This window comes from Streptomyces sp. CNZ301, assembly GCF_004217425.1.
Genome location: NZ_SHLG01000002.1, coordinates 859,244 through 974,586 on the forward strand (window position 1 = coordinate 859,244; position 115,343 = coordinate 974,586).

Consider the following 115,343-nt stretch of genomic DNA (forward strand, 5'->3'; position numbering starts at 1 on the left):
GCTCGAAGGGCGCGAGCCGCGTGACGTCCTTCCCGTCGAGTTCGATGGTTCCGCTCGTGGGCGTCTCGAAGCCCGCTATCAGGCGGAGCACGGTCGTCTTCCCCGAACCCGAGGGCCCGAGCATCGAGAAGAACTCACCGTCCGATATGGCCAGTTCGACGCCTGCGACGGCCTCGGTCCGGCCGAAGGCCTTGCGCAGGCTCCGCAGCCGGATGGCATTCCCCTCCATCAACGGGAACCTTTCTGGTGCTGTGGTCGTTGGCCGGTAAATATATGAAGTCATAGTTCAAGCTTCAAGACCACTCCGAGCCCTCTTCAGGTAAAACTTGAGCCAACTGACAAGGTGGTGGCCGTGAAGAGAGACCAGGACGGCGCCCGAAGAACGGTCTTCACGCCCATCGGGACACAAGCCCGCGTCGAGGCCGTCGTGCGGCGCCTCGGTGACGCGATTGAACTCGGCCTGCTCGCCGACGGCGAGCAGCTCCCCGGCGAGCAGGAACTCGCGGCGCAACTCGGCGTCTCGACGGTCACCTTGCGCGAAGCACTCATGGCGCTGCGCCAGCGCGGGCTGGTCACCACCCGCAGGGGACGCGGCGGCGGCAGCTTCGTCACCGTCCCCGAAGGGCCCGTCGGGGAACGGCTGCTGGCCCATCTGGGCAGCTGGAGCCTCGAGGAGCTGCGCGAACTCGGGGACTACTGGACGGCCGTCTCCGGTGCCGCCGCCCGCCTGGCCGCGCAGCGCACCGCCCCGGACGACCTGCATCAACTGCACCGTTCCGTGGAGGAGTTGGAGGCCGCCGCGGACGCGGCCGCGCGCAGCCGCCTCTACGGCCGCTTCCACGTCGAGCTGGCCGCCGCGGCGCAGTCGGCACGGCTGACGAGGGAACTGGTGGGCGTCCACTCCGAAGTGGGCGCACTGCTCTGCCTCGTCCTCGGCGAGGAAAGGCATCTGAAAGACGTCTGCGATCGTCATCGTGCCGTGATCTGTGCGGTGCAGGATGATGCGGCGGAGCAGGCGAGAGCCCTTGTCGAGGAGTGCGTTCAGGTCTCCATGGGGCGCCTGGTCGAACTCCGCCTCGGTACCCCCGGCCCGGCCGGCGGCCCGCAGACCAAGGAGGGCAACCGTGGGCAGCAGTCCTCGTCCAAGTCACCGATCCGGACCCGCGAAGGGCGGAACACACGTCGTTGACGACCCCGCGGCAGCCGCGGCGTCGGGCGTGCGTGACGCGCTGGAGTGCGTCTTCGACGCCGTGAGCGAGATCCGTACGGACACCCTGGCGCTCCTCGCCGACGCCGCCGCCGAGCACAGACGGCCCACGACCACCGACCTTGCCGGTCTCCGTCCCGGGCTGAAGAAGCGGCTCACCCGGCTCTCACTGGTCTCAGGCGCCGGCTTCGTGGCCGCACCGGGGCTGCTCGCCGACGCCGAGGCGTGGCTGGAGTGGTGGCAGACGGGACCGGGCGGCGACGTGCGTCCGCTGCTGCTGGACCTCGACCCGCGGCACTCGGCGTACTCGGACTACACACACTGGGAGTGGTACGCGCTCGCCCGTGACACCGGGCGGCGCGCGGTCGCCGGACCGTACGTGGACTACCTGTGCTCCGACGAGTACAGCCTGACCCTCTCGGTGCCGGTGACCCTCGACGGGCGCTTCAGCGGAGTGGCCGCGGCCGACGTCTACCTCCCGGACTTCGAGGCGGCCGTCATGCCCGTGCTCCAGCGGCTGCCGGGGCCCGCTTGCCTGGTCAACTCCCGTGGCCGCGTGGCGGTCTCGACGTACGCGCACCACCTGGCGGGGTCGCTGCTCAAGGGGCCGGACTTCGCCGCGGTGCCCGTGATGCCCCCGGACCCCGCGGACGGCGGTGCCCCGGCCGGGGAGAGCGGCGGACCCCGTCCCGGCGAGCCCGCCCCCCACGTCCAGCAGGGGCTGGCGCTGCGTGCCTGCGGCGACATCCCGCTCATACTGGTGACCGACGAGGAATGACGGGGCGGAGTGCGCGTGCCTCGGGCCCGGCCCGGGGCAGCGTGGCCGGCCGGGCGCGCGGACAGACCCGTTGACACTTCGGCGCCCGCCGAAGTGTCGCGGGAGCATCATGGCCGTATGGAACCGGACGCAGGACCCTCCCGACCCGATCGGAGCGGACAGCGGCTCGCCGAACTGGCCGGACTGCTCGCCGACCGCACACGTGCCTCCGTCTGCCTGGCGCTGCAGGACGGGCGTGCGTGGACCGCCGGCGAACTGGCGAGGGCCGCCGGTGTCACGGCTGCGACGGTCAGCGCGCACCTGGACAAGCTCGTCGCGGGCGGGCTGCTGGAGGAGGTGCGGCAGGGCCGGCACCGGTACGTGCGCATCGCCGGTCCGGGGATCTCGCAGCTCATCGAGGACCTGACAGCACACGCCGGGCCTCCCCCGCCCCGCGGGGACTGAGCGCCGCGTCGGCCGGTGCTGCGATGGCACGGGCGCGGACCTGTTACGACCACCTGGCGGGCGCTCTCGGCGTCGGTGTCACCGACGCGCTGCTGGCGCGGGGGCTGCTCCAGCAGTCGACGGGCTTCTCCGTGACGGACGAGGGGCTGGCGTGGTTCGGGAAGCTGGGCATCGACCTGGCCCCGCGCCGCGGCAGCCGTCGAGGGCCCCACCCGGCCGCCACGGCTCAGGGGGCGGCACGCTCCTGCCTCGACTGGACCGAACGCCGGGTGCACCTGGCGGGCCGTGCGGGCGCCGCTCTGTGCACCCACGCGCTGGAGGAGGGCTGGTGCGAACGCATCGGCAGCCGACGGGCGTTGAGGGTGACGCGCAAGGGCCAGGACGCGTTCGAGGACCTGCTCGGCCTGCGGGTGGACGAGATCGGCGTGCGGGTGGAGGCGGCCGCGTGAGCACGCACGAGAAGTACGGGACCTTCCGGAAACTGCACCACGGGGAGCGTCCTCTGCTGCTGCCCAACGCCTGGGACCACGCCTCGGCCGCCGCCCTGCACCGGTGCGGCTTCCCCGCCATCGGTACCACGAGCCTGGGCGTCGCGGCCGCCGCGGGACTCCCCGACGGGAGCGGCGCCGCACGCGAGCAGACGCTGGCGCTGGGCCGGGGGCTGGCACGTCTGCCGGTGCCGGTGAGCATCGACATCGAGGGCGGCTTCAGCGACGACCCGGCTCAAGTCGCGGCACTGGGAAAGCAGTTGGCGCAAGCGGGCGTGGCGGGGGTGAACGTCGAGGACGGCCTGCCCGACGGCACGCTCGCCGATCCGGCGCGTCACGCGGCGAAGGTGTCCGCGCTGAAGGAGGCCGCGCCGGGCCTCTTCGTCAACGCACGCACCGACACGCACTGGCTGGGGGGCGACGCCACGGTCGCCGGGGCGTCCCGCAGATGCGCCGCGTACGTCGAGGCGGGCGCCGACGGGGTGTTCGTGCCGGGGCTGGTGGAGCGCGATGACATCACCGCGCTGGCCGCGGAGTTGGGGACGACGCCGCTGAACGTCCTGTACTCCCCCGCCCACTTTTCGTACGACGAGCTCGCGCGGACCGGCGTCAGCCGCATCAGCCTGGGCTCGCTGCTCTTCCGTGCGGCGCTCCAGCGGGCCGCCGACCTGGCGCGCTCGGTCGCCGCCCCGGACGGAGGCCCCGAGGTCCCCTCCCCGGTGCCGGGTTACGGCGAAGTGCAGGGTCTGCACAACGACTTCGGGCAGCGGCCGTAGGAGCACGCCGACCGTGCCGGGCGCGCCCCGGCTGCGTCCCGAAGGGCCAGGTGCGGGGCCGTGGCCCTGGGGTCTATGTCTCCGCGCAGTCCCTTTCGTACGCCACGAGGGCAGCCTGACGGCACGCGAACAGAGAACGGAGCGCTTCCTGAGCTGCATCGGGGTCCAGCTCCCCCTGGTGCGATTGACGCGCCAGCACCATGCGCGCCTCCGATTCCATGGCCGCCCACGCGTGCCGCGCACGCCTGTTGGCCACCATCCGCGCATCGCTGCGCAGGAAACCCGCACCCGACGAGAAACCCGCCGCCACCAGCGCCAGCACCGCGGCGGGCACTCGCGCATCAGCCGTCGCCAGCCCGGCCGCTCCGGACACTCCTGCGAGGAGCGCGGCCGGGAAGCCCAGGGCGACATCGATGTAGGCCCAGAGCTGCACCCGGCGATGAGCGGTGCGCACCTGGGCGGCCGCTTCCCTGCGCAGAGCCTCGACTTCGGCGCGGAAGCCGGTCGGCGACGTCGGCGAGCGGTCGGCCTCGTCACCGCCGAGGCCATTGCCGTTCTGAGAAGCGACCACGCGAGAAGAGTCTCAGAACTGGGCCTTTTGCGCGGGGAGTTGACCGAATCACGGTCCTGCACACCTGGCTCGGTGGAGGAGACACGGACGAGTCGGGGCCCGGCGAGGCCCGGCGAGGTCCGGCGGTACGAGAGGCCTCCCCCGGGCACCCGCCGGGCGGTGCTCTCAGGTCAGTGCCGGGGCCAGAAGCCGGGCGGTCTTCGCGATCAGCGCCCGGTCCGGCTCGGCGTCGGCGGACTTCTTCGTGGTGAGGACGGCCAGGACGACCGGCTCCCGGCCGTGGGCGGTCCAGGCGACACCCACGTCGTTGTGCGTGCCGTACTCGCCCGCGCCGGTCTTCTCCCCCACGGTCCAGCCTTCGGGGAGCCCGGCGCGCAGGCTCTCGTCCCCCGTGGTGTTGCGCTTGAGCCAGTCCGTCAACTGGCGGCGCCCGGCCCGTCCGAGGACGTCGCCGAGAGTCAGGCGCATGTACGTCCGCCCGATGGCCCGCGGCGACGTCGTGTCCTTCACGTTCCCGGGCTCCGCGGAGTTCAGCTCCGTCTCCCAACGGTCGAGGCGCGTGACCTCGTCCCCGAGGGAGCGGCAGAAGCGGGTCACCGCGGTGGGGCCGCCGAGTTCGCGCAGGATGAGGTTGGCGGCCGTGTTGTCGCTGTGGCGGATGGCGGCGTCGCAGAGCTCCCGGAGGGTCATCCCTTCGGCGAGGTGGCGGGAGGTGCCGGTGACCGGGGAGTGGGCCTCCAGGTCGGAGCGGGAGTAGCGGATGCGCTCGTCGAGAGGACGGCCGCCGTCCCCGTCACGATCCTTCATGACTGCCGCCACCGCGAGGGGCTTGAACGTCGAGCACATGGGGAAACGCTCGTCGGCGCGGTGGATCACCGTCCTCCCGGTTCTGGTGTTGTGCGCGAACACCCCGAGGCGGGCGTCGTGTTCACGCTCCAGGTTCTTCAGCCGACGGGTCGTCGCGGCGTCCTGCGACCGGTGGCCAGAGGGCGACGGGGGCTTGTCACCGGCGGAGGAGGTGCATGCGGCCAGCACGCTCCCGGCGCCGGCGGCCAGCATCGTTCGGCGGGCCGGCCGGGACACGTCCGTGCTCAATTCGGCGCCTCTTTCGTGCTGTTCGGACCATCCCTGCTGTCCGGGACCGATGTCAGTGAAACAGGACATCTCCACGCACCGGCCGGTTCCGGCCACAACCGCAGGGAGCAAGCGTGTTCGGCCCAGGTCCTCCCCCGGCACCGGTCCCCGGCACCGTCACTCCGCCTTGCACGCGGACCGCTGCCGAATTCGTCGAGGAAGTCTCGCAGTGCGGTCGAGGGACCCCGCGGCCCGGTGGAAGGACGGGGAGCGCACCTGCCAAGGACAAGGACCACGTCGTTCGCGTCACCTGGTTCGGTGACCGACGCGGAGTCCGGCGCGAAGCCGCCGGGAGTGCCCCGCGGTGTACGTCACGGCAGGACCGCGATGCCGTCCAGCTCCACCAGCGCCTCCTCGTCCCACAGCCGGGAGACGCCGATGAGGGCCATCGCCGGATAGTCGCGGTGGGCATGGCGGCGCCAGACGGCGCCCAGGTCGCGGGCGGCGGACCGGTAGGCGGCGACGTCGGTCGTGTAGACGGTGACGCGGGCGAGGTCGGCGGGGCCGCCGCCGGAAGCGGCCAGCGCCGTCAGCAGGTTGGCCAGCGCCTGCTCGAACTGCTCGGTGAGCGTGCCGCCGACGACGGCCCCCTCGCCGTTGAGCGCAGTCTGCCCGGCCAGGAAGACGATCCGCGAGCCGGTCGCGGTCACGGCGTGCGAGAAGCCGGTGGGCGGGGAGAGTTGGGCGGGGTTGGTGCGCTGGAGGTGGGGGCGGGAGTCGGCGTCGGTCACCGGTAGAGCTCCTTCGCGATGATCGAGCGCTGCACTTCGCTGGCGCCCTCGTAGATGCGGGGTGCGCGGACCTCGCGGTAGAGGTGTTCGAGGAGGTGTCCGCGCTGGAGCGCGGCCGCGCCGTGGATCTGCACGGCGGTGTCCACGGCCTGCTGCGCGGTCTCCGTGGCCAGCAGCTTCGCCATGGCGGCGCGCCGCGCGATGTCCGGCTCGCCGCGGTCGTGGGCCGCGGCCGCCGCGTAGACCATCAGGCGGGCGGCCTCGATGCGGGTCGCGGTCTCGGCCAACTGGTGCGAGACGGCCTGCAGATCACTGAGCGTGCCGCCGAACGCGCGCCGCCTCCCGGCGTGTTCGACGGCGGCGTCGAGGGCCGCCTGTGCCATGCCCGTCGCGAACGCGCCGACGCTGGGCCGGAAGAGGTTCAGCGTGCGCATGGCCACGCCGAAGCCGCGGTCGGCCTCACCGAGGAGGTCGTCGCGGGAGACGGGGACACCGTCGAAGGTGAGGGTGCCGATCGGATGGGGCGAGAGCATCTCCACCGGTTCGCCGCCGAGCCCTGGCCGCCCGGCGGGTACGAGGAAGGCGCTCACGCCGCGGGAGCCGGCGCCCTGCGTCGTACGGGCGAAGACGGTGAAGACGTCGGCGTGCGGGGCGTTGGAGATCCAGGTCTTGGTTCCGGTCAGGCGCCATCCGTGCCCGGCCCCGGTGCCGTCCGGCTCGGCGTGGAGGGTGAGCGCCGCCGCGTCGCTGCCCGCTCCCGGCTCGCTCAGCGCGAAGGCCGCGACGGCACGTCCCGCGGTCACCTCGCCGAGCCAGCGCCCGCGTTGGGCGTCGGTGCCCGCGAGGGCGACCGGTCCGGCGCCGAGCCCCTGGAGGGCGAGCGCGGTCTCGGCCTCCGTGCAGGAGTAGGCGAGGGATTCGCGCAGCAGGCACAGATCGAGGGCGCTCGCGGGGCGCCCGTCCGGCGCGAACAGGCGGCCGAGCAGCCCGAGTTCACCGAGGGCGGCGACCAGCTCGCGGTTGATGCGGCCGTCCTCCCCGGCCTCGGCGAGCGGCCGGAGCTCGCGGGCGCCGAGCGTCCGCAGCTCCTCGCACCACTTGTGCTGCTCCGGTTCCAGTGCGAACGCGGGCATGCGGGCCTCCTCCTGGTGGCGGGCTGGTGCTCCCGGTCACTGATCCTCTATCGCGGACCGTTGACTGTCGTCACCAACACGTTACGCTCAACGGCACACCGGCGACACCGGCCACCGGCACACGGCACACCCCCGAGGGGGCTTGCGATGCATCTGAGCCCGTCCGCACACGTCGACACCTTCGCCCGGGAGCATCTGCCCCCGCCCGAGGACTGGCCGCGACTGGTCTTCGACCGGCCCGAACTGCACTACCCGGACCGCCTCAACTGCGGTGCCGAACTGGTCGACGGGTCCGCCGCGCGGTACGGCGCCGAGCGGCCCGCCTTCCGCGGTGACGACGGCGAGTGCTGGAGCTACGGCGAACTGCGCGCCCGCGTGGACCGCATCGCCCACGTCCTCACCGGCGTCCTGGGCGTCGTCCCCGGCAACCGGGTCCTGCTGCGCGGCCCCAACTCCCTTCACCTGGCGGCCTGCTGGCTCGCGGTGATGAAGGCCGGGGCCGTCGCGGTGACGGTGCTCGCCGCTCAGCGCGCGCACGAGCTGCGCACCGTGTGCGCCATGGGGCAGGTCAGCCATGCGCTGTGCGACGCGGGTTCCCTGGAGGAGCTGACGAAGGCGGACGTACCCGGGCTGCGGGTGACCGCCTTCGGCGGTGACGGAGGGGAGGACCTGCTGGCCCTGTGCGAGTCGCAGCCCGACCGCTACGAGGCCGTCGCCACCGCCGCGGACGACGTCGCCATGATCGCCTTCACCTCCGGCACCACCGGGAAACCCAAGGGGTGCGTCCACTTCCACCGCGACGTGCTCGCCGTCGCCGACACCTTCTCCGCGCACGTGCTGCGTCCGACGCCGGACGACCTCTTCGCGGGCAGCCCGCCGCTGGGGTTCACCTTCGGGCTGGGCGGCCTGGTGATCTTCCCGCTGCGGGCGGGCGCGTCGGCGCTGCTCGGCCAGTGGAGCGGCCCGCAGCAGATGCTCGCGGCGGTCGAACGCCACCGTGTCACCGTGCTGTTCACCGCCCCGACCGCCTACCGCGGGATGCTCGCCGAACTCGGCACCGCTTCCCCGCAGGCCCCGGCAGGCGGGCGCACGTACGACATCTCCTCGCTGCGCCGCTGCGTCTCCGCCGGCGAGAACCTGCCCGCCGCCACCCACGAGGCATGGCGTGAGAGGACCGGCCTGCGGATGATCAACGGCATAGGCGCGACGGAGATGCTGCACATCTTCGTCTCCGCCGCCGACGAGGCCGCCCGCCCCGGCGCCACAGGTGTCGCCGTGCCGGGCTTCGAGGCCCGCGTGGTGCGCAAGGACCAGGAGGGCCGCCTGACACAGGTGCCGGACGGCGAACCGGGACTGCTCGCCGTGCGCGGCCCCGTCGGCTGCCGCTATCTCTCCGACCCGCGGCAGCGCGAGTACGTGTGCGACGGCTGGAACCTCACCGGCGACACCTACGTACGCGGGACGGACGGCTACCTCCGCTACGTCGCACGCGCCGACGACATGATCGTCTCGGCCGGTTACAACATCTCGGGCCCGGAGGTCGAGGAGGCCCTGCTGCGCCATCCCTCCGTGGCCGAGGCCGCTGTCGTGGGACGCCCCGACGAGCGGCGCGGCCAGGTCGTCGTCGCGCACGTGGTACTGCGGGAGGGAACCGAGGGGGGAGCAGGAACGGCTGAGGCGCTGCGCGAGTTCACCACCGGAGAGCTCACCCCGTACAAGTGCCCCCGTGAATTCGTCTTCGCCACCTCGCTGCCGCGCACACCGACGGGGAAGCTCCAGCGGTACCTGCTGCGGGAGGCAGTCCCGGCACAGGCCGGGCCGGAGCCGACCACCGCGGATCGGACCGCGGGCGGGCTGCCCGCCTAGAGTTGCCGCGTGAATCAGCAGCAGCCCGCCGCCAGGCCGTCGCCGAGTTCGCTCATCCTCACCTTCTACGGGGCGTACGGACGTGCCTTCCCCGGCAGCACCGTGCCGGTCGCGGCGCTGATCCAGCTGCTCGGCGCGGTCGGTGTGGACGCGCCGTCGGTCCGTTCCGCCGTCTCGCGGCTGAAGCGGCGCGGGCTGCTCACCGCGGACCGGCCCGGCAGCAAGGCGGCGGGCTACGCTCCCTCGGACGCCGGGCGGCAGCTCCTCGACGACGGCGACCGCCGCGTCTACGCCCGCCCCGCGGCGGACGGCCGCTGGCTGCTGGCCGTCTTCTCCGTGCCGGAGAGCGAGCGGGGCCGCCGCCACATACTCCGCTCCCGTCTCGCACGGCTCGGCTTCGGCAACGCCGCACCCGGCATCTGGATCGCCCCCTCCCACCTGGAGGAGGAGACGCGTCACAGTCTGGGGCGGCTCGGTCTCACCCCGTACGTGGACCTGTTCACCGGCACGCACGTGGGCTTCGAGACGACCGCGGACGCGGTGGCGCGCTGGTGGGACCTCACGTCCCTGGCGGCTCTGCACCGCTCCTTCCTGGACGTGCACGAGCCGGTGCTGCGCTCCTGGGCGCGGCGGCGCCAGGCGCCCCCGGAGGAGGCGTACCGGGACTATCTCCCGGCGCTCGACGCATGGCGGCGTCTCCCCTACGCCGATCCGGGCCTGCCGGCGTCGCTGCTGCCGGCGGACTGGCCCGGCGAGCGTTCCGCGGAGGTCTTCTTCGCGCTGCACGAGAAGCTGCGGGAGCCGGGACGCGAGTACGCCGTGGGCTTCGCGCAGGGGTGACGGGCGGACGGTCGGCAGGTCTCTCCCCGGCCGCCGGGCACCGCCTCTCGTGGGCCATCGGGCACCGCCTCCCGTGGGCCGCCGTGCCGCAATACCCTGGAAATATGTACGCACGACGGCGCAGGCGTTACTTCGTGCTGATGGCCACGTGCCTGGTGCTCTTCGTCAGCGCATGGAGCTTCGTGCGTCTGATCTCGGTCCCCGCCGCGGTCGGGCTGTGCGTTGCGGCGCTGGTGATTCCGCCCATCGCGGCGATCGTCGGCAACCGGCGCGAGCCGGACGACCGCTGGTTCGACGAGGACCGCAACCCTGACCGGGACACCTATCGCAGATGACGCCGCGGAAGACGCCCCGCAGGCGCCGGACGAACACGGACGCCCGGCGGGCGGCCGCTACAGCGTGAGCCGCGGCTTGGGCGCGTCGGTACGGCCCGTCGGGGGTTTGCGGCTGCCCGCACGGTAGGGCGGCGGCCAGGGCGCGCCGGGGCCCTGGTATCCCTGGTCGGCCGCGGCGTGCAGCGTCCAGTGCGGGTCGTACAGGTGGGGGCGTCCCAGCGCGCACAGGTCGGCACGGCCGGCGAGCAGCAGCGAATTGACGTCGTCCCACGAGGAGATGGCGCCGACGGCGATCACGGGCACCCCGACGGAGTTGCGGATGCGGTCGGCGTACGGAGTCTGGTACGAGCGCCCGTAGTCGGGCCGCTCGTCCGCGACGACCTGTCCGGTGGAGACGTCGATGGCGTCGGCTCCGTGCTCGGCGAACGCGGCCGCCACGCGCAGCGCCTCCTCGGGTGTGATGCCTCCCTCGGCCCAGTCTGTGGCGGAGACGCGTACGGTCATCGGCCGCTCCCGCGGCCACAATTCGCGCACCGCGTCGAAGACCTCCAGCGGGAAGCGGAGGCGGGCGTCGATGCCGCCGCCGTAGGCGTCGGTGCGGCGGTTGGTGAGCGGCGAGAGGAAGCTGGAGAGCAAGTAGCCGTGTGCGCAGTGGAGTTCGAGCAGGTCGAAGCCGGCGCGGGCGGCACGCCGCGCCGCGTCGGTGAACTCCTCGCGGATCGCTGCCAGTTCGGCCACCGTGAGGGCCTGCGGCACCTGGTTGACGCCGCCGCGGTACGGCAGGGGTGAGGGGGCCACGAGCGGCCAGTTCCCCTCCGGCAGCGGTTCGTCGATTCCCTCCCACATCACCTTCGTCGAGCCCTTGCGGCCGGAGTGCCCGAGCTGCACGCCGATGGCGGTGCCGGGCGACTGCGCGTGCACGAAGCCGGTGACGCGGCGCCACGACGCCTCCTGCTCCTCCGTCCAAAGGCCCGTGCAGCGTGGCGTGATGCGGCCGTTGGGCGAGACGCACACCATCTCCGTCATCACCAGGCCCGCTCCGCCCAGCGCGCGGGCCCCCAGGTGCACGAGGTGGAAGTCGCCGGGGGTGCCCGCCTCGTCCTCGGACGAGTACATGTCCATGGCGGAGACCACGACCCGGTTGCGCAGGGTCAGTTCACGCAGCCGGAAGGGTGTGAACATCGGCGGAGTGCCCTCGGGGACGCCCGCCTCCGCCTCGACACCGGCGACGAACCCGGCGTCGCGCAGCCGCAGATTCTCGTGCGTGACGCGGCGGCTGCGGGTGAGCAGGTTGAAGGCGAACTGCCGTGGCGGCTGGCCCGTGTAGGTGGCCAGGTCCTCGAACCATTCGAGACTGCCGCGCGCCGCGCGCTGCGTGGAGAGGACGACGGGCCGGCGTTCCTCCTCGTACGCCGCCAGCGCCGCAGGCAGGTCGGGCTGCTCCTCGATGCAGGCGGCGAGCGCGAGCGCGTCCTCGACGGCGAGCTTGGTGCCGGAGCCGATGGAGAAGTGAGCGGTGTGCGCGGCGTCGCCGAGCAGCACCACGTTCCCGTGCGACCAGCGCTCGTTGAGAACCGTGCGGAAGGCGATCCACTGCGAGTTGTTGCCGCGCAGCGGGCTGCCGCCGAGGGTCTCGGGGAAGAGCTTCGCGCACTGCTCGGCCGAGGCCCGCTCGTCGAGCCGGTCCAGTCCGGCGGCCCGCCACACCTCTTCGCGAGCCTCGACGATGACGGTGGAGGCACCGGGGTTTGGCCCGTCCGCGCGCTCGTACGGGTAGGCGTGCAGCTGGAGCACGCCGTGCTCGGTCTCGGCGATCTCGAAGCGGAAGGCGTCGAGTGCGAAGTCGGCGGCGAGCCAGATGTAACGGCAGCGGTGCGTGGTCACCCGCGGCCGGAAGACGTCGGCGAAGGCGTCCCGGGTGGCGCTGTGCACCCCGTCGGCGGCGACCACCAGGTCGTGGGTGGCGGCCAGTTCGGCCGCCGGAGGCGCCTCGCTGCGGAACCGCAGCTCCACTCCCAGTTCGCGGCACCGCTCGTGCAGGACGGCCAGCAGCCGGCGGCGGCCGAGCGCCGCGAACCCGTGACCGCCGGAGGTGAGAGTGTGCCCTCGGTGCACGATGTCGATGTCGTCCCAGCGCACGAACTCCCGCTGGAGCGCGGCGTACACGGCCGGGTCGGCGTGCTCGATGCCGCCCAGCGTCTCGTCGGAGAGGACGACGCCGAAGCCGAACGTGTCGTCGGGGGCGTTGCGTTCGTGGACGGTGACGCTGCGGGAGGGGTCGAGGCGCTTGAGCAGCGCCGCCGCGTACAGCCCGCCCGGTCCGCCTCCGACGACGGCGACGCGCATCCCCGTGGTGCCGGCCGAGGGCCCCGGGCTCATCTCATCTCCCCTGCCACTTCGGCGGGCGCTTCTCGCTGAACGACGCGTGGAACTCCGCGTAGTCCTCGCTGTGCATCAGCAGCGCCTGTGTGGACGCGTCCATCTCGACGGCCGCCGAGAGCGGCAGGTCCAGCTCCGCGGTGAGCAGCGCCTTGGTCTGCGCGAGGGCCAGCGCCGGCCCGTCGGCGAGGGTGCGGGCCAGCTCGGCGGCGGCCGTGTGCGCCTCGCCCTCCCCGGTCAACCGGCTGATGAGGCCGATGCGTTCGGCCTCGTCGGCGCGTACGGGCTCACCGAGCATGAGGATGCGGGTGGCGTGTCCGAGGCCGACGACGCGGGGCAGCAGATAGGCCGCGCCCATGTCGCCGCCGGAGAGGCCGACCTTGGTGAAGAGGAACGAGAAGCGCGCCGTTGGGTCCGCGACGCGGAAGTCCGACGCCAGCGCCAGAACGGCACCGGCACCGGCGGCCACCCCGTGCACGGCCGCGACGACCGGGAACGGCGTCTCGCGAAGCGCCCGTACGACCTGGCCCGTCATGCGGTTGAAGTCGAGGAGTTCAGCGGTGCCGGCGTCCAGGGTGGCCCCGATGATCTCCTCGACGTCGCCGCCGGAGCAGAAGCCGCGGCCCTCGCCCGCGAGCACCAGCGCGCGGGCGCGGCGCTCCCGCGACAACTCGGCGAGAAGGTCGCGCAGATCGGCGTAGGCGCCGAAGGTGAGGGCGTTGAGCCGCTCCGGACGGGCCAGCGTGACCGTGACCACTCCGTCGTCCTCGGCCACGCGGATGTGCTGCCACTCGCCGGTCGCACGGGCCGAGCCCGTGTACGGGCTCACGCGGACGCTCCGGGGGCGCTGTGCTCTTTCGTGGGCTCGCTGGTTGGCTCGGTCATGGCTCAATGCCTCCTTCGAGACGCCGGCGACGGCACACGCTGAACGTATCACCGGTTCGTGACTGCCGTCACGGGTGCGCGATAGACGTCCGCTGTGGTGCGGGCCCGCGACCCGTTAGCGTGAGGGGCCGGTCGCGGGAGGGAAAGAGGCTGATGGAGCACGGTCCGCTGATACTCGCGCTGTTGGCGCTCTTCGGACTGGTGGGCGGCATCGGCATCACGGCGGTCGGTCCGGGCGGTGTGCTGCCCACCATCGGGATGTTCGTACTGACGGGCCTCTCCCCCTCCGGCGTCGCCGGCACGGCCATCGCCACGCACATCGCGACCGGAGCCCTCGGCACCGCCGCCTATACGCGCTCCGGGCAGCTGCGCGACGCACGCACGCGCCGCATCGCCGTCGTCCTCTCGGGCACCGCGCTCGTGGGCTCGCCGCTGGGCGTGCTCTTCAACACCCGTGTCGACGGGCGGGTGTTCGGGATTCTCCTCGCGGTCGCCGTCGCCACCACGGGCATCCTGGTGTGGGTGCGCGAGCGCCGCACCGCCGCACCCGGGGACGGCGCAGGAAGGAGCCTGTCACCTCTGGTCACAGGCGCCGTCGGGTTGCTGGTCGCCGTCGCAGCGGGCCTCTTCGGGCTCGGCGGCCCGATGCTGAGCGTGCCGCTGCTGGTGATCTGCGGCCTGCCGCTGCTGCCCGCCCTGGCCGCCGCCCAGGCGCAGTCCGTGGTCATCGCGGGCGTCGGTACGGTCGCCTACCTCGTGCACGGCTCGATCGACTGGGCGCTCGCCGCGATCGTCGGCATCCCGGAGCTGGCGGGCGTCATGATCGGCTGGAGGATCGCCCATGCGGTGCCGACGCGGAAGCTCAAGTTCGCCCTCGCGGGCACCCTCCTGGCCCTGGCGCCCTATCTGGCACTGCACGGTTAGGTTCCTGAGCCGGTGAGCCGTTCCGCGTACCGGCGGACCTGCGCCGCCGCCGGCGGCCACGTCTCCGTGCGGCATCGTGCGGCGCATGGGCAACCCCGAACACTCCGGCGGTGCCGGCAAGAGCCGGATGGCACACCGCCTGGTTCCGATGAGCGGACGTGACCCCGAGGAGATCGGACGGGGGCAACGCCCCCTGGAGCTGCTGATCACCCGTCACGCTCGCGGTGCTGGCCGTGTCCGTGGCACTGTCGACGGCCGGCGCCGGGATCGCGGTGTGCCTGCTCGTGGTGATGCCGGCCCCGTTCGTCACCGTGGTCGGCTACGGGACGATCGGCCACCGGCATCAGCTGCGGATGCTGGACGCCATCGCCGCGTGGGGGCGCTGACGGCCCGTAGGAACGTGGCCGGGCGGAGACCCGAACCTGCGGTCCCCGACGGTCACGAGATCCGGAACGCCCGCCGGTAGGCGCCCGGCGTCGTGCCCACCTGGGCACGGAATCGGCGGCGGAGGTTGACCGCGGAGGTGAGTCCGACGCGGGTGGCGATCGCCTCCACCGGCAGGTCCGTCTCCTCCAGCAGGGTGCGGGCCTCAGCGATCCGGCGGGACAGCAGCCACGCTCCCGGGCTCGTGTCGAGTTGATCGGCGAAGCGCCGTGCCAGCGTGCGGGGTGAGACGTTGAGGTGCGCGGCCAGGTCGCCCACCGACAGCGGTGTCCCAAGGCGTTCGCCGGCCCACTCCAGGAGACCGTCCAGCGCGTCCGCATGCGGTGGGGACGGCGCGTACTGTGCCTGGCCGCCGTCGCGTTGCGGCGGCATCACCATGTGGCGCGCCAGAAGGGCAGCGTGCCCGGGCCCGTGATCCTGCCGGACGAGGTGCAGGCACAGGTCGAGCCCCGCCCCCGCGCCGGCGCTCGTGGCGACGTCGCCGTGGTCCACGTAGAGCGCGTCGGGCTCCACGCGCACCTGGGGGAACTCCCGCCGCAGCTGGGCGGCGCGCGCCCAGTGCGTGGTGGCCGAGCGGCCGTCCAGCAGGCCCGTGCGGGCCAGCGCGAACACTCCGGAGCAGATCGTGACGAGCCGCGCCCCGCGGGAGTGTGCCCGCAGCAGCGCGCGGCGCACCTGGGGTGAGAGCGGCGCCTCCACGGGCTGCCAGCCGGGGATGAGCACGGTGTCCGCGGACTCCAGCGCCGAAAGGTCCCGCGCCACGGACATCGTGTACCCGGCGGATGTCGGCACAGGACCGGGCGTCTCCGTGCACACGTCGAACTCGTAGTGCTGTGGCACTCCGTCCCGCGCCGTGCCGAAGACCTCGGCGGCGCAGCCGAGTTCGAACGTCGACTGCACCGGTCGTACCAAAGCCAGCACCCGATGCATGGCAGGAAAGTACCCCGTGGTGTCTTCGCTGACACTGCCCGGCCGCAGCCCGCGCACGGCACGGTGGGAGACATGAACCCCGAGATCCTCGCCCAGGAGGGCTACACCTCCGTCTCGACCAAGGAATCCCCCGTCCGCGAGCTCTTCCCCGGGATCCGGCTGCGTCAGCTGTGGACGGGGCCGACCGGCGCGCACGCCCACGTGCTGGAGATGGACCCCGGCACATCGTGGCCGCGCCGCGACGTGCACGGGCCCGGACCCGAGGAGGTCTACGTCCTCGAAGGCACGTTCAACGACGGCGCGCGCGACTATCCGGCCGGGACGTTCCTGCATGCCCCCGCCGGGTCGTGGCACGTGCCCGCCTCCCCCACCGGCTGCACGCTGTTCGTCTTCTACCCGGAGGGTTAGCACCTCGCGGGCGTGGCCCGGCAGATGACCGGGCCGCGGACCCGGTGAGCGGGGCCGCGGCGGCCTCCGCCGGACAAGGCCCGCAGCGCGGCGCACGGCTAGGGCCTTTCCGAGACCCCGCCCGCGAGCGTCGCGACGAGCACCGCCTTGATGGTGTGCATCCGGTTCTCCGCCTCGTCGAACACGACGGAGTGCTCGGCCGATTCGAAGACTTCGTCCGTGACCTCCAGGAAGTCCAGGCCGTGCCGTGCGTGGATCTCCCGTCCCACCGCCGTGCCCAGGTCGTGGAAGGCGGGCAGGCAGTGCAGGAACTTCACGTCGGGATTCCCCGTGGCCCGCAGCACGTCCATCGTCACGGCGTACGGCCGGAGCAGCGCGATCCGCTCGTCCCACACCTCCTGGGGCTCGCCCATGGAGACCCAGACGTCCGTGGCGACGAAGTCGGCGGCGGCCACGCCCTCTTCGACGTCCTCGGTGAGGGATATGCGGGAGCCGGTACGGGCCGCGAGCTCGCGGGCCTGCGTGATGACGGGCTGCTCGGGCCACAGTGCGCGCGGGGCGACGATGCGCACGTCCATGCCGAGCAGGGCGCCGGTGACGAGGTAGGAGTTGCCCATGTTGTTGCGTGCGTCGCCGAGGTACGCGAACGCGGTCTCCGTGAGCGGCTTGGGGCAGTGCTCGGTCATCGTGAGCACGTCGGCGAGCATCTGCGTGGGGTGCCAGCTGTCGGTGAGCCCGTTGTAGACGGGGACGCCGGCGTAGGCGGCGAGCTCCTCGACGACGGCCTGGCCGCTGCCCCGGTACTCGATGCCGTCGTACATGCGGCCCAGCACACGGGCGGTGTCCCGCGCGGACTCCTTGTGTCCGAGCTGGGAGCCGCCGGGGTCGAGGTAGGTCGTGCCGGCGCCCTGGTCGGCGGCGGCGACCTCGAAGGCGCAGCGGGTACGCGTGGAGGTCTTCTCGAAGACCAGCGCGATGTTGCGGCCCCGCAGCCTCTGCTGCTCGGCGCCCGCCTTCTTGGCCACCTTCAGCTCGGCGCTCAGATCGATCAGGTGACGGAACTCCTCGGAAGAGAAGTCCAGTTCCTTGAGGAAGTGGCGGCCCGTGAGGTCTGTCGCCATGAGGGCTCCTAGGTCGCTGGCAGAGGCTGACTGATATCGACCTGGAATTCTATACCGTCGTTCGAATCTCTATACAGTGCCCTCGCTTCCTGCCGCCGCGGCCGCGTTCAGACCGGGTCCCTCTCCACCGGGCAGCTCATGCACCGCGGCCCGCCCCTCCCCCGGCCGAGTTCGCTGCCCGGGATCTCCAGCACCTCGATGCCCTGCTTGCGCAGGTGGGTGTTCGTGGTGACGTTGCGCTCGTAGGCGAGCACGACGCCCGGTTCGACGGCGAGCACGTTGCACCCGTCGTCCCACTGCTCGCGCTCCGCGGAATGCACGTCCTGCGTGGCCGTGAGCACGCGGACGTGGTCCAGGCCGAGCGCCGCCGCGATCGCCCTGTGCATGTGCTCCGGCGGGTGGTCCGTCACCTTCAGCTCGTTGGCGCTGCTGCCGGGCTCGATGGTGTACGAGCGGAGCATGCCCAGCCCCTCGTACTGGGTGAAGGTGTCGCCGTCGACCATCGTCATCACGGTGTCCAGGTGCATGAACGCACGGCGCTTGGGCATGTCGAGCGCGACGATCGTGCGGGCGGAGCCCGCCGCGAAGAGCCCCCGTGCCAGCATCTCGACGGCCTGCGGAGTGGTGCGCTCGCTCATGCCGATCAGCACGGCGCCCGAGCCGATGACCAGCACGTCCCCGCCCTCGATGGTGGACGGATACGCGCCCTGTCCCTCGGACCACACGTTGAAGGAGGGACTGCCGGGACCGGCGAAGAGCGGGTGGTGGAAATAGATCGCCTCGAAGTGCACCGTCTCGCGCTGACGAGCCGGCCAGCGCATCGCGTTGATGGAGACCCCGTCGTAGACCCAGGCGGAGGTGTCGCGCGTGAAGAGGTGGTTGGGGAGCGGGGCGAGCAGGAAGTCGTCCAGGTCCATGACGTGGAAGCGCACGGACGCCGGCTCCTCGTGCCCCTCCAGGAACTCGCGCTTGGTCATGCCGCCCACCAGCGCCTCGGTCAGCTCCCTCGTCGGCAACCGGTCGAAGGCGGCGCGCAGATGACCGGTGGCGAGCGGACCGTACTCCTTCTCGTGGAAGACGCGGTCCAGGACGAGGGTGCGGGCGTCGGGGATCTCCAGCGTCTCGGCCAGCAGATCACCGAAGAGGTGCACCGCGATGCCGCGGTCGCGCAGCGCGTCCGCGAGGGCGTCGTGCTCCTGGCGTGCACGGCGGACCCACAGCACGTCGTCGAAGAGGAGATCGTCCTTGTTCGTCGGCGTGAGGCGCTTCAGCTCCAGGTCCGGGCGGTGCAGGATGACGCGGCGCAGCCGTCCGGCCTCTGAATCGACATGGAAACCCATGTCTCCATCCTCGCCGAGGTCGACGTGACGCGCGTAGTGTTTGCGCAAAGGTCTCCACGCCGGAGGGGCAGAACAGCGGGCCGTACCCGAGAGGGTGCGGCCCGCTGCGCGGTCCGGCCGCACCCCGCGAGCGGGTGCCGGGCGGGCGGACGGGGCGGCGGATATGGCCTGCGGGACGGTTGCCCGGAACGCAGAGATGCCGAAGAGTTGCGGCCGGTAACATCCGCGGGCCGAGGGCGGGCCGGAGAAGAGGGCGGTTTCAGCGTGGTGGATTCGAGCGAGCAAACCGGCACGTCGGGCCCCTCCCGGCGGCTCGTGACGGCTGCCATGGCCTCCGGCCTGGTGGGCGCCGTCAGCGTGGCGGGGAGCCCCGCGGCGCAAGCCGCCGAACGCCCGTCCGCCGGCCGCCGCGACCCCGCCCACCACGACGTGCTGTTCGTGAGCGCACACCCGGACGACGAGGCCGGCAACCTGTCCACCTTCGGCCTGTGGCGGGAGCGGCTGGGCCTGCGCACGGGAGTCGTCACCATCACCCGCGGCGAGGGCGGCGGGAACGCCGTCGGCCCGGAGGAGGGCGCACCGCTGGGCATGCTGCGCGAGGACGAGGAGCGCTCCGCGACCGCGCTCGCGGGCATCGAGAACATCTTCTACCTCGACAAGCCCGACTTCTGGTACACGCTCTCCGCCCCGCTCACCGAGCGGATCTGGCACGAGCAGGACACCTTGGAGCGCATGGTCCGGCTGCTGCGCATGACCACGCCGCACACCGTCGTGACCATGGATCCGCGTCCGTTCAACCAGCACGGCGGGCACCAGATGTCGGCGCGGCTGGCGATCGAAGCGTTCTTCCTGGCCGGTGACGAGCGGGCGTTCCCGGACCAGTTGAGCTGCGAAGGGCTGAAGCCGTGGCGCTCCCGGCGCCTGCTGGCCCAGAACTACGGATTCTCGGACCTGCTCGGGCCGGACGCGCCCAGGGAACGCCGCAAGGACCCCGCCACGGGACTGCCCGTCGTCGGCGTCTGGTCGGGGCACCGCTCGCGCGAACACGGAAAGTCCTGGGCGCAGGTGGAGCGGGACGCGAGCCGCATGTACCGCACGCAGGGCTGGGCCGCGATGCCGCCCGAGGTTCCCACGGACCCCGCGAAGCTGGGGTCGGACTGGTTCAGCGTGCTGGCACAGGGGGGCCGGGCCGTGCGGGCGCCCGTGCGGGAGCAGGGCGAACTGCGGCCCGTGTACGCCGAGTTCCGCGAATGGACGCGGCGGGTGGGGCTGCCGTGGCTGGCCAACGACGCACAGCCCGACTATCCGGCCGCGCCGTCGACGACGGTTCCCGAGGTCGCGGTGGCTCCCGTGCTCAACGGCGTCGAGGGCGAAGGCGAGTACCCAGGGCCCGAGTTGACCCTTCGGCACTGGGAGGGCGAGGAGGTCCCGGACTCCGACTGCTCGGCGACGGCGAAGATGTCCCGGCACGGGGACGACCTCTACGTGCTCGTCACGGTGACGGACGACAAGGCAGGGACCGCCCTGGACCAGGACGACGCGAAGCGGCACTGGCGCACCGACGCCGTCGAGATCGCGCTCGACCCCCGCGGCGACGGCGACGACACCTCGGTGACGTTCAAGACCGGCATCTTCCCGTTCACGGCGGGAGACGCAGGCCCGGCCGCGGAGCGGGACGCCGACAACAGGCAGGGGCCCGCGGAGAAGACGGCGCCCGGCATGCGCGTCGCCGCGGCGGTCGCCGAGCCGTTCCGGGGCTACACGGTCGAAGCGAAGATCCCCCTCGGGGAGTTGCCGGCCGCGGCGGACCCCGAGCACTTCGCGGCGAACATCCTCGTGTACGACTCCGACACCCAGGACAAGACGGGCCAGACGCGGCTCGCCTGGTCGCCGTTCGGCAGCGCCCAGGCCGACCCGTACGTGTGGGGCACCGCCCGGCTCGAGGGGTACACACCTCCCTCGGACCGTCCGACGGTCCCGGCCGACCCCGAGATTCCCACGGAGGCGGCCCGCAGCGAGGACTCCCCCGCGTCCGTCGCCCAGGCCCGGCGCACCGGCGTCCCGCTCGCCGGAGGCCCGCGCCCCTGCGGATGACAGGACGGGCCGGGCCGGGATGGGACGGACGGGGCAGGGCGGGACGGGCAGAGCGGCGACCGGGCGTGGCGGTACGGTGCGCAGCGGGGCGGTGCTTTACGGGCGGCGTCCGCCAACTCGCCGCTGTCCAGGGCGGATCAGCCGTCCGCCGGAGAGGCCCGCCCGACGGCCCGCATGGCGGGTTCGCGGGCCAGTTCCGCGATGAGGCCGGGGCCCACGCGGCAGCAGCCGCCGATCAGGCGGGCGCCCTTCTCCACCCAGTCGGCGGCTCGGTCGGCGGACCAGGAGCGGGAGCCGTGCCATGCGCGGCCGTCGGCGGCCCACTGCTCGCCGCTGTTGGGGTAGACGATGACCGGCTTTCCCGTCACCGCCGCGGCAGCGACGGCCCGGTCCGCGTCGCCCGGAGCGCAGCAGTTGACGCCCACCGCGACCACCTGCCCCTGACCGGACGCCAACGCGAAAGCTTCCTCCAGGGGTTGACCCGCGCGGGTGCGGTCACCGGAGATCGTGAAGCTCAGCCACACCGCAATGCCGCAGCCTTCCGCCGCGCTCAGCAGCGCCTCCGCCTCCACCACGTCCGGGACGGTCTCCAGCGCCAGTACGTCGGGCTCCGCCTCGGCCACGGCCTCGATCCGGGGCCGGTGGAAGGCGGCGAGTTCGCGCACGCTCAGCCCGTACCGGCCCCGGTACTCGCCCCCGTCCGCGCGGACCGCGCCGTAGGGGCCGACCGAACCCGCGACCCACACCTGATCGCCCACGCCGCAGCGTTCGGCGGCCCGGCGGGCGAGCTCCACGCTGCGGCGGAAGAGTTCCCGCGCCTCCCGCTCCCCGGTGCCCGCCCGCGCGAAGCCTTCGAAGGAGGCCTGATAGCCGGCGGAGATGAGCACCCGCGCGCCCGCCCGCACATACGCCGCATGCGCTTCCTCGATCTGCCGCGGGTCGTCGCGCAGCAGTCGCGCCGTCCACAACTCGTCGTCCAGGTCGCACCCCTGGGCCTCGAGCTGGTTGGACAGCCCGCCGTCCAGGACGAGCGGGCCGCGGGCCAGGGCGGCGCTCAAAGCGGCGGCGGGCCGGGTCACGACAGCTGGGGGCGTACCTGCTCGGAGATCAGCTGAAGGTGATCCAGATCGTGCACGTCGAGGAACTGCAGGTAGATCCGGGAGGACCCGGCCTCCTGGTAGCGGCCGATCTTGTCGACGACCTCTGCCGGGGAACCGGCGAGCCCGTTCTCCTTCAGCTCGTCCACGTCGCGTCCGATGGCCGCGGCGCGGCGGGCGGTCTCGGCGTCGTCCTTGCCGACGCAGGCGACGAGCGCGTTGGAGAAGACGATCTCCCGCCCCGTCTTCTCCGCCGCCGCCCGTACCCGGGCGAACTGCCGCTCGCTGTCCTCGACGGAGGCGAAGGGGATGTTGAACTCGTCGGCGAAGCGCGCGGCGAGAGCGGGCGTGCGGACCTTGCCGTGGCCGCCGATGAGCACGGGCACCTTGGGCTGGGCCGGCTTGGGCAGCGCAGGGGAGTCCGTGAGCGTGTAGTACTTGCCGCGGTGGTCGAACTTCTCACCGGGCGGCGTGGACCACAGCCCGGTGATGATCTCCAGCTGCTCCTCCAGCCGCCCGAACTTCTCCCGTGGGAACGGGATGCCGTACGCGGTGTGCTCGTCCTCGAACCAGCCGGTGCCCAGCCCCAGTTCGACCCGGCCGCCCGACATCTCGTCGACCTGGGCGACCTGGATGGCGAGGGGACCGGGCAGCCGGAATGTCGCCGCGGTCATGAGGGTGCCCAGCCTGATGCGGCTGGTCTCACGGGCCATCCCGGCGAGGGTGGTCCAGGCGTCGGTCGGGCCGGGAAGGCCGTCGGAGTCGCCCATGGCCAGGTAGTGGTCGGACCGGAAGAACGCGTCGAAGTGCAGGTCCTCGGCAGCCTTCGCGACGCGCAGCAGCGTCTCGTAGCTTGCCCCTTGCTGGGGTTCGGTGAATACGCGAAGCCTCATGGCACCCATCCTGCCTCACCCGCCTCACCGGCCCCGCGCCTCCGCGTCAGGCCGCCGGGCCGTGTTCCTGTGCCTCCAGCCTCCGCATCATCCCCGTGACGCGGTCCCCGGACTCGTCGGCCGAGTCGATGGCCTCGATGCACTGCCAGTACAGCCCCTCCTCCCTCGCCGAGACGGCCACGAGCACGAGCGCCACGCCGACCTCGGCCAGCAGCAGACTCAGGTCGGACAGCGCGCACTTGGGGTCCTGGACCTGGGAGAGCCGGTCCGCGCGCGCCTCGCACCAGCGGCCTCCGCACGGCACGGGACCCGTCGACGAGAGACAGGCCCGCGTGCCCGCTTCACTCAGTCCGAGCGCCTCGGTCCGCACCGACTGCGGCCCGCTCACCGCGAGATGACGTCCGATCGCCCCGGCGAGGGCCTGCACCTGCCACGCTTCGGCGACAGTCTCTTCCACGGACTCGCACTCGGCGAGCGCGTGGCGGGTGGCCTTGATGAGATGCACGGCATCCAACTTCACCACCTCCCTCCACGCGTCACTACGGAGAGTGACGCACAATAGGCAAGCAAGCCTGGCTAATTGCAGCCAATCCGGGCATACCGCCTCTCGCGAATACCTCTGTCACTTCATAGAGTGACCGCTTCCGGTAGCCGGGAAACGCTTCTCGTTGCGCTCGATCTTCGCGGCAAGCGCTTTCAGCACGTCGACGCCCAACACCTCGCAGAACTGGAGCAGATACGCGAGCACGTCCGCGACCTCGTCCTCGACGCGGTGCGCGGTCTCGGGACGTTCCATCACGCGAGCCGACTCCTCGGGCGTCAGCCACTGGAAGATCTCCACGAGTTCACCGGCTTCGACGCTCAGCGCAGCGGCCAGATTCTTCGGGGTGTGGTACTGCTCCCAGTCGCGTGCCCTCGCGAACTCCGCAAGCCTGTACTGCAGTTGGGACAACGACAGGGACTCGTGCGGGCCGGGTTGCGGGGGCCCGCCGGATGGAGACGCGGAAGAAGAGGGGGATTCAGTCACCCCCAAGGTCTACCAGGGACACACCCGGGTGCCGCGCGGCCTCCTCCGCCGCCGTCCCCGCATCGCTCACCGCGGCCAGCAGCCTCACATGCCCCCGCTTGCCCATCCGCACCGCAAGCGCGATCAGTTCGGCCGTCTGCCGCGCGTCCAGGGTGCGGTCCAGCCCGTCGGCGAGCACCGTCATGGCCTGCCTGGCGGGAAGCACCTCCTGGGCGGGGTCCATCGACAGCACCCCGGGGCCCGTCAGCAGCACCAGAGCCAGCGCGGCGTAGCGCAACTCGCCGTCGCCCAGCCACTCCAGGGGTGTGCGGACGCGGGTGTGGCCGGCGCCGGGAGCACGGTCGGAGCCGGGGCCGGGGCCGACGATCAGCGCGCGGACGCGGCCCCTGTCCGAGCGTTCGCCCGGGATGTCGGCGACCACCTCCGCGACGGGACCCGCGAAGCCGGCGCTCAGGGCGTCGACAAGATGTCCGTACCGGATCGCGCACTCCGTGCGGGTCCGGCGCAGCACCGCCGCCAGGTTGTCGCAGCCGCCACGCAGCAGGGTGTCGCCGACGGGGACGGGATCGCGCATGGTCTCCGGACGCGGATCGCAGGCGAAGGCGGAGCGCAGCGCCACCACCACCTGCTCGGCTGCTTCCAGCACCCGGCGCTCCTCCTTGGTGCCGCCGGCGACGCGGAGGGGCAGCAGGGCCGTCGCAAGCCTGTCGGCGGGAAGCCGGGCCCGCGTGACCCGGCCGGTCCCGGCGCTGTGCCATTCGGCCTGCACGGCGGGGCGCGCGGGGTCGCGCAGCGCCGTGGCCAGCAGGGTGCGACCGCCGGGCACCGTCAACCGCTCGCCCACGATGCGCAGTTCGGGCTCGGCCTGCACCGCGAGATCGAACCGCACCGGCCCCGCCGGGCCGTCGACCGTGCAGCCGAGGCGGAAGCCGCGGCGCCCCTCGGCGTCGGGGCGGGAGCGGCGGGGCACGTACGCGCCCGGGCCTCCGGAGGCGCGCCCGAAGACCTCTCCCAGGGCCTCCCCGCCGCCGAGCCGGGCCAGGGCCTCGTGCGCCTCCAGGACCGCCGACTTGCCGCTGCCGCTCGGCCCGGTCAGCACGGTGACCGGGGCGAGGGGAACGGTGCGGTCGCGCAGCGTGCGGAACGAGGACAGGTGCAGACCGGTCACCGCCGCGGCTCTCGACGGGGCGGCCGCCTCGTCCGCACCCTCTCCCTCGTCCGGGCGCTTTCCCTCTTCGGGGCTCTCGGCAGCCGGAGCCGGAGCCGCGCAAGAGCCGTCCGCGGTGCGGTTCTTCGTGACGTGCATGCCCCGGACGGTAAGCAGCGCGGCGCCAGCCGAACCGTTCCGTCACCCCCGGTCTCCCCCTAACGAGCGACGCATGCGGTCACGGTGCCGTGCCACACGGAGCGCTCAAGTTGCGAACGCGAAGCGAAGAGGAGCCTGTTGACGGAGTGACGGGATGCGTCGGATCAAGTGACGACTCGGTGAAGGGGTTTCACAGCAGGCAGCGGGCCGGCCGGGTCACGCGGCGCGCACGCGGACCCCCGCACGGCCGCAGCGACCGCATTCCGGCGCCGGCAATCGCGTCCGCAATTTCCGCCCAGAAGCGCGAGGAATCACGAAAGAAAGTCGCCCGCATTTGCCGGTATTGCCACCCGGATTGGATCACCGGAACACCTTCGAACATCTTTGACTTTATCGAACCGTGATCGAAAAAATACGCGCCCGCACGTATCCGCGCGCGCGAGGCTGCTGCTATTTCTAGGATGTTCTGTTCTCATCCCCCACCTTCGGAGAAGACAACTTCATGCGCTCGTTGAAGCTGCTGTTCGCCGCATTGCTTGCGATGGTGGCCATCGCCTTCGTCGCTCCGGGATCACAGGCTGCCGCGGGCAAATACGTGGCCCTCGGTGATTCTTATACCGTCGCTGTAGGAACGAGGACCTACGACAACCCGGACGACCCCTGCCGCCGTGGTCCCACCTCCTACCCGAGGCTCTGGGCCGCCGCGCACCAGGACGTCGGATTCGTGGAAGCGGCGTGCTCGGGCGCCACGACGGCCGATGTCATCAATACGCAGGTCGGCCAGTTGACGCCGGACACGTCCCTGGTGACGCTGCAGATCGGCGGCAACGACGTCGGGTTCGTCGACGTGCTGAAGAACTGCATCCTCACCACGGACGACGCCGACTGCATAGCCGGCGTCGACGCTGCGAAGGCTGCCGCCAACAGCACGCTGTCCCCGGCGCTCGCCCAGACGTACTCGGCGGTGCGCGCCGCGGCGCCGTCGGCGAAAGTGATCGTCGTCGGCTATCCGCGGCTTTACACAATTGGAGGTGACTGCGGCATTCTCGGCCTCAGCGACAAGGAGCGGACGGCACTGAACTCCGCGGCCGACACACTCGCCGAGATCATGTCCGCGCGGTCGAATGAAGCCGGATTCACTTTCCTGGACGCGCGGCCGGTTTTCGACCCGCACACCATCTGCTCGAGCGGTGACGAGTGGGTCACGAGCCTGGAGTGGGACAAGCTCAACGAGTCCTACCACCCGAATACGAAAGGGCACCGGGACGGCTACCTCGCCGCCCTGAACCCCCTGATGGGCTGACCGGCCGGCACTTCCCCGGCATGGACGTGAAGGGGCGCCCGCCGTACACGGCGGGCGCCCCTTCACATCTCGAATCCAAGTCCGGGCACGGGTGCCACGTCCCGTGGACGTGCACGGTCACGCCGTAACTACGCCCGCGAGCTTCGGACTCGGCGAATCCCTGTCCGCATGCTGCTTGCTGCCGCGATCAGCGGCGCGGCGGTCCGCCGGGCGACGCCACGGGACGCTGCGGCAGAGGTCCCGCCGACGGCGCCGGCCCCGTTCCCTGCGGGGACCGCCGGCCGCCACCGTCTGGGGCACCTGCGGGGGCGCCGCCCTGGCCACCGGCAGGTTGCCCCGCACCGGGACCGGCCGGTACGCCGCCGCCTCCGGCGGCACCGCCCCGCCCCGCCCCCGCCGCCGCGCCGGCCGCGCCCTCCTCGCCCACGAGCATCTGGGAGGCGGCGAGTTCGCGGTAGAGCGGGTCGGCCTTGACCAGTTCCTCGTGGCTGCCGAACGCGCGGATCTCGCCGTGCTCCATCACCACGATCTGGTCGACGTGGGTCACGGTGGACAGCCGGTGCGCGATGAGGATGACGGTGCAGCGCCGGGCCGCCTGGTCCACCGCCTCGCGCAGCGCCTGCTCGTTGCGGGCGTCGAGCTGCGCCGTCGCCTCGTCCAGCAGCAGCACTTCCGGCTTGCGCAGCAACGCCCTTGCGATGGCGAGCCGTTGACGCTCACCGCCCGAGAGGGAGACGCCGCGGTTGCCCACCTCGGTACGCAGCCCGTCCGGCAGCCGGCTGATCAGCGTGTCGAGCCGTGTCACGCGCAGAGCCTCGGCGATGTCGGCCTGCGAGGCGTTCGTCGCCGAGTACGTGAGGTTGTCCTCCAGCGTGCCGGCCATCACCGGGGAGTCCTGCTCGACGTAGGCGATGCGGCGGCGCACCTCGGCACGCCGCATGCTCTCGATGTCGACGCCGTCGATGATGATCTGACCCGCCGTCGGGTCGTAGAAGCGCTGGAGCAGCGCGAACATGGTGGTCTTGCCGGCGCCCGAGAGACCGACGAGCGCGGTCTGCGTCCCGCCGGGGATGGTGCACGAGATGCCCTTCAGTGCCGTGCCGCGCCCGGGGTAGCCGAACCGCACGTCGCGGAACTCGATGGTCGGCGGCCTGCGCACACCGCCGGCCCGGGCTCCGATGACCTTCAGTTTCATCGTCGAGGAGGGGTTGCCCCGGATTCCGCCGTCCTCGTCGGCGCCACCGCCGGCGAAGCCGTTCACGTGGCCGTCGGGCTGTCCGTTGACCCTGCCGTTCGCGCCGGGGCTCGCCGGATGCCTGGGCATGTGGTCCTGCGGCAGCTCGTCGACGTCGGCCTCGACGGCCATCCGCTTGATCTGCTCGATGCGCCCCACCGCGCCCAGCCCCTGCTGGAGCATGCCCAGCCCCCCGACGAGGGAGCCGATCGGGCTCGCCAGGTAGAAGACGTAGAGCAGAAACGCGATCAGCTGGGGCGTCTTGAGGTCCCCCGAGGCGACCAGCGCACCGCCGACACCGAGCACGGCGAGGAAGGCCGCCTGGATGGAGACTCCGGAGAGGATCTTGACGAGGGCCACGTACTTGGCCCCGACCAGTCCCGCCCTGTAGGCGCCGTCGATGGCGTCGTCGGCGACCTCGGTCTCCCGGTCCTCCGCGCCGTTGGCCTTCACCGTGCGGGCCGCACCCAGCGTGCGGTCCAGCGCCGAGCCGACGGCGCCGATCGACTCCTGGGCGCGCGCGACCGCCTTGCGGATGCGCGGCAGGACGCCGCCCATCACCAGGCCGACCGCCACCAGCACGCCGACGGTCACGCCGAGCAGCGGAAGGTGCACGATCCCCATGAGGACACCGGCGCCCACGATGCTCAGCAGGCCGTTGGCGATCATCACCAGGCCCTCGGTGGCGGCGTTCTGCAGCAGCGTGCTGTCGGAGGTCACCCGCGCGATGAGATCGCCGGGAGGACGGCGGTCGAGTTCGGGTACGCGCAGCCTGATCAGCCGGAACACGAGTTCCTGCCGGACGCGGCGCACGACCCTCTCCGATGTGCGCTGCTGCCACCACGACTGAAGTCCGGTCAGCCCGGCGCCGGCCACGACGAGCGCGCCGAGCAGGATGACCGGCCCCTTCACATCGCCCCCGCCCGAGAGGGAGGTGAGGACCTGCTGCGCGACGAGCGGCTGCATCAGGCCGGCTCCGCTGGAGGCGAGCACGAGCAGCAGCGTCGCGAACAGGACGAGACGGTGGGGACGGGCGTACCCCATCAGCACGCGCAGCGGCGCGCGCTTGCGGTGGTCGATCCGCAGCACGCTCGCCCGCGGGTGCCCGGCCACCTCGGGCAGAGCCGGAGCCTGCGGTGGCGGAACCTGGGGCTGGGAGCCCTTGAAGAACCCGAAGGGCTCGGGGGGTCCGGGAGCCGTCGTCATGTGTGTCCTACAGGTCGCTGGTCGGGCGGGAGTCAGCCTGCTGCCTGGTAGTTCGCCGCCTGTGCGGCGATGCGGTCGAGGTGGTCCGCGGCGGCCCGCGCGCCGCCGGCCTCACGGAAGGACCGGCCGATCGCCTCGGCCGCCTCCCTGTGGCCCCCCGCCGGATCGAGCACGGACGTGACGGCCGCAGCCAGCCGTGGAGCGTCGACCCTGTTGAAGCGGACCCGCACTCCCGCGCCGGCGTCGACGACCTGTCCCGAGACGATCGGCTGGTCGTCGCGGATCGGTGCGAGGACGAGGGGAACGCCGTGCCAGAGCGATTCGCACACGGTGTTGTGGCCGCCGTGGCACACGACGGCGTCGAGGTGGGGAAGCAGATCGAGCTGCGGCACGTACTCGCGCACCAGAAGCCCCGATCCGGTCTGCTCCCTGGGTGCTTCGAGCAGACCGCCGGGGTCGACGACGATGCCCTGCACCGTCTCGCGCAGACTCTCCAGCGCGGCGACGGCCTCGCCGAGGAACCGCCCGCCGGCGTCGGCGTTGGCCGTGCCCAGGGTGACCAGCACCTTGCGCCGCCCGGGGTCCAACTTCCCGTAGGGGAAGTCGCATCGGGGTGCGCGCGGGGCGATGGCCGGGCCCACCATGTGCACGCCGTCCCAGGGCAGCGGGGCGTCGCCGAGCAGCGCGCGGCCGGTGAAGGCGACGATGCCGTGCGGGGAGAAACGGGGGTCGCCGCTGCATTGATCGTCGCCGAACTCGGCACGCAGCGAGGCGAAGATGCCCTTCAGCCACGCCTCCACCTTCGGCATCGAGGTGAGCGGGTCGGTGAGTTCGGCCGACGTGGTCACCGACGTCACGTACGGGATGCCGTGGCGTTCGGCGACCAGCGCCCCGGCAACGGCGTGCTGGTCCGCCACCACCAGGTCGGGGCGGAACTCGCGGATCGCGGAGTCGACGCCCGGCGCCATCAGTCCGGCCAGCGGCGCGAAGAAGTCCTCCCACAGGAAGCGGAAGGCCGCGGGCCCGGTCAGCCTCGGCGGCCGGCCGAGGTCGCTGTCCGGCATCCGCGTCTCGTGGACCTCTGCGTCCTCTCCCGCCAGGCGCCGGATCAGCTCGCCGTACCCGGCCCAGGCCACCCGGTGGCCCCTGCGGGCGAGTTCGGCGGCGACGCCCAGCAGCGGGTTGGTGTGCCCGACCAGCGGGGGGACGACGAAGAGGAGGCGAGTCACCGTGCGGCCTCCGCCAGTTCGTGCCCGGCCGCCCTCTTCTCGGCCTCGTCGTGCTCGCGCACCCAGTCCAGGAGCAGGTCCCGTGTCTCCTTGGTGCGCTCCACCAGGACGGAGTGGCCCTGGTCGGGCAGCACGACGGTGCGGCAGCGCTCCAGCACGCTCTCGAACAGCGGGACCTGGGCGACGAGCCCCGACTCCTCACCGAAGATCGCCAGCACGGGGCAGGTGATCGCCGACAGGTCGTCGTCTATGACACGTCCGCTCCACACCTCTGCGCCCAGCGTGGTGGAGTTGAGGATGCGGCCCGCGATGCGCGACAGACGCGCGGTCTGCGCACCGCGGTTCTCCTTGATCCAGTCGATGACCTCCTCGTGCACGAGCTGCTCCTTGGCGAGAGCGAGCCCCTCGGCCATGTGCCGTGTCCAGCGCTGGACCGGCGGCTCGGCCTCGATGAGGGTGAGGGTCGCGATCCGCTCCGGGTACCAGGCGGCTGCCCCGGCCGCGACCGTGCCGCCGAATGAGTTGCCCACGACGTGTACCCGCCGCCGCTCACCGAGCGCGTCGAGCAGCGCGACGAGGTCGTCGACGAAGGACTCGATCCGGTACCCGCTCTCCGGCCGCTCGCTGCGGCCGTGCCCGCGCAGGTCGTACATGATCACGTCGATGCCGGCCGCCGCGAACGCGGGCCCGAGCGTGAAGTAGTAGCTCGCGAGGCTGTCGGTCAGCAGCCCGTGCACGAACACCACGACAGGCGGCTCGCCCTGCTGCCCCTCGCGCACGGTGGCGGGGAGGCGCTGCACATGGGTGGTGATCTCTCCGGTACGGATCTTCATCCCGGATCAGCCCGCTTCCGTTGCGCGCAGCGACGCGACGACGAAGTCCACCAGCTGCCCGACGGTCAGCGCGATGATCTCGTCGAGTTCGAGATCGGCCACGAACTCGGCGAAGTTGATGCGGTCCCCGTAGTGTTCGCGCAGCGAACCCGAGAGCGTCACCAGGTCGATGCTCTCCAGCTCCAGGTCGTCGTGGAAGGTCGTCTCCCTTCCTATCTCGGCCTCGTCGAAGCCGTACTCCTCGAGCAGTTCGCGCAGCATTCCGGCGATGTCCGCCAGGACTTCCCCCGGATCGGTTCCGGCCTGCGCCTTCCCGTGCGCCTGCGCAGGCGCGAACCGGGTCGCGTCAGTGGTCATCTTGCACTCCTGATTCCTCGTAGGCGGCCGCCCAGGCGACCACATACCGCCGCTCGGGCAAGCCCGGCGGATTCGATGTTTCCCGCACCCGCACCTCGTACGAGTGGCCCCCGTGACGCACCCGGAGCCGGTCGGTGTCCGCCGAGACCACCTGGTAGTCGGACGGACGGCCCCGCAGTCCGGTGCCGCGCAGCTTCGCCACGGCTTCCTTCGCCGCCCACATGCGCGTGAACCAGACCTCTTCACTCCCGGAACTCTCCGTGCCGCGCTCCGGCCCGGCCTCCGACAGGCCGCGCAGCAGGGCGAGTTCCTCCGCTCCGCAGGCCGCCTCGACGGTGGCCCGGGGGCGTGCGGTGACCTCCTCGACGTCGATGCCGCACGGGCCGCGGCGTGCGATCGCGACACCGCACTCGCCGCGGTGCGCGATGGAGACCGTCAACTCCCCTACGGTGCGCCCGTGGACGCCGCGGACGAAGGGCCTGCCTTCGTCGTCGTTGTGCACGAAGACCTCCGCCGGGTAGATGTCGCCGGCGCCTTCCGTCCACAGCAGTCCGCGCACGGCGTCCTTGGCGGCGATCCTGCCGAGCAGGAACTGCCGTCTGCGGACGGGAGGAAGCGCGGCGTAGCCGGCGCGTTCCCCGCTGCCGAGCATGTTGCGCATCACCAGTTCGCGCGTCGCCAGGTCCGGCCAGCGCTCGTGCACCAGCGACCACCCCTCCGGCTGCTGCGTGGAGAGAGTGTTGCTGCCGGGGAAGCGGTCGACCGCGCGGATGCCGGGGTCGGTGTCGAAGCGGCGGTCCGTCCAGCCCGTCAACTCCGCCCACACACGGCCTTCGTGGAGCAGCTGCATGTCGGCGGTGAGCGTGCTGCGGGTGACGCCGGTGATGCGGACGGAGCAGGTCAGGCGCTCGCCGACGCCGGGCTCGGGGCCGTGGAAGCGTATGTGGTCCACGCTGACGGGGAAGACCGTCGTGCGCTCGGTGAGCGTCGCCATGATCCAGTAGCCCAGGAGCTGGCCGACGTTGTCCAGCAGCGAGCCCGGTGCCTCGGGCGCGGTGATGACGCCCCGTACGTGCCGGTCGCCGATGGCCGTCAGCTCGCTCACGCCCTGGAACTTCGGCCCGTGGAACATCCACCGCTCCGTGTAGAGCTGTTCGGCGCGCATGTCCGGTGCACGGTCCGAGGACGGGTCGACGGGCCACGGCGCCGGGGGGACCCCCCGGACTCCGTCCGGGGAAGGTTCGTGGCGGGGAGCGATTTCGACGACGGCGCGGGACGAGCCCGTCAGCTCCACCTCCACCTCGGTGGGCGCGGTGCGCCGGACGGCGACGGGAACGTCGTGGGCCGGGACGGCCTCGATCCACTTCAGCAGCCGCACGTCGCGAAGGCCGATCGCCCGCATGCCCGGCACGGCGCGTTCGGCGATCTCCATGATGTGCCTGATCACGGTGGTGGCGGGCACGATGGGCCAGCTGTCGGCCACGTCGGGCCAGCCGGGGCGCTGCCGGAAGAAGCAGTGGTCGACCAGGTACGGCATCTCGTCGAGCCCCACGCGGAGCACGGAGGGCACGGACGGCACCGGTTCCGGCACGGCAGGCGGCACTGCGGGCGCGGAGGGCGGTGCCGGCGGTGCGGTGCGCTCCCGGCCCGCCGGGCGCACGGACTGCGGGGCCGGTGCCGGGCCCGCCGGTGCCGGTCCGCGCCGCGCGGCCGGCCCGCCCGGATGACTCCGGTGCGCGGGCCGCGCGGCCGGCACGTGACGGCGGGCGCCGGCGCCGATCACGTCGGCGGCGGCGGAGGCCGTCTCCTGCAGGAGCGCGGAGAGTTCGGCGGCCAGCGGGTTCGCGGAGCCGGCCTTGTCCAGCCTCGCCATCGATGCGGAGGCAGCGGCGAGGGCCGGAGCCGCCGGACCCACCGTTCCGGAGAGACTTCCGTGCACCCGCTCGGGCAGTGACACCAGCGCCCCGTCGAGATCGAGCCGCACCCCGGGGCGTGCGGAGGACCCGGCCCCCGCCTTCGCCTCGGCGCGCCCGGTGTCCTCGGAGCCGAGCAGGGGCCGCACGTCCGGATCGGCGCCCTCCACCCACAGCGCGGTGACGACGCGGCGCAGCTGCGCAAGGCTGTCCCGCGTACCGGCGTGCGCGGAGACGACGAGGCGGTCGCATCCGGAGAGCGTGTCGTCGATGAGGGAGCCGAGCTGCCCGGCTCCGAGCTGGATGAACGCACGGTGTCCGGCGTCGTACATGGCCAGGATCATCTGCCGGAAGCGCACCGGCTCCAGCAGATGCCGTACGAACAACTCCCGTATCTCGTCGGGGTCTTCGGGATAGGGCGAGGCCGTGGTCGCCGACCACACGGGTGTCGTCTGCGGATGCAGGCGGTAGGCCTCCGCCGCGCCGCGGATCGGCCCGAGGTAAGGGGCGAGCATCGGCGTGTGGAATCCGGAGCGGAACGGCAGCACCTGGCTGATCACTCCGCGGGAGCGCATGCGCACCACGATGGCCTCGACGGCCTCTTCGGAGCCGCAGATCATCGACTGGTTCGGCGCATTGTCGTGGGAGAGCACGACATCCGTGCGTCCGTGCAACTCCGCGAGGACGTCCTCGGCGGGCATGCCGAGGACGCCGAAGACGGCTCCCGGCACGCGCAGCGCGTCCGGGTCGAACCCGGCGAGGAACGCGTCGACTTCGTCGGCGGCGTGGATGCCGCCGCACGCCATCGCCGTCCACTCACCCACGCTGTGCCCGGCGACGGCGTCCGGGACGACGGCGAGTCCGCGCAGCGCGGCGTCGAGAATCCTGCCGAGCTGGAAGACGGCGGCGCCGTGCCGTCCGACGTCGCCGACCTCCGCTTGACTGCCGAAGGAGAAGTCGAGGCCGAACCGCTTTGCCAGACCGTCCGCCCTGGGCTCGAACTCGGCCTCCAGTCCCGGGAAGACGAAGGCGGTGAGCCCTCCCGCGGGACCGAGTATCGGGCGGGGGCTGAACCACACGTCACTGCGTCCGGACCACGGCATGCCCTTGGCGACGGCCTTGCGTGCGAGCTTCAGTCGCCGCGCCGTCGGGTCGACGATGCCCAGCCGGCACCGCGCGGTGACGGGGGTGGTCTCGTCGAGGCTCTGCGCCAGCACCGCCGCGTCGTCGCACTCCAGCAGGTCCGCGAGTGCCTCCGGTCCGTCGGCGGCCAGCCGCAGCACCCGCTCGGGTTCGACGACGGCCGCGGTGGCGGAGGCACCCCCGCCGGCCGGGGCGTTCCGGTCCGCGGCACGCGTCGCGGGCTGCTCCAGTACGACGTGGGCGTTGATGCCGCCGAAGCCGAAGGCGTTGACGCCTGCCCGGCGCGGTGCGCCGCCTTCCGGTTCCTCCCAGGGGCGTGCCTCGGTGAGCGGTGCGAAGCGCGTGCGGGCGAGGGCCGGGTGCGGGTCGTCGCAGTGCAGCGTCGGCGGCAGCACGTTGTGGTGGACGGCGAGTGCTGCCTTGATGAGTCCGGCTATGCCCGCGGCGGGCATGGTGTGCCCGATCATCGACTTCACCGAGCCGATGACCGCGCGGGCGCCCTCCCCCGCGTCCGCGGCGGTCCCCGCGGGGCCGGGGCCGGGGCCGAACACCTCGGCGAGAGTGGTCAGTTCGGCCTCGTCGCCGGCGGGTGTCGCGGTGCCGTGAGCCTCCAGCAGCCCGATGGCGCCGGGAGCGAGCGGGTCGAGCCCTGCGGCGTCCCACGCCTGGCGCACGGCACGCACCTGTCCGCCGGGGTCGGGGTTGAACAGGCTGGAGGAACGGCCGTCGCTGGCCACGCCGGTGCCGCGCACGACGGCGTATATCCGGTCGCCGTCACGTTCGGCGTCCGCGAGCCGCTTGAGCACCACGACGCCCGTGCCCTCGCCGATGAGGACACCGTCCGCCCCGCGGTGCAGCGGCCGTATCCGCTGGCTGCGCGACAGCGCGCCGAGCTGGCTGAAGACGGACCACAGGGTGATGTCGTGGCAGTGGTGCACGCCGCCGGCGAGCATGATGTCGCAGCGTCCGGCGTCGAGTTCGCGGACCGCGTGGTCGACGGCCACGAGCGACGAGGCGCACGCCGCGTCCACGGTGTAGGCGGGGCCGCGCAGGTCGAGCCGGTTCGCGACACGTGAGGCCGCCAGGTTCGGCACCAGGCCGATGGCCGACTCCGGTGCCTCGGGGCCGAGTTGGCCGGCGAAGGCCGAGCGCACCTCTTCCAGCCGGTCCTCGCCCAGTTCGGGCACGAGTTCGCGGAGTGTGCGCACGACCTGGTTGCTGGTGCGTACGCGCTGGTCGAGCCGCACCAGGCCGGGCGTGAGGTACCCGCCGCGGCCCAGTACGACTCCTGCCCGCTGCCGGTCCTCCGGCAGCACCCCTTCCCCGCCGGCGTCCTCGATGGACCGGTGGGCCACATCGAGGGCGATGAGCTGGTCGGGCTCGGTCCCGGGCACCGAGTTGGGCATGATGCCGAACCGCGTCAGGTCGAACTCGGCGGTGTCGTCGATGAATCCGCCGCGCCGGCAGTAGACGCGGTCTGCGCGCCGTGGCCCTCCCCCGGACTCCGTCCGGGGGGACCCCCAGGCCGCGTAGAACTCCTCGTCCCAGCGGCCTTGGGGCACGTCGGTGATCGCGTCGACGCCGCCGACGATGTTCTGCCAGTAGCGGTCCAGATCGCCGGCGCCCGGGAAGAGAGCGGCCATGCCGACGATCGCGACGGGGGTGCGGGAGGGACCGAGCTCAGGGGCGGACACGGTTCACCAGCCGGACGCAGCGGCGACCACCGCGTGCACCGTGGGCGCGCCCCAGGCGAGTTCGCGCAGCAGACTCAGCGGCCCCTCCTCGGGGTCGAGGAGTTCGATGCCGCGAGCCGCGTAGGAGCGCATCAACTCCGGCGTCACCATGCCGCTGTTGGTCTCCGACGCGGCCCAGGGCCCCCAGTGCACGGTCAGACCGCGGCGGTCCTCCGTCGACCAGCGCCGGCCCAGCTCCTCCAGGGCGTCGTTGGCTGCCGCGTAGTCGGCCTGTCCGCGGTTGCCCAGTGCTCCGGCGATGCTGCCGAACAGCACGGCGAAGCGCGGGGATTCGGGCAGGGCGCCGAGGGCGTCGAGCAGCACGCGGGCACCGTCGGCCTTCGTGGAGAAGACACGGCGGAAAGATTCCGGCGACTTCTCCGCGATCAGCTTGTCCTCGATGACGCCTGCCGCGTAGACGACTCCGTCGAGCCTGCCGTGCTCCGCGTGTATCTCCTTCACCGCGGCGCGTACGGCTTCCTCGTCCAGCGCGTCGACGCAGCGGTAGCGGGCCTGGCTGCCCGACTCCCGCAGTGCGGCGAGGGTTTCGCGCACCTCGCGTTCGGCGAGGACGGCTGAGACGGCACGCTCGATCTCCGCCGGTGACGTCATCCCGGAGCCGATGAAGGCCGTGCGCAACTCGTCGCGTCCCGGAGCCGCGGCCGTGGCCGGGTCCTCGGACGGCGGTGGCACGGGAGTGCGGCCCAGCAGCTCGATCCGGCAGCGGCTCGCGGCGGCGACGGTGCGGGCGAAGCGCGCGGTGATGCCGCGGGCGCCGCCGACCAGGAGCAGGACGGAGTCGCGGTCGAGCCCGGCGGCCGCCGCCTCGGAGACGCCGTCACCGGCCGGGCCGGCGCCCGTCGCGGCGACGGCGCCCAGGTCCTTGGGTGCCAGCCTCAGCGCGCGCCTGCGTCCGCCCTCGGAGAGGACGACGGGTTCGCGCTCCGTGGCGCCGAGTTCGGCCACGAGGAGGCGGGCGACCGTCTCCGGGTCGTCGTCCGCGCCGACTTCGACCAGCGTCGCGGCGACGTCCTCGTACTCGCGGGCGACGCTGCGGAAGAAGCCCCGCAGACCGGAGGCGGCCCCCTCCGCGCGCCGGTCCGCCCCGATCAGCCGCGTGGGTCCGGAGGCCAGGATGCCCTGGAAGAGCGGGAAGGTCTCGGGGAGCGTGGTCTCCGGCGACTCCAGGAAGTGCAGGTGGAAGACGATCTCGCCGACCTGCTCCGGGAGCGGCTGGCCGTCGGGCACGGTGTGCGGCATGGCGCCCAGCTCCCGCAGGCGCTCCGCCACGAGGGTGCCCAGCGCGCCGCCGCCCAGGACGGTGACGGTGGCGCCCTCGGCGAGAGCGGGGGCGGGCGGTGCGGGCAGTTCGGTCTCGGTGAACTCCAGCCGCTGCGGCGCCACGACGACGGCGCCGCTCGCGGCGGGCTCCTCGGAGGGTGCGTTCTGCGCCGGTGCGGGCACGGCTGCGGGGGCCGCGGACCGCGCAGCCCCGGTCGCGGGTGCGGCGGCGCCGAGCCTGGCGACGAGAAGCTCGGAGATCGCGGCCGCCGTACGGGCCGCACTCAGCTCCTCCACATCGGCGTCCCGCCCCACAGGCAGACCCAACCGCACCGCCAACTCACCGGCTATCTCAGCCCTCTTGATCGAATCCACACTCAGATCCGCCTCCAGATCCAAGCCCGGCTCGATCATGTCCACCGGATAACCCGTACGCTCAGCCACCACCGACAACACCGACTCCAGCACCGCATCCGCCGACAACACAGCGGCACCGGCACCAGCAGCGGACGATGGCGCGACAGCGGCGGGCGACGGGGCGGACGCCGGCGCGGCGGCGCCGAGCCTGGCGACGAGAAGGTCGGAGATCGCGGCCGCCGTACGGGCCGCACTCAGCTCCTCCACATCGGCGTCCCGCCCCACAGGCAGACCCAACCGCACCGCCAACTCACCGGCTATCTCAGCCCTCTTGATCGAATCCACACTCAGATCCGCCTCCAGATCCAAGCCCGGCTCGATCATGTCCACCGGATAACCCGTACGCTCAGCCACCACCGACAACACCGACTCCAGCACCGCATCCGCCGACAACACAGCGGCACCGGCACCAGCAGCGGACGATGGCGCGACAGCGGCGGGCGACGGGGCGGACGCCGGCGCGGCGGGCGTGCTCGCGGCCGTCGCGGGGGAAGGCGCGGCGGGCACGGTGACGGCGGGTGCGGGCAGCGCCGGCGAACCGGCGGGGGCGGGGGGAAGTTCGGCGGCTCCCAGGTAGCGCAGCAGCACATCTCTCTGCGCGGTGACCATCTCCCTGCTGGAGCGCAGGAATTCGGCGATGAGAGCGTCCGGACCGGACAGCGTGGTGCCGTCCTGCGTGGGGGGTTCCGGCACGATCAGCTCCGTGACTGGGCGTGGGGGACGAAGGGCGTTGGGCGGGATGGTGCCGTCGGCGAGACGGACGAGCTGACCGTCCACGGTCCAGCCGGCGGGCTTGCCGGGGGTGGCGCTCTCCGGGTCGACGGCGTCCCGCCCCTGGTAGAGCATTCCGGTGCGCACGTCTGCGCCGGCGACGGCAAGTTGTGCGACACCGGCGAGAAAACCGTACAGTCCCCCGCGCCTGGCGTCCTCGAATGTGACCGTACTGTGTGGACGATCGCCGAGGATCGCCGATACGAGCCTGGTCAGGACCTTGCCCGGGCCGACCTCTGTGAAGACGCGTGCGCCCGCCGCGTACATCGACTCGATCTGCTCGGCGAACCGGACCGGCGACCCGATCTGTTCGGCGAGCCCTGCGCGCACCGCATGGGGGACGGCGTCGTAGGGCTCTGCCGTGCTGTTGGACCAGACGGGAAGTCCGGGCGCGTGTATGTACATCGACTGCAGCGTCCGCGCGAACGCTTCACCGGCGCCTGCCACGAGCGGGCTGTGGAAGGCGCACGCCACCTGGAGCGTCCTGGCGGACAGGCCGGCGTCCTTGAGGTGACCGACCGCCTTCGTGACGGCCTCCGTCGGGCCGGAGATCACGGTCTGCCTCGGCGAGTTCCGGTTGGCCGTGACGACCTCACCGTCGAGCCCCGCCAACGCCAGTACCTCGTCGACCTTTTCGGGGAGCGCGGTGACGGCGGCCATGGCGCCGGCGTCGCCCTTGTCCGGGATCTGATCGAGTATCGCCTCGGCGCGTGCGGCGCTGGCCGTGAGCACGTCCTGGGGAGACAGCGCCCCCGCGACGCCCAGCGCGACGAGTTCGCCGTAGCTGTGCCCCGCGGCCATGTCCGGGCGTATGCCGAGGGAGGCGAGCAGGTCGGCGGCGGCGAGTTCGACGATGCCCAGGGCCGGCTGGGCGACGGCGGTGTCGGTGATGCGGGCGAGCTGCGCGTCGGCGGTCGCCTTGTCGAAGGCCGTCGGCGGGTACAGCGCATCCGCCCAGCGCCTGCCCATGTGGAGGTAGCGCTGGAGTTCGGGGAAGGCCACGAAGAGGTCGGCGAGCATCCCGGGGCGCTGGCTGCCCTGGCCGGGGAAGAGGAAGGCGATGGCACCTCCCACGGATGCCTCGCCCGTGGCGCTGTCCGAGGCGGCGAAGATGCCCGCCGCCGGATCGTGCGCGCCCTCGGCCGCACGGTGCAGCAGCCCGCGCAGCTCTCCGACGCTCTGCGCGAGGAGAGCGATGCGCACCGGCTCGCCCCGCACGGCGGCCGAGTCGCTGACGCGGGCGGCACCGAGTGCATGGTCCCGCAGCCGCCACGCGCCGTCCCGTCCCGTCTGCCCAGCCTGCTCGACCTGCTCCAGGAGGCGGCGCACGGCGCGCTGCGCCGCGGCGTCGTCCTTGCCGCGGAAGGTGAACAGCTCGACCGGCCACTCGTCGCTGGAGTGCACGGAGGGCGCCTGGTCGTATGCGCGCAGCACGGCGTGGAAGTTCGTCCCGCCGAAGCCGAATGCGCTTACACCCGCGACACGTTCGGAGGCCTCGGCGGCCCACGGCCTTGCCGCCGAGTGGAAGAAGAACGGGCTGCTCTCCTGATTCCAGGCGGCGTTGGGCTCCTCGATGTGCAGCGTCGGCGGCTTCACCCCGTGGTACAGGGCCAGCGTCGTCTTGATCAGCCCCGCCAGGCCGGCGGCGCACTTGGTGTGCCCGATCTGCGACTTCACCGACCCGATGGCGCAACTGCCGGGCGGCGCGCCCGCCTCGGTGAACACCTGTGTGAGCGTGGTCAGTTCGGTGCGGTCGCCCACCACCGTGCCCGTTCCGTGCGCCTCGATCAGGCCGATCTGCGCGGGCGATACGCCCGCGTTGCGGTAGGCGCGGGTGAGCGCGGCACGCTGGCCCTCGGGGCGCGGCGCGGTCAGACCGAGCGCGCGGCCGTCGCTGGCGCTGCCGACGCCGTCGATCACCGCGTAGACGCGGTCGCCGTCGCGCTCGGCGTCCGCGAGGCGCTTGAGCACGACGCAGCCGACGCCCTCACCGAGCGCGATGCCGTCGGCGCCGTCGTCGAACGTGGACGAGCGCCCTGTCGGCGAGAGGGCGTGCACGGAGGAGAAGAGCAGGTAGTCGTTGATCCCGTTGTGCAGGTCGGCGCCGCCGCACAGCACCATGTCGCTGGTGCCGGTGACCAGTTCCTTGCAGGCCACGTCCACGGCGGTCAGCGACGAGGCGCACGCGGCGTCCACGGTGTAGTTGGCCCCGCCGAGGTTGAGCCGGTTGGCGATGCGGCCGGCGATGACGTTGGCGAGGACGCCGGGGAAGGAGTCCTCGGTCAGGTGCGGCAGCTGTTCGTCGAGAGCGGCGGGCAGGTCCCCGCCGAGGTATGCCGGGAGAACGGTGCGCAGGACGCTGGCGTTGGACAGGTCGCTGCCGGCCTCCGCCCCGAAGACGACGGACGTGCGGGAGTGGTCGACGGGCCGCCCTTCGCAGCCCGCGTCGGCCAGGGCCCGCCGCGCGGCCTCCAGCGCCAGCAGCTGCACGGGCTCGATGCTGGCGAGCGAGGCGGGCGGGATGCCGAAACTCAGCGGGTCGAAGGGGATTTCGGGCAGGAACCCTCCCCAGCGCGAGGGGGTGCGCTCCCCGTCGCCGTCCGGCGCGTAGTACAGCTCCGGATCCCAGCGCTCTTCCGGCACCTCGGTGACGCAGTCCTTGCCGGCCAGCACGTTCGCCCAGAAGGCGGAGAGATCCTCGGCGCCGGGGAACATGCCCGCCATGCCGACGACCGCGATGCGCAGCGGCTCGGCCCGGCTCTCCTCCTCCGGCCCGGATCCGTGCTCCGCGAGGCCGAGTTCGTCCCGCAGCCGCCGTGAGCGTTCGCGCAGCACCGAGGCGGCCCGCTCGCCGACGGACTCGTGGAGCGCGGCGACGGTCGTGACGGCAGTGCGCAGCACGCACACCTCACCGGCCATGAACATGCCCTCGTCGCCCTGGCGTTGCTCGTCCACGCCGCGCAGCTCGGGCCCGACGCGTTCGATGCCCTTGCTGGCGACGCGCAGCCGCCCGACGTTGAACTTCTCCAGCTGCTCCCAGATCTCCCGCTCGGGGACGCCGGCCTGGCGCAACTGCTGCTTGAGGGAGGCGAAGTGGGAGGTGAAGGCGCTGTGCGCGCACCGGGTGGCGTGTCCGGGTGCGGTCTCCAGCAGGTCGGTGCGCTCGGCGGAGACGACCTGCTGCTGGAAGCGCGGAAGGATGGCTCCCGCGTCGACGGCTTCCTGGGTGAACAGGTAGGCGGTGCCCATCAGTACGCCGGTGGCGACCCCGGCGCGTGTCAGCGGTGCGGCCAGGGCGGCGACCATCGATGCGGATCGTTCGTCGTGCACGCCGCCGGCGAAGAGGACGGTGATCTCACCGGCAGCGCCGGGTCTCTCCTTGGCCACGAACTCCAGCAGGACCTCGGCCTGTGCCTCCCACAGCGGGAAGCTGTTGCGCGGGCCGACGTGGCCTCCGCACTCGGCGCCCTCGAAGATGAACTTGCGGGCGCCGGCGGCGAGGAACTGCCGCAGCAGCCCCGGCGAGGGCACGTGCAGGAAGGTGGATATGCCCTCCGCCTCCAGCGCGGCCGCCTGTGCGGGGCGGCCGCCGGCGATGATCGCGTGCGTGGGCCGTACCTGGCGTACGGCCTCCAATTGGGCCGCCCTGATCTCCTCGTCGGCGAAACCGAGGATGCCCACGCCCCAAGGAGCCTCGCCCAGCGCGGACTTGGTGGCCTCGAGCATCGTCCTGGTCTGCTCCGCGCCGGCGAGCGCCAGCGCGAGGAAGGGCAGCGCACCGTCCGCGGCGACGGCGGCGGCGAACTCCGGCTGGTCGCTGACGCGGGTCATCGGCCCCTGCGCGACGGGCAGCCGGGTACCGAGGGCGGCGGCGCCGGGAGCGCCGGGGCCGAGTGCCCCGGCCGCCTCGTCGTCCTGAACGACGGCGGCGACGGCCTCGCGCATGCCCCGTACGACGTCGGTGACGGAGCTCCACCTGCGCGCGAAGGAGGCGGCGAGGAAGACGTCCTGGCCGGCGGGGAGGAACTGCGTGCGCAGGTCGTCGCCGCCTATTCGGGAGGCGAACTCATCGGCGTCCTGCGGCAGTTCGGGGGCTCCGGGGCCGCGTCGGCGCAGCACGCGCATGCCGTGGTGCAGGACCGTCTCGGAGCCGTCCAGCCCGGAGAGGGCCTCGGTGATCTCCAGCGGCAGCCCGGCCTCGTCCAGCAGTGCCAGCTGCGTGTCCAGTACGACACCGGCCGCGCCGCCCGCGACGGCGGCGGCAGCGGTGTGGGGCCCGATGCCGCCGCACGCCCACACGGGCATGCCGTCGGGCAGCCCGTCGCGTGCTCCGCCGAGGGCCGCGAGGACCTGCTGGAGCAGCACGAAGGTGCTCAACTCCCCAGCGCGGCCGCCGCTTTCGCTGCCGCGGACGATGAGGCCGTGGGCCCCGGCGGCCGCGGCGCGGCGTGCCTCGTCCAGCCCGGCGACCTCGACGAGGACGCGCCTGCCGCCGAACTCCCCCGGTGACCTGGCGGGATCGGCGAGCAGAACGGTCTCCACGGCTGCGGGGAGGTCGCCGTCCGTCACCGGGCAGCCGGGGCGGATGCGCACTCCGAAGGGGCGTGCCGCCCATCGGTCCGTGCGGTCGAGATGCTCGGCCGCCTCACGCAACGCGCCGTCACCGGCGGGCAGTTCGAGCACTCCGAGTGCACCTGCCGCGCAGGCGCCCGCGGTCAGCCGTGGTGACGGCCTGTGCAGGGGGTTGATCGCGATGACCGGGTTGGATCGCGAGGACACGTGGGACGCGTCCGTATCCAGCATCCTCATGGGCTCTCCCGACTGCACGATCGCTTCGGCCAGCTGACCATGCGTAGTAGACGGGACGGTTACTGTGCGGTCAACCGATGGTTTCCCGCGTGCTCGTCACTCTCCGTCAACTGCCGGAGAGGCGCCCAGTGCCGGGCATTTCGCCCTCCGAGGCACACCGAGCAGGGCCGTGACACGCACGTCATGAAGACGGAACGCAGCGGTCATTACGTTTGTCATGGCCATGTAACCGTCCGCTTACATGCCACACGGGCACTGTGTGGCAGATCACAGCATTGGAGCGGGATTTCCGGATCAGCCGGCGGCCGCGACGAGCCACCGCGACGGCAGGAGGTCGGCCTGCCGGTGGCCCGGGGCGGGTCACGCCGGGCGGATTCCGGTTGTCCGGCGATTGTGCCCCAGCTCCCCGCACCGGCGGCCACCATTGAGGAAACGCGCAAATACGCCGCCGGGAAGGCTTCGGGGCCGGACCCCTCACATCATCCGTCGAAGGGCACGGGGAGAGTGGGGGCGTGAGCAGCGGGCGGACGGGCGGGGGTCCGTGCTTCCGCTGCACCGGTGGCCTGCGGGGGCACGGCGGCCCGCCCCGGCATCGGCGTGCGTCTGCTCGATCTCACCCTTGGAGCAATGTGGTTGGGGGTCACGGCGGTCTCCTTGGCGACTGTCCCGGTGGGGTCGGAATGTCTACGCGCGGAGAACGTACGACGGCATACTCGTGAGTCACAAGAGACGGACCCACAATGGCAAGTACCTGCCACGAATTCACGTGTACGGGCACGCACACGGTGCGATTTCAGCTCCACACCGGGGCCTGATCGTGCGCTTTCGGCCGTCGTACCCCCGTTCGGCCACACCTGCTCGCCAACTCGGGGCTCAAGTACCCGCTGTTTTCCGCCTGTTCGTACGACGGACTCGACAGGAGGGCGATCCGGCGCTAAGAGCTTGTCTCATTTGGGGTAGCAGTCGGTAGCCTGCGGTCGTGGGGATCGTGGAGCGCTTGGTGCCGGATGAATTGTGGGAGCTGTTCCAGCGAGTGGTGCCCGAGGCACCTGCGCGACCGCAGGGCGGCGGCCGTCGCAGGTACGCGGACCGGGAGGTACTAGCGGCGATCATCTTCGTCGCCACGACGGGCTGCACCTGGCGGCAGCTTCCCCCTTCCTTCGGCCCCTCAGGACCAACGGCTCACCGCAGGTTCGCCGAATGGTCGAAGGCTCGGGTGTGGGCCAGGCTCCACCGCGTGGTCCTGGACGAGCTGGGCGGCCGCGGAGAGCTCGACTGGACGCGCTGCGCGATCGACTCGTGAACATGCGGGCCCTCAAAGGGGGGCGCTGACAGGTCCGAATCCTGTCGATCGGGGCAAGAAGGGGTCGAAGATCCATCTGATCACCGACCGCACCGGCTTGCCGCTATCCGTCGGCATCTCCGGTGCCAACACGCACGACAGCCAGGCACTGATACCCCTGGTCAAGAGCATCCCGCCGATCCGGTCGCGGCGCGGGCGGCGCCGGCGTCGGCCGGACAAGCTCCACGGCGACAAGGGCTACGACTACGACCACCTGCGGAGCTGGTTACGCGGACGCGGCATTACCCACCGCATCGCCCGCAAAGGCGTCGAGACCTCCCAACGGCTGGGCCGCCACCGCTGGACCATCGAACGCACCATGGCCTGGCTCGCCGGCTGCCGCCGTCTCCACCGCCGCTACGAACGCAAGGCAGACCACTTCCTCGCCTTCACCAGCATTGCCTGCACCCTCATCTGCTACCGCAGACTCAACAAATGAGACGAATTCTTAGGACCGGTGGCAGACAGCCTCTACGTTGTTGCCGTCGGGATCGCGGACGAAGGCTCCGTAGTACGACTCGTGGTACTCAGGCCACAGTCGAGGCGCGTGCAGGACCTCGGCACCCACCGCGACGGCCGCAGCATAGAAGGCGTCCACGGTGGCGCGGTCGGCCGCAGCGAAGGCGATGTGCAACTCGCGCGCGGGCGAAGGGTCGTTCGCGGGGACCAGCCACAGCGGGTGTCCGGTGATGCCGAAGCTGATGTTCTCGCCGAACTGCTTCTTGCGCTCGCCGCCGAGCGGGGCGAGTACGGCGTCGTAGAACGCGGCGCTGGCCGCGATGTCGCGCACCTGGATGGCAATGTGATCAAGCATGCTCACACCCTGCGTGCTTGGCGGCGCACTTGTCACGCGCTTTCCGCCCCAGTGCGCTGGGCCATGCCCATCCGCCACCACTACCTCACCAAATGAGACCAGTTCTAAGGCGTGAGTCAGAAGTCGTCGGCACTGGACGGCGACTCCGCCGGGACTCGCCGCTGGTCTTCGTCCGGACGGTCAAGGACGACTCGCCTCCGGCCGGCGACGAAGCTCACGCCTCCGCGCGTTGCCCGCGCCGACCGGACCCACGCACACACATGTCGCGCCGCCCGGCGGCGGCAGTGCGGCCGGCATGACTTGCGTGCCGGTGGCCCGGCTGCGTCCGTGATCCGGGTCGTCACCGTGCGCAGGCAAGATCAGCTCTCGCGCCGGACGCGCCCTCCGGTTCCGGGCGGAGCTCTCGCGGGAGCCGGACGTGGATGGTCTTGCCGGGCCCGGGGCCGAGCGTGATGGTCACGCGGCTGGTGACGCTGCGGATCATGTGCCAGCCGAAGCCGCCGCTGCCGCCGCTGCGGTCGGGCGTCCGCTCGCACGGGCGTGCCGGACTGGGGTCGGTGACCGCGGCGGCCAGCGCGTCCGGCCCGGCGGACAACTCGAGGGTGTACCGGCCGCCACCGTGACGCAGGGCGTTGGTGACGAGTTCGGAGACCACCAGGACCAAGGTGTCCGCCAGGGAGCCGTCCGGTGCCGGCGTGAGGCTGTCGGTGAAGGCACGGGCGGCGTCGCGGGCCTTGTGAACGTCGCATGAGCGCTCGCCCCGCACGACGGTCGCTTCGGGATTCGGCATGCTGGTGATCATCGTGCTGTTCATGCGCGTACACCCCACTTGGATCGTTGTGCCGCTCTTGCCGTGCCCAGGCGCATGCCCGCCCCGGCTGACCTTCATACTCCGCCGGCAGTGCTCTCCGGTGCAGCTTTTCGGGGGCAAGGGAGGACAGAAGCCGGCATTCCTTCTCACAGAAAATCTGTCATGGCGGGAGTAGACATGTGAGCCTCCCGGGGTTAGTGTCTTCCTCGTAGCCAAGAGATCGAGAAGGCGCGGCAGAGGACGAACTGCCGCGCATGCAGGACCAGCAGGTTGGGCACGGCAGTGGAGTGGCGGGGCCGGAAGGATTCGGGGTCCCCTCGCTGACTGCCGGGCCGGGTGGCTCACCAGGAGCCGCCGTAAGAACGCAGTACCCGTAGTGGCAAGCAGGTTGAACCGCAGGAAAGAGACAGAAGGAGGCAGACGCCATCCAGGATCGCCCGGGCGAGGACATCGACAGCCCGGGTACCGCAGGCCCCGGAATGGAAGGTGGTCCCACGGTCACGCATCCGCGATCCCCGCACGCGCTCCCCTCTTCCGGGGGTCGGTGCGGAACGAGAAGGCCGGCACTGCAGTAAGCCGGCAGATGGTGTTCAAATCCCTCGGGGCCCTGGTGCCGTTCGGCACCAGGGCCCCACGATGCGTTCCCCCAACAGAGGTGCAAATGACAGAGGACAACTCACTCGGTCGTCTCGACGACGACGACTACCCCGCTTTCACCATGGGCCGTGCCGCCGAAATACTCGGCACCACCCCCGCCTTCCTTCGCGCCGTCGGCGAGGCCCGCCTCATCAACCCCCTGCGCTCCGAAGGCGGCCACCGCCGCTACTCCCGCTACCAGCTGCGCATCGCCGCCCGAGCCCGCGAACTCGTCGACCAGGGCACTCCCATCGAGGCCGCCTGCCGCATCATCATCCTCGAAGACCAGCTCGAAGAAGCCCAGCGCATCAACGAGGAACTGAGCCGCGACACCAAGTCCCGCCACGGCGCCGAAGCCTGAGCCCTCCTGCCCGCGCACCCGCGACGGCCGGCCTCGGCCCGCCTCGGCCCGGCCGGCAGCCGGCCGGGCCGGTGCCCGCAGCCCGGCCGGCTCCCGACCCGTACCAACGGCGTGATGATGCCGGGTGAGACACCACCGCCACGCCTACGACCAGGGCGTTCCGCCGGGCCGGTCGGGTGTTGGCCGGGGTGTGCCGCCGACTGATGTGCAGCGGACGCGGATTGCGCCGTTGCTTCCTGGCCGAACGCCGCAGCGGGCATCCTCATGCGGTCATCCCCATGATCTGAACGAGACACCGCGGGCGGCGCGGGGCGCTCCAAGTCTGTCCGCGGGGTTGTCTAAACCGATTTAAACGGGCAGGGTGCGAGATCCTCCAGCCGGACGGCGAAGACCGGTGCGGTCGGGCACGGGCCAGGACGCGGCCGGAAACGCGCCGGAGAACAGGCCGGAACGCACGCCGGGACGCAGTCGAACGCCCGGAAGAAGAAGACAGGGAAGAGGAGCCGAGACCATGAGTGTGCCCCGCAGAAGACTCCTCGCCCTGGGCGCTGCCGTACCGGCCTCCTCACTGCTCGGGGCCCCACCGGCACGCGCAGCCTCCCCCGGCACCCGCGGTGGCACGGGCCGCCTGACCAACCTCGCCCACCTCCGCTTCCTCGGCGACACGGTCGAGCCGGCACCGCTCCCGGGGCACGACACCTACCGGCTGCGGGAGGAGCCCCGGCTCGGCACGCTGTGGACCTACGCGGAACGGCAGGACGACGGCTCGTACCGGCGCATCGGCGGCGGAAAGCTCGACCCCGGCACCGGCCACTACGAGCAAGGCGCCTTCAACGCCGACGACATGGCCCGCGCCGCCGTCGTGCATCTTCGGCACTGGGTGAGCACGGGCTCCGGCCGCAGCCGCGACTCGGCCCGACAACTGCTGCGCGGCATCTGCTACCTCCAGACGACCGACGGCCCCCACGCCGGCAACGTCGTCCTGTGGCAGCAGGCCGACGGCACCCTCACTCGCAGCGCCTACCCGCCCGAGAAGCCCGACCCCTCGGACTCGGGCCCGTCCTACTGGCTGGCACGGTTCGTCTGGGCGCTCGGAGAGGGCTTCGAAGCGTTCCGCCGTACCGACCCCGCCTTCGCCGCGTTCCTCCGCGACCGCCTCGAACTGGCCCTGACCGCCCTCGAACGCGATGTGCTGAGCCGGTACGGGACATGGGAGACCGCCGACGGCCGCCGTGTGCCCGCGTGGCTCATCACCCACGGCGCGGACGCCTCCTCGGAGGCGGTGCTCGGCCTCGCCGCCTACGTGCGGTCGGGCGGCGGCACCCGCGCCCGGACGGCCACGGCACAACTGGCCGAAGGCATCGCCGCGTTGGCCTCCGGCGGTCCGGGCCGTTGGCCGTACGGGGCGGTGCTGCCCAGCGCGGCGGCGGTCTCGCAGTGGCACGCCTGGGGCGCCCAGATGCCGACCGCGCTCGCGACCGCGGCGTCCGTGCTCTCACGCCCCGGCCTGCTCCGTACCGCGCTCGCCGACACGGCCGGTTTCACTCCCGAACTGCTGACGGCCGGAGGTTGCGACAACGGCTGGCTGCCCGCCCCCGTCGACCGCAACCAGATCGCGTACGGCGTCGACTCCCGCCTGCGCGCCCTGCTCACCGTCGCCGAGAACGGCGGCGCACCGGGCCTGTATCCGCTGGCGGCGCTCACCGCCGCCTGGTACTTCGGGGCGAACGCGGCAGGCGAAGCCGTCTACGACCCGGACACCGGCGTCACCTTCGACGGCGTCGCACCCGACGGCAAGATCAACCGCAACTCCGGGGCCGAATCCACCATTCACGGCCTGCTCTCGATGCTCGCCCTCGACTCGCTCAGCGACCGCGGCGGCGCGCGCTCCGCCGCTTCCCCGCTGGGCCTGGGCGGCACCGGCCAACGTGACGGACTGCGCGTGTTGGAGGCCGAGAAGGGCGAACTGACGGGAGCCGCCGAGTCCGTGAGCCCCGACTCGCCCTGGACCGGGGAGTCGCAGTACAGCGGCGGCGCCTACGCCGCCCTGCGCGAGGGCGGAGGCATCTCGTGGACGCTGCCCGACGACACGGAAGGGCCCCTGCTCGCCTCGCCGGTCGTCAACCTCGTCCCCGACACCGACGCCGGCGCGACGCGCTGGGGCGCCCGCGGCTCCGGCCCCCGGGCCACCCGCGTCGACCACGGCACTGCCGGAGACCAGGGCATCACCGCGGCGCCCGGTGCGCTCACGCCTGTTGCGCTGCCGGAGACGTTCGCACCGGGAGGACGGCTGCGGGCGCGCGCCGAAGCCGTCGGAGAGCATCCGCTGCGCGTCGACGCCGTGTTGGTGCGGCCCGTCGTGGCACGACGGGTGCTCCACGGGCCGGAGCGGAGCATCGCTCTCCTCCACAACGGCGACGGACGGGCGCACACGGCCGGGGTGACGCTGCCCGGTCAGGGACCTGTGACCGTCGAGCTGTACGACGTCCGGGCACGGCCGCGCGGCCTGCGTACCGTCCCCGGTCCGGACGCCCAGGTGACGCTGCCCGCACACGGATTCGCCGTCGTACGGCGGAAGGCCGCACGACGGACATGACGGGAAGGCGGGCGCTAGGGCGTTTCTTGCGGATCATCTGCTCGTTGATTGTGGTGTGCCGTTAACTAACGCGCAGTGGGCGCGGATTGAGCCGTTGCTGCCGGACCGGACACCCAAGCGGGGCGGCCGGTGGCGTGACCACCGGCAGGTGATCGACGCGATCGCCTACAAGTACCGGACCGGAACGCCGTGGATGGACCTGCCCGCCGAGTTCGGCTCGTGGAAGGGCGTGCACAACCGGCTGCGGACCTGGGCCGCCGATGGCACCTGGGAACGCGTGCTGACCGCCCTCCTGGCCCAGGCCGACGCCGAAGACGATCTCGAGTGGGCCGTCGCGGTCGACTCCACCATTGTCCGCGCTCACCAGCACGCGGCCGGGGCCCGTCAAAAGGGGCCCCGGCAGGCGAGCCACACGATCATGCCCTCGGACGCTCCCGCGGCGGACTGACCACCAAGATCCATCTGGCAGCCGACGGCCAATGCCGTCCACTGGCGTTCACTCTCACCCCGGGCCAGGCCGGTGACGCACCCGCCTTCCCGAAGGTCATGGCACACCTGCGCGTGCCCCGGCCACGAGGCGGCCGGCCACGCACCACACCCGATGTGCTCCTGGCGGACAAGGCCTACTCATCCCGCGCCATCCGCACAGAACTCCGCAGACGCGGGATCCGGGCGGTCATCCCCCAGCCCGCCGACCAAGCCGCCCACCGCAAACGACTCGGCCAACGCGGCGGCAGACCACCGGCCTTTGACCGCGAGGTCTACAAACACCGCAACACCGTCGAGCGCTGCATCAACAAGCTCAAGCAATGGCGCGGCCTGGCCACCCGCTACGACAAGACCGCCACCATCTACCTCGCCGCACTCCACATCGCCGCGATCCACATCTGGTCAGCCCGATGATCCAAAAGAAACGCCCTAGTGCTGTGGCCGGGAGAGTTTCCCGGGAAGCTCGCGGCGTCCGGTGCATGGGGTCTCCACCGCGAAAGCGAGGGGACACATCGCAAGGCGGAGGATCGTCCTCGTACTGGGGTTCCCCATGCCGAAGGGCTGGGTTCCCCATGCGAAGCCTTGGGGTTCCCCATCCGAAGCCAGGGGAGGGAGTACTCAGGCGACTCCGACAACGCTGGGGGCACTTCCCCTGGCTTCGCCGGGGAGACCCCACCCCGGCGAAGCCAGGGGAGAGGTGCGTGCCGGGCGTCGCGAGCCGGTGAGCCTTACCGGTCACAGCACTAGACCCCGTCCTCACGGTGCGCCCGCCGCCGTCCCCGCACTGCCCGCGCCAGCAGGCACACGGCCGAGACGGCGAAGAGTGCCGCGGTGACCAGCAGCCAGCGGCCCATGAATACGCCCGGTTCGAGACCGGTGTATGAGGCGTAGTGGCCGCCCCGGTCCAGGATGAGCGGAAACCAGACGAGAAGGAGCAGCAGCGAAATGACGGCGGGCACCCGCACATAGTTGACCTGCTCCGACTGGCCCGGCTGCTCCGGTGATGCCGCCGCCCCGCGCCCACGGCCCTTGCGGGGCCATGCTGTGACGGCACGCAGCGCACGGTCGGCGACCGAGTAGAGCGGAACCAGGACGAGGTCGTGCACGACCGCTGCGCCCACGAACCACAGGACGACGCCGAGCGTGTCCCCCTCCAGCAGCCGGACGCCGGCGTACCCGGCCAGCGCGAACGAGCAGAGCACCAGAAGCAGATGCAACGGCGATTCCCCGTACCGCGCGCGGAACGCAGCCAGGCCTTTGGCCCGCTCCGGGCTCCTCTCCTCCGGGCCTCCCTCCTCCGGGCCCCTCTCCTCCGGGCCCCTCTTTTCCGGGCTCCTCTCCTCCGGGCCCCTCTCCTCCGGGCCCCTCTTTTCCGGGCTCCTCTCCTCCGGGCCTCCCTCCTCCGGGCCCCTCTCCTCCGGGCTGTGGTCCCCCGAACTCCGGTCGCCCGTCGGGCTCTTGTCCCCAGGGCGCGCGTCCCTCGGGCCCTCGTCGCCCCTCGGGTCCTTGTCTCCCCTCGGGTCCTTGTCTCCCGAGCTCTCATCCGCCGGGCCGCCCGTCACGGCCGCGCTCCGAAGGTCAGGCGCGTGACCCACTTCGTGTTGTTCACACCGGGGTTGGCCGGAACGATGACGCGCGCGGGATAGCCGTGGTCCAGGGACAGGTCCGCTCCGTTGACGTGGAGGGCGAGCAGGGACCGCGGGTCGCGGACCTGGTTGTCGCGCAGGCCCGCCGAGCGGAACGAGCCGCTGCGCTGTGCCGATTCGACGAAGACGTCCGGAGGATCGTCGCGGAACCCGACCAGGGCCGCCAGCGTCGTCAGCCTGACGCCGCTCCACTCCTGGTCGTCGGTCGACCACCCCTCTACGCACGCGATGGGGAGGGCGGCGGCGTGCTGCGGCAGATCCAGCAGCTGCTGCCGGGAGAGGATCCTCTCCCGGTCGCCGGAGCGCACCGTCAGCCGCCAGTCCTCCCCGACGTCGGCGGCACGGATGCCCCGCGCATCTGCCGTCTTGTTGATCTGGAAACCGTTGGGTCCGGTGCCGGGGTCGGTGTGACGCGGCGCCAGTACGGCCGTCTCACGCAGCGATCCGCCGATGCTCTGGCCGGCCGTCACCACGAACAGCACGAGTGAGCCTGCGCCGACCATGCCCAGGGCGCCACGCCGGGACATCGTCGCCGGTGCCGGATCCGGGGTGACCAGGCCGGTTGCGTCGGGCGGTTCGGGCTCGGTGCGGCGGGTGGGGGTACGCAGCTCCCTGCGCAGATCGCGGCTGCGCAGGGCCCGCGCCATGACGGGGATGCGGAAGGCGATGTGCACGACGAAGGCGCCGATGAAGACCCAGGCTCCGTAGAAGTGGAGGGTGTAGAAGGAGCCGGGGAAGATGTAGTCCAGCTGCACGTTCAGCAGGCCGGTGGCGAACTCGAAGAGCGCCCCGCCGACGAGCAGCAGCAGCGAAAGCCGCTCCAGCCCATGGCTGAGGGAGCGCACCGGCGGCCAGGTGAACAGCTTCGGCACCACCGACCACAGCTTCGCCAGCAGGAACGGCACCAGGACGACCCCGAGCGTGACGTGCACACCCTGATTGAGGCGGTACAGCCACGGAGGGTCCGTCGGCCAGGGGAAGAGGTAGAAGCCCAGCCAGCCCTTGTCCGGCGTCTTGTCGTTGGGCGGCCCCAGGCCGGGGTTGTACGCGGCGTACGAGAGCAGGCCCGTCACGAAGAGCACGGTGATGCCGACGAGGAGGACCACCCCGAACATCGAGGTCAGCCACGGGCCGCGGAGGGGGCTGCGCCAGAAACCCGGCCGCGTCGGACCCGGGGGCGGGCCGAGGGGCGAGTTGCCCTTGCCGCCCCCGCGGGCGGCGTCGCGCAATCGGGTGAACCGCCCCTGTCCGTCCGGCTGTTGAGAGGCGCGGCGTGCGCCGTGCTCGCCGGGTCCGGGGGTGTGACCTTCCGGCGGACCGGTCTCCGCCGGGTGCTCCTTGGCCTGCATCTTCGTCCTCCGCGGTGCGACGACGGCCGGACGGCCCGTCACATCGACGGTATGCAGCGGGGCACGCCGGGCCATGGAGGTCGACTGCCACGTCACCGGACCGTTCAATCTTTCGCCCCGGCGCCACACTAAGGAAGCCCCGGGCAGGAAGCCGCAGCCGGGAAGCCACGCAGGACGCAAGACGAAACCGGCCTGCGCCCCTGAGGGGTGCGCAGGCCGGCGCTCACCGCGCGGCAGGGAGGGAGTCCATGCCGCGCGGTGAGGTGGTTCAGAAGACGCTCACGCCGTACGCGCTCAGCGCCTCGGTGACCGGCTGGAAGAAGGTCGTACCGCCGGAGGAGCAGTTGCCGCTGCCACCGGAGGTCAGGCCCAGGGCCGTGCTGCCGGCGAACAGCGCGCCGCCGCTGTCGCCGGGCTCGGCGCAGACGTTGGTCTGGATGAGCCCGTTGACGATGCCGTCGGCGCCGTAGTTCACGGACACGTTCAGGGCCTGGACGGTGCCGCCGTGCAGTCCGGTCGTGCTGCCGCTGCGCTGCACGGACTGGCCGACGGAGGGGTTCCCGGCGTTGGTGATGTCCTGGTAGCCGCCGTTGTAGAGGTAGACACGGCCGTCAGCCGCGTTCGGATCGGAGTGGCGGATGATGCCGTAGTCGTTGCCGGGGAAGCTGCTGCCGGCAGTCGTGCCGATCGACCAGGAGCTGCCGATGTTGGTGCAGTGACCGGCGGTCAGGGCGTACTTGGTGCCGCTGCTGTCCTGCACGTTGAAGCCGAGCGAGCAGCGGGCGCCGCCCGTGGTGATGGCTTCGCCGCCGGCTATGAACTTGGTGAACTTGCCCGGTGTCCGCTTGATCTCGTAGGCACCGGCGTTCACGCCGGCTTCCTTCTTGATCTTGGCCAGGTCGGCCTTGGAGACCGTGCGGTCGGCCGTCACGACGACCTTGTCGGTCTTCGAGTCGGTGTACCAGGCGACGCCGCCGACATCTGCTGTGCGCAGGGCCTGGCTCGCGTCGCTGAGCGCGGCGGCGCTGAACTTCGTGGGGGCGGGTTCGGCTGCTGAGGCGCCGCTCGCGGGGAGCGCAAGCGCGGCGGCGACCGCGAAGCCGGATGTCACTGCGATCAGCCGCGCGCGTCTCGCAAGGCGATGGGGGGTGGTGCGCGTGATCCTCACTGATTCCTCCAGTTGGAGAACGGGGGCCCTATGGGGTGGTGGGCCCGTTGAGCGCAGCCATGAGCGCACGACGGTGGGGCCGCCGTGTCCCTGACAAGCACTGGAGGGAATATTTGCTCCAGGCCCCCGGTCCATGCAAGACGCTGTTTCAAAGTTCAAAAAGTGAAAGATGCGAGGCGGGACGAAATGTCAGATTGATCCATCTGATAACCGTCGCAAGCGGACACACATCAAGTGAGCGTCTCTGCCCGGTTGTTCGCGGAAAGCCGCATCGTGGGTGGCTCCACCGAGTCGGCGCTCGCTCATGAGGCGCGCCGATCGCCGTCCGGCGGCGGCCAGTTGGGCGCGCGGCGGCCTCGGGAACGGGACTCCGGCGGCACCTGCCCGGGGGCACACCGGACACGCCACTCCCCCGGCACCGCCCGGACGCGGCTCACGCGGCAGCCCCGGAGGGCGGTGATCACTTCCTCCACCCGGACTTCAGAACCCGACGGAATGACGAAGGAGCCGGCAGTCAGCGCCTCTCGATGCGGGCCTGGTCCACGAGCTCGGAGTAGGCCTCGTCGTCATCGAGGTCCGACTCGTGCAGAAGGAGCGCCGACCACGGGACCGGGCACGGCGGAGCGTGATCCGGGTCCGGGCAGAGAAGCCTGGCAATGCGCTCCTTGATTTCCTCCGCCTGCTTCTCGGTCGCGTAGATCCCCAGCCGTACTTCCCACACACTCGGCTCGTCCGGCAAAACCCACCGACCTCCTCGGAGACAATTTCCTTCGGAATGAATCAGAAACGGGGTCCGAATTGAAAAGAAAAGGGAGGCGAGCTCTCACTCGCCTCCCTTTGCACGCTACCAGACGCGCTTTGCGTCGCAGTGGCGCTTGTAGTGGCCCTGAGGCACGGGGACGTTGGCCTTCGCGGCCTTGATCGCGTTCTCCTTGGAGTTGCCGGTGCCGTCGGCCCGGTCGTAGCCCACGACGTTGTTGTCAATGATGCGGACGATCTGGCACTGCACGGTGGCATGCCAGGTCCGCAGAATTCCGGCGCTGTGCGCGACGGCCTCGGGCGAACTGCCGGCGGCCGAGGCCGCAGGCGCCACGAATCCCCCCAGCGCGAGGGCCATTACTGCGGGAACGAGTACGCGGCGGAGCGTCTTCATGAATTTCCTCCCAGACGATGGTGGGGCCGGACCATGCCTGCCCGGCGACGCCAGATGACCTTCGCACCGGCTCACTCCGTGATGAGTCGTTTGTCAGGCAAGCGGCAGTCCCGCGTCAGGTTTCCGTCAGTCGGCTGCCGACTTGCGGAAACTGCCATGTCATGCCCTGCCGTGGGGGCGCGCGCCCCGGGCCCGTCCGGGTCGCCTCGGGGACGAGTCCGTGAACCGAAGCCCCCCGGCCCGCTACGTACAGGGAGCACAGACAAAGCGGCCCGCAGGAGATCACATGGCGCACGAAACGGCTGTCCCCCTCAGGGCGGGGCGGCGGGACAATCCTTCACTGGCGACGGTCACGGGCACCGAACTCGCCCGCAACAAGCGGGGGTTCATCTTCTGGTACCACCTGCTGGCCCCCGTCGTGATCACCGTTCCCCTCTTCATCGGCGCGCTCGGTTCCTCCGAGGCGAAGGCCGGCCAGACCTTCGAGGTGTTCCGCAACGTCACCCTCGAGTTCTGGGGCGTCCTGGTGCCCATGACGGCCGCGCTCGCCGCCGCGCTGACCGTCCGCGCGGACCAGGACCCTTGGCGGCTGCTCCTCTCGTACGGCGTGCCACGGGGGCGCTACTTCGTCGCCAAGGTCGCCGCGCTGGGCGTCCTGGGCTTCGTCTCCTCGACGGTGCTCCTCGCGATGCTCTCGCTCGGCTCGGTGATCAGCGGACGCTTCCCGGAAGGCATCGGAACGGTGGCCGCGGCGGTCTACCTGCCGTGGCTGGTCGGCCTCTCCATGACGGCGCTGGCGGTCCTCGTGGCCGTCATGTGGGGCATGGGGCCCAGCATCGGAGTCGGCGTCGCGGGCCTGCTGTGCGGGGCTCTGGTCTCGGACAAGGTGTTCTGGTTCGCCGTCCCGTTCGCCTGGCCGATGCGGGTGGTACTGCCGCTTGCCGGCATCGGGCCCAACGGGGTGCCACTGCCGGAGGACAGCCCCGTCACCGAGATGTCCGCGATCCCCCTTGCTCTGGGCCTCGCCACGGTGCTCACCGTGGTCCTGCTCTTCCTCGGCCGCCTGCACATGATCCGTAAGGAGATCTGACCATGTCCGTGGGAACACCCGGCACACAGACTGCGGACGCCCTGGTGATCCGTCAGCTGCACAAGCACTACGGCACGCACCGCGCGCTGGACGGTGTGGATCTCACCGTGAAGTCCGGCGAGGTCTACGGCCTGCTCGGGCCGAACGGCGCGGGAAAGACGACGCTGATGAAGGCGCTGCTCGGGCTGCAGCGGCCGACGTCCGGCAGCATCAAGATCTTCGGCAGGCCGGTCGGCCGGGAGACACTCGCCGAAGTCGGCGCGCTGATCGAAGTGCCCGGCCTGTGGCCGACGCTGACGGGCGACGAGACGCTGAAGGTGCACGCCAAGCTGCGCGGAGTGCCTGAGGAGCGGATCGAGGGGGCGCTGCGGCTGGTGAAAATGACCGATGCACGCGGTCGCCGGGTCGGGGCCTACTCGCTCGGTATGCGCTGGCGGCTGGGCATCTCCATCGCGCTGCTCGCTGCGTGGAACGGCTGAGACCGCAGGGCCGGATCCGAGCTCGCCGGGCCCGAAGGCCGGCGACGGCCGGGCCGGGCTGCCCTCAGCGGCAGCGCGACGCAGCACATCCGGAGACCCGGAGACCACGAGACCCCCGAGAGCCGGAGTCCCCCAACGGTTCAGCATCGTGAACGCTGCACGCTGCTGTATGTGTACGGAGTTGGGCGCCGACAACGGCAAGTCGGCAGGTTGCCCGTGCACTCACACGCGGGAGTGCCACTGCAACCGTCAACCTCGTGCCCGGACACGGCGCGACGGCCGACTCCAACCGGCTCCGCTCCGCGGACGAGGGCATCTGCACAGAAGAACTCTGTCCACGTACAGGAATGCCGATTATGGTTGTGGCCAGGCGGAGTTGACGGGTTGCCGGACGGGCCGGTTGCACGGGCCGGTTGCCGGACGGGCGTGCGGCCGCCTGTGCGCGACCGTGAAACCCCGACCCGCCCCGCCCCAGACGCGCCCCCGCCCCGTCGCACACCCGACACCAGGATTTCCCGACACCAGGACGCAGCTGTGAACACGACGCACAGCGGCCCGCAGGCCGCGCCCCGGGCGGACGAAGCGGCGCCCGACAGGATCCGCGGGATCAAGCTCTCCTCCGTCCGCCTTCCGCTCGCCACACCGGTCAGTGACGCGAAGGTACTCACCGGACGCCAGCGGCCGATGACCGAAGTGGCTCTCCTCTTCGCCGAGATCACGACGGAGAACGGTCACGAGGGCATCGGCTTCACCTACTCCAAGCGCGCGGGCGGCCCGGGGCAGTACGCCCATGCCCGCGAGGTGGCGCCCGAGCTGATCGGCGAGGACCCCAGCGACATCGGCCGGCTCTGGACGAAGCTCGTGTGGGCGGGTGCTTCCGTGGGACGAAGCGGCCTCGCCACGCAGGCCGTCGCCGCTTTCGACGTCGCCCTGTGGGACCTGAAGGCCAAACGTGCCGGTCTGCCGCTGGCCAAACTCCTCGGCGCCCACCGCGATTCCGTGCGCTGTTACAACACCTCGGGCGGGTTTCTGCACACCCCTGTCGAAGACCTCCTGAGCAACGCCTCCGCTTCCCTCGCCCGCGGGATGGGCGGAGTCAAGATCAAGGTGGGCCATCCCGACCACAAGGAGGACTTGCGGCGACTGACCGCCGCACGCGAGGAGTTGGGGGACGACGTACCACTCATGGCCGACGCCAACCAGCAGTGGGACCGGCCCACGGCCCGTCGCATGGGCCGTGCCCTTGAGGACTTCGGACTGGTCTGGCTCGAAGAGCCCCTCGACGCCTACGACTCCGAGGGTCACGCGGCCCTCGCGGCCGCCCTGGACACCCCGGTCGCCACCGGCGAAATGCTGGCGTCCGTCGCCGAGCACCGGGAGTTGATACGCGCCGGCGCGGCGGACGTGATCCAGCCGGACGCGCCGCGCATCGGCGGCATCACCCAGTTCCTCACGGTCGCCGCCCTCGCCGAGCACCGGCATCTCCAGCTCGCACCGCACTTCGCCATGGAGATCCACCTCCATCTCGCGGCTGCCTATCCGTACGAGCCATGGGTGGAGCACTTCGACTGGCTGGAACCGCTGTTCAACGAGCGACTGGAGATCGGCGACGGACGTATGCACGTGCCGTTCCGCCCCGGCCTCGGGATCACTCTCTCCGAGCGTGCCCGGGAGTGGACGCGGGAGGAGTGCCAGATCACCGGCCGTCCCTGACGGAGGGACGGCGCCGGTGCAGACTCACGGCCGGCCCGCCGGTGCCCGTACAACTGCCCTGCCGCAAGGAGCAGTTGCCCGGCACGACCCGACCTGCCGCACGGCTACGCCGTCCGCCCTCCCGGCCCGGAGCGGCCGCCCCCCGACCACCCGCACCGCCCTCTCCGGCGCTCAGCGCCCGCCGCGGAGCAGCGCCCCGGCGTCCGGGACCGAGGGGTCGAGCCCGAGTTCGCTCAGGATGCGGTACGCCGTGGCGGTCGCCGCCGTCAGCACCGGCAGGCCCGAGGCGTCCTCCACGTACTGCACGGACGGCAGCGACGGCATCTGCACGCACGCGGACAGCACGATCGCATCGGCCCGGGCGAGGTCGAGACGCCGCCAGTGCTCCCGCAGCGCCGACGGGTCGAGACGGGCGACGGCCAGGTTGTCCGGAACCTCCAGGCTCAGCGAGTCGACGACTTCGGTGCCGGCGTCCTCGATGTAGTTCACGACGGTCTCGGTGAGCGGCTTCATGTAGGGGGTGATGACGGCCACGCGCTTCGCGCCGAGCGCCTCGATCCCGCTCAGCAGCGCACCGGCGCTGGAGACGACCGGAACCTCCGCACCCTGCTCCTTGAGGACCGCGCTGATCTCGTCCTCGGCCGTGCAGTGATGGCCCGGCCCCTGAGCCATGATCGCCACCAGGCACGCGGTGGCGACGACGTCCGGCCGGGCGTCGGCGAGTTCGAGGGAGGCGCGCTCTGTCTGCGCGTTCATCTCCTTCAGTTGCTCGGGGGTCACCTTCTGCATCCGCATCCGGCTGCTGTGGAAGACGAACCGTTCCCCCGGCACCGCCTCCTCGCGGGCCCGCAGCATGCGGGGCAGTTCGGTCTCCATCGTCAGGTTGGAACTCGGAACGATCATGCCGATGTGGTGGTCCGCCATGGGAGGCTCCCGTCTTTCCGGCGGCGACCCGGAGGTGGCCGCGCACAGAATTAATCCGAACACGTACTATTTGTGCAGGCATCTCCCGCCGACAGCGGGGGATGCCACGCCCCGTACGGTTCACTTCCTGCCCGGGACGGCTCCCGGCCCCTGCCGACCGGGCCCGCCCGACCCGGCACGGACCGTTCGGACTCCCCGAGCCCGCTCAGGACTCCCCGGACAGCCCTTCCCAGTGGTCGGCGAGCTCCGTGAGCTCCCGCATCAACCGGCTGCGCTCCGCCCCGGATCCGTAGTTCTCCAGCAGGCGTTCGTCCAGGGCCCGCGCCCGGCCGTCGGCCTCCCGCAGCGCCCTCTCCCCGTCCTCGGTGAGAAAGAGAAGCTTGCGGCGTCCGTCGTCGGCTGCCGTACGGCGCACTATCAATCCGCGCTTCTCCAGGCGCCGGGCGACGTCCGCCATCGTCGAGGTGTCCAGCGCCACCGCCGACGCCATGGCGCTCTGGTCATGTCCGGGCGCGGCATCGACGGCGGTGAGTACGGCGAACTGCGGGCCTGTCAGGGTCGGATCGACGCTGCGCACCCATGCCGCGAGGTATGCCTGGTAGAGACGGCGCACCTGGTAACCGGGCGCGGCGAGCAACGCCGCGGGCGGGGCAGCCGTACCCGAGGCCGGTGAGGTCTTGTCAGCCATGGGCCCACTAAAGCACGGCGGCGTCATTGCGTGTTCCGCGCCTCCCGCGCCCCGTCTTCGCACCGTCCTGTTCACGCCAACATGGCGCGCAGCGCCTCACGCAGGGCCTCCAGGGCGGCGTCCGGTGCGTCCCAGAAGACCATGTGCCCGGCGCCGGGGATTCCGGCCAGGCGTGCCTGCGGATGCTTGAGGGTCGCCTCCTCCACGCCGGCCGGGGTGACGACCGGGCTGTCCTCTCCGTGGAGGAGCGCCGTGGGTGTGGGCACCGACGGCCACCAGTCGAAGAAGTCCTCGTTCTCGAAGCCGTGGTGCGTGGCGCGCAGCGCCTCCTCACCGCAGCTGGAGAGCCAACGGGCGCGCAGCTCCTGCTCGCGGCGTGGCCAGCGGGGCCATGCCCTGGCCACCTCGTCGGCGTCGGTGCCGCGCCGCGCCTGCTCCAGCTGACCGAGGAAGGCGGACAGCGTCGTCGGGTACGGCTCCCTTCCGGGGCCGCTCATCGGCGGGTCGACCAGGACGGTGCCGAGGAGCGGCACCTTCGCGTGCACAGCCGTGACCGCCGCGATGCGGGCACCCATGGAATGCCCGGCCACCACCGGGCGTTCGAGGCCGAGTCCGGTGATCCAGGCTTCGGTGTCCTCGGCGTAGGCCTTGAGCGAGTAGTCGTCCCCGTCGTCGGAGAGTCCCCTTCCGCGGATGTCGGGGACGATCGGGCGTACGAGGTCGGTCAGCCTGCGTGCGACGAAGTCCATCGTGACGGCGGGGCTGGTGATACCAGGCAGCAGCAGCATCGGCACACGTCCGCCCTCGAGGTCGTCGCCGTAGTCGAGGGCGTGCAGCCGCAGCGGACCGGAGCGCACCCAGCGGCTGCGGGCCGGCACGTCGGCGAGGTCGGCGAGGGCGGGCTGGGTGATGAACCGGTCAGGCATGGTGCTTCCTCGGTCGAGTGGTACTGGACGGGACGGGACTCGGGGCGCGGGAGGGGGCAGGGGGAATGCGGCGTTCTGCGGCTCTTCCACGGCGCTCGCCGCAGGTCAGCCTGCCAGCCTGTCAACCGGACGGGCGGCGGGAGACGGCAGGCCCGGGCAGCCTGCCGAGGTAGGCGAGGGCGTCTTCGAGCGGCACGACGTCGCCGTACTTGGCCTGGATGTCGAAGAGCGCTGCGTCGTGCGGTCCTTCGGCCCGGTCGCCCGCGCACTCCTGCGGCACCAGCACGGGAAACCCGGACTGCACGGCGTCCACCGCGGTGGCCCGTACGCATCCGCTGGTGGTGGCACCGCAGACCAGCACGGTGTCGCAGCCGAGGGCGACGAGCGTGGCGGCCAGCGAGGTGCCGAAGAACGCCGACGCGCCCTTCTTGACGACGAGTTGGTCCTCCGGCCGGCACGGCAGTCTCGGGTCGAGCGCGACGGCCCGGCTGCCTTCGGCGAGGGCCCGCATGCCGGGCGCCTTCTCCAGCCAGGTCACCGATCGGCCTTCCGCCTCGGCCCTGGTATAGGCGATCGCTGTCCAGATCACCGGGACGCCGGCGGCGCGCGCCGCGTCGACCAGCGTCGCGGTGGCCTCGACCACCTCGGTCAGGTCGGAACCGGAAGGGTAGGAGTCCTCGGTGAATCCGCAGGTGAGGTCGACGACGACGAGGGCGGGGCTGCTGCCGCGCCGCACCGGGGCGCCGAAGCCGGCCCGCTCGTACGTGCGGTCGGTCTCCTCGCCGTAGCGGCCGGTCTGCACGGACGGCTCTCCGCTCACCGGAACCTCCTCGCCGCCGCGCCGCACCGGCTTCTTCCGCCGCCGAATGCCCGGCTGAGAAGCCATCCCTCGAAGAGGCCGAACGCGAACGCTCCGACGACCGGGGCGTACTTGGCCGCCGCCGGCCCCAGAAGCACCGCGAGGCCGTTGAGTTCGGTATCGGCGCTACCGGCCTGTGCGGCGAGCGCCGCACTGTTCTCCCCCGCACGAGCCGGCTGCCTGTCGCTGCCCGTGCCGTCTCCCGCCGGGGCCGGGGCCGTTCCGCGGCGCTCCTGGTCGAGCAGGCTTCCGAGGTTCGCCGCGAACTGCTGGAGAATCCTGTCCGAGACGGCTGCGACCGCGCCCTTGCCGAACTGGGCGATCTTTCCGCGGATGACGAGGTCCGTCGTCATCCGCAGTTCGGCGCCCTCCGGGGCCGCAGCGACCTCCAGGGCGACCTCCGCCTCGGCGTCGCCGCTGCCGTGGGTGTCGGCGCCGCGTGCCTGGACGCGCAGTCGCCGTTTCTCCTCGTCGACCTCCAGGAACCGCACGGTGCCGGAGTAGGCCGCCGTGATGGGGCCGACCTTCACCTTCACCCGGCCCGTCCAGGCGTCACCGTCCCGGCCCTCCAGCGTGGCTCCCGGCATGCAGCCGGCGACGCGCTCCACGTCGTTGACGAGGGCGAACACCTCCTCGGGTGACGCCTTCACCGGGACCGCGTTGTCGATCCGCATGGAACCTCCTCGTGCTCCTCGTGCCGCTTGTGCTCTTCGGTGCCGCCGGGGCGTGCGTCGTGCGGGTGTGTCCCGTCCGGCCGTGTCCCGTCGAGTCGCCGCTGGAATGCGACGCGGCGCCGCGCGGCGCAGTCGTCGATCGCCTCGACGATCGTCTGGTAGCCGGTGCATCGGCACAGGTTGGAGGCGACGACCTCGCGTATCTCCTCCTTCGTCGCCCGTGGCCGCTCGGCCAGGAAGCCCTCGGCGAGCATCAGGAACCCGGGCGTGCAGAATCCGCACTGCAGGCCGTGGTGTTCGCTGAACGCCCGTTGCAGGTCGCTGAGTTCGCGTCCGTCCGAGAGCGATTCGACGGTGCGGATCTCCCGGTCCTCGGCCTGCGCGGCGAACATCAGGCAGGCGCGCACCGGTCGACCGTCGAGCAGCACCGTGCAGGCGCCGCAGATCCCGTGTTCGCAGCCGACGTGGGTGCCTGTCAGACGCAGGTCGTGACGGAGCACGTCGACGAGGGTGCGGCGGGCCTCCGTGAGCAGTTCGTACGTCTCGCCGTTGACATGCAGGGTGATCAGCTGCTGGTGCCGCGGGTCGCGCGGTGCGTGTGCGGGTTGCGTCATGAGGTGTGCTCCAGTGCTCGCGCCGGTGAGGCCTCGAGTGCGTCGGCCACCGTCTCGGGCGTGATGGGAGTGTCGTTCAGCTCGACGCCCGTGGGGACCAGGGCGTCGTTGACGGCGTTGAGCACGGCGGCGGGAGCGCCGATCGTGCCGCCCTCCCCCACGCCTTTCGCGCCGGTCTCGGTGAACGCGCACGGTGTCTCGAGGTGGTGGATGCTCACCTCGGGGATCTCCAGGGCGGTGGGGACCTTGTACTCCATGAAGCTGACCGCGGAGGGTGCGCCCTGCGCGTCGTAGGTGACCTGCTCGAACAGCGCCCCGGCGATGCCCTGCGCTATGCCTCCCCTGGCCTGGCCCTCCACGACCTTCGGATTGATGGCCACTCCGCAGTCCTCGACGCAGACGTACCGCAGGATCTCCACCTGGCCGGTGCCCTCGCGGAGTTCGACGACGACGCCGTGGGTGGCGTTGGAGAACGTGCCGTCGTTGAAGACGTCGAAGGTGGCGGTCGCCGTCAGCCCCGGTTCGACGCCCTTGGGCAGCAGATGCGACTTGAGGTAGGCGATGTCGGCGACGTCGCCGTAGGTCACCGAGCCGCCCGTAGCGGGATGGACGACCAGTCCTTCACCCAGCTCCAGTTCCTCGGCGGGCACTTCGAGCATCGAGGCGGCGATCGTCTTCAGCTTCTCGCCGAGCTTGCCGGCCGCCAGCCGCACGGCGCTGCCGCCGACGGCGATGGACCGGCTGGCGAAGGTGCCCCAGCCGTAGGTGATGCGGTCGGTGTCGCCCTGGTGGATGCGCACGTGCGCGATGTCGAGGCCGAGTTCGTCGGCGGCGATCTGCGCCATCGTCGTCTCGTGGCTCTGACCGTGGCTCATCGTGCCGGTGGTGACGACGAGTGCGCCGCTGGTGTCCATCCGCACCTCGGAGATGTCGAAGCCGGGGACGACCTCCATCTTGCGCTGCGCGAAGGCGGCCGAACCGTAGCCGGTGCGCTCGCTGAAGCAGGAGTAGCCGATGCCGATGTGACGGCCCTCGGCGGCGGCCTCCTCCTTGACGGCGTACCAGCCCTCCTCCGTCAGCACGCTCTCGCACAGGTTCAGCGACTCCAGGTACGAGCCCGGGTCGTAGGTCACGTTGTTGACGCCGGTGTAGGGGAACTGCGTGATCAGGTTGCGGCGGCGTATCTCCGTTGCCGCCAGGCCCAGTTCGCGGGCGGCACGCTCGAAGAGCCGCTCCACGACCATCACGTACTGCGGACGGCTCACGCCCCGGTAGGGCGCCGTGGGCGCCTTGTTGGTCGTCACGGCCCGCGCATTCACGCGGTAGGCGGGGACCTTGTAGACGCCCGGCATCTCGGCCGAGGCCATGAGCGGTTCGATGCCGGCGGTGAAGGGATAGCAGGAGTAGGCACCCATGTCGCAGACGATCGCGGCGTCCAGCGCGAGGATCCGCCCGTCGCCGTCGAAGGCGGCCCGTACGTCGTAGTGCTGTTCGCGCGCGAGGAAGGAAGCGCTGAGGGCGTCCTTGCGGTCCTCGATCCACTTCACCGGCCGTCCCAGGCGCAGGGCGGCCGCACCCACCGCGATCTCCTCGCGTCCGACGACGCACTTCAGACCGAAGCCGCCACCCATGTCGGGCACGACGACGCGGACGGCCCGGTCGTCGAGTCCCAGGCAGCGTGCGGCAGTTGTACGAACCTGGTGCGGCACCTGCGTGGAAGTGCGCAGCAGCAGCTGCTCCTCCCGGTCGTCCCAGCCGGCGAGGACGCCCCGGGTCTCCAGGGGCAGGGCGTTCTGCCGTCCCGTCCGGGTGTCCACGCGGACGACGCAGGGGGCTTCCTCGAAGACCTCGTCGATGCCGTCGGTGGCGAACATCGAGACGTCGAGCAGGGTGTTGGCGCTCGCCTCGGCGTGCACGAGCGGAGCGCCGGGGGCGAGAGCCGTCTCCTCGTCGAGGACCGGGGGCAGCATGTCGTAGGTGACCTTCGCCGCCTCGATGCCGTCCTCGGCCGCGTACGGGTCGCGTGCGACGACGACCGCCAGCGGCTCCCCCATGTAGCGGACGCGCTCACGCGCCAGCACGGGCATGCCGGTGGGCACGAACTCGGTGAGCGGACGGCCCAGCCGCGCCGTGATGTCGGCCAGCTGGAGGTCAGCGGCGTCGAACGCCGCGACGACGCCCGGCACTTGCCGCACGGCGGACAGGTCGAGGGAGGTGACTGTGGCGTGGGCGACGGTGCTGCGCACGAACTGCGCGTGCAGCGTGCCCGGCACCTCCAGGTCGTCGGTGAAGCATCCGCGGCCGCTGAGCAGCCGGGGGTCCTCGCGGCGTCCGACGGAGGCGCCGATCCACGCGCCGTCCCGGCGGCGGGTGTTGGCGCGGCCGTCGCCCGGTTTGTCCCGGCCGTGCACGCTGCCCGGACCGTCCAGGCCGTTCCGGTCGTCCGTGCCGCCCTGCCGGCGGTGTTCCTGCGTCATCGGGACGTCGCCTCCTCGCACGCGCGTGCCACAAGGGTGCGGATGAGCCTGCGCCGGTGGCGTGCGCTGCCGTTCGCGTCGGCGGGGGGCCGGGCCACGGCGGCCGCCGACTCGGCGCACTCGGCGAAGAGTTCGGGCCCGGCCGGGCCTCCCTGTTCGAGCACCGCCTCCGCTTCCGGGATCCGCACCGGCCGCGCGGCGACACCGCCCAGCGCGACGCGGCCCCCGCCGACGCTCCGACCGTCCCCGTCGAGCCGGAGGTCGACGGCCGCGGCGACGACGGCGAAGTCGCCGCGCCGCTCGGCGAATTCGGTGAGCGCGGCATGGGGGGCGGGCCGCGGGAACACCACTTCGACGAGGATCTCGTCGGGCGCCAGGGCGGTCGTGTAGTAACCCTGGAAGAAGTCACCTGCCGGTATGCGCCGCTCCCCCGAAGGACCGCGGGCCACCAACTCGGCGTCCAGGAGCACCGCTAGCAGGCACCATTCGGCGGTGGAGTCGGCGTGCGCGAGGCTGCCGCCGACGGTTCCGCGGGTGCGGATCGGCAGATGCCCGATCCAGCGCATGGCCTCCCGCACGACGGCGAAGCCGGGCCCCAGGGCGTCGGGCGGTGCGGTCTCCACCGCGTGGTGTGTGGCGAGCGCCCCGATGTGGAGAGTGCCGTCGGCGTCGGTGCGGATCCCGTCGAGTCCGTCGAGCCCGCCGATGTCGACGAGGTGTTCCGGCCGTGCCAGGCGGAAGTTCATCATCGCCACGAGGCTCTGGCCTCCCGCGATGATCTTCGCTTCGTCCCCGAGTTCGGCGAGCAGACGCGCTGCGCCGTCGACGTCGCGCGCACGGTGGTAGGTGAATGCGGCGGGCTTCATCTCACTCCTCTCCTGCTGCGTCCTGCGGCGGCGTTCCGGCCTGCGGTGTGCGCGCCGGCCGCGGGGAAGCGGACGGGGCACGCCGGTCCGGGGAGAAGTCCTGCGGGCACAGGTGCCAGGGGTGCCATCGGGGCCGTGCGCCCGTGCCCGCAGGACGGCTTCAGCCCTTCACGGGCGTCTTCTCGGCCGGCGGTGGAACGGTCACCGTCTCGTTCGCCGCCCCGTCACCGGCGCCGCCGGTCCCGCCGGTGTCATCGATGTCGTCGAGGTCCTTGCCCTTGGTCTCGGGGGCCCCGAAGGCCATCCAGATCACGGCGAGGACGACGATCACGCCGAGCACCGCGAAGGTCATCGGCAGCCCGAGCAGCGGCCACATCAGCGACCCGAACAGCATCGGGGCGAATCCGGTGCTGATCCGGCTGACCGACGAGGCCCAGCCGAAGCCGCTGGCGCGCAGCGTCGTCGGGTACAGCTCGGCGGCGTAGGCGTAGAGGACGGGGATGGTCAGCTGGATGAGGAAGCCGAAGGCGGCGATCGCCACCATTGCCGCGGTCTCCACCTTCAGCACCATCGCGAAGGCCACGAGCGCCGCCGTCGAGACCGGCGCGGCGACGCCGATGATCCACTTGCGGCCGACGATGTCGACGAGCCAGGTCGACACGAGGACGCCGATGATGCCGACGCCGCTCATCAGGGTGGGCCCCATGAAGGACGCGGTGTCGTTGTAGCCCTCGTCCTTGAGGATCGACGGCATCCAGGTCAGGGCCGCGTAGTACACCAGCATGATCGTGATGAACAGCAGCCAGGAGACCGAGGTGATGCGGGGGTTGTACTTCCACAGCCGCCGGAACTGCTCGACGCCGGCGCGCACGCCCCTGGGCCGGTCGGAGCCGTCACCAGCCGCGGGCGCGGGGATCTCGTACGGCTCGGGCAGGGCTCCCGTGCGGGCGACGAGAGTGTCGATGACCTCACGTGCCTCGGCCTCCCGGCCGACCCGGGTGAGGTAGATCGGGGACTCGGGCACGCCGCGGCGCACCCAGAAGAGCAACAGCGCGGGCATGACCATGGTCGCGAGCATCCAGCGCCAGTTGCCGGGCAGCGGCACCATCATGGTCGCCGTCAGGCCGCACAGGGTGACGCCGACCGGCCACCACAGGTCGAGCGCGGTGAGGATACGGCCGCGGTGCTTCCTCGGTGAGAACTCACTGACCAGGGCGTAGTCCACGGGGATGCATCCGCCCAGGCCGACGCCCGCGAGGAAACGCAGCACGAGGAAGACCGAGTAGTCGGGCGAGAGCGCTCCGAGCACGGAGAACAGCGCGAATATCAGCAGCGTCGCGCTGAAGGCCCTGCGACGGCCGATGCGGTCGGCGATGGCACCCCAGACGACGGCTCCGACCGCCATGCCGACCAGGTTGGCCGTCGCGACGAGACCGCTCTCTCCGACGGTGAGGCCGAAGTCCTTGGACAGCAGTGGCATGAGGAAGCCGTTGAGCGCGATGTCCCACGCGTCGAACAGGTAGCCGAGGCCACCGATGATGAAAATCCTGCCCTGGACACCCCATTTCCATGGGAGTTCCTGGACTATCTGATCGCCTGTCTTCACGGTTCGCTCCACGGTTCGGTGATGGGCTGGGGCGCGTCGCCGGAAAGGGCGACGCCGACGCCGGTTCGCTCGCCGGTCAGCGGGGACGTCGCATCGACGCGCCCGCGCGGCTCACCGGGAGAATTGGTAGGAAAAGTCCCCCAGGTCGGGGTCGTTGAGCGGTGTGCCGCTCCACAGCCAGTCGTAGGAGACGTCGGACTCCCCGTCGAAGCGTTTCAGCTTCTCGTCGCGCTGCCTCTGCTCGGGTCCGTCGGGGTAGTGGTAGAAGGTCTTGTTCCGCAGTGAGGCCTGCTGCACCATGCCGGCGTGCTTGGCCCGCCGGTCCACGTAGCGGCGCAGCGCGCCGCGGATGCCGTCGGCGGTGACGGCGCCCAGTTCCTCCGCGAGTACGGCCGCGTCCTCCATGGCCTGCGAGGCGCCTTGCGCCTGGTAGGGAAGCATGGCGTGGCACGCGTCGCCCAGGAGCGCGACGTTGCCGTCCATCCACACAGGGTCGGGGCGCCGGTAGTACAGCGCGAAGCAGGTCACGTCCTCCTTCGCCTTGGAGAGCATGGCCGGGACCCTGTCGTCCCAGCCGGGGAAGGCTTCCGCCAGTTCCTGCGCGCTGGAGGGCGCCACCCACTTCTCGGCGACCTCGTCGGTGCAGGGGACACAGGCGACGACGTTCAGATACTCGCCGCCGCGGATCATGTAGTGCACGAGGTGGCGGTCGGGTCCATACCAGATGGTGCTCTGGTAGCGGTCCACCAGCCACCTCGTGGCCGGGTCGGCGGCGATCAGGTCTCCCGGGATGAGGGCCCGGTAGGCCATCTCGCCGGAGAAGACCAGGGTGTCGTCGGCACCCATCGCGTCACGCACCCGTGAGCGGATGCCGTCCGCCCCGATCAGGGCGTCGGCCTCGTACCGGCCGCCGTCGCCGGTGATCGCGGCGGGACGCCGCGGGTCCGTGCGGTCCAGGCCCGTGACCTTCTTGTCGGTGTGGAGGGTGACCGCGGGGCCCGGACCGTCCGGATCCGTGCAGGCCTCAAGGATCACGCGGTGCAGATCGGCGCGGTGGTAGTGCCAGTACGGGGCGTTGTACCTGTCCTTGCAGAACTGGCCCAGCCTGGTCAGGCCGACGACGCTGCCGTCCTTCCACCTGCGCCGCACCTGGTCCTGCGGCTCGGTGTGGATGGCCTCCATCTGCCCGCGCAGTCCGAGTCCGAGCAGCACGCGGCTGGCGTTGGGTGCCGTCTGGATCCCGGCCCCCACCTCTCCCAGTTCGGGGGCCTGCTCGAGGACGGTGACCCGGATGCCCCTGTGGCGCAGGGCGAGCGCGGCGGTCAGACCGCCCAATCCACCGCCGACGACGGTGACTTCGAAAGACTGGCTGGGCGCCAAAGCTCCTCCAAGGCGAGGCGTGAACGTGAAGATCTGTGGCCCGGGCCGGCGGTGCGGCAGGGTCAGCGCTCGATGAGCCGGCCGTCCACGACGACGTCCGTGCCGTCGACGGAGACGGTGCAGCCGCGCATCGCGATGTCCACGTGTGCGTAGGATTCGCGGCCCAGGACGGGGTGCGGCCCCGTCGACCAGAGGAAGTTCCCGGCGAAGGCACGTGCGTCCATGCCCATCAGGTCGCTCTTGCCGTAGAGGGCGGTCGCGAACCAGTCGGCGGTCTTCATCAGGCCCCACCCCATGTGGGACAGGCTGCGGCCCCACTGGTCGTCGGCGTCGTCGAAGAAGGTCTCCAGGAGCTTCGCCTCGGCGCCTCCGGAGATCTTCTCGATGTGCCCGTCGGCGATGTGCAGCGTGACGGGGTCGCGGACGTACTCCTTGAAGGGCAGCAGGATGTCGCCCTCGGCCAGCACCAGTTGACCGTCGGAGAACTCGGGCCAGCACATCACCATCGTGCTCGGCCAGTGGTCCCAGCGGCCGGGGTCGTCGGCGAAGCCGACCTGGAACTCCGGGTGGGAGCCCTTGAGTTGCACGGTCAGATCCGTACCGGAGCCGGAGGTCACGCGCATGGTCTCCGAGCGCTCGAGCAGACCCGCCCCCTCAAGGACGCGCTTCTTGTCGCTCGCCTGCGGCAGATTGCGTATCAGCACGTCGGGGGCGTCGCAGACGAAGATGATGCGGGTGCCGGCCTTGAGGATCTCCTGCTGGACGGGGGCGTGGATGAAGCCCTCCTGTGTGAGGTCGACGACCAGGTCGGCCGACTTCAGCAGGTCCTGGGCTGCCGTGTCGTCGAGCACGGAACGCAGGCCGGGGCCCGCGCCGGTGTGGGTGCTGTCCATCGGGGCGGCGCTGCCGCCGGGCACGGTCGCGGAGATGACGTGGGCGCCCAGGGTCTTGGCGGCTCCGAAGGCCGCGGCGACGTAGTCGCCGCGGCTGTCGGGCTCGGCGAGGACGACGACGTGCTCGTCCTTCTTCACCTTGCACAGCTCCAGTTCACGGGTGAACGCGTCGAGCAGATCGACGGACGACAGATCGAACATGGATGTTCCTCCAGGAGGCTTCGCTTCAGCTTTGGGGGCCTTCATGCGGCGCTTCACCGCGTGGACCGGCCGTCGGAACGTCGGGATCGCAGGCCGGAATCGACCCACCGCATAGGCTCTGACCAGCGGAAATGGGCAGGCGCTGGGCGTCTGGACGAAACTAATCCGAACACGTACTAACTCTGCTTGGCAAGGGTTGAGCCATGAGTTAACCGGGAATTTTCGTCGATCCTTGATCGGCTTTGACCGTTCCGGACTACCTGCGATCGACGCCGGTCCCCCTGTGGAACACGCTCCAGGAACTCCCGAGCGTGCAGGTGGAACCCCTGACGAGCCGTCGCTCGTTGACCTACGGTCTGACCGACGACGAACCGGGACACAGACTCCCGACGGGACGGAGCCGGACGGCTGCGCGAAGAACCGCGCCTCCCGCGCGGTCGGCGCAGCCGGGCGACACGGGGAAGGTGACGATGCAGTCCACAGGGCCGGAACGCTTCCGGATCGCCGTCGTGCAGGGCACCAGGCAGGGCTCCGGCTATCTGCTGACCTCCCGCCTCGTGCTCACCGCCGGACACCTGGTCACGAACCGGTACCAGGTGAAGGTCGCGGCGCTCGGCGGTGTCGGCGAGGTCGAGTGCCGGGTGTTGTGGGCGCGACACGACCGTGAGTGCGATGCGGCACTGCTGTTCGCCAAGAAGCCCGGACTGCTTCCCCCCGAGCGAGCCGCCGAACTGGACCAGACATCGGTGCGGTGGGGGATGCCGCAGGCGCTGGAGACGATGGAGTCCTGCCAGGCCATCGGCTTTCCGCATGTGCAGCGCGACGACGAGGAACTCGACACCGAACAGATCGTGGGCACGTTCAAGCCCGGCTCACGAATGGTCCGCGCCCGGTACGTGCTCGACAGCTCGCACACCGCACCGACTCCGCTACAGGGCAGCGACTCGCCCTGGGCGGGGATGTCCGGCGCAGCACTGTTCGCAGAGGGCCACATCATCGGCGTGGTGGTGGCCGACCCGCACGGCTGGCAGCACGGACGCCTTGAGGCAGTGCGCAGCCGAGTGCTCTTCGACGACCCGAAGTTCGTGGACGAGTTGGTGAAGCACACCGGCCACGAGCCCACCATCGTCGAGTTCTCAGGTATCGAGCACAATCCCCACGCCGAGTTCGAGCGACGCTACGCCGCCCAAGTGGTCGATCTCTACAGCGGCTTGACCATCTTCGGGCTGGACTTCAGCCGACAGGACCATGCCGAGTGGCCGCTGGATACGGCCTACCTCAGTCTGGAACTGGTCCCCCACCACACCCGGGACCACAGCGTGGACCTCGGGCCGGACACTGCCGATCTGGTCGGCGGTGGACGGCGCCGGGTCGAATCGGCGTTCTCCCGCGAGACGCGAATTCTCCTGCGGGGCCTGGCCGGTTCGGGCAAGACGACGCTCGTCCAGTGGCTCGCGGTGACCGCCGCGCGTCAGGACTTCCCCGAAGGGCTCGGACACTTCCAGGGATGCATCCCCTTCGTCCTCCCCTTGCGGACGCTGGCGCGGCGCGAATCCCTGCCGTCGCCGCAGGACTTCCTGACCGCGTGGACGATCCGTCCCGGGGTTCGCAGCGGACGATCCCCGAGACGACATAGGGCCTGCCGCCCCCGGCTGCGACCACCGCCCGGTGCCCGTCGACCTGCGGGACGACTGGGGTGCCGCTCTGGAAACCCGGGGGTTCACCCGTCCCGTCCGACCGCCTGGCTGAAGGGCTGGCTGGCTGAGGGACTGCTGCCGTATCTGCCGCCCGAGGCCGAGGTCCGCCTCTTCACGGAGGTCGGCCTCCTCTCGGCGGCAGGCAGCCGCTTCGCCCTCGAACGGTTCGACGACATACACCAGTTGCTCGACGATCCCCTCATGCGCGAGCGTGCCGATACGGTCGGCTTCGACCTGCTCTCCCTCTTCCCCGGCGGGGAGCGTGAACCCGTCGGGAGCAGCTGACCCGTCTGGGCTGGCTGCTCGACGATCACCCCGTGCCCGAGAGTGCCGCCGCCTTCGAATGCCCGCAGGCCGGCCCGTCCACGTTCACGGAGCACGTCACCCACACCATCGCCCGGCTCGCCTGACGGTTCCTGTCCCGCCCCGGCCGACCGGCCCCCCGCAGGAAATCCGGTCGGCCCCGGGGCCTCTTCGCGAAACACGGTGCCGCTTCAGGCCATGGCGGGTTGCGCCGCACCTCGTCCGGGCCCCTCGGCCAGGCGTGCCCGGCCTCTCAGCCCTGAGTGAGGCCGGCGCGCAGCTCGCCGAGGCACCTGCGCAGCAGGCGCGAGACGTGCATCTGGGAAAGACCGAGAACGTCCCCGATCTGCTGTTGCGTGAGCTCCTCGCCGAAGTGCATCTCGAGGATGCGGCGGTCACGCTCCTCGAGTTCTGCCAGCAGCGGCTTGAGCGAGTTGAGGTTCTCGACCTTCTCCAGGGCGGGGTCCCGGCGGCCCAGGCGGCCCAGGAGGGTGTTGACCTCCTTCGCCTCGCCCTCGTCCTCGCTGGAGAGGTTGAGGGAGTGCGTGGAGTAGGCGTTCGAGGCGATCACAGCCTCGGTGACCTCGCCGACGGACACCTCCATCGCCTCCGCCAGTTCCTGCGTAGTCGGAGCACGGCCAAGGCGGGCCTCAAGCCGGTCGGTGGCGCGCGCCAGGGCGATGCGCTGTTCCTGAAGCCGTCGCGGGACGTGCACCGCCCAGGTGGTGTCACGGAAGAAGCGCTTGATCTCACCGGCGATGTAGGGAATCGCGAAGGTCGAGAATTCGACTTCCCGGCTCAGGTCGAACCGGTCGATGGCCTTGATGAGCCCGATCGTCCCGACCTGGCGGATGTCCTCGTACTGGTCGTCCCGGTCCTGGAATCGCTTCGCGACGAATCCGACCAGGGGCAGGCTCAGTTCGATCAGCGTATTGCGCGCGTACTGGTAGTCGGCGGTGCCTTCCTCGAGCTCCTGGAGCCGCCCGAAGAAGACCGCCGTCAGCCGTCGCGCGTCCTGAGGAGCGACGGACTGCGGGTCGTCGATCCGCGGGGGCCAGGTCTCACCAGCTGTTCCGGTTTCGGCCTTCGCATTCGCCGCTCTGCACCGCGGCACGGTTCTGCTGCCCATAAAAGCCTCCGTACGGCAACTGTTGTCGTTCTGCATCTTTCTACCTGCCATGGAGGCCGAGCACCACACCCCTGTACGAAAAGTTGTCGCCGTGCAAGCAACGCACGCCATCCCGAGGGCGGACCGCACCCCGCCCGCCCGGCGGCACACCGGAGTTCGGACGCAAAGGTTCCACCTGTGATCTCGTTCACATCTTCGACATACAAGTGAAGGTTTGGTGTCGCGTACTCTGGCCACGACAAGCACGTCCGGCGAAGCGCTCACCGGCGCCGAGCCGCCACCTCGTGCCCGGCATGGCAAGAAGCAGGACAAGTGGACAGATTCGCTGTGGTCGAGCGCGCTCTGCGCGCCGCCGCTCCCCACGAGCTGCCCGACGTCGTCACCAAGGCGATGCGGCAGCACTACGACGCGCTCGACGTGCGGCTGCGCATGGCGGACTACGCGGTACGGACACTTCAGGCCGTGGAGCCCGTGCCGTTCACCACCGAGCCGGTGCCCATCCACGACAGCCCGCAGGGCCGTGCCTTCGGCGCGCAGGAACCGGTGGTCGAACTCGACCCGGCTGCCCACACCTTGACGGCACACCTCGCGGTGAGCGTCCGCGGCGACCGCGTCGGCGTGCTGTCGGTGGTGTTTCCCGAACACATCGACATCAAGCCGCTGCTGGGCCAGCTGGAACAGCTCAGCATGGCGCTCGGCCACGAGATCATGGTCGCCGAGCGCGACACGGACATGTATCTGCTGGCCCGAAGGGCCTCGCGGCTCACCCTCGCCGCCGAGATGCAGTGGCAACTGCTGCCGGGGCGCTCGTGCCGGCGGTCCGAGTTCGCCCTCGGCGCCCACCTGGAACCCGCGTACGCGATCTTCGGCGACAACTACGACTGGTCCGCCTCCGCCGACCACCTCACCCTCTCCATCACAAACGGCATGGGCGAGGGAATCGAAGCCGCCCTGCTCACCAACCTCGCCGTCAACGCGATGCGCAACGCCCGCCGTGCGGGCCTCGGCCTCGCCGACCAGGCGTGCCTCGCGGACCAGGCCATCTACGCCCGGTACGACGGCCAGGCGTACGTGTCGATGCTGCTGCTCCGCTTCGAGCTGCTGTCCGGGCGCGTGGAAGTCGTCGAGGCGGGCTCACCCCGCACCTGGCGGGTCAGGGAGGGCAAGGTCGAACCCCTCCACTTCGAGGCCCAGTTGCCCCTCGGGATGTTCGAGGACACCCTCTACGTCGCCCAGCGCTTCGACGTACGGCCGGGCGACCGCCTCCTCTTCGCGAGCGACGGCGTCTACAACACCGTCTCGAGCACCGGCGAACACTACGGCGAGAGCTCCCTCACACGCGCACTGAACGCCAATCGGCTGCTGCCCGCGGAGCAGGTGCCCCAGGCCGTCCTCCGTGATCTCTCCGACTACCGGGGAGTCGCGCCGCTCGACGACGACGCGCTGGTGCTCTGCGTCGACTGGCAGGGACGCGGAGCCGCCGACGGTGGGCACGGGCACTGACCGCCACCGACACGGTGCGGAAGGTGCGCGAGGCTCGACGGCGTGACCGCGGTCAGGCCGAGCTCTCCACCTGCCCGCCGCCGCTCAGTCCCAGTTCGGGGTGGGCACCTTCCGCGGCGTTCCGGAATCCCTTGAGGCCTTCCATGAGAGCCGCACGGGCCCTCGGCGTCATGGCGGCGACCGTCGCCGTCAGCGCCTCCTCGCGCCGGCGTCGCAGATCGCGCAGGTAGTCCCTCCCCTGACGCGTCAGGTGCAGCTCGAGCTCCCGGCGGCTGACCGGACTGGGCGTGCGCTCGAGGAAGCCCAGCGCCTGAAGACGGTCGCACAGCCGGCTGACGGAGGACGCCGCGGAGCCCAGGGTCTGGCCGAGCGTGCGCAGGTTCATCCCCTCGTCACGCTCCAGGCAGTAGAGCACCTTCAGCTGCGAGGCGGAGACGGGCGAGGGGGAGACCGCCTCACGCCCCCGCTCCCACAGCACCTCGAGCAGTTCGAGCACCTCACGGGCCTCCCTGGCCGCGTCCTGCGACCCGCGTTCCCGTGACTGTGCGGACAACGAGCGGTTCTCACCCTTCACAGCGGCACTCCGACCCGGGTTGACCGACCCCTGATGCGACCCCTGATGCGATGCGGTCTCAAAGCTTCATTCCCACGCCTTCGAGTTCCGAGAGGGACGTCGGACCCGGCACCGGCACTCCCACCACGTGCCCCGAGCACGCCTCCGCTCCTGGAAGCGCGCCGGTGCGCGGGGTGTCACGCCGGACCGTGCTGCGAAGGCACACACCGATCTGACCCTTGTCGGACGACAAACATACTCCGGGGATTCGTCTGCCCGGCCCCGGCCGCCCGTACACCTGTCTTCTGCCTCCGCGGCGCGGGCGCCGGGCCGAGGCGCCCCCGCACGTCGGTGCTGCGGGCCCGGGCTCTCCTCCGCGGGGGCTTTGGAGGTCTGCTCCGCAGCAATCACCGCCGGCTACTCGAAGCGTGTGACGTCGCCCGCGCCCCTGCGCACGATCTCGGCACCGCCGCCGGAGAAGTCGATGACGGTGGTCGGCTCCGTGCCGCAGTCGCCCGAGTCGATCACCGCGTCCACCACGTGATCGAGCCGTTCCTTGATCTCCCAGCCCTGCGTCATCGGCTCTTCCTCGTCGGGCAGGAGCAGCGTGCTGGAGAGCACCGGCTCGCCGACCTCGGCGAGCAGCGCCTGAGTGACCGCGTGGTCGGGGATGCGGACCCCGACCGTCTTCTTCTTCGGGTGCAGCAGCCGGCGCGGCACCTCCTTGGTCGCGGGGAGGATGAAGGTGTAACTGCCGGGCGTGGCCGCCTTGATCGCACGGAACACGTCGTTGTCGACGTGCACGAACTGGCCGAGCTGCGCGAAGTTCTGGCACACGAGGGTGAAGTGGTGACGGTCGTCGAGGTTCCGGATCGACCTGATCCGGTCCATGCCGTCGCGGCTTCCCAACTGGCATCCCAGCGCGAAACAGGAATCCGTCGGGTACGCGATGAGGGCGCCGTCGCGGAGACTGGCGGCCACAGCGCCGATGGTGCGGGGTTGCGGGTTGTCGGGGTGCACGTCGAAGTACTTCGCCATCCACCGACCCTATGCGACCTGCGGCACCGGCGCCCACGTCAGGCACGGCGCCCTCCCCGTTCCGTCACCGGTGCCGCATCTCAGTCCAACGCACCGTCGTAGTCCGGCAGTTTGAACGTCTTCTCGGCGTGCCCGCCCACGATGTCGGTCGGGGTGTTGCCGATATTGGCGATGATCTTGTAGCCCTTGGACTCGATCTCGGCACGCTTGGCGGTCTTGTACTTGCTGACCTCGTCGAAGATGTCCGGCAGGTCGCGCAGGTAGAGCCCGTCGATCGGGTATCCGGTCTTCTCCAGATTGTCCTTCGTCAGCCAGTGGATGATGCCCGGGCGGGCGGTGACGAAGTAGACGTCCACACCGCGGGAGTCCGCGTAGCGGGCGAGCTCCAGCGTCTGCTCGACCGGAGGCGTCGGCAACTCCCAGATGGGGTGGAAATGCGTCTCCAGCGAGGTGTTGTCGATGTCGAGGACGATCGCCATCTTCTCGCCGGCGCCTTTAGCGATGCGTTCTTCGAGGTACGGGCGGGCTTCGTCCGTCACCGCGCTCACGTCGCGCTTCCAGGTCTCGTAGTCGACGTCCGCGCGCGTGCCGCTGCCGCCGCGGTCGGCTTGCTGCTGCACCGGCGCGGCCGAAGTCGTGTGTGCGGCCTGCGAGTCGGCCGGGGCGGAAGCGGCGCTCGCAGACGTCGCACCCGCGGCCGTCACCGTCGCGACCGCCGCACCGGCGACGGAGACCGCTATCCGCGTTGTCAATGTGCGTCCATGCATGGGGGGTTCACTCCTGGGTCGCAGAACCGGCAGGGAACGGCCCGTCGCCGGATCGACGAGGAGCCCGTGGCATGTTCACGTCTCATCATGACCGGAGTGGAAACATCCGGCTACCGATCGGTAGTGATTGGTGTGTTCCAAGCCATCTGAACGCGCCCCGGGCGCAGGGCAGTTGGTGGTCGCCTTCGGCCCCACGAGAGCCCCGCCGTACCGTGGACGCCCGCGCGGCATCCGCCCAGGCCGGGAGCAAGCCGGGAGCAGGCAGAAATGCGAACTGCCGGCCCCCGGCGCCCCGGAGCCGGCTTCCGGCGCCGACGGCGTCGCCGCGAACGGCGGCCCGGTTTCCGTCCACGAGTGACCGCCGTCCCGGGACAGGACAAGATCCGTGCCGCCCCCGCGCCGCGCCCTCGCCGCCCAGGAACTGCGAGTTCACCGCACCCGGTTCGAGACTGGTCGGGACACCCGCCCGAGCGGCCGCCCGCACCGGCGGAGCCGGCACCATGGCTCAAACCCGCCACAGAACACCCCCGAGCCCCCTCAGGCACCCTTGCGCCCGCCCGCGCCAGGCGCATCAATAAGCATCGCGTGGACCCGCCGTGAGCCAGACCCTGCGGCGCCCCCGGAGTGCGGCCTGAGCCGCGGACTGTTCGCACTCCCGGAGACCGCGGCACGCAACCGCACCCCCACACCGTCCCCGAGCGTCAGACGTGACGCGACGACTGCGGTGATCATGCAACTCCCCCACAACGGAAGGCTTTCCCATGGGACGCAGCAGATCAGCCCTGACAGCAGCACTGGGTACGGCGGCACTGGCGGCGGGCGCCCTGGCGTTCGCACCGACCGCGTCCGCCGTCGACCCGACGACCGCCATCGTGACCGCCGACTGCGGCAGCGCCGGTTCCGGCGAGGCCACGCTCACCGCCACACAGGACGGGACCGCGGCCACGATCACGCTCTCGTCCTCCGCCGTGAAGGCACCGATCGACGTGGCCGCCGGATCGGTGGAGACCACCCTCACCATGACGAAGAACGGCAGCGACACCGCGACGTTCACCGGCAAGTCCAACCCCGCGATGTCCGCCGGCGACGACGTCAACTCCGGACCGCTGGACGGGACCGTCGCTGCTGGCGACGTCATGGAGGCGAAGTCGGTGAAGCTGGTCATCTTCGGCGCCATCACGGTTAACTGCACCGCCACCTCGGCCCAGACACCTGGGCCGTTCACCTTCTGAGGCCCCTTCTCAGAAACATCCGGGCCCGGCAGATGCCTGGCCGGGCCGGCGGCGGGGCGGCGTCCTCCGGCGCCGCCCCGCTCGCCTCCCTGACCCGCCCGACGGCGCTCGCGCGCACGTACCCGCCCGCATGTATCCGGTTTGTATGCCCGGCTCCTTGAATCGCTCGGTCAACCGACGACAAGGAGAACGTCATGCCAAAGCATTTCCGCCGGTGGCTGGCGGCCGTGAGTGCGGTCGCAGCCCTCATGGTCACGGCTCCGATCGCCGTTGCGACGCAGGAGGAGTCCTCGTCACAGGCCGCGCTGAGCGGACGGCCGTCCTTCAGAATGCCCTTCGAATGCGGCCAGAGATGGCTCGGCAGCAACTGGCGCGGCCACAGTCCCGCCCACTCCATCGACTGGAACCACTACAACGCCGCCGGCGGCACGGACGACTACGGCCGGCGCGTGTTCGCCAGCGCCCGCGGCAAGGTCCTCGCCTCGTACTACTCCACGAGCACCGGGTACGGCAACACGATCGTCATCGGGCACGGGGACGGCTGGCGCACGCGGTACGCCCACCTGAAGACCCGCGCCGTCCAGCGCGGCGACCGCGTCAGCGCGGGCCAGCGGATCGGCCAGGTCGGCAAGTCGTCCGCGATCTACGACATCTCGCCGCACCTGCACTACGAGCAGATACACGACGGGCAGACCGTCGTCTCCGTCATCCAGGGCGTCCGGTGGAGCGACTACCTCAAGCGCTACCAGACGAGCAAGAACCGCTGCTGAACAAGCGCTGCTGAACAACCTCCGCTGACAAAGGAGTTCACCGTTCCACAGGGTTCTCCGGAGCCGGCGACGGCGGTCCCGGTGCGGCCGTCCCGGTGCGGCGGTCCGGCGACGGCGGTCCGGGTACGGCGGTCCGGGTACGGCGGTCCGGGTACGGCACGAACGTCCGTACCCGCGTCCGCCCGCCCGGTGCACCCCGCCCCGCGTCAGCGCAGCGACCGCAGCTTCGCGTCCACGAGGGCGGCCTGGTCGCGGGCCTCCAGACGGCGCCACGTCGAGAGGGAACGGTGGAAGTAGCTCCGGGCGGTCTGCTTCCGTCCGTTGGCGTGATGCAACTCGCCCAGCAGGCACGCCACCCGCGCCTCCGCCCGGCGGTCACCGAGCTGCTGCTGCACGGCGAGCGCGTCGGTCAGCATCGCCGACGCCTCCCTCGCGTTGCCCTGCCGCAGGCACAGTTCCCCGATGCTCTGCTGTACGTAGGCCGCGCAGTGGGCATCGGACAGCTCGTCGAAGATGCCGAGTGCGCGCTCCAGTTCGGCCCGCGCCGCCCTCGGTTCGCCACGCAGCTCGTGCAGTTCGGCGATCCGCCGGCGCACCTGGGCCTCCCGGTGCCGGTCGCCGACCTCACGGGAGAGCTCAAGCGCACCGGAGAGCCAACCGGCGGCGGCTCCCGGGTCCTTCCGCTCCAGCCACACCGAGGCGATCGCATTGTGAGCGACCGCTTCACCGTGCCGGTCGCCTGCCTTTCCGAAGGCGTGCAGTGCATCGGTGAACGCCTCGAGGGCGGCGTCCAGATCGCCCACGACCCGGTGCACGGACCCGGCTCCCGCAGCAGCGACCGCCTCGCCCGGCAGATGCCCGAGACCGGCGAAGAGCGCGCGGGACCGCTCGAAGCACGCGCGGGCCTCGCCGTACCGGTCCTGGTAGAGGTGGAGCTGGCCGAGGTTGCGCAGCAGCGCCGCGGCCCGGACACAGCTCGGATCGTCCATCGCGTCGAGCGTGAGCCGATGCGTCCTCAGCCAGTCCCCGTAGTAGCCGCGCATGTCGAAGAAGCTCGCCAGCTCGACGGCCAGGTCGGCGGCACGCGAGACCCGGCCGAGACGTATCGCGGAATCCACCGCGGCGACGAGGATGCGGCGTTCGCTCTCGAACCACTCCACCGGCCGGGCACGCACCGTGTCCGCCAGTGAGGACGCGGGGGCCGTCAGGGGTGCCGGCTCGCCGAGCACACCCAGGAAGCGGGTGGGCATCGCAGAGTTCGCACAGCGGGCGATCCCGATCAGGGCGTCGATCACCCGCGCCTGCTGCCGCACCCGCACCTCCCGGCCGTCTCTGCCGGCCAACTCCCGTGCATAGCAGCGCAGCAGGTCGTGCATGCCGTAACGCTGCACCCCGAGACGGTCGGTGCCCGCGGCCTCGACCAGATGCTCGTCGAGCAGCGTCTCCAACGCCCCGGCGGCACTGTCGGTTTCGTCCATGGCCACCGCGACGGTCCAGCCGGCCACCGCGATGTCTCCGAGCTGACCGAAGGCACGGAAGACCCTCGCCGCCGCGTCGGGCAGATGCCGGTAGCTCAGCTCGGCGCTCGCCCGCACCTCCATCTCGCCGGTCCGGAGCTGGTCCAGCCGGCCCCGCTCGTCGTGCAGGAAGTCGGCGAGTGTGGCAACGGTCCAACCGGGACGGTTCGCCAGCCGGGCACCCGCGATCCGCACGGCAAGCGGCAGTGAGCCGCACCCGTCGATCACCCGGTCCACGTCCGCTCCCTCGCCGCGCAACCGGTCCGCTCCGGCGATCGCGCCGAGGAGCGCACGGGCCTCGTCGCGTTTCATGACGCCGAGGGGTGCGCTGTACGCCGGCAGCCCCGGCATCCGGCGGCGCGAGCCGACCAGCACCGCCGAGCCCCCGGTGCCCGGAAGCAGCGGTCGGACCTGCGGGGCGCCGGCGGCGTCGTCGAGGACGATGAGGACGCGCCGCTGGGCCAGGCGCGAGCGGAACAGCGCGGCCCGCTCGCCCGGTTCACCGGGGATGGTGCTGTCGATGACACCGAGGCCGCGCAGCATCTCCGCCAGCACGTCGGCCGGTTCGCGCGGCTGATCGCTCGTCCCGCCCAGGTCGACGAAGAGCTGACCGTCCGGAAAGGCGCCACGCATCCGGTGCGCCACATGGACGGCCAGCGTGGACTTCCCGGAGCCCGGCGGGCCCGACACGATCGCGACGACCGGCTGCCTGCCCGCCGACGACAACAGCCCTTCCAGCGCTGCGATCTCCTCGGCGCGGCCGGTGAAGTCGGGGACGTCCATCGGCAGTTGGCACACCGGTTCGGGGACCGTGGTGCGCCGACGGCCTGCCCAGCCGTTGATCTCCTCCCCGATCGCGCGCAGGGGTCCGCTCGGTTCGATGCCCAGCTCGGCGGCGATGATCCGCTCCGCCTCGGCGTATGCGGAGCGGGCCTCAGTGATGCGGCCCGAGTCGCGCAGGGCCTGTACGACCATGCGCCACAGGTCCTCCCGCAGCGGATCCTCGGCCAGCCGGGACCGTAAGTCGGCCACCAGGGACGCGTGATCGCCCGTCCGCAGCCGCACCTCCAGGCACTCGTCGGCCGCGACGGATCTCAGTCCTTCGAGCCGGGTGACCGCCGGATCCCACACCACGCTGGACGGCAGGTCCTGGAGCACGCTGCCGCGCCAGAGGCCGAGCGCCGACTCGTAGCCGCGCAGCGCCGCGGCGTCATCGCCGCGGTCGCGCTCCGCACGGGCATCCTCCAGCCGTTCCTCGAAGAGCAGCGCGTCGACCTCGCCGGGAGCGAGCAGGAGGGCGTAGCCGGCGGACTCCGTTCGCAGCTCCGTGGCTGTCCCCGCTGTGGAGAGGGCCCGTCGCAGCGTCCGCACGTAGGTGCGTACATTGGCGACAGCGGACGGAGGCGCGCCTCCGGGCCACAGCACCTCCGTCAGCAGGTCGACCGAAACGAAACCGTTCGGCTGCAGCAGCAGGGTGGCGAGCACCGCCCTCGGCTTCGGTCCGCCGACGGCGAGCGGGGCGCCGCCGGCCCGCACCGTAAGTGGCCCCAGGATTCCAAATGCCGGCTCCCCCATCCGCACGCCTCCGCGACAGACCGCAATTGCGGCCGCAGCGTACCGGTGCACGGGCGACGCCGAACAGAGCCGCGAACGCACTGGCCACCGCGCCCGGCGAACGCGAGAACCGGCTCCCCTTCTTCCACGTCCTCTTCCACGTCACCTCTATGTCCCCTTCCACGTCCGGCTGTTGCGGTTCACGGCTCCGGGGAGGGGGCGGTGCGTACTCGGCCCGACTGCTCACGCGCCGTGGGCTGACGCGCCGCGTGCGCGCCGCATGCTCACGGCGCGCTACGGCCTTCGACGCATCACGACGTTCGGGCTGCCGTCACAACCTGCCCCACGTCACAACATCCCCCGCATACGGTGAATCTCGCTCGTCTGCTGCGCGATCACGTCGTTCGCCATCTCTCCGACGAGGGTGTTGCGGCCCTCCATGGACACCTCCGTGGCCATGGTGACCGCTCCTTGGTGATGGGTGATCATCAGTTTCAGAAACAGCCGGTCGAAGTCCTTGCCCTCGGCATCACGCAGCGCGTCGAGCTGCTTCTCGGACGCCATGCCGGGCATGGACCCGTGATCGGTTCCGTGATCGGATTCCTTCTCGGTCCCCTTCTCCGACCCCTGGTCGTTTGAGCCGCCGTGGTCGCCGTGCGTCCCGTGGTCGCCGTGCGATCCGGACTTCCGGTCACCGGCCTCCTTCTTCAACCAGGCGCGCATGGCTTTGATTTCGGGCCCCTGCGCTGCAGCGATGCGGGCGGCTATCCGCTTCACCTTGTCGGAGCTGGCCTGCTCCGGCACCAGCGCGGTCATCACCAGAGCCTGCCCATGATGCTTGATCATGCGCTGTACGTAAGCGACGTCCGCCGAGTTGGGGCTGTCGTCCCCCACGGACTTCCGGGCCTCCTCGGCCGACAGCTTCTTGGCCGGCTCCCCGGGCTTGCCCGGTGCCACCACTGAAGGTTTGCCGGAGTCCGACCGGGCCGACGTGTCGGAGGTGCACCCTGCGAGGGCGAGTATCGCCGTGGCGGCGATCACGGCTCTGGTCGCGGCAACGAGAGCGGCGGAGCGCGGAGTTGGGCTGCGGTGGAGCACGAGACCTCCTCGGGGACCGGAACCGACGCGAACCTCTCCCGTCACGCCGACACCAGGCGGCCGCGGAATCGGGACTTCCGATTACAACGTCGTTGCATCTTCCTGATGCGCTAATCATGCGGTCATACTTGGCGCGATCCAACCATTCACGCCGAACTGAACAAGGGAGAAGGACCGTGACGCCATTGCACAACCCCCGCAAGCGGCGCAGACGCCTCGGTGTCGCGGCAGCCGTGGTCGGGCTCATCGGATCGTTCCTGGCGGCCGGACCCGCGGCTGCGATACCCGGCCCCGGCGGCTCACCAGCCGATACCCGGGTCAGCAAGAGCGAGGAGGCCGAGGCCAGGGCAGCCATCAAGAGTGGCGACATCCCCGGTGTGGACGAAGAGGCCCACAGCGCGAACGTGACGAAACTGGCCAACGTTCCCAAGGACGCACTGAAGGGCTTCAATTCGGACCTCGCCTTCCAGGGCAAGTACGCCTTCGCCGGCAACTACGACGGCTTCCGGATCTTCGACGTCAGCGATCCGTCACACCCGAAGACGGTGAGCCAGGTGCTCTGCCCCGGCTCGCAGAACGACATCTCCGTCTCCGGCAACCTTCTCTTCCTGTCCACCGACTCCTCACGCAGCGACGACTCCTGCAACAGCACCACACAACCCGCGAGCGAGAAATCCTCGTGGGAGGGCATGAAGGTCTTCGACATCAGCGACAAGGAGAACCCGAAGTACGTCTCCGCCGTCGAGACCGCCTGCGGCTCTCACACGCACACGCTCGTGCCGGAGAAGCGCAACGTCTACCTCTACGTGTCGTCGTACTCGCCGAGTGACGCCTTCCCGGACTGCCAGCCGCCGCACGACGGGATCTCGGTCATCAAGGTGCCGCGCGCGGCGCCCGAAAGAGCCGCGGTCGTGAACTTCCCGGTGCTCTTCCCGGACGGCGGGAACCCGGGAGCACCGGACAACCCGGGCGTGTCCAAGACGACGGGCTGCCACGACATCACCGCGTACCCGAAGCTGAAGCTGGCCGCGGGTGCCTGCATGGGTGACGGCATCCTGATGGACATCTCGGACCCGGTTGAACCACGGGTCATCGACCAGGTGCAGGACAACGTCAACTTCGCCTTCTGGCACTCCGCGACGTTCAACCAGCGCGGCAACAAGGTCGTCTTCACCGACGAGCTCGGTGGCGGCGGCGCGGCCACGTGCAACGAGGAGATCGGCCCGAAGCGCGGCGCGGACGGCATCTACGAAATCACCGGCTCGGGCGACAAGAGCCGGCTCTCGTTCCGCAGTTACTTCAAGATCCCGCGGCACCAGGCGGACACGGAGAACTGCGTCGCCCACAACGGTTCGCTCATCCCGGTCCCGGGCCGCGACATCATGGTCCAGGCGTGGTACCAGGGCGGCATCTCCATCTGGGACTTCACCAACTCCCGGCAGCCCAAGGAGATCGGCTACTTCGAGCGCGGCCCACTCTCCACGGACGCACTCCAGATCGGCGGATCGTGGTCCGCGTACTACTACAACGGCCACATCTACTCGAACGACATCGAGAAGGGCTTCGACGTGCTGCGCATCGACGACCCCCGGACGGACGGAGCCAAGGGGGTGCGCATGGACGAACTCAACGTGCAGACGCAGCCCCGGTACCGATGAACGGGTCGCGGAACCCGTCAGCTGACGGGCACGGGCCGGGCCCTGTTCCCGGTGACCCGTCCGGCACGTCCGGTTTCCTTGGTCCGGTCCGCCTGACATCCCGCTGACGCTGTCCCGCCGGGCGCTGGTCGCCCGGCGGGACGATGGCTGCGAGACCGCTCCTGACGACGACTTCGCGTCGGGAGCCAAAGTGCCCCTGCGTCGAGCAGGGCAAGAGCCGTACTGCAACAGCCCGGACGTTGCTCGATCGCAGCCGGCCCCTCGGAGTCGAGCGCACGCGGTGCGAGGGGTACGTGCGAATACGACGTCCCCCCGTTCGCCACCCAGCGGAGGCCAAAGACTCGTCGACACAGTGGCCGCCTTCGGCCGGAGAACACTGTCGGCCGACGATGGGCGGAATTGGAGCACAGTCAACTGCCCTGAGTGCACGTGGTAGGCGTGACGGTCCAGGAGACCGTCGAGGCGCGCGACGCCCTAGCCGACGCGCTCACCCGCGCGGGCATCCAACTCCCGGCGATGGACGTACGCACGCCCTGGATGGACGTCCTCGAAGACGAAAACGGAACCGAGACGGGCGCGGACGCCAAGAGGGCGGCCCGTTACGCCCTCGTCCACCTCGGCGTCTGCTCCGCCCCCGTCGCCATCGCACTGGCCGCCGTGATCGTCAAGGGAGCCGGCCGGTGACCGACGACCCTCGACCGGGTGCGGGCGGCTCGCCGCCCGGCCCCGTCGTCGGCACCGCCGTCCGGGGACACCGCCCGCGACCGCGTGGGCATCGTCATGGGCCACGAAGGGCCCTACCTCCAGCTCCGCCCACTCAGCGGCGGATGCGAATGGGACGCCGACCCCAACAGCATTCAACCCCTCAGCCCCGCTGAGCTGTTGAGCGCCCGCGTAGCCGAAGCCAACGCGCGCAGCCGCACCGGCCTCGACCTCAACGGCTCACCGGGACAACCGCGAAGCGGTTAGCCGAGAACCGTGCCCGATGGATCCGAACTGGACGGCACGAGCTGCGTCCCTATTTCGTAAGCCCAGCCGGCCGCCAGCCTGCGAGCAGGTCGTCTTCGGCTACGCGCACCACCCGACGGATGGCTTCGACATTCGGAAGGTGCTTCTCTGTGAATACCCTCTTGTTGCGCGTCCTCCGGATAAAACTGCGGACTGCTCCGTAGAGAGAAGCGGCCGCAAGGACGAGCAGTGGAATGGACGCAGGAAGTGTGGCGATGAAAAAAACGCCCCAGTAGGCGAGAAACAAGCCAATCGCTGCAAGCCACGATGTGTTCCACGCTCCACCGACAGCCAGCGCCTGCCACTTGCTCGCCTCCTCTTCGAGCCGGTAACACTCGTCAGGGTCGAGAACGTCGACGCCCGTCTCCTGCAGAACCTGTTTGGCTTCTGCCTGCGCCTTCGGGTTCGCTCGCACCAGGTCTCGCCGGGGGCCGCCAATGATGTCCGCAGGGGGAGCGTCCGTACGACGGACGTCCCAGTGGTAGCGACCCGAGATCTTCCTTTTGTCGAGGACCTCGAATCCCCAGGAATATGCAACCTGCCGCGCTCGTTCATCATCGAACGGGGCACCGGAAGATGCACGCATTCGCATGCCGTCCACTGGGACATACACGGCCCTCCACATACTCTGCCGCCAGTGGTCATTCTGAGTACTCAGGAAATACAGAAACCGCGACGTCGCACGGTCCGGACTCCGGTCGTCACTCATCCTCGGGCCTTGTTCATGTCGACCGAGGGCTCCTCGGGCACCGCCTCGTCCAGGTGCATGCCGCGAGCGATATGCACGGCGAAGGCGGCCAAGGGCAGCATCACCCAGGCCACCACGAGCGCGATCCACGAACCGAGGTAAGCGTATGCCAGCAGCGCACCCACGGCGGCAGCGATGAAGGGGACGGCTGCGACTTGGACCCCCGGCTGCCAGGTGACCGGGTGGATGACGGGACGGCGTTCCAGCGGCCGGGTGTCCGCCCGGTCGACCTGCGTGCCGGCTGTCTGCCATGCGAACGTGTCGGACCGCTGTACGGCTCCGGGGATCTCCTCGCCCGAGTCGAGGACGAACAGTGCCCAGGTCGAGTCGGCGCCGCGGACCGGTGGGGCGCCGTCCCAGTAGAGGGTGCCGGTAGCATCCCCCATCTGCTGCGCCAGCGCGCCCGCTTCGATGCTCCTCTCGACGAACAGCCGGACGACCGCTCCGCCTTGCAGCGTGAGCTCCACGAACGGGCCGGACTTCTCGGGACGTTCGGAACGGTCGGGGTTGTTCGTACGCTCCGGCGGCCGGTGACGGGCCACGCCCGTACGGCCCGCAGCGGCGGGAGCGCACCGGAGCGATCCCCGTCGGCTGCCGTCCCGTACCGACTTCTTGCTGCTGAACAGGGCCATCGCGGCGAACATTCCGGCGAGGCCGAGGCCGCCAGCTGTGACGCCCATCCAGAACGTGTCGGCGGACCCGCCCTGCAAGGCTTCGAGCTGCTCCTGGCTCTCCTCGGTGTGGCCTCCGATGTCGGGCTTCCCTGGGTCGTAAAGCACCCAGACCGTGCTGCCGGGCGAGATCTCCTGGAAGGAAGCGACGGTGCTTTCCACCACCTCCGTGCCGGAGTCGAAAGCGACCCGGTGATGGATGGTGTACGAGCGCTCTTCCGGGCCGCGGCCGCTGTCGTCGCCGGAGACCTTCGTCACTTCGATGACCTGGGACGAGCGGATCACCGGGTCGGCGTCGAGGACGCGCTGGACCTTGGGCGTGAGCTCCGAGACTCCCGCTCCGAGGGAAAGGCCAACTGCGGCGGCCGCCCAGACACCGGCGAAGACCATCATGGGCCGCCCGTAGTGCCACCGTGAGGAACGCACCTCGCGCACGACCGGGCCGGAGGCCCTGCGCACGCGCCAGACCACTAGCGCCGCGAGGGCCAGGACCGCGACCCAGGCGACCATGTCCCAACGGGGCGCGGCAGCCGCGTACTTCACCATCCCCTGGACGAGCAACCCGCCTACGGCGAGGACACACAGCCACGGTCCGTGGCGACGCAGGGCACGCTGCATTATCCGAAGTCCTTCCTGACCTTGTCCTGGGCCGACGGTTCGCCGTCCTCCTTGAAGGGCTCACCAGCCGCTCCGGCGCCGCCGGCGGTGACGCCGCCGATCACACCGTCGATCGAGAAGTGTGGCCCTCGCTCGCTCGGCGGGACATAGTCGGGGTCGGCTGGGCCGTTCTGCTGCCCGCCACTGCCTGAATCAGGCGTTGTGTCACTGCTGTCCCGAGTGTTCGCGTCACCGCCGGCGTTCTCTGGGGTCGTGGCGTCGGCAGGCGTAGTGACGGGGGCATCCGGGCCGTCGATCCCCTTGTACGCACCGGCAGTGAGCCCGCCTCCTGCCGCGCCCCCGACCCCATTGGCTACCGCGCTGACGAAAAAGTTTCTGCCACTGAACTCTTCTCCGGTCGCCACCTTCATGCCGTCGGCGGCGGCGCCACCGACCACGTTGCCGGTCGCGCCGGCGGTGGCACCTTGTGCGATGTTTCCCCAGTTGAGGTGGCTCGCGGCCTTTCCAGCGAGGTTGCCAGGCCCCGTGCCGACCAGCGCACCCACGCCGCCCGTCCACACCGCTTCACCCACGTTCACCTTCTGTCCGGTTGCGACGCTCGTGATCATCGAACCGCCCGTGTTCCCCGCCCAGTTCACCAGCACGGTCTTGATGAACCGCTGCCCCCGCATCGCCTGGGCGACTGTGCGGAACGACTGCGCGATCCGCGTCAGGATCTGCCCCAGTCTTCCGGCCAACTGCGTGGCCCGCGCCGCAAGTTGCGCAGCCCGTGCAGCGCCAGCGGCCGCGGAGAAGCCGACGGTCACGAACGACAGAGCCACCGAAACGCCGACCGAGACCCCGATCTCCAGATAGATCTGGTGGATCTGTTCGTTGATGTCCTCGATGCTGTCGGCTGCGTCGTTGAGGTGTTTCGCCGCGTTGTCGCACTGCGGAGTTGTGTCCTCGACGGCCTTCTTGAGATCTTGCCAGTGTTTGTCGAAGGCGTCGGCGGAAGGCCCGGTCCAGGCGCCGGCCCCTTTCACCCGTCGCCAGTCCCGGTCGAGGTCGGTGACCATCTTGTCGAGGGCGGTGCCCATCGCTTTCCAGGCGGTGGCAGCCTCACGGAGTTTGCCCGGGTCACCGCCCGGGTTGACCAGTTCAAGTCCGGCTTCGTAGACCTTCTCGGCTGCTGACTCTTCCCCCATGACGGTTCACTTCTCCTTGAACATGCCGGAGAGCGCCTCGTCGGCAGCCTCTGTGTTCTTCGCGTTCTGCTTGATGCCGTCAGCGATCTTGTCGAGGTGCCTCTGCAGCCCCTTGACCGTCTGCTCCATGTCCCCGGACAGCTCGATGTACGCCGAGGTGACCTCTTCGGACTCGGTCAGCATGCCGAAGCCGTCGTGGATGGCCTCCGCGTCCGTCTTCGGCTTGAACTTGGCGAGCGCTTCCCCGAGCTCCTGGGCCCGCTGCTCGAAGGACTTGGCGAACTTGGCCATTTCGCCCGGATCGATATGGAATTCCGTCATCCCAGCCCCCGTTCCCGGCCCTCCGGTGGGCCGTTTCTGATTGTGCGCCCGCCAGTGGCAGCGGGCGATTCCTTTCACCACGTGACTGTATCGGGGGCAGGTTGGCTGGGGAATGCACACCCGGGTTGGGGCACTTGACGATGGCGAGCGGTCCGGCTGCGCCGTCACGTCGGCGGACGCAGGCTCACTGACAAGTCTGTTTCCGCAACCCGTGACACGAGAGAGCCACGTGCCGAGGGCCAATGCGTGTGCAGCGCTTAACTCCGCACCCTGCACGATCGGTTGGTCAGACCCACGCGGAGATCCGCCTGGGTGCCCGACAATGTTCTGAGGGGTACTCAGAAGTGGTACTCAGAAGTCCCGTACCCCCTGCGAGACCCACGTCCGTCCCCCCACAGCGACGGCGCGCACCCCGCCGCCAGAAGGAGAGCGAGACCCGTAATGGCCCAGGCTCAGAAGGCGCCCCTGCTCCGCGATGTCATCGACATCAAGGAGTCGATATCGACCTCGGACTTCGTCCTCCGGCTCTCCGAGGCGACGACCCCCGAGGGGGGCCGAGCATGCGCTGCGGGACTACGTCGTCACGGAGCGGTTGCTGGACAACTTCGACGAGGCGCTCGGCCTCATCAAGTCCGCGCTGGACGGGCAGACCTCCAAGGCGGCCTATCTGCACGGGTCGTTCGGTTCTGGTAAGTCGCACTTCATGGCGGTCCTGCACGCGCTGCTCAGCGGCAGCCCGGCGGCCCGGAGCCGCCGCGACTTCGACCCCGTGCTGACCAAGCACGAGTGGCTCGGCACGGACGGGAAGAAGTTCCTGCTCGTGCCGTACCACATGCTCGGGGCGAAGGCGCTGGAACAGCGGATACTCGGCGGCTACGTGAGCCACGTCAAGAAGCTGCACCCGCAGGCGCCGACGCCGCAGGTGTACCGGACGGATGCGCTCTTCGAAGGCATCCGGGCAATGCGCGCCAGCATGGGTGACGCGGCCGTCATCAGCGGACTCACCTCCTCCGACGCAGGGGACGACGACGAGGGTGACGAGTGGGGCGAGTCCTTCGCCTGGGAGCCGGCGCTTCTGGACGCGGCCCTCGCCGCGGAGGAAGAGCACGAATCCGGGGGGTCCCTCAACCTCGTCAGCCCCTCCACGCCCACCGAGCTCCGGGCCCGCCTCGTCCACGACGCGAGCACGAACCTGCTGCCCGGCTTCGCGAGGAACGTCGCCGAGGACGAGCACGGATTCATATCCCTGGACGCGGGGCTGTCCGTGATAGCCGAGCACGCCAAGTCACTCGGCTACGACGGGCTGATCCTGTTCATGGACGAGCTGATCCTGTGGCTGGCCACGCTCATCCACGACCAGAAGTTCGTCGCCCACGAGGCCAGCAAGATCACGAACTTCGTGGAGGGCGGCGACGCGCGCCGCGCCATACCCGTGGTCTCGTTCATCGCCCGTCAGCGGGACCTGCGTGAGCTCGTCGGCGAGGAGGTCTCCGGTGCGGCGGAGTCCTCTATCCAGGACACCCTCAATCTGACGTCAGGCAGGTTCCACAAGATCACGTTAGAAGACCGGAACCTTCCGCAGGTGGCGCACGCACGGCTCCTCCAGCCGAAGAACGCCGAGGCGAAGGCCGTCATAGACGACCGGTTCGCCAGGACCCGCAAGGTCCGGCAGGAGGTGTGGGACACCCTCCTCGGTTCCGACCGAGGGGCAGACGGGGTCGGAGCCGACGAGGAGAGCTTCCGGCTCACCTACCCCTTCTCGCCCGCCTTCATGGACACCCTCGTCCACGTCTCCTCCGCACTCCAGCGCAACCGCACCGGCATGAAGCTCATGGGGCAGCTCCTCGCCGACCACCGCAACGAACTGCGGGTGGGCGACCTGATACCCGTCGGCGACCTGTATCCGCTGATCACCGCCGGGGGCGACAAGCCCTTCACCGACAGTCTCAAGGTCGTCTTCGAGGCGGCCGACAAGCTCTACCGCACCAAGCTGCGCCCCCACCTCCTCACCACGTACAACGTCTCGGAGGAGGACGTCGAGCAGTACGCGAACCGCGGCCCGGAGAGCATCGCCGACGAGGAACTGCGCGGACGAGTCAAGCTGTTCAACGGGGACAACAGGATCATCGGCACCCTGCTGCTCTCCGCGCTCGCACCCAGCGTGCCCGCCCTGGCCGACCTGACCATCCGGCGGCTCTCCGCCCTCAACCACGGCTCGGTCGTCTCTCCGATACCCGGCCGCGAGTACGGCGCGCTGCACAACAAGATCAGCGAATGGGCCGGCCACTTCCCGGAGATCAAGAAGACCGGCACCGATGCCAACCCGGGCGTCCGTCTCGAACTCACCGGTGTGGACGTCGACTCCGTGATTGCCAACGCCAAGGTCAACGACAACCCGGGCAACCGCCAGGCTCTCGCCAAGCGGCTCCTCGCGCAGGAACTGGGAGTCGAGCAGGGTCAGTTGACGAGCCGGGTGGACTTCGCCTGGCGGGGCACGAACCGCAGCGCAGAGGTGGTTTTCGGGAACGTCGCCGACGAGGACGACCTGCCCGACCACGATCTGATGCCGCAGGAGGAGGGGTTGTGGCGGATCGTGGTCGACCTCCCCACGACGAGGGCGAATACGTGCCCCGTGACGACGCCAACCGCATACAGCGGCTCCGCGAGCGGCAGCAGGGGGAACGCTCCCGCACCGTCGCCTGGCTGCCCACCCATCTCTCCGCCCAGCGCTACGCGGACTTCTGCCGTCTCGTCGTCATCGACAAGGCCCTCGCCGACGAGCAGCGCTTCGACAGCCAGTACGCGGGCCACCTCAACGCCGACAACCGCGCACGCGCCAAGGGGGCGCAGGCGGAAGAGAAGCGGCTCTTCCCCCTCCAGAAGTTGTGGGGCGGGGCACCGGCCGCCGTCTTCCACAAGGACGATCTGCACCCCGAGAGCGCCGGTGAGACCTTCGGCCCCGAACTCAGCGAGGCGCTCGCCGACGGGCGCACGCATGTGGCCGTCGTGCTGAACGCCGTGGACGACAGGCTCGCCAAGGAACAGAAGCTCGGCGACGGCGCATGGCGGCCGGATCACATCCCTGGCCTGGTCGAGCTGCTGCGAGCGGCCGCGGTGCAGGGCATGGCCGTGATCGTCACCAGCGACCACGGACACGTCGTGGACCGGCACGGCACGAAGGTCGACGCCGACGCTCCGGAGTCCGCACGGCACCGCAAGCCCGGCGGGTCGCTGGCGGCCTCCGAGGTCGCGCTCTCAGGTCCGCGTGTGGTCTGGCCCGAGCCCGGGGGATCGATCGTCGCGCTCTGGGATGCCTCCTCGCGGTACACGGCCCTCAAAGCGGGCTACCACGGCGGGGCGTCCCTCGCCGAGGTGGCCATCCCCGTACTTGCGTTCCTCCCCTTCGGTGCGACGCCGCCGAGGGAGTGGCGAGAGCTGGGTGCCCAGCGGCCGCCCTGGTGGTTGCTCGGCGAGGAAGCTCCGCTGCCCATTCCCGCAACGGATCCGGACGCCGGTCCCGCGGCGAGGAAACCGGTCCGCCCCAAGCCGTCGAAGGCGCAGAGCGAGCTGGCCGAGACGCACGACTCCTTGTTCGATGTTGCTCTTGTGCCGGCTAAGGAAGAGCAAGAAGTCCCGGTCGACAAAGCTCCATCGCCTGCTTCGTCCGAGGCCTTGGTGAACGCCCTTCTCGCCTCTGCCGCTCTCCAGGGCCAGGTGGGTCTGCTGGCCCGCAAACCCCCGATGGACAAGGTCGAGAAGGCGCTGCTCGCACTGCTCGACGCGGGCGGCACACTGCCCGTGACCGCGGTGGCGCAGCGGGTCGACTACCCGCTCACCAGGGCAGACGGCTTCGCCGCCGTGCTGCGTCAGCTGCTCAACTTCGAGGGTGTGCAGGCCCTGGAAACGTTGCCGGACGGGCGTACCCTGCGGCTGCACCCGGGGCTGCTGAGGGAGCAGTTCAGCCTGGGCTGAGTCCTGGCACAAGGCGGTCGCGGTGGGGCCCGCCCGTGGTAGCCTCACGTACAGGGACGTCTTCTGAAAGTGACGCCCGGTTCGCCTCAGGCCCCGCGGATGCGGGGCCTTTGTGCTGTTCAGGCTCCTTCGCCCTCCTACTGCTCCGGAGCCCAGCAGCGCTGATGGACCACGCGCGGCTTCACGAAGGACCACAGCGTCTCGTTGGCCCTGCGGGCCCGGCTGTCACCGTCCTGGCCGCTGAGCAGCCGCCTGTGCAGGTATGCGATCAGGTCTGCGGCCTGAAGCAGCCGGCTCGCCTTCGAGGGCGCGAAGTGGATGGTGTCGACGAGACACGGCAAGGTGCTGCTGATGCTCCCGCCTGTGCCCGTCATCTGGTAATCGCGAAAGTGGCGCCGGTGATCGTCCGCCCCGTCGATCTCGTCCGCGATCACCAGGGCCAGCTCGGCCCGCGCATCCACGTGATCACAGATCTGCTCCAGCAGATGCCGCAGCACAAGCTGGTGGGGAGACGTGTGCGGGCCAGGGTCGTTCTGACGTGACCGGTAGGCCGGCAAGTCAAGCCCGCGGACGATTACTTGCACATCATGAGAGCCGATCGCCTTCATCGCGTCGCCGTAGATGCCTATCCGGGCGCGGACCATGTTGCGGCCCTTGTTTCCCATCCGCTGCCAGTCGTCCCGAGCCTGCACCAGGGCATGGCCGTGCAACTCCGCCTCCGGAGCGACTGGATAGTTGTCCGCAGCCTTCCTCACGACGGAGTCGAGAGCGCTGTGCAGTGGCCGCAGATGTCTCTCGGCCACCACCAGGGCGACCATCCAGTATCGGTCCTTGTCATATGACTCATCGACATAGGTCAGCAACACAGCGTGAGTGTTTCACAACAACGCTTTGCCGAGCGCGACTTGGCGTCGCGGAGCATCGGGCCCAGGCATCCGGACGTGCCGGGTGAGACAATCTCAGCCGTGAGCTCAGCCAAGCCGCCACCAGCCTCGTCAGCTTCAACTACCCGCAGGCGCACGGTTGTCGACGCTTTGCGGCGCGGTGCAGTGCCCGAGAGCGGGCTCGACCTGCTCGCCACCGGACTGGACCACTTCGAATCGGCGCTGCATGCCGAGCTCGACGGCGTCGCCTCCGGCGGATCGGTGTTCAAGGCCGTACGGGGTGAATACGGGTCGGGTAAGACGTTCTTCACACGGTGGCTGGGTGAGCGGGCCAAACGCCTCGGCTTCGCGGTGTCCGAGATCCAGATCTCGGAGAACGAGACGCCGCTGCACAAGCTGGAGACCGTGTACAGGCGTCTCACTGAACGACTCTCCACATCGAGCTTCCCTCCGAGTGCGCTGCGCCCGATCGTCGACGCCTGGTTCTACGCCCTGGAAGAAGATGCCCTCGCGGCCGGTGCGAGCGAGGACGACCTGGCCGGTGAGGTGGAGAAACTGCTGACCGGGCGGCTCGCCGAAGTGTCACGGCATGCCCCGTCCTTCGCGACGGCGTTGCGCGGCTATCGGTCCGCCTTGGTCGAGGAAGACGAAGCGACAGCAGCGGCAGTACTGGCCTGGCTGGGCGGCCAGCCTCACGTGGCCGCGGCAGCGCGTCGCTCCGCCGGGGTGCGCGGAAATCTCGACCATTTCGGGGCTCTGGGCTTTCTGCAGGGCCTGCTGACCGTGCTGCGCGACTCCGGGCACAGGGGGCTGTTCGTCGTCCTGGACGAGGTGGAGACTCTGCAGCGTGTGCGGTCGGACGCCCGCGACAAGGCGCTCAACGCGCTGCGCCAACTCATCGACGAAGTGCATTCGGGCCGATTCCCCGGCCTGTATCTGGTGATCACCGGAACCCCGGCCTTCTACGACGGCCAGCAGGGTGTTCAACGTCTTCCCCCGCTAGCCCAGCGCCTCGCAACCGACTTCACCACCGACCCCCGCTTCGACAACCCTCGCGCGGTGCAGTTGCGGCTGCCCGGATTCACCGAGGACTCCCTGGTGAGTCTCGGGGTGACCATACGCGACCTCTACGCGGCCGGAGCCGGAGCACCGGACCGGATCAAGGCCCTGGCGGACGACAGCTACGTCGCCGATCTCGCCCAAGCGGTCGGCGGGGCGCTCGGCGGCAAGGTCGGTGTGGCACCACGGCTCTTTGGCCGGCGCCGCCTCCGTGGAGCAGCCGCCTCACAGCCGTGGAGCGGGGGCCGGGGAGCAAACGCCGATGACGACCGTCGCCAGCAGCCGTGCACCGGCGCGCTCCCCCCGGACGGCCACCGGGATGGGCGACGCAGCCGGACGGAGCCGCCCTGCCCCGCCAACTCCTAGCGGGACGAGCGTGTTTCAGTCGGAGTACCCCCGGGCGAGGTGGAGTTGTGCGAGGGCGGAAGCGAGGTCTCGGGGCCGGCCCCCGGACTTCCGTCAGGCCCTTCGCTGTTGGGCGAAGTGCTCTGCGACGGTGTGGGTGTCGGACGCGTCGTCTGTTGCGGCTCGTCGCTCTCGCTGGACACGCCGAACGCAGCGAACGCCAGCACGCCGACGACGACTGCCGTCGCCACCGCACCGATCAGCGGCAGCGGGAATCTCCGTGGACGGGCGGACGGGGCCGGTGCGGAACTCTCGTGCGGGGACGGCCCCTTGCCGCCCTCATAAGCAACCCCGCCGGCGGACGGGGACTCCTTGACCGTGACCGGGTCGACTTCCGGAAAGGACCCCGAGTCGGTCTCCGACGCCACGATGTCCGCCGGCGGACCCAGCCGGTCCAGAACGGCCCGTACCGCGTCGGCGTGCACGGCCTGTGCCTCTTCGGTGCCCGCTTCTATGTGCTCGACGATCTCCTGTCTGAGCTCGGCCCGGCGCTGGTCCGGGAGGAACACGGAGGCGTTGTCGAAACGACGCAGGTACTCCTCGACAAGCTGATCTCCCCTGGATGTCACCGGTGCTTCCCCTCACTGTCGAGAAGACTGTCGACGGTCGATTTGAAGGAGCCCCACTCCCCCGCGAAGTCCTGCAGCGCCCTTCGTCCGGCCGCCGTCAGCGTGTAGTAGCGGCGCGGAGGCCCCGTTTCGGACTCCTTCCAGACGGTGGTCACCCACTCCTCCTTCCGAAGCCGTGACAGCAGCGGGTAGATGGTGCCTTCGCTGGTGTCGAGGCCGTGGGCATCGCACAGTTCCCGCACGAGTTCGAAGGCGTACCTCTCGCCGTCGCGGAGCAGAGCCAGGACGCAGAACTGGAGGATCCCGCGCCGGAGTTGACTCACTCCGGAACGCCCGCCACCGCCAAGTACCATGCAGAACAAGGTACCTGTCGGGAGATCGTACCGCTACCTCCGGACTCGGTCCGGGGAGGCGGAGATGCGAGCGCCCGCCGCTACACCGCGGCGGCCGCCGCGTCCCGTTGCCCCCGCCCGGACACGGGAGTTCACCCGATGAGCCTCTGCCGCACGGCCGGGACCCGCGGGCCGTGCGGCCACGGACCGCGGGGAAATCACTGGCCGTCCCCCACTGCCGCGTGCTGGGGTCGCCCCATGACCACGTCCGCGCCCGACCCCCCGTGCGACGGCCCACAGCCGTCTGCGGATCCGACGCCCGCAACACTCGCCTGGGCCGCCGGGCTCCTCGGTTCCGCCGCCGGTCCCGACGCGATCGCCGCACGCCGGCTGGACGGCGGAAGCCACGCCTCGACTCACCTGCTGCAGGCGGCCGATCCCCCACGTCGGGCCGTGCTGCGGCGCTTTCCGCCCGGCGACGACTCCGCCGCCCGCGAGGAGAAGGTGCTGACGGCCCTCGACGGCCTGGACGGCTTCGCTCCCCGCCTGCTCGGAGCCGATCCGCGGGGCGAACGGTGCGGTGTGCCCAGCATTCTGATCACCCATCTCCCCGGGCGGGCCGACATCACCCCCTCCGATCCGGACGGCGCTGCTGCCGCCCTCGGCCGGGCGCTCGCGCGGCTGCACGCCGTACCCCTCGCACACGTCGCCGGGTTCCGGGAGGGCATCAGCGCCTCCCGCAGCGTCACCGGCCCGGCCGCGGCGGCGCTGGAGGGGCACGCCAGCCGGCTGGCCGCACAGCCGCGCGTGCTCTGCCACTTCGACTACTGGTCCGGAAACGTCGTCTGGCGGGACGGTGTGCTCCTCGGCGTGGTCGACTGGTCCGGTGCGAGCCTGGCGCCGCGCGGCTACGACATCGGCTGGTGCAGGCTCGATCTCGCGCTGCTGCACGGTCCCGACACCACCACCGCCGACGCCTTCTGCGACGCCTACCGTGACGCGTCGGGGATGCCGCTGCCGGACGTGGCGCTGTGGGACCTCCACAGCCTCGCCCGCTCCCACCGCACAGTGGAGACCTGGGTCCCCAACTACGCCGGGCTCGGCCGCGCCGACCTCACCGCCGAGGAGCTCCGCCGCCGCCACACAGCGTGGACGGCCCGGTGCCTGGCCGCCCTCGGCCCGTAGTGCGCCCGCCCGCACTCCACGTGCCTCTGGCCGACAGCCGTGGTCCAGTGGCCGTGCCGGCGCTCTCCCGTCCCGGACGTCGAGTTGGACGACGGACGCCCCAACGGGCCCCGACCGAAGGGCAGATGAGCCTCCAGACGTGGAGAGACCTGGCCGACTGCGCTAGTTCGCCCTGCGTCGGGCGAGTAGCGTGGAGTCGTGGACGTCGACCGTCACTCCGTCCCGGACCACCGTCCGTGGCCGCTGTTCGACCACGAGGACGTCGAAGCCCTCGGGCAGGCCGGCCAGCAGCTCCTCGGCACGGAACATCGCCCGGCGATGGCTTGCGCTGAGATGCGTGAACACCTCGGACGGCGCGTGGCCCACGACCAGGAGCAGCCCGCCGGGGGCGACGGCCTCGGACAGCCGGCCGGTGACCTCGACCATCCCTCCGTCCGGTGGGTGCAGGAAGTGGGTGGTGACCAGGTCGTAGGAGCGGCCGTCGGCCGCGAAGGCCCGGGCGTCGACCTGCCACCAGTCGGTACGGTCGGAGACCCCGGCCTGCTCGGCGTGCCGGGCGGCACGGGCCAGGCCGTTGGCGGAGAAGTCGGCGCCCGTGACCTTCCAGCCCTGCCGGGCCAGCCAGATCACGTCGCCGCCCTCTCCGCAGCCGACGTCGAGCGCGCTGCCCGGGGCCAGTCCGGAGATCTCCGCGACCAGTTGCGGGTTGGGATTCCCGCTCCAGACCGTCTCCTCGCCGGAGTACCGCTCCTCCCAGCCCGACGGCTCGAACATGGCCGCCGCTTCCTTGTCGGTGAGCTCGTGTCCGTGTCCGCTCATCAGGCTGCCCTGCCTTTCGGGGCGTTCCGGTACTCCGCGACGGCCGCCGCGGTCTCCTCGGAGATGAGGTCGTGGTTGAGAAGCGTCCCGGCCACCATGCCGTCGGCCGCCGAGGAGATGACCCCGCCGTACGGGGCGGCCGCGTTGCCGACGACTTCCACACCGGGGGCCTCCGGGCCGCCGACCGCATCGAGCAGCGTGGTGTCCGGGGTCGGCACGGTGGTGACCACCAGCGCCGCCCGAGGCACGAACTCGCCACCGGCCAGCTCGACACCGGTGATGGCATCGTCCTCGACGACCACGCGTGCGATCTTGCCCGGCACCCACCCGATACCGCGGGCGGCGAGCCTCTCCGCGTCCTCCCCCTGCGGGGCCGGACGGCCGTTGAGCAGGATCACCACTTCCTCGCTCCACTGACGGAACAGCAGAGCCCGCTCGACGCAGTCCGCCCCGCTCGCCACGACCCCCAACGGCGAGTCGGCGACTTCCCAGCCGTGGCAGTACGGGCAGTGCAGCACGTCCCGGCCGAACCGCTCCTCCAGCCCCGGCACCTGGGGCAGCTCGTCGACCACGCCGGTGGCCAGCACCAGCCGGCGAGCGGAGACCGAGCTGCCGTCCTCGAACCCCAGAGCGAAGCCGTCACCCGTGCGGGCGGCGGAGACGGCCCGGCCGGGGCGCACCTCGACGCCGTAACGCCCCACCTCCTCACGGCCGGCGGCCAGCAGCTCGGCCGGGGTCGCGCCCTCTCTGCCGAGGTAGTTGTGCATGTGGCCGGCTCCGGCGTTGCGGGGCTCTCCGGCGTCGATCACCAGCACCGAGCGCCGGGACCGTCCCAGCACCAGCGCGGCGCTCAGCCCGGCGGCTCCGCCTCCGACCACGACCACGTCGTACGACTCTTCGATGTCCATGCCCGCAGCGTGCGGGGCTTCTTCCGAATTGGCAAATATTCTTGCCGGTCTGGCAAACTGGGAGGATGGCAGACTTCGATGACGTACTTGAGGGCGTCGGCCCGCGGCTGCGGGCGTTGCGGGTGGATCGGGGCGCGACCCTGACGGAGCTGGCGAAGAGCACCGGCATCTCGGTCAGCACGCTGTCACGGCTGGAGTCCGGGCAGCGCAAGCCCACGCTGGAACTGCTCCTGCCGCTGGCGAGGGCGCATCAGGTGCCTCTCGACGAGCTGGTCGACGCACCGGAAACGGGGGACCCCCGGGTCCGGGCCAGACCGATCAAACGGCACGGCTGGACGTTCATCCCGCTGACCCGGCGGCCGGGCGGCCTCCAGGCGTTCAAGGTGATCGTGCCGCCGCACGACCCGCCGGGGCCCTACGAGCCCAAGGTCCACGAAGGTCACGAGTGGATCTATGTCCTCTCCGGGCGGCTGCACCTCGTCCTCGGCCGGCGGCAGCTCGACCTCAACCCCGGCGAGGTGGTCGAGTTCGACACCCGCACTCCTCACGTCATCGCCAACCAGGGCGACCACCCCACGGAGATGCTGGCGCTCTTCGGCCCGCAGGGCGAACGGATGCACGTCAGGTCCGGAGCCTGACCGGGCCTACATCCGGTCAGCTGGAACTCCGGCGGTCCTCTCTCCGCCTGACAGACGGCTTGCGCGCGCTTCGGGGGACCGACGGAAACCTGGCATGACCTGTGGAATTGACGGGGGAAAATCGTGGAGTTGGGCACGCTGCTTGGCTTGAACCTGGTGAAGCTCCAAGAGGCGGCGGATTGATTGGAAGGCCGTAGCTGCGAAGCTCCGTGAGGCGGCGGGCGACGTCGAGAAGTACGTCACCAGACCCATGGCCGGCGGAGCGCACTGGCAGGGCGAGGACGCGGACGAAGCGACGAAGGCGTCCCGCGGCATACAGATGGATGTCCGTGCCGTGGCCAAGGAGGCCGAAGCCGTTCACACGTACCTCGATGCGATGGCCACGGGCGACGGCGACGGGTTCGGCAACGGAAACCTGAAGAAGGCGCAGGACGAAGCCCGAGACCTGCTGCAAGAGGCGCTCGACCACGGGTTGACCGTCGATCCTGACGTTACTGTCCGCTGGGAGGTCATGCGGGCCCCGGGCAAGCTGAGCCAGGAGGAAGAGCAGCAGGAGAAGGCGAAGCATGCAGAGTGCGACCGGATCGGCAAGAAGATCAAAAAGGTACTCAAGACCGCCGGGGCCCTGGACACACAGATGAAGGAAGCGCTCCTGGTGATCTTCGGCACGGAGGAGACCTTTCGCACGGAGAACCGGGGTCGCCGTGACGGCGACCCCGGCTTCGGCGACCGCTTCACCGAGTCCCAGATGTACGCCGTGGCGAAGTACATGGATGCCAAGGACTGGGACGACGCATCAAATCTCCTCAACCACTACCTCGAAGGCAGCGGTGACCCGTACGAGGTCGATGCGAAACGAATGCTCGATGAGTTGCCCACCTTCCAGAAGGATGTCGGCACCTCACTCGCCGACCTGAAGAAGCAGCCGGACGGCCCGGTTTCGACCGGCTGGCAGTCCTCGAATTCCGGCACGAAGGGCAACGACAAGGTCATGAACTGGTACTACGGTCTGCACCACTTCGAATACCGGGTGGTGGGCCACAAGACCGGCGACCAAGTCGCATACCAGGTGGAGGTCCGCAAGCGGTACGACTGGGGTGTTCCCAGTGAGCACCGAGGAGACCTCGTCGCCCCTGCGGGCGTCGTCGATGTCGAGCAGTCCGAGGTCGCCCGGCTCAATCAGACCCGGCAGGCAAAGGACTTCGACGTCCACGGCCGCACCGGCACGATGACCACTCGGTAGGCTCAGGGGCGATGAAGAATCACAAGTGGTCCTTCCTGGCTGGCCTCTTGCTGACGCTAGTAGCGTTCGCCGTGGTGTCGGTGTTGATCTTCAACTGGCTGGACGAGCCGGTTCCAGGCTGGCTCAGCGACTCGGGGGCACCGTGATGTGGTGGAAGCACGTCCTCGCGTTCGTCGCGGGCGTCGTGGTGGCGATGATGTGCATCCTGCTGATCGTGTGGGCCTGGACAATCGATTAGAGCCCCGGAACTCCCCGACCGACGCCGTCAAGTGGCTTGATCTGATGGCCCGTTGAATGCGACTGATCAGTAGATCTTCTGCGGCTCCGGCCCGCACGTACGGTCCCCGCAGAGGCCCTCCGGTCGCGGCCGGATAGGCATGTGCGGACGGCACGGGCGGGCGCGCGTCGATGTGTTGGTGGCGCGGGCGAAGACAACGCCCGGGTGATTTTTCGACGACTTCGAGGCTTGCCCGACCCCGTCGCTTCGGCCCGCAGGGCGAACGGATGCACGTCAGGTCCGGAACATGACCTGGCCCGCACGCACAGCGTCCCGCCCGCGGCCCCTGCCGCGGACTCCCCGTATGAGACGAGCGCTCAGGCAGGCAGAAGGGAGTCGACGACCGGAGCGGGTGCGCCGGGAAAGCTCAGCGTCCGGTACACGGCGACGTTGCCGGCCAACTCGGCGCATGCCCGGGCGGCTGCCATGGCCCTGTGTGTGCATGAGGGGTCGCGGCCGTCCAGAAGGACTCCGAGAGTCGTGCCGCTGTGCCCGACGGCCACGCCGAGACCGCCGACGTCACGGCAGATCTCCAGCATCGGCTCCAGCGACCGCTTGTACCGGAGCGACTGATTCATCAGAGCGCTTCGCGTCGCCACTCTGCCCACCTCCTCCAGGTCGTGTCTCGGCACGGCGTCGGCGAGCCTGTCCAGCAGCCGGGCGTATTCACAACCCTGCGCCGCGGAGAAGGACTTGGGGATGCGGTTGAAGTCGACCGTGTCCACGGCACCCCCCTCGTCGATGCCCACCACGGTCATCGCCGGAAGGGATCCCAGGACGGCCCGGAGCCGTACCGCGCGATGGTGGAACGCGACGATCGCCGGGTAGAGGACTCCGTCGGTCGGCTCGATCCGGGCGAGCAGTCTCTCGATCCGGGAGGGCGGCATCGGCGTGTTGAGGGAGTTGCCCACGGCCCGGGCAGTCGCGACCAGGTCAGCCGAGGAACTGGCCAGCCCCTTGCCTTCCGGGATCACGCTGTTCACGGTCAGTGTCCCTGCTACAGGGTCCGGGACCTCTTGGGCGATCATGCGGGCGAGTTGGAGAGCCTTCTTCTTGTGCGAGGGCCGCACAGTGATCCCGTCGACTCCCGGATCCTGCTGGAAAGTGGCCATGCTCCAGCGGGCGACGGGCAGGGTGACCAGGAAGTCGCCGTCCTCTTCCGGCAGTGCACCCTGCAGCAGTTCGCCGAACGTGCCGAAGGCTGTGCCCACTCCCGTCGCCCCCTGTCGCGGTGTCACATCACGGGAGAGCTTCACGTCTTCCTCTTCTCAAGCTTCTTGACTGACCGGCGGATGCCACGTGGGACGACGGTCACCTCTCAGAACCCGCGGCGCACCGGCAGCGTGCCCGGCGCAGCGCCCTCGCCGTTGAGGCAGCTGGACGCGGGGGAGCCGCGCGCGGCACCCGGCTCGAGGACGCACTCCGAGCGAGGCACCGGCACGGGGCGGCACCGACAGAGGTAGATGAAACTGATAATCGTTCTATCTCCTTTGCCTTGAGGAATCAAGCCGGCCCCCACCCCGCACCGGAGCGGCCCCGGAGGAGGTGGACGCATCCCCGGCCTTGTGACCGTTAGGCCTGACCGTCGAGTTCAAACGGTCTTGACAATCATTTCCATCTAGCCTCATGCTGCGCTGGACGCAGGCAGTCGTCCGGCCGCAGCGGCCTTCCGCATCGATGGGCGGGGGCCTGGCCGGGGGAGCCACCACGGCGTCTCGTACGGCCGGTCCGTACGGGTCTCGCCAACAGTGCGCTCACTGCCGGGAATTGGCCGCGCCAGGGAGGCGTCCCACTGCACCGCGGCGCAGCCGGGCGCGTCGTTCCCAGGAAAAACCACAGGAGGAGCCATGCGGGAGCAAGGCCGCACGAAGACAGCACTCTCCGCCGGCGACCCGGCCGAGGCCAGGGCATGGGCCCTCCAGGATGTGCCGGCATTCCTGTTCGAGCTGCGCCGGAACGCAGCGGTCTGACAGGGACTGCGGATGCATCCACACATAGCGGAAGCGGTGAAGCAGCCCGATCTGATCCGTGTGCAACAGGATCTGATCTGCCTGCGTTTCGAGACGATGAAGATCTATTCGGCACTGGGGGCGGTTCGCCATCTGCTCGACTCCGGGGCCGTGAAGCAGGGCGACACGCTCATCGACAGCTCCAGCGGCATTTACGCGCAGGCGCTGGCGCTCGCCTGCCACCGCTTCGGGCTCAAGTGCCACATCGTGGGCTCCACGACCGTGGACCGTACGCTCCGGGTGCAACTGGAGATTCTCGGCGCCACTCTGGAACAGGTCGAGCCGTCGAAGAACCTGAGACTGGACCAGGAGCTCCGGGTACGCCGGATCGCCGAGATCCTCGAGGACAATCCGTCCTACCACTGGATGCGCCAGTATCACGACGCAATCCACTACTGCGGCTATCGCGACGTCGCCGAGGTCATGGACGGGGAAATCCCGCCGGGCGCGGTCACGTTGGTCGGCGGCGTCGGTTCCGGGGCATCGACGGGCGCCCTCGCCACGTACCTGAGAGAGGCCGGCCGGGATGTGTCCGTGGTGGGCATACAGCCCTTCGGCAGCGTGACGTTCGGGTCGGAGAACGTCTCGGACCCGGACATGATCATCGCCGGCATAGGCAGCGCCATAGAGTTCAGGAACGTCCGGCACGAGGTGTACGACCGCATTCACTGGGTCAACTTCGAATGCGCCCTCTCCGGTTCCGTCGAACTGCTGCGAAGCACCGGAATATTCGCCGGGCTGTCAGCCGGTGCGGCGTACCTGGCCACCCTGTGGGAACGGAAACACCGTCGCAGAAGCAGCTCGCGGACCTACGTGTTCATCGCGGCGGACACAGGTCACCGCTATGTCGACAGCGCCTTCGCTCAGCACCGCAGGGCCAAGGACATCGACACCCTCGCACCCCACGAGATCACGTCCCTCGACGAACTGAGGCATCCGTGGTCGACGGCCTCGTGGCCCGGCATCTCCGCTTCGCAGCACGGCAGTTGACGCGACGCGCACAGCACGTGGCGTACGCCGGGAACAGCCGGCTCCTGCTCGGAGGACAGAGCATCCACCCACCACTCGACGAGAGAACCGAGAAATGCCGAATCCGAAGCCGCACACCGTCGCGGAACTGACCGAGGGAGTGCTGGAGGGCGCTTACGGTCCCGATCCGAAGAATGTGACCGTCACCAGCGCATTCTGGCTCTACCACACCACGCGCCTGGCGGGCGGCGAGGTCACTTACCACAACCACTATCTCCTGCTGCGGGCCGGTGAGAGCTTCGGCGCCTGCTCCTTCGAAGCGGGTGAACTGAGCCCCGATTTCTGCGAGAACGCCTCCGGTTTCCCACTGGAGAGACTGCTTCGCAGCGAGGCAACCCCGGTGCGTATCGCCGCGCTGGATGCCTACCTGTCCAACGTGCGACCGCACCGGGACGCCGCCGACGCCGAGCCGCTCACGCTGCCGACCGGCACCCCGGAGCTGAGGGCGCGGGCGCGCGACAGTGCCATCGCCCGGCTCCTCGACGTCGAACCGGGTGCCCGGGTCGCCCTGATCGGCGTGGTGAACCCACTCATCGAAGCGATACGGGAGCGGGGCGGCGTCTGCCTGCCCTGCGACCTGAACCTTCGCACCACGCAGTGGGGCGAGCCGGTCTCGGACGACATGACCGAAGTCCTGGGGCGGGCCGATGCCGTGGTGGCCACCGGCATGACGCTCAGCAACGGCACGTTCGACCTGATCCTCGAACACTGCAGGCTGCACGACGTCCCGCTCGTGGTCTACGCACAGACCGGCAGCGCCGTCGCCCGCGCGTTCCTTCCGAGCGGCGTCACCGCCCTGTCCGCCGAGGCCTTCCCGTTCTCGCAGTTCAGCGCCGACGCGACCGTCCTGTACCGCTACCGGGCCGACCGGTACCCCACCGCGCTGGAGGCATCGTGAGCGCCGGCGCCGGGACTTCACAGATGAGGCGCGAGGAGACCGGGGCGGGTGAGCACCTTCCGAGCGACCTGAAGATGACGCGCACGCTGTGGCCCGTCCTGCTGGCCTCGGCGGTCGGGCTGCTGCCGTTCACCGTCTTCAGCACGTATCTCGTCCCGATCGCGGACGAGTCCGGGAGCAGCGTCGCGGCGATGGGCGGGCTCCGCGGACTCGGCGGGCTCGCGGCGCTGCTGGTGGGTACGGCACTGGCACCGCTGATCGACCGCGTTCCGAAGGAGTGGGCGGCCGCCGGCGGTCTCGGAGTGCTTGCGGCCTCGACCGCGCTCGGAGCGAGCGGCGAGTACCTGCTTCTCGTGGCGTTCTGCCTGCTCGTGGGGGCGGGGACGGCCGTACTCAACCCGGCTCTGACCGCGGCGGCCGCCGACCGGTTCGGTTCCGGCAAGGCGGCCGGCAGAGCGGCGACGCTGGTCACGGCAACCCAGTCGATGACGGCGATGCTGGCGGCGCCCCTGATCGCGCTCCCGGCGGTGTTCTGGGGGTGGGAGGGAGACCTCCTGGCGGTCTCGGCGGTATCGCTGCTGCTCGCGGTGGTCCTGTTCTCCCGGCGCGCGCCTTCCCCTCGGAAGGAGGAGGAACGGACCGGCAGCGAAGAGAAGTTGACCTACCTTGCCTCCTTCAAGGCTCTTGCCGCCGTGCGGGGTGTCGTGCCCCTGCTGCTGATCTCCTTTCTCCGCACGGCCGTGTTCATGGGATATCTGGCGTACCTGGCCGCGTACTACGACAGCCGCTTCCAACTCGGCCCCGGTCTCTTCTCGTTGGTCTGGACGCTCAGCGGTGCCTCGTTCTTCGTGAGCAATCTCCTCACGGGACGGCTCACGAACTCCGCTCAGCCACGCGTGCGTACGGAGCGCTTGCTGGTCCTCGGCCTGGTCGCCGCTCTGGCGTCCGTCGTCGGGTTCTACTTCACGCACTGGCTTGCGCTGGCTCTCGTCCTCACCTCACTCCACGCGGCAAGTCACGCGGTCGTCGCCGCCTGCGCCGTGAGTCTGCTGGTGAGGCGCTGCGGGGCGCTCCGCGGGTCCGCGCTGAGCATCAACGCCGCGGGAATGAGCCTGGGCGTCTTCGTGGGGGCCTCCCTCGGCGGCGGCGGCCTCGGTCTCGCCGGCTATCCCGGGGTCGCTCTGGTCTTCGGCGCGCTCGTGGCGGCCGCGCTGGGTGCCGCGTTCCTGGTCTCCCGTCTCCCCGGCGAACACATCGGCGCGGATGGCGAGGAAGCCGCCGATTCGTCCGGCACGTGAGCGGCCTCGTGACCGGCTCGCTCCCGATGAACACGGCCCCTGCGTTCCGGAAAGGACTGCGCATGCACCCGTCTGCCCCCTCCTCGGCGCCGCCGGGAAGCAGCGGCGCGCACGCGGACGAGAGCGCGCGCGGCGCTCCGGGCGCCCCTGGTTCGGGGTCGTCTTCCCCGCGACGGGGTCTGACCACGGCCTGCGTCGCTCTCTCCGTGCTGCTGCTGGTCTCCGTCGTGGTGGCGATCGGTCTCGGGTCCGCGGTGATCCGGCCGGGCGAGACGGTCCGGTACCTGTGGGCCGCCCTCAGCGGCGGGCAGATCGGCGCGAGCGAGGTGACGACCTATCAGATCGTCTGGGAGATCCGCACTCCCCGAGTGCTGCTGGCCGCGCTGGTCGGGGCGGGGCTGAGCACCGTGGGTGTGGCCATCCAGGCGATGGTGCGCAACGCGCTGGCCGACCCGTACGTGCTGGGCGTCTCGTCCGGGGCGTCCGTCGGCGCGGTGGGCGTCACCGTCACCGGTGGGCTCGCCGGGCTGGGGGTCCACGCCATGTCGGCCGGTGCCTTTCTGGGAGCGCTGACGGCTTCGGCCCTGGTGTACGGAGCAGCGGCGAGCCGGGGCGGGCTGTCACCGCTGCGGCTCGTCCTGACCGGCGTAGCCATGGCTCTCGGCTTCCAGGCCGTCATGAGCGTGATCATCTACTTGATCCCCAACAGCGAGGCCACCAGCACGGTCCTGTACTGGACGATGGGCAGCTTCGGGTCCGCCACGTGGGCCGCCCTGCCCGCCGTGGCCGCGGCGGTGCTGCTCGGGCTGGTCGTGCTGAGGCGCTTCAGCCGCGCGCTGGACGTGATGGCACTCGGCGACGAGACCGCGGCGAGCCTGGGTGTCGACCCCGACCGGCACCGCAAAGGACTCCTGGTCCTCATCTCGCTCGTCACCGGCGCGATGGTCGCCGTGAGCGGTGCCATCGGCTTCGTCGGTCTGGTCATGCCTCACCTGGTCCGAATGGTCGTCGGAGCCACCCACGCACGCGTACTCGCGGTCGCTCCCCTCGTGGGAGCGGTCTTCATGGTGTGGGTGGATCTGGTGGCGCGGACTCTCGTCGCGCCGCGGGAACTTCCCCTCGGTGTCATCACCGCGCTGGTCGGCGTCCCGGTGTTCGTCTCCTTGATGCGCCGCAGGGCCTACATCTTCGGAGGCCGCTGATGGACCTGACACTCGGCCAGCTCTCCGTCGTGACGGACGGCAAGGAGCTCCTGCACGACCTCTCCCTGAACGTGCCGGACGGCCGGTGCGTCGGCCTCGTCGGACCCAACGGAAGCGGCAAGTCCACCGCGCTCAAGTGCATCTACCGGGCGCTGCGCCCCAGTTCCGGGGCGGTGTGGATCGGTGAGCACGAGCTTTCGTCCCTGAGCATGCGGCGAAGTGCCCGGCTCGTCGCCGCCCTCGCCCAGGACGGGGAGGTCGAACTCGACTTCACCGTCGAGGAGATCGTCGCGCTGGGCCGTACACCCCACATCCGGGGCAACCAGGTGCTCGGCGTCAGGGAGCGGGAGCTGTGCGAGCGGGCCATGGAGCAGCTCGACATCGCTCACCTCGCCGGGCGCGGCGTCATGACGCTCTCGGGCGGCGAGCGGCAGCGCGTTCTCGTCGCCCGCGCTCTCGTCCAGGAGCCTGCGGTCCTCGTCCTCGACGAGCCGACCAACCACCTCGACGTGCGGCACCAGGTGGAGTTGCTGTCGCTGCTGCGCGGCACGGGCCTGACCACGTTGATCGTGCTGCACGACCTGAACCTGGCCGCCGCGGCATGCGACCAGATCGGTGTCCTCTCCGAAGGACGTCTGGTCTCCACCGGAACTCCGGAGAACGTCCTGACCCCCCAGCTGGTCCACGACGTCTTCGGCGTCCGCACCACCCTCGTCAGCCACCCGCTGACCGGAGATCCGCAACTGCTGTATTCCCTCAGCCCCTCATCACCGAATGGAAGTGACACGTCATGCCACTCATCAGGCCGCTGAACCACGCGCGGCGGCACGCCGTCCTCGGATCGACCGCCGCTGCCGCACTCCTGCTCAGCGGTTGCGGCGCCGACGTCGAGACCGACGGGAAGAAGTCGGAGAAGGTCACCGTCAAAAGGTGCGGAGAGCCGGTCGAATACACCGTCCCGAAGCGCGCTGTCGCCTACGAGGGAGGAAGCGCCGACAAACTCTTCAGCCTGGGACTGACCGACCGCGTGCACGGCTACGTGATGCCGCCGGCCAACCCGCCTGTGAGCGAGTCGCCGTGGGCGTCCGAGTACGCCGAGGTGAAGAAGCTCGGCGACGATCTCCTCAACAAGGAACTCGTCGCCGACGCCAAGGCGGACTTCGTGGTCGCCGGCTGGAACTCCGGCTTCAGCGACCAGCGCGGAATCACCCCGGAGATCCTGGACAAGCTCAGGATCCAGAGCTTCATGCACACCGAGAGCTGCTACAACTACCCCGAGTTTCCCGAGAAGAAGAAGCCCTTCGAAGCCCTCTACACCGACCTGGAGCGGCTCGGAAAGATATTCAGGGTGGAGGAGAAGGCGGAGAAGGTCGTCGACGACCTGCGGGAGCGGGAGAAGGCCGTGGCTTCGAAGGCACCGAAGGGCGACCCCGCCCCCGTCTTCCTCTACGACTCGGGTACCGACCAGCCCTTCACGGCGGGCAACCAGGTCCCGCCCAACGACATCATCAAGAAGGCCGGTGCGAAGAACGTGTTCTCGGACCTCGACGAGCGCTGGACACAGGTGAGCTGGGAGAGCGTCACCAAGGCCCGGCCCGAGGTCGTCATCATCCTCGACTACGGTGACAAACCCGCCAAGAAGAAGATCGAATTCCTCAGGAAGTCGCCGCAGACCAAGGAGTTGCCCGCCGTGAAGAAGGACAACTTCTTCATCCTCGACTACAACGAGGGCATCAGCGGCCCACGCAACATCGACGGCCTGGAGAAGTTCGGCAAGTACATGCGGAATCTGGAACGCTGACTTCACGACTCCCCCATCACCGGGGCGATTCCCCCTCGTTCGCGTTTCTTCCTGCCTTCCGTGGCCGCGAAGGTGCGGACGGCGGGCGCCGGGGCCCGCACGGCGTGCGAGGGGTCACATCCTTCGAGCAAGCCGGGCGGGAACCGAGCCGTCGCTCCCTCCGACTACCTGCCGGCACCCCCACACCGGGGGCCGACGGGAGAGGGAGAGAAAGACCATGGTGAGCAGCACGGCCACTTCGCCGCGGGTGGAGGAGTCACCTTCCGGGGCCCCGGCAACAGACACGGCGGGCACATGGCCGGGAATACGGGCGCTGTTGCTGCGCCTGCACTTCTTCGCGGGGGTCTTCATCGGCCCGTTCCTGCTCGTCGCGGCCGTGACCGGTCTTCTCTACACGGCGACACCGCAGCTGGAGAGGACGCTGTACCAGCACGAGTTGAAGGTGGCCCCGCGAGGTGAACCGGACTCGCTGAAGGTTCAGGTGGCGGCGGCGAAGCAGGCCGTACCGGACGGCACCCTGGTCTCCGTGACGACCGGGCCCGGCCCCGATGACAGTACGCGGGTCGTCTTCGAGGAGCCGGGGCTGGAGGAGGGGTACACGCGCACCGCCTTCGTCGACCCCTACGACCACTCGGTGCTGGGCACGCTGGAGACCTTCGGGCGGTGGCTTCCGGCGCGCGCCTGGTTCGACGATCTGCACCGCAACCTCCACTTGGGCGATTTCGGACGCAACTACAGTGAGATCGCGGCAAGTTGGCTGTGGGTGGAGGTCGCCGGCGGGCTGGCGCTGTGGATCGGGGCACGGCGCTCGCGCCGCGGGCTGCGCCGCACGTTGCTTCCCGAGCACTCGGCTCCCGCCGGGCGCCGGCGGGTGAGGTCCTGGCACGGAGCGGTCGGACTCTGGGCGGCCGCGGGCCTGTTGGGGCTGTCGGCGACGGGGCTGACGTGGTCCGCCTACGCGGGAGCCAACATCACACAGCTCCGGGAGCAGCTGAACAGTCCGACGCCGACGGTCGCGGCCGGCGTACCGCACGCCCACGAACACGACCACGGCCACGTCCCCGGAGCGGGAGAGGGGGGCGGCCGGGACATCGGCTTCGACGGCGCCGTCCGAGCCGCGCGGGAGGCAGGACTCGGCGGCGTTCTGGACATCACGCCCCCTGCCGGCAGCGGCAGTGCGTACGTCGTGAAGGAAAACACCCGCTCCTGGCCGGAGCGGCAGGATTCGGTCGCGGTGGCACCGGGCTCCGGTGAGATCACCGACACCCTCCGCTTCGACGACTACCCCCTGCTGGCGAAGCTGTCCCGCTGGGGCGTGGACGCGCACATGGGGCTGCTGTTCGGCCTGGTCAACCAGATCGTGCTGGCCGTGCTCGCCGTCGCGCTGATCGGAATGATCTTCTGGGGCTACCGGATGTGGTGGCTGCGACGGCCCACGCGCGGCGCCGATTCCGCCGGGCGGCTGCCGCGACCGGGACGTGCTCCGGTGCGCGGTGCGTGGCGCCGCCTCCCGGGAAGGGTGCTTGCCCCGGCCGCCGTCGCGACCGCGCTGGTGGCGTACTGGCTCCCGTGGTTCGGCATCCCGCTGCTGCTGTTCCTCGCCGTGGATCTCCTGGTGGGACGGGTGCGCCGGAACCGCGAGCCGAAGGAGGCGGATGCATGATCTCCGCGCCCGGTCCGCGCTGGATACTCACCGGCGCGCTGACGATCCTGTCGGCGCATGCGCTGTGGCGGGCCGTCCGGTCCCGCCGGCCGGCGGGCCAGGTCTCTCATCTGCTGCACGCCACCATGGCGGTGGCATGGCCGTGATATCCGTACTCGTCACCTGAGTTGCCCGGACGGGACGCGGCCGGACCCGCCCCGCTCCGCCCCGTCGCCTCCCGTCCCCGCCAATCGGCGTCCACGGCTGGGGTGTTGGGCCGGCTCCGCACGACCGGCGCCGTTCGGGAGCCTGTGCGGGCGAGGAGTTGGAAACGGAACGCCCGGCCGCATGCCACGCGATCACAGCTTCTGTCCGCGAGTGAGCGGTTTTCGGCCGCCCATGTGCGGCCCGCCGAGCGGGTGCGACGATGGGCGGACCATGCATGCGGGAAGCGTCCTCAGAGTGCTGCGCGCCGGAGTGTTCGCGGCCGTCTGCGTGGTGCTCGCGGCCCTGGGACATGCGATGACGTCCGGGCGTACGGTTCCGGCCTGGATGCTCGCCGTCGGCTGGGCCGGCGCCGCTGGCGTCGCCTGGTTCCTGACGGGCAGGGAGCGTGGGCCCCTGCTGGTCGGCGCCCTGACGGTCTTCACGCAGATCTTCCTGCACACGGCTTTCTCGCTGGGTCAGGCGACGATGCCCCCTGCGGCCCTCCCCTCCGGACACGGCCAAGGCCACGGCGCTCGGCATCCGGCCGGCCATGCCACGCCCCACGGGACGCATGGGACGGACGGGGCGCACGGCATGCACGGGACAGCCGGACAACTCTCCAGCGACGCCCACCACTTGACCCCGCACATGCAGCACGGGATGACGAGCCACACGCCGGCGGCAGCGGCCGGTTCCGGAGCGGACGCTCCGGCCGCCCTCCACGGCGGGCACGGCGACTCCACGGCGATGCTCGCCGCCCACCTCCTCGTGGCGCTGCTCGGCGCCTGGTGGATGTGGGGCGGGGAGCGGGCCGTCTTCCAGCTTCTGCGCGTGGCCTCCGCGAAGTTCTTCGCGCCGCTCGTCCTCGCTCCCGCTCCTTCCCTGCCGGCCCCGATTCCCGTTCTGCGGCTGGGGCGTTGGGGGCGACGGCACACCCCGCGTCAGCTGTTCCTGAGTCACGTCATCTGGTTGAGAGGTCCACCGGGCGGCCCGGCTGTCTGAGACAGCACGGTCGTAACCCCCGGCCGGCGCCTGCCCGCAGGTGCCGGCGCACGGGACCCGTTCACCGGCTGACCGGAACCCGGCAGCCGGATCACCCGAAGGACTTCAGATGACGACCCCTGTGCGCACGCGGGCGCCCGGAACCCCCGGGACCCCGCCAGGCACGACTCGGAAACCCATCCGTTCAGCAGGCCCGCCGGCCCGGACTCCCCGACGCGGGACCGCGATCGTCACAGCTGCCTCCCGGCGCGCCCGGTCGCGGAGCCTGTCCCCCGCACCCGGAGCCGTCCGTGGCGTCGCCCGGCACGTCGCCGGTGACGTCCCGTCGCAGCCGGAGCGCCTTGACCTCCCACGCCCGGCACTCGGCGCATCCCGCGAGGTGCTCCTCCAGCCTCCGCCCGGTGACACCGGGAGGCAGGTCCTCCTCGTCGAGACGGGCGGAGAGCGCGGTGCGGGCACGGGAGCAGAGCATGCGTCCATCCTCCTCGATCCGCGCCGGTGGCGGGGAGGGGAGCCGCACGGTGGCTGACGACACGGAAGCGACGGCATGGGCGCTGGCCGCCCGTGCCGGAGACGAGGAGGCGGCGCAGGAGTTCGTGCGGGCCACGCAGCTCGATGTGCGCCGGTTCGTGACGCACCTCAGCGGCGACGCCCAGGCCACGGACGATCTCGTCCAGGAGACCTACCTGCGCGCGCTGCGGAGTCTGCCGGGGTTCGAGGGCAGGTCCTCGGCCCGTACGTGGCTGCTCACCATCGCCCGCCGGGCTGTGGCCGACCGCATCCGCGCCGGCTCGTGCCGCCCCAGGCTCTCGGCCTCGGACGACTGGGAGACGGCGGTGGAGAAGGCGCAGCCGCGCGGTCTGCCCGGATTCGAGGAAGGAGTGGCGCTGAGCGAACTGCTGGCCGTCATCGACGGTCAGCGACGCGAAGCGTTCGTCCTCACCCAACTCCTCGGACTCTCCTACGCCCAGGCAGCAGCGGTGATCGGCTGTCCGCTGGGGACGGTGCGCTCCCGCGTCGCCCGGGCGCGCGAGAGCCTGATCTCCCTGCTGGAAGAGGCGGAGCAGGACCGTCCGACCGGGGACGGCACCGTCACGGCCCGGCCCGGAGGGTACGCGGAACCGGGCGACGGCCGGGCCGCGTTGGCAGGCTCGGCGGCTTGATCGGGAAGCGGCGGCCCTTGATTGCGCGTTGCCGCGCGCTCGGGGCTGCCGCCTCTCCATCCCCGGTAGGGCCTGCCGCTCTCCCCGACCGATCTGGAACGGTCCCTTCGAAGAGGCAGATCATCGGGCAGCAGCCGGAACGCCTTGTGACGGCCGAGGGGGCGCACGGCGTCGCGGAAGTCGCGGCGGTCGAGGGTGAGGATGGCGTCGGTGTCGTAGTCGGACGCGAGGGCCACGTGATGTGTGTCGCCAGAAGTGGCCTCACTGCCTTCTCACGCGAGTTCGGCAGCGGGC

The 115,343-nt window shown here is 70.7% G+C and carries 95 protein-coding genes and 4 pseudogenes (1 of these 99 cut by a window edge); 42 read left to right on the forward strand and 57 right to left on the reverse strand.

Annotation, left to right across the window (positions count from 1 at the left end):
- A protein-coding gene (locus EV375_RS27925; protein WP_130302691.1) for an ABC transporter ATP-binding protein crosses the window boundary here: on the reverse strand, positions 1 to 229 show its beginning. 812 nt of this gene lie to the left of the window's left edge; the window shows 229 of its 1,041 coding nt (coding positions 1-229); the start codon lies at positions 227 to 229; its stop codon lies off the left edge, out of view.
- 114 nt (positions 230 to 343) lie between these two features.
- On the opposite strand from EV375_RS27925, the gene EV375_RS27930 reads away from it, so the two are divergent.
- The 4 genes and pseudogenes from EV375_RS27930 (at position 344) to EV375_RS27945 (ending at position 3,693) form a co-directional block, all read left to right on the forward strand.
- Positions 344 to 1,189, forward strand: coding sequence for a FadR/GntR family transcriptional regulator (locus tag EV375_RS27930; RefSeq protein ID WP_486588839.1), 846 nt, complete (start codon positions 344 to 346; stop codon positions 1,187 to 1,189).
- 28 nt (positions 1,190 to 1,217) lie between these two features.
- Positions 1,218 to 1,985 (forward strand): cache domain-containing protein, encoded by a 768-nt coding sequence (locus EV375_RS27935; protein WP_486588840.1) that lies wholly within the window; start codon positions 1,218 to 1,220, stop codon positions 1,983 to 1,985.
- Between the two features lie 117 nt (positions 1,986 to 2,102).
- A pseudogene (locus EV375_RS27940) lies at positions 2,103 to 2,878 on the forward strand (ArsR/SmtB family transcription factor).
- Positions 2,875 to 3,693: an isocitrate lyase/PEP mutase family protein gene (locus tag EV375_RS27945; RefSeq protein ID WP_130302694.1), complete on the forward strand. Its 819-nt coding sequence runs from the start codon at positions 2,875 to 2,877 to the stop codon at positions 3,691 to 3,693. The pseudogene EV375_RS27940 and the gene EV375_RS27945 overlap by 4 nt, the downstream one beginning before the upstream one ends.
- Positions 3,694 to 3,766: 73 nt before the next feature.
- Here EV375_RS27945 and EV375_RS27950 read toward each other — a convergent pair whose 3' ends face one another.
- From EV375_RS27950 to EV375_RS27965, 4 genes are all read right to left on the reverse strand, one after another.
- Positions 3,767 to 4,264 (reverse strand): hypothetical protein, encoded by a 498-nt coding sequence (locus EV375_RS27950; RefSeq protein WP_207228489.1) that lies wholly within the window; start codon positions 4,262 to 4,264, stop codon positions 3,767 to 3,769.
- Between the two features lie 165 nt (positions 4,265 to 4,429).
- Positions 4,430 to 5,359: a class A beta-lactamase gene (gene bla / locus EV375_RS27955; protein WP_486588841.1), complete on the reverse strand. Its 930-nt coding sequence runs from the start codon at positions 5,357 to 5,359 to the stop codon at positions 4,430 to 4,432.
- Positions 5,360 to 5,709: 350 nt separating this feature from the next.
- Positions 5,710 to 6,129, reverse strand: coding sequence for a RidA family protein (locus EV375_RS27960; protein WP_130302696.1), 420 nt, complete (start codon positions 6,127 to 6,129; stop codon positions 5,710 to 5,712).
- Positions 6,126 to 7,262 (reverse strand): acyl-CoA dehydrogenase family protein, encoded by a 1,137-nt coding sequence (locus EV375_RS27965; protein WP_130302697.1) that lies wholly within the window; start codon positions 7,260 to 7,262, stop codon positions 6,126 to 6,128. The genes EV375_RS27960 and EV375_RS27965 overlap by 4 nt, the downstream gene beginning before the upstream one ends.
- A gap of 147 nt (positions 7,263 to 7,409) precedes the next feature.
- Here EV375_RS27965 and EV375_RS27970 point away from each other — a divergent pair, with 147 nt between their 5' ends.
- The 3 genes from EV375_RS27970 to EV375_RS27980 all read left to right on the forward strand — a co-directional run bounded on the left by EV375_RS27970 (position 7,410) and on the right by EV375_RS27980 (position 10,303).
- Positions 7,410 to 9,128, forward strand: coding sequence for an AMP-binding protein (locus EV375_RS27970; RefSeq protein WP_130302698.1), 1,719 nt, complete (start codon positions 7,410 to 7,412; stop codon positions 9,126 to 9,128).
- 9 nt (positions 9,129 to 9,137) lie between these two features.
- On the forward strand, positions 9,138 to 9,968 hold the full coding sequence (locus EV375_RS27975) for a PaaX family transcriptional regulator C-terminal domain-containing protein (protein WP_130302699.1): 831 nt from the start codon (positions 9,138 to 9,140) through the stop codon (positions 9,966 to 9,968).
- A gap of 104 nt (positions 9,969 to 10,072) precedes the next feature.
- Positions 10,073 to 10,303 (forward strand): DUF3099 domain-containing protein, encoded by a 231-nt coding sequence (locus tag EV375_RS27980; RefSeq protein ID WP_055487790.1) that lies wholly within the window; start codon positions 10,073 to 10,075, stop codon positions 10,301 to 10,303.
- 57 nt (positions 10,304 to 10,360) lie between these two features.
- Here EV375_RS27980 and EV375_RS27985 read toward each other — a convergent pair whose 3' ends face one another.
- On the reverse strand, positions 10,361 to 12,649 hold the full coding sequence (locus EV375_RS27985; RefSeq protein ID WP_130302933.1) for a bifunctional salicylyl-CoA 5-hydroxylase/oxidoreductase: 2,289 nt from the start codon (positions 12,647 to 12,649) through the stop codon (positions 10,361 to 10,363).
- A 34-nt stretch (positions 12,650 to 12,683) separates the two neighbouring features.
- On the reverse strand, positions 12,684 to 13,511 hold the full coding sequence (locus EV375_RS27990; RefSeq protein ID WP_130302700.1) for an enoyl-CoA hydratase family protein: 828 nt from the start codon (positions 13,509 to 13,511) through the stop codon (positions 12,684 to 12,686).
- Positions 13,512 to 13,720: 209 nt separating this feature from the next.
- Between EV375_RS27990 and EV375_RS27995 the strand changes: the two genes are divergently transcribed.
- Positions 13,721 to 14,491 carry a sulfite exporter TauE/SafE family protein gene (locus tag EV375_RS27995; RefSeq protein WP_130302701.1) on the forward strand — a complete coding sequence of 257 codons (771 nt, stop codon included), beginning with the start codon at positions 13,721 to 13,723 and terminating at the stop codon, positions 14,489 to 14,491.
- Positions 14,492 to 14,724: 233 nt separating this feature from the next.
- Positions 14,725 to 14,877: a hypothetical protein gene (locus EV375_RS28000; protein WP_207228490.1), complete on the forward strand. Its 153-nt coding sequence runs from the start codon at positions 14,725 to 14,727 to the stop codon at positions 14,875 to 14,877.
- 52 nt (positions 14,878 to 14,929) lie between these two features.
- Here EV375_RS28000 and EV375_RS28005 read toward each other — a convergent pair whose 3' ends face one another.
- On the reverse strand, positions 14,930 to 15,865 hold the full coding sequence (locus tag EV375_RS28005) for a helix-turn-helix domain-containing protein (protein WP_130302702.1): 936 nt from the start codon (positions 15,863 to 15,865) through the stop codon (positions 14,930 to 14,932).
- A 72-nt stretch (positions 15,866 to 15,937) separates the two neighbouring features.
- Here EV375_RS28005 and EV375_RS28010 point away from each other — a divergent pair, with 72 nt between their 5' ends.
- Complete coding sequence (locus tag EV375_RS28010) at positions 15,938 to 16,273, forward strand: cupin domain-containing protein (RefSeq protein ID WP_130302703.1); 336 nt, start codon at positions 15,938 to 15,940, stop codon at positions 16,271 to 16,273.
- 98 nt (positions 16,274 to 16,371) lie between these two features.
- On the opposite strand, the gene argF is transcribed toward EV375_RS28010, so the two are convergent.
- Both argF and EV375_RS28020 read right to left on the reverse strand, forming a co-directional pair.
- The gene (gene argF, locus EV375_RS28015; RefSeq protein WP_130302704.1) at positions 16,372 to 17,394 is read right to left on the reverse strand and encodes an ornithine carbamoyltransferase; all 1,023 of its coding nucleotides are present in this window, start codon (positions 17,392 to 17,394) and stop codon (positions 16,372 to 16,374) included.
- A 107-nt stretch (positions 17,395 to 17,501) separates the two neighbouring features.
- A complete protein-coding gene (locus tag EV375_RS28020) occupies positions 17,502 to 18,734 on the reverse strand; it encodes an arginine deiminase (RefSeq protein WP_130302705.1) in 1,233 nt (410 codons plus the stop codon).
- A gap of 264 nt (positions 18,735 to 18,998) precedes the next feature.
- Between EV375_RS28020 and EV375_RS28025 the strand changes: the two genes are divergently transcribed.
- Positions 18,999 to 20,828: a sugar-binding protein gene (locus tag EV375_RS28025; protein WP_486588842.1), complete on the forward strand. Its 1,830-nt coding sequence runs from the start codon at positions 18,999 to 19,001 to the stop codon at positions 20,826 to 20,828.
- 137 nt (positions 20,829 to 20,965) lie between these two features.
- Here EV375_RS28025 and mmuM read toward each other — a convergent pair whose 3' ends face one another.
- The 5 genes from mmuM to EV375_RS28050 form a co-directional block, all read right to left on the reverse strand.
- On the reverse strand, positions 20,966 to 21,907 hold the full coding sequence (gene mmuM, locus EV375_RS28030) for a homocysteine S-methyltransferase (RefSeq protein WP_130302706.1): 942 nt from the start codon (positions 21,905 to 21,907) through the stop codon (positions 20,966 to 20,968).
- Positions 21,904 to 22,818, reverse strand: a complete 915-nt coding sequence (locus EV375_RS28035) for an LLM class F420-dependent oxidoreductase (RefSeq protein ID WP_130302707.1) — start codon at positions 22,816 to 22,818, stop codon at positions 21,904 to 21,906. Before EV375_RS28035 ends, mmuM begins: the two co-directional genes overlap by 4 nt.
- A 46-nt stretch (positions 22,819 to 22,864) precedes the next feature.
- Positions 22,865 to 23,341, reverse strand: a complete 477-nt coding sequence (locus EV375_RS28040; protein WP_486588843.1) for a DUF6099 family protein — start codon at positions 23,339 to 23,341, stop codon at positions 22,865 to 22,867.
- A gap of 99 nt (positions 23,342 to 23,440) precedes the next feature.
- Positions 23,441 to 23,770 (reverse strand): nucleotide pyrophosphohydrolase, encoded by a 330-nt coding sequence (locus EV375_RS28045; RefSeq protein WP_130302708.1) that lies wholly within the window; start codon positions 23,768 to 23,770, stop codon positions 23,441 to 23,443.
- Positions 23,771 to 23,837: 67 nt separating this feature from the next.
- Positions 23,838 to 25,151 (reverse strand): ATP-binding protein, encoded by a 1,314-nt coding sequence (locus EV375_RS28050; RefSeq protein WP_207228492.1) that lies wholly within the window; start codon positions 25,149 to 25,151, stop codon positions 23,838 to 23,840.
- 502 nt (positions 25,152 to 25,653) lie between these two features.
- Here EV375_RS28050 and EV375_RS28055 point away from each other — a divergent pair.
- Entirely contained in the window at positions 25,654 to 26,454 is an 801-nt protein-coding gene (locus EV375_RS28055) for an SGNH/GDSL hydrolase family protein (protein WP_130302709.1), read from the forward strand.
- A gap of 187 nt (positions 26,455 to 26,641) precedes the next feature.
- Here EV375_RS28055 and EV375_RS30010 read toward each other — a convergent pair whose 3' ends face one another.
- From EV375_RS30010 to EV375_RS28085, 6 genes are all read right to left on the reverse strand, one after another.
- On the reverse strand, positions 26,642 to 28,894 hold the full coding sequence (locus EV375_RS30010) for an ABC transporter ATP-binding protein (protein WP_486588844.1): 2,253 nt from the start codon (positions 28,892 to 28,894) through the stop codon (positions 26,642 to 26,644).
- A 32-nt stretch (positions 28,895 to 28,926) separates the two neighbouring features.
- Positions 28,927 to 30,123, reverse strand: coding sequence for a glycosyltransferase (locus tag EV375_RS28065; protein WP_130302710.1), 1,197 nt, complete (start codon positions 30,121 to 30,123; stop codon positions 28,927 to 28,929).
- Positions 30,120 to 30,956 carry an alpha/beta fold hydrolase gene (locus tag EV375_RS28070; RefSeq protein WP_055487778.1) on the reverse strand — a complete coding sequence of 279 codons (837 nt, stop codon included), beginning with the start codon at positions 30,954 to 30,956 and terminating at the stop codon, positions 30,120 to 30,122. Before EV375_RS28070 ends, EV375_RS28065 begins: the two co-directional genes overlap by 4 nt.
- Before the next feature lie 6 nt (positions 30,957 to 30,962).
- On the reverse strand, positions 30,963 to 31,217 hold the full coding sequence (locus EV375_RS28075; protein WP_486588881.1) for an acyl carrier protein: 255 nt from the start codon (positions 31,215 to 31,217) through the stop codon (positions 30,963 to 30,965).
- 85 nt (positions 31,218 to 31,302) lie between these two features.
- Complete coding sequence (locus EV375_RS28080; RefSeq protein WP_130302937.1) at positions 31,303 to 36,012, reverse strand: type I polyketide synthase; 4,710 nt, start codon at positions 36,010 to 36,012, stop codon at positions 31,303 to 31,305.
- A gap of 54 nt (positions 36,013 to 36,066) precedes the next feature.
- The gene (locus EV375_RS28085; RefSeq protein WP_130302712.1) at positions 36,067 to 43,380 is read right to left on the reverse strand and encodes a type I polyketide synthase; all 7,314 of its coding nucleotides are present in this window, start codon (positions 43,378 to 43,380) and stop codon (positions 36,067 to 36,069) included.
- Between the two features lie 988 nt (positions 43,381 to 44,368).
- On the opposite strand from EV375_RS28085, the gene EV375_RS28090 reads away from it, so the two are divergent.
- Positions 44,369 to 45,161, forward strand: a protein-coding gene (locus tag EV375_RS28090; RefSeq protein ID WP_486588882.1) for an IS5 family transposase whose coding sequence is annotated in 2 segments (ribosomal slippage) — positions 44,369 to 44,682 and positions 44,681 to 45,161 — 795 coding nt in all. Because the reading frame shifts where the segments join, the coding sequence is not laid out codon by codon here.
- A gap of 9 nt (positions 45,162 to 45,170) precedes the next feature.
- Here the strand turns inward: EV375_RS28090 and EV375_RS28095 are convergent.
- Both EV375_RS28095 and EV375_RS28100 read right to left on the reverse strand, forming a co-directional pair.
- Complete coding sequence (locus tag EV375_RS28095) at positions 45,171 to 45,536, reverse strand: VOC family protein (protein ID WP_130302713.1); 366 nt, start codon at positions 45,534 to 45,536, stop codon at positions 45,171 to 45,173.
- Between the two features lie 340 nt (positions 45,537 to 45,876).
- Positions 45,877 to 46,350 carry an ATP-binding protein gene (locus EV375_RS28100; RefSeq protein ID WP_130302714.1) on the reverse strand — a complete coding sequence of 158 codons (474 nt, stop codon included), beginning with the start codon at positions 46,348 to 46,350 and terminating at the stop codon, positions 45,877 to 45,879.
- Positions 46,351 to 47,008: 658 nt separating this feature from the next.
- On the opposite strand from EV375_RS28100, the gene EV375_RS28105 reads away from it, so the two are divergent.
- The 3 genes from EV375_RS28105 to EV375_RS28115 all read left to right on the forward strand — a co-directional run bounded on the left by EV375_RS28105 (position 47,009) and on the right by EV375_RS28115 (position 50,843).
- Complete coding sequence (locus EV375_RS28105) at positions 47,009 to 47,344, forward strand: MerR family transcriptional regulator (RefSeq protein ID WP_130302715.1); 336 nt, start codon at positions 47,009 to 47,011, stop codon at positions 47,342 to 47,344.
- A gap of 511 nt (positions 47,345 to 47,855) precedes the next feature.
- Entirely contained in the window at positions 47,856 to 49,940 is a 2,085-nt protein-coding gene (locus EV375_RS28110; protein ID WP_130302716.1) for a hypothetical protein, read from the forward strand.
- A gap of 55 nt (positions 49,941 to 49,995) precedes the next feature.
- Positions 49,996 to 50,843, forward strand: a protein-coding gene (locus EV375_RS28115; protein ID WP_486588845.1) for an IS5 family transposase whose coding sequence is annotated in 2 segments (ribosomal slippage) — positions 49,996 to 50,326 and positions 50,326 to 50,843 — 849 coding nt in all. Because the reading frame shifts where the segments join, the coding sequence is not laid out codon by codon here.
- 329 nt (positions 50,844 to 51,172) lie between these two features.
- Here EV375_RS28115 and EV375_RS28120 read toward each other — a convergent pair.
- The 5 genes from EV375_RS28120 to EV375_RS28145 all read right to left on the reverse strand — a co-directional run bounded on the left by EV375_RS28120 (position 51,173) and on the right by EV375_RS28145 (position 55,745).
- Positions 51,173 to 51,682, reverse strand: a complete 510-nt coding sequence (locus tag EV375_RS28120) for a hypothetical protein (RefSeq protein WP_130302938.1) — start codon at positions 51,680 to 51,682, stop codon at positions 51,173 to 51,175.
- A gap of 305 nt (positions 51,683 to 51,987) precedes the next feature.
- Complete coding sequence (locus tag EV375_RS28130) at positions 51,988 to 53,190, reverse strand: molybdopterin-dependent oxidoreductase (protein WP_486588883.1); 1,203 nt, start codon at positions 53,188 to 53,190, stop codon at positions 51,988 to 51,990.
- A 502-nt stretch (positions 53,191 to 53,692) separates the two neighbouring features.
- A complete protein-coding gene (locus EV375_RS28135) occupies positions 53,693 to 54,592 on the reverse strand; it encodes an alpha-lytic protease prodomain-containing protein (RefSeq protein WP_165434862.1) in 900 nt (299 codons plus the stop codon).
- 514 nt (positions 54,593 to 55,106) lie between these two features.
- Complete coding sequence (locus EV375_RS28140) at positions 55,107 to 55,331, reverse strand: hypothetical protein (protein WP_055487772.1); 225 nt, start codon at positions 55,329 to 55,331, stop codon at positions 55,107 to 55,109.
- Positions 55,332 to 55,436: 105 nt separating this feature from the next.
- Positions 55,437 to 55,745 (reverse strand): hypothetical protein, encoded by a 309-nt coding sequence (locus tag EV375_RS28145; RefSeq protein WP_130302717.1) that lies wholly within the window; start codon positions 55,743 to 55,745, stop codon positions 55,437 to 55,439.
- A 286-nt stretch (positions 55,746 to 56,031) separates the two neighbouring features.
- On the opposite strand from EV375_RS28145, the gene EV375_RS28150 reads away from it, so the two are divergent.
- The 3 genes from EV375_RS28150 to EV375_RS28160 all read left to right on the forward strand — a co-directional run bounded on the left by EV375_RS28150 (position 56,032) and on the right by EV375_RS28160 (position 59,027).
- A complete protein-coding gene (locus tag EV375_RS28150) occupies positions 56,032 to 56,835 on the forward strand; it encodes an ABC transporter permease (RefSeq protein WP_130302718.1) in 804 nt (267 codons plus the stop codon).
- A 2-nt stretch (positions 56,836 to 56,837) separates the two neighbouring features.
- On the forward strand, positions 56,838 to 57,314 hold the full coding sequence (locus tag EV375_RS28155; RefSeq protein ID WP_486588846.1) for an ABC transporter ATP-binding protein: 477 nt from the start codon (positions 56,838 to 56,840) through the stop codon (positions 57,312 to 57,314).
- Positions 57,315 to 57,848: 534 nt separating this feature from the next.
- Complete coding sequence (locus EV375_RS28160; RefSeq protein ID WP_130302719.1) at positions 57,849 to 59,027, forward strand: L-talarate/galactarate dehydratase; 1,179 nt, start codon at positions 57,849 to 57,851, stop codon at positions 59,025 to 59,027.
- A gap of 171 nt (positions 59,028 to 59,198) precedes the next feature.
- Here the strand turns inward: EV375_RS28160 and EV375_RS28165 are convergent, their stop codons facing one another.
- The 11 genes and pseudogenes from EV375_RS28165 to EV375_RS28215 form a co-directional block, all read right to left on the reverse strand.
- Complete coding sequence (locus EV375_RS28165; RefSeq protein ID WP_130302720.1) at positions 59,199 to 59,951, reverse strand: aspartate racemase/maleate isomerase family protein; 753 nt, start codon at positions 59,949 to 59,951, stop codon at positions 59,199 to 59,201.
- Positions 59,952 to 60,156: 205 nt separating this feature from the next.
- Positions 60,157 to 60,639 (reverse strand): MarR family winged helix-turn-helix transcriptional regulator, encoded by a 483-nt coding sequence (locus EV375_RS28170; protein WP_130302721.1) that lies wholly within the window; start codon positions 60,637 to 60,639, stop codon positions 60,157 to 60,159.
- 71 nt (positions 60,640 to 60,710) lie between these two features.
- Positions 60,711 to 61,565, reverse strand: a complete 855-nt coding sequence (locus EV375_RS28175; RefSeq protein ID WP_130302722.1) for an alpha/beta fold hydrolase — start codon at positions 61,563 to 61,565, stop codon at positions 60,711 to 60,713.
- A 121-nt stretch (positions 61,566 to 61,686) separates the two neighbouring features.
- Positions 61,687 to 62,385, reverse strand: a complete 699-nt coding sequence (locus tag EV375_RS28180) for a cysteine hydrolase family protein (RefSeq protein ID WP_486588847.1) — start codon at positions 62,383 to 62,385, stop codon at positions 61,687 to 61,689.
- Positions 62,382 to 63,098 carry an SRPBCC family protein gene (locus EV375_RS28185; protein WP_130302724.1) on the reverse strand — a complete coding sequence of 239 codons (717 nt, stop codon included), beginning with the start codon at positions 63,096 to 63,098 and terminating at the stop codon, positions 62,382 to 62,384. The genes EV375_RS28180 and EV375_RS28185 overlap by 4 nt, the downstream gene beginning before the upstream one ends.
- A gap of 107 nt (positions 63,099 to 63,205) precedes the next feature.
- Positions 63,206 to 63,712 (reverse strand): annotated as a pseudogene (locus EV375_RS28190) ((2Fe-2S)-binding protein); the annotation flags it as partial.
- Complete coding sequence (locus EV375_RS28195) at positions 63,709 to 66,189, reverse strand: xanthine dehydrogenase family protein molybdopterin-binding subunit (protein ID WP_130302726.1); 2,481 nt, start codon at positions 66,187 to 66,189, stop codon at positions 63,709 to 63,711. The gene EV375_RS28195 and the pseudogene EV375_RS28190, both read right to left, overlap by 4 nt.
- A complete protein-coding gene (locus EV375_RS28200; protein ID WP_130302727.1) occupies positions 66,186 to 67,055 on the reverse strand; it encodes an FAD binding domain-containing protein in 870 nt (289 codons plus the stop codon). The genes EV375_RS28195 and EV375_RS28200 overlap by 4 nt, the downstream gene beginning before the upstream one ends.
- Before the next feature lie 160 nt (positions 67,056 to 67,215).
- Positions 67,216 to 68,661: an MFS transporter gene (locus EV375_RS28205; RefSeq protein WP_130302728.1), complete on the reverse strand. Its 1,446-nt coding sequence runs from the start codon at positions 68,659 to 68,661 to the stop codon at positions 67,216 to 67,218.
- A 111-nt stretch (positions 68,662 to 68,772) separates the two neighbouring features.
- Positions 68,773 to 70,041, reverse strand: coding sequence for an FAD-dependent monooxygenase (locus tag EV375_RS28210; protein WP_130302729.1), 1,269 nt, complete (start codon positions 70,039 to 70,041; stop codon positions 68,773 to 68,775).
- Positions 70,042 to 70,103: 62 nt separating this feature from the next.
- Positions 70,104 to 71,135: a 2,5-dihydroxypyridine 5,6-dioxygenase NicX family protein gene (locus tag EV375_RS28215; protein WP_130302730.1), complete on the reverse strand. Its 1,032-nt coding sequence runs from the start codon at positions 71,133 to 71,135 to the stop codon at positions 70,104 to 70,106.
- A 470-nt stretch (positions 71,136 to 71,605) separates the two neighbouring features.
- Here EV375_RS28215 and EV375_RS28220 point away from each other — a divergent pair, with 470 nt between their 5' ends.
- Complete coding sequence (locus tag EV375_RS28220) at positions 71,606 to 73,117, forward strand: NACHT domain-containing protein (RefSeq protein WP_130302731.1); 1,512 nt, start codon at positions 71,606 to 71,608, stop codon at positions 73,115 to 73,117.
- 271 nt (positions 73,118 to 73,388) lie between these two features.
- Here the strand turns inward: EV375_RS28220 and EV375_RS28225 are convergent, their stop codons facing one another.
- Positions 73,389 to 74,264: a SigB/SigF/SigG family RNA polymerase sigma factor gene (locus tag EV375_RS28225; RefSeq protein WP_130302732.1), complete on the reverse strand. Its 876-nt coding sequence runs from the start codon at positions 74,262 to 74,264 to the stop codon at positions 73,389 to 73,391.
- 312 nt (positions 74,265 to 74,576) lie between these two features.
- Here EV375_RS28225 and EV375_RS28230 point away from each other — a divergent pair, with 312 nt between their 5' ends.
- Positions 74,577 to 75,767, forward strand: a complete 1,191-nt coding sequence (locus EV375_RS28230) for a PP2C family protein-serine/threonine phosphatase (protein ID WP_207228494.1) — start codon at positions 74,577 to 74,579, stop codon at positions 75,765 to 75,767.
- A 52-nt stretch (positions 75,768 to 75,819) separates the two neighbouring features.
- Here the strand turns inward: EV375_RS28230 and EV375_RS28235 are convergent, their stop codons facing one another.
- From EV375_RS28235 to EV375_RS28245, 3 genes are all read right to left on the reverse strand, one after another.
- Positions 75,820 to 76,320 (reverse strand): MarR family transcriptional regulator, encoded by a 501-nt coding sequence (locus tag EV375_RS28235; protein ID WP_130302733.1) that lies wholly within the window; start codon positions 76,318 to 76,320, stop codon positions 75,820 to 75,822.
- Positions 76,321 to 76,737: 417 nt separating this feature from the next.
- Entirely contained in the window at positions 76,738 to 77,358 is a 621-nt protein-coding gene (locus EV375_RS28240; RefSeq protein WP_130302734.1) for an L-threonylcarbamoyladenylate synthase, read from the reverse strand.
- A gap of 80 nt (positions 77,359 to 77,438) precedes the next feature.
- The gene (locus tag EV375_RS28245; protein WP_130302735.1) at positions 77,439 to 78,125 is read right to left on the reverse strand and encodes an HAD family acid phosphatase; all 687 of its coding nucleotides are present in this window, start codon (positions 78,123 to 78,125) and stop codon (positions 77,439 to 77,441) included.
- A gap of 761 nt (positions 78,126 to 78,886) precedes the next feature.
- Here EV375_RS28245 and EV375_RS28250 point away from each other — a divergent pair.
- Positions 78,887 to 79,357: a hypothetical protein gene (locus EV375_RS28250; RefSeq protein ID WP_130302736.1), complete on the forward strand. Its 471-nt coding sequence runs from the start codon at positions 78,887 to 78,889 to the stop codon at positions 79,355 to 79,357.
- Between the two features lie 194 nt (positions 79,358 to 79,551).
- Positions 79,552 to 80,127: a M23 family metallopeptidase gene (locus EV375_RS28255; RefSeq protein ID WP_130302737.1), complete on the forward strand. Its 576-nt coding sequence runs from the start codon at positions 79,552 to 79,554 to the stop codon at positions 80,125 to 80,127.
- A gap of 206 nt (positions 80,128 to 80,333) precedes the next feature.
- On the opposite strand, the gene EV375_RS28260 is transcribed toward EV375_RS28255, so the two are convergent.
- Entirely contained in the window at positions 80,334 to 83,219 is a 2,886-nt protein-coding gene (locus tag EV375_RS28260) for a BTAD domain-containing putative transcriptional regulator (protein WP_130302738.1), read from the reverse strand.
- A 327-nt stretch (positions 83,220 to 83,546) separates the two neighbouring features.
- Positions 83,547 to 84,296 (reverse strand): DUF305 domain-containing protein, encoded by a 750-nt coding sequence (locus EV375_RS28265; RefSeq protein WP_130302739.1) that lies wholly within the window; start codon positions 84,294 to 84,296, stop codon positions 83,547 to 83,549.
- Between the two features lie 176 nt (positions 84,297 to 84,472).
- Between EV375_RS28265 and EV375_RS28270 the strand changes: the two genes are divergently transcribed.
- Positions 84,473 to 85,954, forward strand: a complete 1,482-nt coding sequence (locus EV375_RS28270; protein ID WP_130302740.1) for an LVIVD repeat-containing protein — start codon at positions 84,473 to 84,475, stop codon at positions 85,952 to 85,954.
- Positions 85,955 to 86,392: 438 nt separating this feature from the next.
- Positions 86,393 to 86,638 (forward strand): hypothetical protein, encoded by a 246-nt coding sequence (locus EV375_RS28275; protein WP_486588848.1) that lies wholly within the window; start codon positions 86,393 to 86,395, stop codon positions 86,636 to 86,638.
- Positions 86,639 to 86,972: 334 nt separating this feature from the next.
- Here EV375_RS28275 and EV375_RS28285 read toward each other — a convergent pair whose 3' ends face one another.
- The 4 genes from EV375_RS28285 to EV375_RS28300 are packed head-to-tail and all read right to left on the reverse strand — an operon-like array spanning position 86,973 to position 90,507.
- A complete protein-coding gene (locus EV375_RS28285) occupies positions 86,973 to 87,671 on the reverse strand; it encodes a hypothetical protein (protein ID WP_130302742.1) in 699 nt (232 codons plus the stop codon).
- On the reverse strand, positions 87,668 to 88,999 hold the full coding sequence (locus tag EV375_RS28290) for a hypothetical protein (protein WP_130302743.1): 1,332 nt from the start codon (positions 88,997 to 88,999) through the stop codon (positions 87,668 to 87,670). Before EV375_RS28290 ends, EV375_RS28285 begins: the two co-directional genes overlap by 4 nt.
- Positions 88,999 to 90,186: a WXG100 family type VII secretion target gene (locus EV375_RS28295; protein WP_130302744.1), complete on the reverse strand. Its 1,188-nt coding sequence runs from the start codon at positions 90,184 to 90,186 to the stop codon at positions 88,999 to 89,001. Before EV375_RS28295 ends, EV375_RS28290 begins: the two co-directional genes overlap by 1 nt.
- Positions 90,187 to 90,192: 6 nt before the next feature.
- Complete coding sequence (locus tag EV375_RS28300; protein ID WP_130302745.1) at positions 90,193 to 90,507, reverse strand: type VII secretion target; 315 nt, start codon at positions 90,505 to 90,507, stop codon at positions 90,193 to 90,195.
- A gap of 441 nt (positions 90,508 to 90,948) precedes the next feature.
- Between EV375_RS28300 and pglZ the strand changes: the two are divergent.
- Positions 90,949 to 94,479: pseudogene (gene pglZ / locus EV375_RS30015) on the forward strand (BREX-2 system phosphatase PglZ).
- Between the two features lie 137 nt (positions 94,480 to 94,616).
- Here pglZ and EV375_RS28310 read toward each other — a convergent pair.
- Entirely contained in the window at positions 94,617 to 95,345 is a 729-nt protein-coding gene (locus tag EV375_RS28310; RefSeq protein ID WP_130302746.1) for a DUF3800 domain-containing protein, read from the reverse strand.
- A 99-nt stretch (positions 95,346 to 95,444) separates the two neighbouring features.
- Between EV375_RS28310 and brxD the strand changes: the two genes are divergently transcribed.
- On the forward strand, positions 95,445 to 96,788 hold the full coding sequence (brxD, locus tag EV375_RS28315; RefSeq protein WP_130302747.1) for a BREX system ATP-binding protein BrxD: 1,344 nt from the start codon (positions 95,445 to 95,447) through the stop codon (positions 96,786 to 96,788).
- Here brxD and EV375_RS28320 read toward each other — a convergent pair.
- Together EV375_RS28320 and EV375_RS28325 are read right to left on the reverse strand one after the other, a co-directional pair.
- The gene (locus tag EV375_RS28320; protein WP_130302748.1) at positions 96,785 to 97,396 is read right to left on the reverse strand and encodes an HAAS signaling domain-containing protein; all 612 of its coding nucleotides are present in this window, start codon (positions 97,394 to 97,396) and stop codon (positions 96,785 to 96,787) included. The two genes, brxD and EV375_RS28320, sit on opposite strands and share 4 nt — an antisense overlap.
- Positions 97,393 to 97,749: a PadR family transcriptional regulator gene (locus EV375_RS28325; protein WP_130302749.1), complete on the reverse strand. Its 357-nt coding sequence runs from the start codon at positions 97,747 to 97,749 to the stop codon at positions 97,393 to 97,395. The genes EV375_RS28320 and EV375_RS28325 overlap by 4 nt, the downstream gene beginning before the upstream one ends.
- 237 nt (positions 97,750 to 97,986) lie before the next feature.
- On the opposite strand from EV375_RS28325, the gene EV375_RS28330 reads away from it, so the two are divergent.
- Positions 97,987 to 98,913 (forward strand): phosphotransferase, encoded by a 927-nt coding sequence (locus EV375_RS28330; protein WP_130302750.1) that lies wholly within the window; start codon positions 97,987 to 97,989, stop codon positions 98,911 to 98,913.
- A 162-nt stretch (positions 98,914 to 99,075) separates the two neighbouring features.
- Here EV375_RS28330 and EV375_RS28335 read toward each other — a convergent pair whose 3' ends face one another.
- A complete protein-coding gene (locus EV375_RS28335) occupies positions 99,076 to 99,732 on the reverse strand; it encodes a class I SAM-dependent methyltransferase (RefSeq protein ID WP_130302751.1) in 657 nt (218 codons plus the stop codon).
- Positions 99,732 to 100,640: an FAD-dependent oxidoreductase gene (locus tag EV375_RS28340; RefSeq protein WP_207228495.1), complete on the reverse strand. Its 909-nt coding sequence runs from the start codon at positions 100,638 to 100,640 to the stop codon at positions 99,732 to 99,734. The genes EV375_RS28335 and EV375_RS28340 overlap by 1 nt, the downstream gene beginning before the upstream one ends.
- A 65-nt stretch (positions 100,641 to 100,705) precedes the next feature.
- On the opposite strand from EV375_RS28340, the gene EV375_RS28345 reads away from it, so the two are divergent.
- From EV375_RS28345 to EV375_RS30020, 3 genes are all read left to right on the forward strand, one after another.
- Positions 100,706 to 101,278: a cupin domain-containing protein gene (locus tag EV375_RS28345; RefSeq protein ID WP_130302752.1), complete on the forward strand. Its 573-nt coding sequence runs from the start codon at positions 100,706 to 100,708 to the stop codon at positions 101,276 to 101,278.
- Between the two features lie 250 nt (positions 101,279 to 101,528).
- On the forward strand, positions 101,529 to 102,521 hold the full coding sequence (locus EV375_RS28350) for a hypothetical protein (RefSeq protein WP_130302753.1): 993 nt from the start codon (positions 101,529 to 101,531) through the stop codon (positions 102,519 to 102,521).
- 11 nt (positions 102,522 to 102,532) lie between these two features.
- Complete coding sequence (locus EV375_RS30020; protein ID WP_486588849.1) at positions 102,533 to 102,667, forward strand: hypothetical protein; 135 nt, start codon at positions 102,533 to 102,535, stop codon at positions 102,665 to 102,667.
- Between the two features lie 448 nt (positions 102,668 to 103,115).
- Here the strand turns inward: EV375_RS30020 and EV375_RS28355 are convergent, their stop codons facing one another.
- Positions 103,116 to 104,054 carry a GHMP family kinase ATP-binding protein gene (locus tag EV375_RS28355; RefSeq protein WP_130302754.1) on the reverse strand — a complete coding sequence of 313 codons (939 nt, stop codon included), beginning with the start codon at positions 104,052 to 104,054 and terminating at the stop codon, positions 103,116 to 103,118.
- 591 nt (positions 104,055 to 104,645) lie between these two features.
- Between EV375_RS28355 and EV375_RS30025 the strand changes: the two genes are divergently transcribed.
- The 10 genes from EV375_RS30025 to EV375_RS28395 all read left to right on the forward strand — a co-directional run bounded on the left by EV375_RS30025 (position 104,646) and on the right by EV375_RS28395 (position 113,886).
- Positions 104,646 to 104,768: a hypothetical protein gene (locus EV375_RS30025; RefSeq protein WP_486588850.1), complete on the forward strand. Its 123-nt coding sequence runs from the start codon at positions 104,646 to 104,648 to the stop codon at positions 104,766 to 104,768.
- Between the two features lie 12 nt (positions 104,769 to 104,780).
- On the forward strand, positions 104,781 to 105,797 hold the full coding sequence (locus EV375_RS28360; RefSeq protein ID WP_130302755.1) for a pyridoxal-phosphate dependent enzyme: 1,017 nt from the start codon (positions 104,781 to 104,783) through the stop codon (positions 105,795 to 105,797).
- A gap of 94 nt (positions 105,798 to 105,891) precedes the next feature.
- Positions 105,892 to 106,734: a Rossmann-like domain-containing protein gene (locus EV375_RS28365; RefSeq protein ID WP_130302756.1), complete on the forward strand. Its 843-nt coding sequence runs from the start codon at positions 105,892 to 105,894 to the stop codon at positions 106,732 to 106,734.
- Positions 106,735 to 106,757: 23 nt separating this feature from the next.
- Positions 106,758 to 108,032, forward strand: a complete 1,275-nt coding sequence (locus EV375_RS28370) for an MFS transporter (RefSeq protein WP_130302944.1) — start codon at positions 106,758 to 106,760, stop codon at positions 108,030 to 108,032.
- A gap of 62 nt (positions 108,033 to 108,094) precedes the next feature.
- Positions 108,095 to 109,234 carry an iron ABC transporter permease gene (locus EV375_RS28375; protein ID WP_130302757.1) on the forward strand — a complete coding sequence of 380 codons (1,140 nt, stop codon included), beginning with the start codon at positions 108,095 to 108,097 and terminating at the stop codon, positions 109,232 to 109,234.
- On the forward strand, positions 109,234 to 110,046 hold the full coding sequence (locus EV375_RS28380) for an ABC transporter ATP-binding protein (protein ID WP_130302758.1): 813 nt from the start codon (positions 109,234 to 109,236) through the stop codon (positions 110,044 to 110,046). The genes EV375_RS28375 and EV375_RS28380 overlap by 1 nt, the downstream gene beginning before the upstream one ends.
- Entirely contained in the window at positions 110,025 to 111,035 is a 1,011-nt protein-coding gene (locus EV375_RS28385) for an ABC transporter substrate-binding protein (protein ID WP_130302759.1), read from the forward strand. Before EV375_RS28380 ends, EV375_RS28385 begins: the two co-directional genes overlap by 22 nt.
- 217 nt (positions 111,036 to 111,252) lie before the next feature.
- Positions 111,253 to 112,698 carry a PepSY-associated TM helix domain-containing protein gene (locus tag EV375_RS28390; RefSeq protein ID WP_130302760.1) on the forward strand — a complete coding sequence of 482 codons (1,446 nt, stop codon included), beginning with the start codon at positions 111,253 to 111,255 and terminating at the stop codon, positions 112,696 to 112,698.
- Complete coding sequence (locus EV375_RS29300; RefSeq protein ID WP_165434864.1) at positions 112,695 to 112,844, forward strand: hypothetical protein; 150 nt, start codon at positions 112,695 to 112,697, stop codon at positions 112,842 to 112,844. The genes EV375_RS28390 and EV375_RS29300 overlap by 4 nt, the downstream gene beginning before the upstream one ends.
- Positions 112,845 to 113,115: 271 nt before the next feature.
- Positions 113,116 to 113,886, forward strand: coding sequence for a PE-PGRS family protein (locus tag EV375_RS28395; protein ID WP_130302761.1), 771 nt, complete (start codon positions 113,116 to 113,118; stop codon positions 113,884 to 113,886).
- Positions 113,887 to 114,070: 184 nt separating this feature from the next.
- Here the strand turns inward: EV375_RS28395 and EV375_RS28400 are convergent, their stop codons facing one another.
- Positions 114,071 to 114,358, reverse strand: a complete 288-nt coding sequence (locus EV375_RS28400; protein WP_130302762.1) for a zf-HC2 domain-containing protein — start codon at positions 114,356 to 114,358, stop codon at positions 114,071 to 114,073.
- 49 nt (positions 114,359 to 114,407) lie between these two features.
- Between EV375_RS28400 and EV375_RS28405 the strand changes: the two genes are divergently transcribed.
- The gene (locus tag EV375_RS28405; RefSeq protein WP_486588851.1) at positions 114,408 to 115,049 is read left to right on the forward strand and encodes a sigma-70 family RNA polymerase sigma factor; all 642 of its coding nucleotides are present in this window, start codon (positions 114,408 to 114,410) and stop codon (positions 115,047 to 115,049) included.
- A gap of 110 nt (positions 115,050 to 115,159) precedes the next feature.
- On the opposite strand, the pseudogene EV375_RS30030 reads toward EV375_RS28405, so the two are convergent.
- Positions 115,160 to 115,297: pseudogene (locus EV375_RS30030) on the reverse strand (VapC toxin family PIN domain ribonuclease); the annotation flags it as partial.
- Between the last annotated feature and the right edge of the window lie 46 nt (positions 115,298 to 115,343).

Excerpts from the sequence above, each read along its gene's own strand:
- EV375_RS27965 (WP_130302697.1), bottom strand. The coding sequence starts at position 7,262 with ATGCCCGCGTTCGCACTGGAACCGGAGCAGCACAAGTGGTGCGAGGAG.
- EV375_RS27970 (WP_130302698.1), top strand. The coding sequence starts at position 7,410 with ATGCATCTGAGCCCGTCCGCACACGTCGACACCTTCGCCCGGGAGCAT.
- EV375_RS27980 (WP_055487790.1), top strand. The coding sequence starts at position 10,073 with ATGTACGCACGACGGCGCAGGCGTTACTTCGTGCTGATGGCCACGTGC.
- EV375_RS27985 (WP_130302933.1), bottom strand. The coding sequence starts at position 12,649 with ATGCGCGTCGCCGTCGTCGGAGGCGGACCGGGCGGGCTGTACGCGGCG.
- EV375_RS27995 (WP_130302701.1), top strand. The coding sequence starts at position 13,721 with ATGGAGCACGGTCCGCTGATACTCGCGCTGTTGGCGCTCTTCGGACTG.
- EV375_RS28005 (WP_130302702.1), bottom strand. The coding sequence starts at position 15,865 with ATGCATCGGGTGCTGGCTTTGGTACGACCGGTGCAGTCGACGTTCGAA.
- EV375_RS28010 (WP_130302703.1), top strand. The coding sequence starts at position 15,938 with ATGAACCCCGAGATCCTCGCCCAGGAGGGCTACACCTCCGTCTCGACC.
- argF (WP_130302704.1), bottom strand. The coding sequence starts at position 17,394 with ATGGCGACAGACCTCACGGGCCGCCACTTCCTCAAGGAACTGGACTTC.
- EV375_RS28020 (WP_130302705.1), bottom strand. The coding sequence starts at position 18,734 with ATGGGTTTCCATGTCGATTCAGAGGCCGGACGGCTGCGCCGCGTCATC.
- EV375_RS28035 (WP_130302707.1), bottom strand. The coding sequence starts at position 22,818 with ATGAGGCTTCGCGTATTCACCGAACCCCAGCAAGGGGCAAGCTACGAG.
- EV375_RS28050 (WP_207228492.1), bottom strand. The coding sequence starts at position 25,151 with ATGCACGTCACGAAGAACCGCACCGCGGACGGCTCTTGCGCGGCTCCG.
- EV375_RS28055 (WP_130302709.1), top strand. The coding sequence starts at position 25,654 with ATGCGCTCGTTGAAGCTGCTGTTCGCCGCATTGCTTGCGATGGTGGCC.
- EV375_RS30010 (WP_486588844.1), bottom strand. The coding sequence starts at position 28,894 with ATGACGACGGCTCCCGGACCCCCCGAGCCCTTCGGGTTCTTCAAGGGC.
- EV375_RS28070 (WP_055487778.1), bottom strand. The coding sequence starts at position 30,956 with ATGAAGATCCGTACCGGAGAGATCACCACCCATGTGCAGCGCCTCCCC.
- EV375_RS28075 (WP_486588881.1), bottom strand. The coding sequence starts at position 31,217 with ATGCTGCGCGAACTGCTCGAGGAGTACGGCTTCGACGAGGCCGAGATA.
- EV375_RS28080 (WP_130302937.1), bottom strand. The coding sequence starts at position 36,012 with ATGGCCGCTCTCTTCCCGGGCGCCGGCGATCTGGACCGCTACTGGCAG.
- EV375_RS28085 (WP_130302712.1), bottom strand. The coding sequence starts at position 43,380 with ATGAGGATGCTGGATACGGACGCGTCCCACGTGTCCTCGCGATCCAAC.
- EV375_RS28095 (WP_130302713.1), bottom strand. The coding sequence starts at position 45,536 with ATGCTTGATCACATTGCCATCCAGGTGCGCGACATCGCGGCCAGCGCC.
- EV375_RS28100 (WP_130302714.1), bottom strand. The coding sequence starts at position 46,350 with ATGAACAGCACGATGATCACCAGCATGCCGAATCCCGAAGCGACCGTC.
- EV375_RS28105 (WP_130302715.1), top strand. The coding sequence starts at position 47,009 with ATGACAGAGGACAACTCACTCGGTCGTCTCGACGACGACGACTACCCC.
- EV375_RS28110 (WP_130302716.1), top strand. The coding sequence starts at position 47,856 with ATGAGTGTGCCCCGCAGAAGACTCCTCGCCCTGGGCGCTGCCGTACCG.
- EV375_RS28130 (WP_486588883.1), bottom strand. The coding sequence starts at position 53,190 with ATGTTCGGGGTGGTCCTCCTCGTCGGCATCACCGTGCTCTTCGTGACG.
- EV375_RS28145 (WP_130302717.1), bottom strand. The coding sequence starts at position 55,745 with ATGAAGACGCTCCGCCGCGTACTCGTTCCCGCAGTAATGGCCCTCGCG.
- EV375_RS28150 (WP_130302718.1), top strand. The coding sequence starts at position 56,032 with ATGGCGCACGAAACGGCTGTCCCCCTCAGGGCGGGGCGGCGGGACAAT.
- EV375_RS28155 (WP_486588846.1), top strand. The coding sequence starts at position 56,838 with ATGTCCGTGGGAACACCCGGCACACAGACTGCGGACGCCCTGGTGATC.
- EV375_RS28165 (WP_130302720.1), bottom strand. The coding sequence starts at position 59,951 with ATGGCGGACCACCACATCGGCATGATCGTTCCGAGTTCCAACCTGACG.
- EV375_RS28170 (WP_130302721.1), bottom strand. The coding sequence starts at position 60,639 with ATGGCTGACAAGACCTCACCGGCCTCGGGTACGGCTGCCCCGCCCGCG.
- EV375_RS28175 (WP_130302722.1), bottom strand. The coding sequence starts at position 61,565 with ATGCCTGACCGGTTCATCACCCAGCCCGCCCTCGCCGACCTCGCCGAC.
- EV375_RS28185 (WP_130302724.1), bottom strand. The coding sequence starts at position 63,098 with ATGCGGATCGACAACGCGGTCCCGGTGAAGGCGTCACCCGAGGAGGTG.
- EV375_RS28195 (WP_130302726.1), bottom strand. The coding sequence starts at position 66,189 with ATGACGCAGGAACACCGCCGGCAGGGCGGCACGGACGACCGGAACGGC.
- EV375_RS28200 (WP_130302727.1), bottom strand. The coding sequence starts at position 67,055 with ATGAAGCCCGCCGCATTCACCTACCACCGTGCGCGCGACGTCGACGGC.
- EV375_RS28215 (WP_130302730.1), bottom strand. The coding sequence starts at position 71,135 with ATGTTCGATCTGTCGTCCGTCGATCTGCTCGACGCGTTCACCCGTGAA.
- EV375_RS28220 (WP_130302731.1), top strand. The coding sequence starts at position 71,606 with ATGCAGTCCACAGGGCCGGAACGCTTCCGGATCGCCGTCGTGCAGGGC.
- EV375_RS28225 (WP_130302732.1), bottom strand. The coding sequence starts at position 74,264 with ATGGGCAGCAGAACCGTGCCGCGGTGCAGAGCGGCGAATGCGAAGGCC.
- EV375_RS28240 (WP_130302734.1), bottom strand. The coding sequence starts at position 77,358 with ATGGCGAAGTACTTCGACGTGCACCCCGACAACCCGCAACCCCGCACC.
- EV375_RS28245 (WP_130302735.1), bottom strand. The coding sequence starts at position 78,125 with ATGCATGGACGCACATTGACAACGCGGATAGCGGTCTCCGTCGCCGGT.
- EV375_RS28250 (WP_130302736.1), top strand. The coding sequence starts at position 78,887 with ATGGGACGCAGCAGATCAGCCCTGACAGCAGCACTGGGTACGGCGGCA.
- EV375_RS28255 (WP_130302737.1), top strand. The coding sequence starts at position 79,552 with ATGCCAAAGCATTTCCGCCGGTGGCTGGCGGCCGTGAGTGCGGTCGCA.
- EV375_RS28260 (WP_130302738.1), bottom strand. The coding sequence starts at position 83,219 with ATGGGGGAGCCGGCATTTGGAATCCTGGGGCCACTTACGGTGCGGGCC.
- EV375_RS28285 (WP_130302742.1), bottom strand. The coding sequence starts at position 87,671 with ATGAGTGACGACCGGAGTCCGGACCGTGCGACGTCGCGGTTTCTGTAT.
- EV375_RS28290 (WP_130302743.1), bottom strand. The coding sequence starts at position 88,999 with ATGCAGCGTGCCCTGCGTCGCCACGGACCGTGGCTGTGTGTCCTCGCC.
- EV375_RS28295 (WP_130302744.1), bottom strand. The coding sequence starts at position 90,186 with ATGGGGGAAGAGTCAGCAGCCGAGAAGGTCTACGAAGCCGGACTTGAA.
- EV375_RS28300 (WP_130302745.1), bottom strand. The coding sequence starts at position 90,507 with ATGACGGAATTCCATATCGATCCGGGCGAAATGGCCAAGTTCGCCAAG.
- EV375_RS28325 (WP_130302749.1), bottom strand. The coding sequence starts at position 97,749 with ATGGTACTTGGCGGTGGCGGGCGTTCCGGAGTGAGTCAACTCCGGCGC.
- EV375_RS28330 (WP_130302750.1), top strand. The coding sequence starts at position 97,987 with ATGACCACGTCCGCGCCCGACCCCCCGTGCGACGGCCCACAGCCGTCT.
- EV375_RS28335 (WP_130302751.1), bottom strand. The coding sequence starts at position 99,732 with ATGAGCGGACACGGACACGAGCTCACCGACAAGGAAGCGGCGGCCATG.
- EV375_RS28340 (WP_207228495.1), bottom strand. The coding sequence starts at position 100,640 with ATGGACATCGAAGAGTCGTACGACGTGGTCGTGGTCGGAGGCGGAGCC.
- EV375_RS28345 (WP_130302752.1), top strand. The coding sequence starts at position 100,706 with ATGGCAGACTTCGATGACGTACTTGAGGGCGTCGGCCCGCGGCTGCGG.
- EV375_RS28350 (WP_130302753.1), top strand. The coding sequence starts at position 101,529 with ATGGCCGGCGGAGCGCACTGGCAGGGCGAGGACGCGGACGAAGCGACG.
- EV375_RS30020 (WP_486588849.1), top strand. The coding sequence starts at position 102,533 with ATGAAGAATCACAAGTGGTCCTTCCTGGCTGGCCTCTTGCTGACGCTA.
- EV375_RS30025 (WP_486588850.1), top strand. The coding sequence starts at position 104,646 with ATGCGGGAGCAAGGCCGCACGAAGACAGCACTCTCCGCCGGCGACCCG.
- EV375_RS28360 (WP_130302755.1), top strand. The coding sequence starts at position 104,781 with ATGCATCCACACATAGCGGAAGCGGTGAAGCAGCCCGATCTGATCCGT.
- EV375_RS28365 (WP_130302756.1), top strand. The coding sequence starts at position 105,892 with ATGCCGAATCCGAAGCCGCACACCGTCGCGGAACTGACCGAGGGAGTG.
- EV375_RS28370 (WP_130302944.1), top strand. The coding sequence starts at position 106,758 with ATGAGGCGCGAGGAGACCGGGGCGGGTGAGCACCTTCCGAGCGACCTG.
- EV375_RS28375 (WP_130302757.1), top strand. The coding sequence starts at position 108,095 with ATGCACCCGTCTGCCCCCTCCTCGGCGCCGCCGGGAAGCAGCGGCGCG.
- EV375_RS28380 (WP_130302758.1), top strand. The coding sequence starts at position 109,234 with ATGGACCTGACACTCGGCCAGCTCTCCGTCGTGACGGACGGCAAGGAG.
- EV375_RS28385 (WP_130302759.1), top strand. The coding sequence starts at position 110,025 with ATGCCACTCATCAGGCCGCTGAACCACGCGCGGCGGCACGCCGTCCTC.
- EV375_RS28390 (WP_130302760.1), top strand. The coding sequence starts at position 111,253 with ATGGTGAGCAGCACGGCCACTTCGCCGCGGGTGGAGGAGTCACCTTCC.
- EV375_RS29300 (WP_165434864.1), top strand. The coding sequence starts at position 112,695 with ATGATCTCCGCGCCCGGTCCGCGCTGGATACTCACCGGCGCGCTGACG.
- EV375_RS28395 (WP_130302761.1), top strand. The coding sequence starts at position 113,116 with ATGCATGCGGGAAGCGTCCTCAGAGTGCTGCGCGCCGGAGTGTTCGCG.
- EV375_RS28400 (WP_130302762.1), bottom strand. The coding sequence starts at position 114,358 with ATGCTCTGCTCCCGTGCCCGCACCGCGCTCTCCGCCCGTCTCGACGAG.